The following is a 109,084-nucleotide window of genomic DNA, read 5'->3' as shown; positions in this document are numbered from 1 at the left end:
CAGGAACTCGGCCGCGCGGTCCAGCCGGATATGCGGCGGCCCGTCGCCCGGCCGCAGCGTGCCGGGCGCCGGGGCGAAATCCATGATCGCGTAATCGCCCTCCAGCCAGCGGGTCGCGCCCTGGCTTGCCGGCACCAAGAGCTCGGCCGGATTGGCCGGCAGCTCGCCCGGATAGAAGGCCGCCTGCCGCCCGTCCATCAGCGTGCCGCGCACCGCGGGCAGCTCCTCGCCGTCCTGCCGGATCAATTCCTCGGTGGTGGTGCGCAGCGAGGCGATGGACATGGCCTCGGTCCGCGCGCCCGAGAAATCGGCGCGGTCGCGGGCCTCGCGCAGCATGGCGGCGGTGATCGAGGTCAGGCGCGGATGCTGGATGTGGTGCAGGTGGTCGGCCTTGGTCGCGGCGAACAGGATCCGCCCCACCCGGCGCGAGCCCAGAAGCTGCGCCAGCCAGCCGGCGCGGCCGGGGCGGAAGGCGGTCAGGATGTCGGCCATGGCGCGGCGCATGTCCTCGACCGCCTGCGGCCCGGCATGGATGGCGCCCAGCACGTCCATCAGCACCACCTGCCGGTCGATGCGGGCGAAATGGTCGCGGAAGAACGGCTTCACCACCCGCGCCTTGTAGGCGCCGAAACGGCGCGCGAACTCGCGCCCCAGGGACGTCGCCTGCATCTCGTGCGGCAGGGGGGTGAAGGTCAGCGCCGGCGAGCCGTCCAGCTCCCCCGGCATCAGGAAACGGCCGGGGGTGCAGTCCGACCAGCCCGCCTCGCGCGCCAGGTGCAGGTGCCTCGTATAGGCCGCGGCCAGCGCCTGCGCGGCGGTCTCGTCAAAGCGGCCCGGCTCGGTCGCCGCCAGCGCGGCGCGGAAATCCCCGGCACCGGGACGAGCGGCCATGCGCTCCAGAACCTCTTGCGACCATTGGTCGAAATCCTTCTCTATCAGCCGCAGGTCCAAGAGCCACTCGCCCGGATAGTCCACGATGTCGAGATGCAGCACCTGCTGGCCGCGCCAGCCGGCGATCAGCCCGCGCGGCTGGATGCGCAGCGACAGACGCAGCTGGCTGACATGGCGGGTGCCCTCGGGCCAATGCGGGTCGGGGCCGGTCATCGCCGCCAGATGCCGCTCGTAATCGAAGCGCGGCACGGTGTCGTCGGGCTGCGGCTGCAACCACGCCGCCTTCAGCGAACCGTCGGCCGCGGCCCGCAGCGCCGCCATGCGCCCGCGATCCAGCAGATTCGCCACCAGCGAGGTGATGAACACGGTCTTGCCGGCCCGCGACAGCCCCGTCACCCCCAGCCGGATCACCGGGTCCGAGATGCCCAGGCCCTGCATCAGATCGTCGGCGATACCCATTCCGTCCCTCGCTTTGGCCGGGTCAAGATAGGCAGGCCGGCGGCGGATGTGTAGGGGCACCTCTTTTCGCCCCGACGGCGCTTTGCCATAAGGCGGGGATGCAGTTGCCCATCGACGCCGTATTGCCCGACCTGACCGCCGCGCTGGCCGCGCATGGCCGTGCCGTGCTGATGGCGCCGCCCGGCGCCGGCAAGACCACCCGCGTCCCCCTGGCGCTGCTGCCCGCGATTTCCGGCCGCATCCTGATGCTGGAGCCGCGCCGCCTTGCCGCCCGCGCCGCGGCCGAGCGCATGGCCGAGACGCTGGGCGAGCCCTTGGGCCGCACCGTCGGCTATCGCATCCGCGGCGAGGCGGTGGCGGGCACCCGCATCGAGGTGGTGACCGAGGGCATCCTGACCCGGATGATCCAGTCCGACCCCGAGCTTTCCGGCATCGGCTGCGTGATCTTTGACGAATTCCACGAGCGCAGCCTGAACGCCGACCTTGGCCTGGCCCTGGCCTGGGAGGCGCGGGGGGCGCTGCGGCCCGACCTGGCGCTGCTGGTGATGTCGGCGACGCTGGATGCAGAGCCGGTCGCGGCGCTGATGGAGGGCGCGCCGGTCATCCGCTCGGAAGGTCGCGCCTTTCCGGTCGAGACGCGCTGGCTGGACCGCCCCCTGCCCGCGGGCGCCCGGCTGGTCTCCGAGGCGGCGCGGCTGATTACCCAGGCCGAGGCGGCGACGCGCGACACCGGCGGCACCATCCTGGCCTTCCTGCCGGGCGAGGGCGAGATCCGCCGCGTCCAGGCCATGCTGGACGTCGATGCCGAAGTGCTGCCGCTTTACGGCGCCATGGATTTCAAGGCGCAGCGCGCCGCCCTGCAACCCCCGGGCGGGCGGCGGCGGATCGTGCTGGCGACCGCGATCGCGGAAACCTCGCTGACCATTCCCGACGTGAAGGTGGTGGTCGATGCCGGCCGGGCGCGGCGGGCGCGCTTCGATCCCGGCTCGGGCATGTCGCGGCTGGTGACCGAGCGCGTCAGCCGCGCCGAGGCCGAGCAGCGCCGCGGCCGTGCCGGCCGCGTCGCGCCGGGCATCTGCTATCGGATGTGGGCGCGGGCCGAAGAAGGCGCGCTGCCCGCCTTCGCCCCGCCGGAGATCGCCGTGGCCGACCTGGCCGGGCTGGCGCTGGAACTGGCGATCTGGGGCTCGGACGGGCGCGACCTCGCCTTCCTGACGCCGCCGCCCGAGGCGGCGCTCTCCGAGGCGCGGGCGCTCTTGCGCGACCTCGGCGCGCTGGACGGGGACAACCGCATCACCCCGCACGGCCGGCGTCTGGCGCCGCTGCCGCTGCATCCGCGACTGGCGCATATGCTGGTCACGGCCGGGCGCGAGGCCGCCGACCTCGCCGCGCTGATGGCCGAGCGCGACCCGCTGACCGGCGCACCCGCCGACCTGACCCTGCGGCTGGCGGCGATCCGCGACCTGCGCGCCTATCAGGACCGCCACCCCTGGCCGGCCAACCCCGGCACGCTGCACCGCATCCGCGACGAGGCGAAACGCCTGCGCCGCATGGCGGGCGAGGGCGCCGGCCTGTCGCCGGGCGCCATGGCCGCGCTGGCCTATCCCGACCGCATCGGGCTGCGCCGCAAGGGCGAGCAGCCGCGCTATGTGCTGTCGGGCGGCAAGGGCGCGGTGCTGCCCGAGGGCGACGCGCTGGCCGCACAGCGCCTGATTGTCGCGACCGACCTTGACGGCGATGCGCGCGAGGCCCGCATCCGCATGGCGGTGGCGGTGGATGAGGACGAGATCCGCGCCCTGTTCCCCGACCGCATCGAGACCGTCGAGCTGGTGGAATGGTCCCGCCGCGACAGCCGCGTCCTTGCCCGCCGGCAGGAACGCCTTGGCGCGCTGGTGCTGGCCGACCGGGCGCTGGACGATCCCGACCCGCAGGCGCTGGCCCGCGCCGCCTTCGAGGGGCTGCGCGCGACCGGGCTGACCTGGAGCCCCGGCGCCGCGCGGCTGCGGGCACGGGTCGCGCTGATCCCGGAACTCGGCCCGGTCGATGACGAAAGCCTGCTTGCCGATCCCGACTGGCTGCTGCCCTGGCTGGGCAAGGTGCGGACCCTGGCCGACCTGCGCGGGCTGGACCTGAGCGAGGCGCTGAAGGCGCGCATCGGCTGGGACGGCCAGCGCCGGCTGGATCAGGCGGCGCCGGCGCATTTCGTCACGCCGCTGGGCCGCAGGGTGCCCATCGACTACGACCACGAGACACCCTCGGTCGAGCTGAAGCTGCAGGAACTGTTCGGCCTGTCGCGCCATCCGGTGGTCGGCAACCGGCCCTTGCGCATCACCCTGCTGTCGCCCGGCGGCAAGCCCGTCGCGGTGACCACGGACCTGCCGGGTTTCTGGGCCGGGGGTTACGGCGATGTCCGTAAGGACATGCGCGGCCGCTATCCGCGCCATCCCTGGCCGGAAAACCCGCTGGAAGCCGACCCGACCACTCGCGCCAAGCCGCGCGGAATCTGATCATTTCACCGTTTCCCAAATACTCCGGCAACCGCGCAACCTAGACCGGCTTCAGCCCCTTCAACCGGAAGGCCAGCACGATCATCGCCACGCCGATCAGCAGCGCGAACAGGCCGATCAGCCAGGCGATGCCCAAGAGCCCCGCGGCCGGCACCAGCGCCATCAGCACGCCCCAGACGACCAGCAGCAAGCCGCTGAGCCCCAGCGCCCATTCGCCCTCGATCTCGTCCCGCAGCCGGAGGGCGGCGATGATGCGCAAGACGCCGGCGACCACGCCCCAGGCGGCCATCCAGATGATGAAGGCCAGCGCCGTCGCCGCCGGCCAGAACAGCGCCATTAGGCCGATGATGATCGACAGGACGCCGTCCAGCCCCCAGGCCCACCAGCGGTCGTCCTCCGCCTTGCGCCGGAAGGCCGTGACGATCGCCATCACCCCGTCGAAGATCGCATAGGCGCCAAAGACCAGCAGCAGGGCATAGACGGTCAGCCCCGGCCAGATCAGCGCCATCAGGCCGAACAGGATCGCCGCGATGCCGCGCAAGAGCGGCATCCACCAGTGATCGGCCATCACCCGGATCAGGTTTTCCATCGCCGCACCTCTTGGATCATACCATGCGCGCGATTAGACCGCATACCCGTGCAGGGTGCAAATGCCTGGCGAGGCGGGGGCATGCGGCGCAAATTTGTCCGTTTTGTCCTTGCCCTGTTCCCGCACCGGGAGCCATGGTTCGGGGAAAGAGGGTAGCAATGGGCGCAGGCAATACCGCGAGGCCGGTTTCCGCGATGCGGCTGGTGATCCATTTCTTCGGGGGTCTGGTTTGGGGGGATGGTCCTGTTCGGGCTGCTGGCCTTCATGGCGGCGGGTCATGGCATCGAGTTGCGGAACGACGCGGCGGGCCTGATCCTGGTCTTCATCGCGAGCCTGACCTCGGGTCATCTCTGGTATCGCCGCGAAAACGCCGTTCCCGCGCCGGGGCGGATGTTGCGGGCCGCGCTGCTCTGCATGCTGTTCTTGGCGATCTTTCACGCCGCGGTGATCGTGGCGATCCTGGCCCGTATCCCGCAATTTCCGGCCTTTGGCCGGCTATCGCAATCCGGGCGCGAGATGCTTTGGGTCGTGCTGGCGGGGGCGGCGCTGTTCTTGGTGCCGGTCGCCCGCATCGGACTGGGCCTGGGCATCCGCCAGGGCTGCAAGGCGGCGGAAAAGGTCGCCGAACGGGCTGCCCGCAAGGTTGCCCGGCAGGGCTAGCCCAGCCGGTCGGGCAGGGTCATGCCGCGCAGGATCTCGGCCGCGGGCATCGGGCGCTTCCCTTCGCGCTGCGCCTCCAGCACCTCGATGGCGCCTTCGCCGCAGGCGATGGTGAAGCCCGACAGCACCCGGCCCGGCGCGCCCGGACCGGCGGCGAGGCGCGAACGCAAGAGCTTCACCCGCTCGCCCCCGATCAGGCACCAGGCGCCGGGAAAGGGCGAGAGGCCGCGGATCTGCCGGTCGACCTGCGCGGCCGGCCGCGTCCAGTCGATCCGCGCCTCGGCCTTGTCGATCTTTTGCGCATAGGTCACGCCCTCGGCCGGCTGCGGCCGGGCGGGCAGGGGCAGGCGGTGCAGGGTCTCGACGATCAGCGCCGCACCCATCTCGGCCAGCCGGTCGTGCAGGTCGGCGGTGGTGTCCTCGGGGCCGATGGCGGTGCGCGCCTCGGCCAGCACCGGGCCGGTATCCAGCCCCGCCTCCATCTGCATGATGGCGACGCCGGTCTCGGCATCGCCGGCCATGATCGCCCGATGGATCGGCGCCGCCCCCCGCCAGCGCGGCAGAAGCGAGGCGTGGATGTTCAGGCAGCCCAGCCGCGGCGCCTCCAGCACCGCCGGCGGCAGGATCAGCCCGTAGGCCACCACCACCGCCACATCGGCGGCGAGCGCGGCGAAATCCGCCTGGTCCTGCGGCGCTTTCAGCCGCTCGGGCGTGCGGACCGGCAGGCCCAGTTCCTCGGCGGCGCGATGCACGGGCGAGGGGCGGGGCTTCTGTCCGCGCCCGGCCGCGCGCGGCGGCTGCGAATAGACCGCGACGACCTGGTGCCGCGCGGCGATGGCCCGCAGCGCCGGGACCGAGAAATCGGGTGTGCCCATGAAGATGACGCGCATCGCTGCCCTCCGTTGTCCTTGCCGCCTCATATCCCGGTCGCGGGCGCGGCAAAACCCTGCATGAAGGCGCGGATGTCGCGGGTGGCCTGCGCCCGTGCTGCCGGGTCGAACTCCAGCGGCGAGAGCGACGAGCGTTCGCGCTGGTCGAAGCCGTGATTGATGCCGGGATAGGTGATGACGGCCAGATGCGCGCCCTGCGCGACCAGATCCTCGCCCATCCTCTGGCAATCGGCGGAATCTGTGATCGAATCCAGCTCGGCCAGCAGCATCAGCCCCTGCACATGGCCGGGCCACGGTCCCTTGGCCGCGCCGTTCAAGAGGCCGCAATAGGGATAAAGCAGCACCACCGGGCCAAGCGGCGCGGCCAGGCTGCCGCGCGGCGCGGGCCAGGCGGTCAGGCCGGGCGGCGGCTCGTCCTCGCCGAGAGCGCGCAGCAGTTCCATCACCGTCCAGCCGCCATGCGAGGCGCCGAGCAGCGCCACGTCCGAGGCGTCGATGCCCGGCATCTCGCGCAGCGCCGCCAGCGCCACGGCCAGGTCTCCGGCGCGCTCGGCCCCCGGCAGCACCTGCCCGGCGCAGAGCGCCCGCCAGGCCTGCGCCTTGTCCAGCAGCCGCGGCGCATGGCTGTCCAGGATCAGCGCCGCCCGGCCCATGGCCACGAATTGCTGCGCCCAATAGTCCATGTTGTCATGCACGCCGTCGCAGCCCGACAGCAGCACTGCGGCGGGATGCGGGCCGGGACTGTCCGGCCGCAGGATGCGCCAATGCGGTTCCAGCCGGGCCAGCCGCTCGGCCGGGGTCTCGGTCGCGGGCTGCCAGCCGGCATAGTTGCGCGCCGTGTTCAGCGCCAGCGCCAGGGCCACCAGCCCCAGCAGCGCCGCCGCAAGGATCAGCCGTTTGCGCATCCGAGTCGCCCTTCCTGGCCGCAGATCGCCTTGAGCCGTTCGGTATCGGCCGCCGTCCAGCCCGCGGGCGCGGTGACCGCCACCCAGCCGTCGATATAGTCGCGGGCGTGATAGCTATGGCCGAAGCCCGGCGGCGCCGAGGTCGAGACCAGCATGTCCACCGCCAGCTGCAGCTGCGTCACCACCGGGGTAAAGCGCAGCCGGGGCGAGACATCGGGCGCCGGCGCCTCGCGCATCCATTCCGGCGCCCGCCACAGCGAGGCCGGATCGTAGAACACGATCGGATCGCTGGCATATTGCAGGAACAGGATGCGCAGCCGCCCCCAGGGCCGGCCGATGCGGTCGGGCGGCGCGTATTGGCTGGCATAGCGGATCACCTCGCCCTCATCCAGCTCGGGCAGGACGAAGCGGCTGCCGGGCTGGCGCGCGCCGTTGGCCTGCCGCCACAGGGTCGAGGTAAAGGGCGGGCCTACCCAGAAGGCGCCGGCGACCGGCTCGTTCATCATCTGGAACGGGTTGAAGGCATACATGGACGACCAGGCGCCCAGCGAGATGCCGTGCAGATACAGGCGCGGCCGCCGGTCCGGGGGCTGGTGGCGCCAATGCTCGTAGACCGCGCGCATCAGCGCCGTGGTCTGCTCGAGGCCGGATTCGGTCTCGAAGATCAGCGCCAGCGGGCTTTGCAGATAGGAATATTGCACCGCTACCGTCGCCACGTCGCCGCCATGCATGTATTCCAGCGCGTCATAGCTGGCCGGGTCCATCCAGCCGGTGCCGGTGGGGCTGGCCAGCACCAGCACCTTGCGCTCGAAGGCGCCCACCCGCAGCATCTCGTCCAGCGCCAGCCGGGCGCGGGCCTCGGGGCTCTTGTCCTGGGCCAGGCCGACATAGATGCGCAGCGGCTCCTTGGCCGGGTGGCCGGTGAAGCCCGAGATGGCGCGGGCGCGCGGCCCGCCCAGCACGAAGTCGCGCCCCGGCTTGCCCATCAGCTCCCAGTCGATGCCGGACGCGGCCGAGCCGGGCTGCCAGGATTCGGCGGGTGCTGGCACGCTGGGATCGGTCAGGTGCTGGGCCGCGGCATAGGAACTGTCGGCGATGCGCATCGCCCCGTTCACCACCCCGTCGCGGGTCAGCGTCACCACGATCAGCGCCGCCAGCAGCAGGCCCAGCACATTGGCGCTGCGCACCGGGATATAGCGCGCCAGCCGCAGCCGCAGCAGGTCGAACAGCGCCTGGATCGCCTTGCCGATCACGAACAGCGCCAGGAACACCGCCAGCGCCAGGGCCAGCATCTTGGCGGTATTGTTCACCTCCAGGTCCGGCATGCCCATGCGGGCGCGGATGCTGTTCTGCCATTCGCCCGACAGGATCACCCCGCGGCCCAGCAGGACCAGCACCGGCACCGCCAGGACCGCATGGGCGATGCGCGCCGGCCGGCCCCGCAACACCGGCAGTTCCAGCGCCCGCCACAGCGCCAGCAGGAACTGGGTCATCACATAGCCCGCCGCCATCGAGACACCGGCCAGCACGCCCTGCATCAGCCAGTCCCTCGGGATCAGCGAAGGCGTGAGCGAGGCGGCGAAGAACAGCAGACCGGCAAGAAGGGGCAGCACGGAAAACATCTCTGGCCTGGCGTCCCTCGGGCTATGCCCGCACGGGCGGCGGGCAGGTGGCAGCGGGAAAGGGCTCCGGCCCCAGGATGCACAGGGGGCGGGGCCTGTCGGAGGGCGCGTTCCCTCCGCCCGTTCGCCCCCGAGGTTAAGGGGGCGGGGCGGCAAAGAAAAGCGCTTGCCGTCGCGGTCCCCTTCCCGCGCCCCCGCCCCACACCCGGCTCCTTGCGTGCAGAAAGCCCGAGCTTCACCCGCTGGTGAAGGCGGGTCTGGGCTTCGGTCGTGTCGCGCTCGGTCCTGACGCTGATGCCCGTCATTGAAAATCCCCCGTTTCAGCGCGATATTCGTGGCGTGGGCGAGCCAGACAGGTGATGTGTCCAGATAGCCCTCCGCGCGACGGTCGGATCACCCCGGCCGTCATTTTCGTTTCCAGCGCGATTTCCCGCCGCGCCTGGATACCATTGGCGTCGGGGATGCCCATGCGGTCCTGCTGCGCCAGGCAGATCGTGACAGGTTCCCACCCCCGCTCACCGCGCGCAGAAAACCCTCGTCCTCCAGCGCCGCGCCGGTGGGCAACTGCCCCGGCCGCTTGCGCAGAAAGCCCTTTCACCGTTTTCCAAATACCCCTGCGGCCTTGCACTCTCCCCAGCGCGCCCAAATGGGGCGACAGCGGTTCCAGCTAGACCCGCGCTGTGCGTGGCGCGCGATCCGGTCAGCGGCGGGCCAGCTTGGCCGATTTCGCCACCAGCATCTTGCGGCGCAGGGGCGAAAGGTGATCGACATAAAGCCGGCCGTCCAGGTGGTCGATCTGGTGCTGCACCGAGGTCGCCCAGAGGCCGACGAAATCCCGCTCCTCGATCTCGCCATCGGCATTGAGGAAACGCACGGTGACGGCGCGCGGCCGCTCGATCCGGGCCGAGACGCCGGGCAGGTTCGGACTGGCCTCCTCATGGGCGCGCAGCTGCACGCTGGCGTGCAGGATCTCGGGATTGGCCATGCGCAGGGCCTGGCCGCGCTTGTCGGATGCGTCCACCACCGCCAGGCGCTGCATGATGCCGATCTGCGGCGCGGCAAGGCCGACGCCGGGCATCGCCTCCATCGTGTCGATCATGTCGTCCCAGATCATCCGCACGGTCTCGGTGATCGCGGGAACCGGCTCGGCCGGCATGTGCAGGCGGCGGTCGGCATAGGGCAGGAAGGGGCGGACGGTCATCGGGGCGGCCTTGTCAGGGATGGCCGCCCGGCTACCACGGCGGGGAATGAAGGTAAATCCGGCCCGGACTGTCCACCCGCCGCGAATCGCGCCGGACATGGAAGGCGCCCTGCCCATAGGCACGCCATTCGTCGTGGGACGGCTGGCATCCTTCGCGGCGGCGGGCCAGCCGCCGGCCGAGCCAGAGGCCGGCGAGAAAGCAGAGAATCTGGGACAGCGGGAACAAGCGGCGACTCCGGCGGCGGCATCTGCTCCCCCGGTCTATCGCGAAACGGTTAAGGCCGGCTTAACGCACGGTGGAATCCCGGCCGTCCAGCGCATCGAGGATCAGCCGGCCGTCCAGATGGTCGGCCTCGTGCTGGGCGATGCGGGCCTCGATGCCGGCCAGGGTCAGCAATTGCAGCGTCCCCATCAGGTCGAAGCAGCGCATCGAGACCGTCACCGGCCGGCTTACCGCAGCCGGCCGGCCGGGGATCGAGAGGCAGGCTTCCTCCAGGGTCTCGACCATGCCGCCCAGGGGCAGGATTTCGGGGTCGAGAACCACGCGGGGCAGGGGCGCGCCGGCCTTCCAGCCGTGATCCATGACGAAGATGCGCCAGCACTCGCCGATCTGCGGCGCGGCCAGGCCGCGGCCGCCGGCGTCATACATGGTCGCCAGCAGGTCGGCCGCAAGCTGCGAAAGCGCGTCCCAGCCCAGCCGCCCCACCGGCGCGCAGACCTGGCGCAGCGCCGGGTGGGGATGGACCAGTATCGGGCGGATGCGCCCGCGGGCGGCCAGCGCGGCGGGGTCGGGCCCCCTGGACGCCTGCGCGGCATCCTGGCCCGACAGGGGCTCAGGCACGGCCGCGCTCGCGCTTAAGCTTGACCATCTTGCGGGTGATCATCTGGCGCTTGATCGGACTAAGGTAGTCGATGAACAGCTTGCCGTCGAGATGGTCGATCTCGTGCTGGGCGCAGGTGGCCCAGAGCCCCTCGAAATCCCGCTCATGCGTCTTGCCGTCCAGGCCGAGCCAGCGCACCTTGACCTCGGCCGGCCGCGTCACGTCGGCATATTGCTCGGGGATCGACAGGCAGCCTTCCTCGTAGGTGTTCAGCGCCTCCGAGCGCCAGGTGATCTCGGGGTTGACCATGACGATGGGGTTGCGCGGCGCCTCGGGATCCTTTTCGCAATCCATGACGTAAAGCCGCGACAGCACGCCCACTTGCGGCGCGGCCAGACCCACGCCCGGCGCGTCATACATGGTGGCCAGCATGTCGGCGGCCAGGGTCTCGATCTCGGGGGTGATGCGGCCCACGGGCTCGCAGGGCTTCTTCAGCCGCGGATCGGGGTGGAGGATGATGCTGCGCAATGTCATGACCGTGATCTAGGGCAAGCCTTGGCCTTGCGCAACAAGCCGCTATGCTGCCCCCGAACAGAAAGCGCCCGAACGGAAAACGAGGGGAAACCATGGTCCAGCCCGATTTCGACGAGATCATCGACCGCACCGGCACCCATTGCTCGAAATGGGACGACATGCAGGCGATCTACGGCGTTTCGCCCCAGGACGGGATCGCGATGTGGGTCGCGGACATGGATTTCCGCCCGCCGGCCTCGGTGCAGCGCGCGGTCGAGGCGATGGCGGCGCATGGCGTCTATGGCTATCCCGGCGCCAACCCGGCCTATCTCGAGGCGATCCGCTGGTGGATGGAGACACGCCACGGCTGGCAGATCGAGCCGGACTGGATCCTCTCGGCGCATGGGCTGGTCAACGGCACGGCGGTCTGCGTCGATGCCTTCACCCGGCCGGGCGACCGGGTGATCGTCATGACCCCGGTCTATCACGCCTTCGCCCGCGTCATCCGCGCGTCAGGCCGCGAGGTGGCCGAGTTCCCGCTGGCCATCCGGGATGGGCAGTATCGCATGGACTGGGAGGGCTGGCGGAAGCTGCTGACCGGGCGCGAGCGGATGCTGATCCTGTGCTCGCCCCACAATCCCGGCGGCAGGGTCTGGAGCGCCGAGGAACTGCGCGAGGTCGCCGATTTCTGCGCCGCCCATGACCTGATCCTGGTCTCGGACGAGATCCACCACGACCTGGTCCTGCCCGGCAGCCCGCGCCATTCGGTGCTGGCGACCGTCGCGCCCGAGGCCGCGCCGCGGCTGGTGACGCTGACCGCCGCCACCAAGACCTTCAACATCGCCGGCGCCCATATCGGCAACCTGATCGTGGCCGACGAGGGGCTGCGCAAGCGCCTGCAAACCCGGTTGATGGCCCTGGGCATCTCGCCCGGCCTGTTCGGGCCGGGCATGGTCGCCGCTGCCTATTCGCCCGAGGGCGCGGCCTGGGTCGATGCGCTGGTGGCCTATCTGGACGGCAACCGGCGGTTGTTCGACGAGGGCGTGAACATCATTCCCGGCCTGCGCTCGATGCCCTTGCAGGCGACCTACCTCGCCTGGCTCGACTTCTCGGGCACCGGCATGGAGCGCGCCGAGTTCACCCGCCGGGTCGAGCATGGCGCCCGCATCGCCGTCAACCACGGCGGCAGTTTCGGCACCGGCGGCGAGGACTTCCTGCGCTTCAACATCGCCACGCCCCGCGCCCGGGTGGCCGAGGCCGTGGCGCGGCTGCAAGAGGCGTTCCGCGACCTGCAATGAGACGGCTGGGCGGGCTCTTCTCGGTGCTGTGCCTGGCGGCGGTGCTCTGGGGGCTGTGGCTGATCTGGGCGCCGCAGCCCGCGCCCGTCCCGGTGCCGCAGCCGCCGGCGGCCGGCTGGCACTGGCCGCGCCTGCCCGATCTGCGCCTGCCCGAGTTCCGGCTGCCGCGCATCACCCTGCCGCCGGTCTTCCAGCGCCCGCCGGCAAGGCCGGAGGCGCCCATCGCCTCGCCGGTCCAGCGCATCCTGGTCGAGAAATCCGCCCGCCGCATGACGGTGTATCAGGAAAGCGGCCCGCCCCGGACCTTCCGCATCGCCCTGGGCTTCGCGCCCGAGGGCGACAAGAGCCGCGAGGGCGATGGCCGCACGCCCGAGGGCATTTTCCGCATCGACCGGCTGAACCGGCAAAGCGCCTATCACCTGTCGCTGGGCATCGACTATCCGCAGCCCCGCCACCGCGAGGCGGCGCGCCGGCTAGGCGTCAGCCCCGGCGGCGACATCATGATCCACGGTCAGCCGAACCAGCTGCCCGACGGCTTTCGCGTCAAGGGCGACTGGACCGCCGGCTGCATCGCCGTCGACAATGCCGAGATCGAGGAGATCTTCGCCCATGCCCGCATCGGCACCGAGGTCGAGATCCGGCCCTGAGCCGTGACGCGGCGCGACGCCTTGCCGCAGCCCTTGCCCAAGGATAAGGCAGGGGCATGACGTTTCACCGCTACGCCCCGCATCTGCGCGCGACGCTCGCGCTCGGGCTGCCGCTGGTCGGCAGCCACCTGGCGCGCATGGCCATCCATGTCGCCGATACCGTCATGGTCGGCTGGTACGGGGTCGAGGAGCTGGCGGCGCTGGTTATCGCCGTGTCCTTCTTCAACATCCTGTTCTTCCTGGGCATGGGCTTCGGTATCGGCGTCATGGGGCTGATCGCCACCGCCATCGCGCGGGGCGACGAGGTCGAGGTGCGCCGCTCGGCCCGGATGGCGCTGTGGCTGTCGCTGGGTTTCGCCGTGGCGGTGATCCCGGCCATGTGGCATTCCGAGCCGATCCTGCTGGCCATCGGCCAGGAGCCGGTGGTGGCGCGGCTGGCGCAGGACTACCTGCGCATCGCCGGCTTCGGCCTGATCGCGATGCTGTGCCAGTTGACGCTCAACAGCTACCTGGCGGCGATGGAGCGGCCGCAGGTGGTGCTGTGGATCACGCTGGCGGGTCTGCCGCTGGTGATCGTGCTGAACTGGCTGCTGATCTTCGGCAATCTGGGCGCGCCGGAACTGGGGGTGCGGGGCGCCGCCATCGCCGCCATCGCCGTGCAGTTTTCGCAGCTTCTGGCGATCGCCGCCTATGCGGCCTGGCTGCCGGCGGCGCGCAAATACCAGCTGTTCCGGCGCTTCTGGCGCCCCGACTGGGCGGGGATGCGGGCGGTCTTCGTGCTGGGCCTGCCCATCGGGCTGACCATGGTGGCCGAGGGCGGGCTTTTCGTCGGCTCGAACGTGATGATGGGCTGGATCGGCACGCGCGAGCTGGCCGCGCACGGAATCGCGCTGCAGCTCGCCTCGCTGACCTTCATGCTGCATCTGGGCATGTCGAATGCCGCCACCGTGCGCATCGGCCAGGCCAAGGGCCGGGGCGACGGCCGCTGGATGCGCGACGCCGGCGTGACGGTGACCGCGGTTTCGGTGGTGATCGCCGCGCTGGCCATGGCGGCTTTCGAGCTGTTCCCGCGCCAGCTGGTCGGGCTCTACCTGGATGCCTCGGATCCCGAGACCCCGGCCATCGTCGGGATCGCGGCCGGACTGCTGTTCTATGCCGGGCTGTTTCAGCTGACGGATGCGATGCAGGTGATTGGGCTGGGGCTGTTGCGCGGGGTGCAGGACACGCGCGTGCCCATGGTGATCGCGGCCATCAGCTATTGGCTGGTAGGCATCCCGGTGGCCTACGGGCTGGCCTTCGTCGCCGGGATGGGCCCGGCCGGCCTGTGGCTGGGGCTGGTCGCGGGGCTGAGCCTGGCCGCGGTGCTGCTGATGCGCCGCTTCTGGCGCGGCTTCGCGCGCGGGGACTGGACCTGCGAGGCGCGCGTGGTCTAGTCTGACGCGGCAAGAGATCGAGAGGTTCGCCATGCGCCCGGTTTTCGTCCAGTTCCGCTGCTCGCCCGGCAAGACCTACGAGGTCGCCGATGCGATCTATGACCGCGAGATCGTCAGCGAGCTTTACTCGACCTCGGGCGATTACGACCTCTTGGCCAAGATCTACGTGCCCGAGAACCAGGATGTCGGGCATTATCTCTCCGAAAAGCTGTTCGACATCCCGCATATCGTGCGCACGCTGACGACGATCACCTTCAAGGCGTTCTAGGGGCAAGGCTTTCCAGGGGGTGTCCCCGCCGCGCCTGCTGCGCCCTGGGGCTTCGCCCCGTTCGTCGCTGAAAAAGGTCCGGCGGACCTTTTTCCGGGCGCTCCTCACCCCCCAGGATATTTGTCCAAGGAAGAAGCCGGCAGGCCGGCGCGGCCCTTGCGCAGGGGCGGAGTTTGGGGTTTCTGTGGCGCCATGATGCGCTTTCGCTTTGCCCCCATTCCCGCCGCGCTGCCCGCGACCGTTCCCTTCACCGGCCCCGAGACGCTGGAGCGCCGCCGTGGCGCGCCGTTCCGCGCCCGGCTGGGCGCCAACGAGAACGGCTTCGGCCCCTCGCCCAGGGCGGTCGCGGCCATGGCGCGGGCGGCGGCGGAGGTCTGGAAATACGGCGATCCCGACACCCACGACCTGCGCCATGCGCTGGCCGCGCATCACGGCGTCGCGCCCGAGAACATCATGGTCGGCGAGGGGATCGACGGGCTCTTGGGCCTGCTCGTGCGGCTGATGGTGGCGCCGGGCGAGGTGGTGGTCAGTTCGGACGGGGCCTATCCGACCTTCAACTATCACGTGGCGGGTTTCGGCGGCCGGCTGGTCAAGATGCCCTATCGCGACGATGCCGAGGATCCCGAGGCGCTGGCCGCCGCCGCGCATCGCCATGGCGCGCGCCTGGTCTATCTGGCGAACCCCGACAACCCGATGGGCAGCTGGCATCCCGGCCGGCGCATCGAGGCCATGCTGGGCGCCCTGCCCGAGACGAGCCTGCTGGTTCTGGACGAGGCCTATGCCGAATTCGCTCCCGCCGATGCCATCCCCCGCATCGAGCCCGAGGACGCGCGGGCGATCCGTTTCCGCACTTTCTCCAAGGCCCATGCCATGGCAGGGGCGCGGATCGGCTATGCCATCGGCCCGGCGGAACTGATCGCCGGCTTCGACCGCATCCGCAACCATTTCGGCATCGGCCGCATCGCCCAGGCCGGCGCGCTGGCCGCGCTGGAGGATCGCGACTGGCTGGCCCATGTCCTGGCCGAAACCGCCGCCGCCCGCGCGCGCATCGCCGCGATCGCGCGCGAGAACCGGCTGGAGGCGCTGCCCTCGGCCACGAATTTCGTCGCCGTCGACTGCGGCCGCGACGGCGCCTTTGCCCGCGCCCTGCTGGATGCGCTGGCGCAGGAGGGCATCTTCGTGCGCATGCCCGGCGTTGCGCCGATGGATCGCTGCATCCGCGTCTCCTGCGGCCCCGAACCCGAGATGGCCGCCTTCGCCGAGGCGCTGCCCAGAGCGCTCAGGGCGCTGGCCTGACCGTTTCACCGTTTCACAAATACCCCTGCGGCCGCGCCGCCGGCGGCGGTCAGTCCAGGGGAAGCGCCGTGGTCGCCTTAAGCTCTTCCATCGAGAGAAGCGCCGTGACGTTATGGATCCTCACCTCGGAAATCAGCGCCTGGTAGAAGCGGTCATAGGCCCGCGCATTGCGCACCCGCACCTTCAGGATATAGTCGATGTCGCCGGCCAGCCGGTGCGCCTCGATCACCTCGGGACGGGCGCGCACCGCGGCCAGGAAGCGGCGCGCCCAGTCCGGGTCGTGCTCGCTGGTGCGGATCAGCACGAAGAAGCAGGCGTCGAGCCCCAGCGCATCGGGGTCGAGCAGCGCCACCTGGGACCGGATCACCCCGGCCTCGCGCAGCTTGCGAATCCGGTTCCAGACCGGGGTCTTCGAGGCCCCCACCCGTGCCGCGATGTCGTCGAGCGACAGCGTGGCGTCCTCTTGCAGCAGGGACAGGATTTTGCGGTCGGTGTCGTCCAGCCGGATGGGAGTTTGCCTGTTGTCGCTCATTGTGAAACCTCGTCCTTGCTGCGCGGCTGACATGCGGAGATGTTTCTTATTTTTCTGCCCCACTCGTCAATATGGGGGATTTTTTTCTATATAGATGCCAGAGGAAACGAAAGGCAAAGGCCATGTCCAAAGGCTTCACCCCATCCCCCGCGACCCCCGGCGTCATCACCGCGAATGACCTGCGCATGGGCCATTGCGTGTGGATGCGCGATGGCAAGTGGACCGCGGACCCCCGCGAGGCCGAGCTGTTCGAGGACGAGGCCATCGCCGAACTGGCGCTGCTCGACGCAACCTCTCAGGCCCATCTCGTCGTCGGCCCCTACCTGGTCGAGGCGAAGCGCGGCGCCGACGGCCGCCCCGAGCCGGCCCATTTCCGCGAGGCGTTCCGCCGCAGCGGCCCGACCCACAAGCATTTCCAGCAAGCCGAGTTCGAGGCCAGCAATGTTTGACGCGCGTCCCCAGCACAACGACCAGCATCGCGAATACCTGCGCCACCGCACGCAGCAGTTTCGCCAGCAGGTCCAGCGCCGCCTGGACGGCAGCCTGACCGAAGAGGAATTCCGGCCGCTGCGGCTGAAGAACGGCGTCTACCTGCAGCTGCATTCCTACATGTACCGGGTGGCGATCCCCTATGGCGCGCTGACCCCGGACCAGCTGCGCATGCTGGGCCATGTGGCCGAACGCTGGGACCGCGGCTATGGCCATTTCACCACCCGCACCAATATCCAGTTCCACTGGCACAAGCTGGTCGACATCCCCGATTCCATGGAGGCGCTGAACTCGGTCGGCATCCACAGCATCCAGACCTCGGGCAACACCATCCGCAACGTCAATGCCGACGCTTTCGCCGGCGCTGCCGACGACGAGCTGGAGGATCCGCGCCCCTGGGCCGAGCTGATCCGCATCTGGTCCACCGACCATGCCGAGTTCCAGTTCCTGCCGCGCAAGTTCAAGATCTCGGTCTCGGCCGGCAAGCAGGACCGCTCGGCGGTCTCGGCCTATGACATCGGGCTGCGCATCGTCGAACAGGACGGCGCGCGCGGCTTCCAGGTCTGGGTCGGCGGCGGGCTGGGCCGCACGCCCTATCTGGGCCAGGTGATCCGCGATTTCCTGCCGCAGGCCGACCTGCTGCCTTACCTGGAGGCGATCCTGTCGGTCTACAACCTGACCGGCCGGCGCGACAACAAGTGGAAGGCGCGGATCAAGATCACCGTGAACGAGCGCGGCCTCGACGTGTTCCGGGCCGATGTCGAGGAAGAGTTCAAACACCGCCGCCGGCAGTTCTCGGGCCTGGACCAGGAGATCCTGCGCGAGTTGCGCGCCCGGTTCGCGCCGCCGGAATTCCGCGATGCCCCGGTCGAGGGCTATGAGGCGGCGCGTGCCGCGAACGGCGCCTTCCGGGCCTGGACCGACAGCAACCTGCATCCGCACCGCGTTCCGGGCTATGCCAGCGTCATCGTCACGCTGAAGGCGCCGGGCGCCACGCCGGGCGACATGAGCGCCGAGCAGATGCGGCTGGTCGCCGACCTGGCCGAGCGGCTGGCCCATGGCGACATCCGGGTGAACCACGACCAGAACCTGGTGCTGCCGCATGTGCGCAAGGCCGACCTGCCCGAGCTTTACGCCGCGTTGCGCCAGGCGGGGCTGGCCACGGCGAATTTCGGCAAGATCACCGATATCATCTCCTGCCCCGGCATGGATTACTGCACCCTGGCCACCGCGCGCTCGATCCCGATCGCGCAGGACATCGCCGCGCATTTCCGCGCCCGCGGCCTGGAGGACGAGATCGGCGAGATGAAGATCCGCATCTCGGGCTGCATCAACGCCTGCGGCCATCACCACCTGGGCCATATCGGCATCCTGGGCCTGGACCGGGCCGGGGTCGAGAACTACCAGATCACGCTGGGTGGCGACGGCTACGAGACCCCGACCCTGGGCCAGCGCGCCGGCGCCGGCTTCCCGGCGGACGAGGTGGTGCCGGCCATCGACCGGCTGATCGACGCCTACCTGGAACTGCGCGAATCGCCCGAGGAGCGTTTCATCGACGCCTATCGTCGCCTGGGGGTGGCTCCGTTCAAGGCGGCGCTGTATCCGGCCGATGCTTGATCAGGCGCTGGATGCCCGCGCGGCGCGGCTGAACGACCGCTATCGCCACCACGCGGCGACCGAGGTGCTGCGGCGCGCCCTGCGCGACCCCGACCTGGGCTCGACCACGCTGGTTTCCAGTTTCGGGGCGGAATCGGTGGTGCTTCTGCACATGGTCTCGGTGGTGGCGCCGGGGACGCCGGTGTTGTTCATCGACACGATGATGCTGTTCCAGGAGACGCTGGACTATCAGCTGGAAGTGACGGAACGGCTGAAGCTGACCGATGTGCGGGTGATCCGCGCCACCGAGCGCGAGGTGGCGCTGAACGACCCGGACGGCACGCTGCACCGGTTCAACACCGATGCCTGCTGCGATTTCCGCAAGACCGTGCCGCTGGAGCGCGAGCTGTCCAGGTTCGACGCCTGGATCACCGGCCGCAAGCGCTTCCAGGGCGGCGAGCGCCAGCAGCTGGAGTTCTTCGAGGCCGAGCCGCCGTCGCGGCTGCGCATCAACCCGCTGGCCCATTGGCGTCCGCAGGACGTCCAGGACTACATGGCCGAGAACAACCTGCCGCGTCACCCGCTGGTCGCCAGGGGCTATGCCTCGATCGGCTGCGCGCCCTGCACCTCGCCGGTCAAGCCGGGCGAAGACCCGCGCGCCGGCCGCTGGCGGGGCAGCCAGAAGACCGAATGCGGCATCCATTTCATCGGCGGGCGCATGGTCCGCACAGGAGCGAAGGCATGAGCGATTTCATTCTGGTCCGCGATGACGGCTTCCACCCCCATGACGGGGTCGAGCCGGTCACCCTGGCGCCCGATACGAGCCTGGCCGATCTCGAGTCCTATCTGGCGCATGACCTGATCGCCATCGACTTTCCGGCCATGACCGACGGGCGCGGCTTCTCGCTGGCCCGCATGCTGCGCCAGAAGGGCTACAAGGGCCGGCTGCGCGCCGTGGGCAAGCTGATCGCGGACCAATATGCCATGGCCCGCCGCGTCGGCTTCGACGAGGTGCAGATCCCCGCCGCGCTGGCCGAGCGCCAGCCGCAGGACCAATGGCTCTATCGCGCCGATTGGCGCGACTGGGACCATCGGTCGCGGCTCGCCGGCTGAAACCTGGGGTTTCGCCCCGTCCTCCCATGCATTAGATAGACCGGGAATCCCGAACATGACACTGGATCTTTCCGTGGACCTTGCCGCCAAACCCGCCAAGACGTTGCCCGACGCCCAGACCGTGACCTCGGTCAGGCACTGGACGGACCGGCTGTTCTCGTTCCGGGTGACGCGGCCGGCCAGCCTGCGCTTCCGCTCGGGCGAATTCGTGATGATCGGTCTGCCGGACGACAACGGCAAGCCGATCCTGCGCGCCTATTCCATCGCCTCGCCCAACTGGGACGAGGAGCTGGAATTCTATTCGATCAAGGTGCCGGACGGGCCGCTGACCTCGCGGCTGCAGAACATCCAGCCGGGCGACCAGATCATCCTGCGCCCCAAGCCTGTGGGCACGCTGGTGCTGGACGCGCTCCTGCCCGGCAAGCGGCTGTGGTTCCTGGCCACCGGCACCGGCATCGCGCCCTTTGCCAGCCTGATGCGCGACCCCGAGACCTATGAGCGCTACGAGCAGGTGGTGATGATGCATACCTGCCGCACCGCCGACGAGCTGGCCTATGGCCGCGAACTGGTCCAGAACCTGCGCCACGACCCGCTCTTGGGCGAGCTTTACGGCGAGGAATTCGCCAGCCGGCTGCTGTATTACCCGACGACGACGCGGGAAGCGACGCAATACACGGGCCGGATCACCGACAACCTGACCTCGGGCAAGGTGTTCGCCGACCTGAACCTGCCGCCAATGGATGCGGCAAATGACCGCGCCATGATCTGCGGCAGCCTGGCCTTCAACACCGATGTGAAGGCGGTACTGGAAGGCTTCGGCCTGCGCGAGGGCGCCAACAGCGATCCCAAGGAGTTCGTGGTCGAGAAGGCCTTCGTCGGCGACGGCATCTGACGCCGCAGCCGGGGGCTTTGCGCCCCCGGACCCCCGCAGGATATTTGGACAAGAAAGAAGCCCGGCGTTGACAGTTCGCCGGGCGACGCCCATGTTCCGGCGCCGAATCAAGCGAAGGAATCTTCATGCCCGTCGTCGTCGTTGAATCACCGGCCAAGGCCAAAACGATCAACAAATACCTGGGCGACGACTATACGGTTCTGGCCTCGTTCGGGCATGTGCGCGACCTGCCGCCCAAGGATGGCAGCGTCGATCCCGAGGCGGATTTCGCCATGAAATGGGAAGTGGCCTCGGAATCCAGGAAGCACGTCAAGGCGATCAAGGATGCGCTGGCCTCGGACCCGAAGCTGATCCTGGCCACCGACCCCGACCGCGAGGGCGAGGCGATCTCCTGGCACCTGCTGGAGACACTGGCGCCGGCGCTGAAGAAGGGCGCCGAGGTCAGCCGCGTCACCTTCAACGCCATCACCAGGAATGCCGTGACCGAGGCCATGGCCAATCCGCGCCAGATCGACCAGCCGCTGGTCGATGCCTATCTGGCGCGCCGGGCGCTGGACTACCTGGTCGGCTTCAACCTGTCGCCGGTCCTGTGGCGCAAGCTGCCGGGCGCCAAGTCGGCGGGCCGGGTGCAGTCGGTCGCCCTGCGCATCATCGTCGACCGGGAAATGGAGATCGAGGCCTTCAAGGCCCGCGAATACTGGTCGGTCCATGCCCGGCTGGCGACGCCGCGCGGCGACGAATACGATGCGACCATGACTGTCTTCGGCGGCAAGAAGCTGGAACGCTTCGACATCGCCACCGAGGAGCAGGCGAAGCTCGCCGTGGCCGCGATCACCTCGCGCGACCTGAGCGTCGCCAGCGTCGCCGCCAAGCCCGCCAGCCGCAATCCCTGGCCGCCCTTCATGACCTCGACCCTGCAGCAGGAGGCCAGCCGCAAGCTGGGCCTTGGCGCCCGGGCCTGCATGTCGGCGGCGCAGCGGCTCTACGAGGCGGGCCACATCACCTATATGCGGACCGACGGCATCGACATGGCGCCCGAGGCGGTGATGGCGGTGCGCGATGCCATCAAGGCGCGGTTCGGGGCGGAATACCTGCCGAAATCGCCGCGCATGTACAAGAACAAGGCCAAGAACGCGCAGGAAGCGCATGAATGTATCCGGCCGACCGACATGATGCTGTCGCCGGACCGCCTTCCTGTCGCCGACAAGGACCAGAAGGCGCTTTACGACCTGATCTGGAAGCGGACCCTGGCCAGCCAGATGGAATCGGCCCGCATGGAGCGCACCACGGTCGAGCTTGCCTCGGCCGACGGGCAGGTGGGCCTGCGCGCCAATGGCCAGGTGATGCTGTTCGACGGCTTCCTGCGGGTCTATGATCAGGGCCGCGACGACGAGGAGGACGAGGACGGCCGCCGCCTGCCGCTTATCCACGAGGGTGAGACGGCCGATAAGCGCGCGGTCACCCCCGAGCAGCATTTCACCCAGGCCCCGCCGCGCTATACCGAGGCCACGCTGGTCAAGCGCATGGAGGAACTGGGGATCGGCCGGCCCTCGACCTATGCCTCGATCATCGGCACGATCCAGGACCGCGACTATGTCCGCAAGGAGCAGAACCGCCTGATCCCCGAGGACAAGGGCCGGCTGGTCACCATCTTCCTGCAGAAATACTTCCCGCGCTATGTCAGCTACGACTTCACCGCCAACCTGGAGGGGGAGCTCGACGACATCTCCTCGGGCGAGCGCGCCTATCGCGAGGTGTTGCGCCGTTTCTGGCGGGATTTCACCGCCGCGCTGGAGGGCACCAGCGAGCTGCGCATCTCCGAGGTGCTGGAGGCGATCGACGAGGCGCTGGCGCCGCATCTCTACCCGCCGCGGCCCGACGGGTCGGATCCGCGCGAATGCCCGCTGTGCCACAAGGGACGGCTGCATCTGAAGACGGCGCGCTCGGGCGGGGCCTTCATCGGCTGCTCGATGTATCCCGATTGCCGCTTCACCCGGCCTATCAGCAGCCCGGATGCCGATATGGTGGGCGATACCGTGCTGGGCGTGGACCAGGGCGACGAGATCAGCCTGAAGAATGGCCGCTTCGGGCCTTACGTCCAGCGTGGCGAGGCGACGGCTGAACAGCCGAAGCCGCCACGCGCCTCGATCCCCAAGGGCTGGGATCTGGCCTCGGTCGACCTGGAGCGGGCGCTGGCGCTCTTGTCGCTGCCGCGCGAGATCGGCCTGCATCCCGAGGACGGCGTGCCGGTCGAGGCCGGCATCGGCCGCTACGGCCCCTATGTGAAGCATGGCGCGAAATACGCCAACCTGCCGGACGTGGACGAGGTCTTCACCATCGGCATGAACCGCGCGGTCGAGGTGCTGGCCTCGAAGCAGGTGCGGGGCAGGGCGGCTGCCGCCGCGCCGTTGGCGGAACTGGGCGAGCATCCCGAGGGTGGGCCGGTGCAGGTGATGAGCGGCCGCTATGGCCCCTATGTCAAATGGGGCAAGGTCAATGCGACGCTGCCCCGTGACCTGGAGCCCGGCGCGGTCACGCTGGAGCGCGCGCTGGAGTTGATTGCCGAGAAGGCCGCGAAATCCGGCAAGAAACCGGCGAAGAAGGCTGCCGCGAAAAAGCCCGCCGAAAAGAAGACCGCTGCCAAGAAGCCGGCTGCGGCCAAGGCGAAGAAGGCCGGCTAAGACGCCCGGCTGCGCGGCTGCGTCATGGGTATTTGAGGAACGAAGAAGCGGCGATTGCGCTGAAAATCGGGCGCTGCACGGGTCTTCTCTGTTCTTCAAATACCCATGACACGAGCGGGACGCTGGCGCGGCGCCGCGGTTTTGGCTTTTTGATCCGAGCCGTTCTGCTGCTAGGCTCGACCCGCAAGGGTTGAGTGGAGGGCGCCATGAAGGAACGAATCGTGGGGATGGGGCGGGTGTCGGCCGTCGTGCTGGCCGGCTGCATCGCATTTCCAGCGGCGGCGCAGGAGGCCGCGATCTTCGACGTGATGGACCGGATCCATCCGGTCTGGGCGGAAAGCGGCATGGTCTCGGCGCAGGAGCGGCTGGCAGCCGAGATCGGCCGCGACATCATGGCCCAGGGCGGCAACGCGGTCGACGCGAGCGTGGCTGTGGCCTTTGCCCTGGCCGTCACCCTGCCGCGTGCCGGCAATATCGGCGGCGGCGGCTTTATGCTGGTCCATGATGCCGAGACCGGCCAGACCCATGCCATCGACTATCGCGAGATGGCGCCGCAGGGTGCCTCGCGCGACATGTTCCTGGACGCGGCGGGCGAGGCCGACAGCGAGAAGTCGCTTTACAGCGGCGCGGCCTCGGGCGTGCCGGGGACGGTGGCGGGGATGAAGCTGGCGCTGGACAAATACGGCAGCATGGACTGGGCCGAGGTCATCGCCCCGGCGATCCGGTTGGCCGAGGAGGGGATCACCGTCACCCCGGAGCTGGCCGACAGCATCGAGGCCGAGCGCGAGCATCTGGAGAAGTTTCCCTCGAGCGCCGCGATCTTCTTCAAGGAGGGTGGGGCGGCCTATCGGCCCGGCGACCGGCTGGTGCAGGCCGATCTGGCCGCGACGCTGAAGAAGATCGCCGCCGAGGGGCCGGACGGATTCTACAAGGGCGAGGTGGCCGAGGCCATCGTCCGCGCGGTACAGGAGGCCGGCGGGCTGATCACCGTCGAGGACATGGCCGCCTACAAGCCTGTCGAGCGCGAGCCGGTGCGCGGCAGCTATCGCGGCCATGACATCGTCTCGATGCCGCCGCCCTCGTCCGGCGGGGTGCATCTGATCCAGATCCTGAACGCGCTGGAAGGCTATCCGATCGGGGCGCTGGGGCAGAACTCGGGCGAGACGATCCACCTGATGGCCGAGGCGATGAAGCTGGCCTATGCCGACCGCTCGGAATATCTGGGCGATCCGGATTTCGTTGAGGTGCCGGTGGCGGCGCTGACCAGCAAGGATTACGCGGTCGAGATGCGCCGCAAGATCAGCGCCGATTTCGCCACGCCCTCGGTGATGATCAAGCCGGCCGATCTCGCGCCCTACGAATCCGACCAGACCACGCATTTCTCGGTGGTGGACAAGCAGGGCAACGCGGTCTCGAACACCTATACCATCAACCTGAATTACGGATCGGGCCTGGTGGCGGCGGGCACCGGCGTCCTGATGAACAACGAGATGGACGATTTCTCGGCCAAGCCGGGCGTGCCCAATGCCTTTGGTCTGGTCGGGGGCGATGCCAATGCGGTCGAGCCGGGCAAGCGTCCGCTGTCCTCGATGACCCCCACCATGGTGCTGAAGGACGGCAAGGTCTGGCTGGTTACCGGTTCGCCCGGCGGTGCGCGGATCATCACCACGGTCCTGCAGGTGGTGATGAACATGATCGACCACGGCATGAACGTGGCCGAGGCCTCGACCGCGCCGCGCATCCATCACCAGTGGCTGCCCGACGAGCTGCGGGTGGAAGAGGGCATCAGCCTGGACACCATTCGCATCCTGCAAGGCAAGGGGCATGGCGTCGCGGTCAAGGAGGCGATGGGCTCGACCCAGTCGATCATGCGCGACCCGGCGACGGGCACGCTTTACGGCGCCTCGGATCCGCGCCGGCCGGACGCGGCGACGCTGGGCTACTGAGCCAGGTAATCGCGCAGGGCGACGGCATTGTTGTGCTCGGTGTCCCTGGCGCCGTAGAGCAGCGTCACCGGGCCCTTGCGGATCAGCGCCCGCAGCTCGCGCAGGGATTCGGGATTGGCATCCAGTTCCGCAGCATAGCGGCGGCGGAACTCGGGCCATTTCTCGGGGTCGTGTCCGAACCAGTGGCGCAGGTCGTCCGAGGGCGCGATGTCCTTGAGCCAGAGATCGGCCCCCAGCGTCTCGCGGCTGATCCCGCGCGGCCAGATACGGTCCACCAGCACCTTGCGCCCCTCATGCGGACGGGGCGGATCATAGGCGCGGCGGAGAAAGATGTCGGTCATGGCAAGCCTCTTTTGCAAGGGAAATTCCCGGACGGCCCGGCGGGTTCCCTGCCGGTCGCCGGGGGTTCCGCGCGGGCGGGACCATGGTTTCTCGGGGCGGCGATCCGGCAAGGGCGGTGCCGGCGGGTGTGGGCCGTCCTTGCGGGCATGGGCAAGGGGGGCGGGCTCGCGCCGGCAGGAAAACCGACTGAAATACCCCGCGATCCGGCGCCGGGGCGCGCGGTTTTGTCGCGTTGCAGGGGGCGCAAAGCCGGCCTGACGCCGGGTGGCACCGTTGACCATATCCGCGACCGGGGATAAACGGACCTTAGCCAAACCCATCGCGGGACGCCAGTCGGGTTCCTGCGAGCGAAAGGGAGCCCAACCCAGTGGAATACCTGCTGCAAGAATACCTGCCGATCCTGGTTTTTCTGGGAATGGCCTCGGCGCTTGCCATCGTGCTGATTCTGGCGGCCGCGGTCATCGCCGTGCGCAACCCGGACCCGGAAAAGGTCAGCGCCTATGAATGCGGCTTCAACGCCTTCGACGACGCGCGGATGAAATTCGATGTCCGTTTCTACCTGGTGTCGATCCTGTTCATCATCTTCGACCTGGAAGTCGCGTTCCTGTTCCCCTGGGCGGTCAGCTTTGCCAGCCTGTCGGACGTGGCTTTCTGGGGCATGATGGTGTTCCTGGCGGTCCTGACCGTGGGCTTTGCCTATGAATGGAAGAAGGGGGCGCTGGAATGGGCGTGATGACCGGATTGAATACCGCCGGTGCCGACCGCGACGTCGCCACGGCCGAGCTGAACCGCGAGTTGCAGGACAAGGGCTTCCTGCTGACCACGACCGAGGACATCATCAACTGGGCCCGCAACGGCAGCCTGCACTGGATGACCTTCGGCCTGGCCTGCTGCGCGGTCGAGATGATGCAGACCTCGATGCCGCGCTATGACCTGGAGCGTTTCGGCACTGCGCCGCGTGCCTCGCCGCGCCAGTCGGACCTGATGATCGTCGCGGGCACGCTGACCAACAAGATGGCGCCGGCGCTGCGCAAGGTCTATGACCAGATGCCCGAGCCGCGCTATGTCATCTCGATGGGCAGCTGCGCCAATGGCGGCGGCTACTATCACTATTCCTATTCGGTGGTGCGCGGCTGCGACCGCATCGTGCCGGTGGACATCTATGTTCCCGGCTGCCCCCCGACCGCCGAGGCGCTGCTCTACGGCATCCTGCAACTCCAGCGCCGCATCCGGCGCACCGGCACGCTGGTGAGGTGAGCCATGTCCGAAGCCCTCTCTGACGCCGCCCTGCTGGAACTGGCCGAGCATATCGCGCTGCGCCGCGGAAACGACGTGATCTCGACCCAGGTCGCCTTCGGCGAGCTGACGGTGAACGCGACGCTCTCGGGCGTGATCGGCCTGATCGAGTTCCTGCGCAACGATCCGAACTGCCGTTTTTCCACGCTGATCGACATCACCGCTGTGGACAACCCGGCACGGCCGGTGCGCTTCGACGTGGTCTATCACCTGCTGTCAATGTATCAGAACCAGCGCATCCGGGTGAAGGTCCAGGTGCGCGAGGACGAGCTGGTGCCCAGCCTGACCGGCGTCTTCCCCGGCGCCGGCTGGTATGAGCGCGAGGTCTTCGACCTGTTCGGCATCCTGTTTTCGGGCCATGCCGACCTGCGCCGCATCCTGACCGATTACGGCTTCCGCGGCCATCCGCTGCGCAAGGACTTTCCCACCACCGGCTATACCGAGGTGCGCTGGAGCGACATCGAGAAGCGGGTGGTCTACGAGCCGGTGAACCTGGTTCAGGAATACCGCCAGTTCGACTTCCTGTCCCCCTGGGAGGGCGCGAAATACGTGCTTCCGGGCGACGAGAAGGCGCCGGAGGCGAAGAAGTGACCGCAGCCGCGCAGCCTGCCTGCGCGCCACGCATCGGATTTGAGGGCTGACCATGGACGGCGACATCCGCAAGAACAGCTATGACGACGGCTCGATGGACGCCCTGACCGGCGAGCAGAGCATCCGCAACTTCAACATCAACTTCGGTCCCCAGCACCCGGCCGCCCACGGCGTGCTGCGCATGGTGCTGGAGCTGGACGGCGAGATCGTCGAACGCGCCGACCCGCATATCGGCCTGCTGCACCGCGGCACCGAGAAGCTGATGGAGAGCCGCACCTATCTGCAGAACCTGCCCTATCTGGACCGGCTGGACTATGTGGCGCCGATGAACCAGGAACATGCCTGGTGCCTGGCGATCGAACGGCTGACCGGCACCACGATCCCGCGCCGCGCCAGCCTGATCCGGGTGCTTTACTCGGAAATCGGCCGCATCCTGAACCACCTGATGGGCATCACCACCGGCGCCATGGACGTCGGCGCGCTGACCCCGCCGCTCTGGGGTTTCGAGGCGCGCGAGGAGCTGATGATCTTTTACGAGCGCGCCTGCGGGGCGCGGCTGCATGCCGCCTATTTCCGCCCCGGCGGGGTGCATCAGGATCTGCCGCCCGACCTGCTGGACGACATCGAGGAATGGTGCGAGCGTTTCCCGAAGCTGGTCGACGACCTCGACACGCTGCTGACGGAAAACCGCATCTTCAAGCAGCGCCTGGTGGATATCGGCATCGTGACCGAGGACGATGCGCTGGACTGGGGCTATACCGGGGTCATGGTGCGCGGCTCGGGCCTGGCCTGGGATCTGCGCCGCGCGCAGCCCTATGAATGCTATGACGAATTCGACTTCCAGATCCCGGTCGGCAAGAACGGCGACTGCTACGACCGCTATCTGTGCCGCATGGCCGAGATGCGCGAATCCTGCAAGATCATGCAGCAGGCGGTCCGCAAGCTGCGCGCCGAGCCCGCGGGCGACGTGCTGGCCCGCGGCAAGCTGACGCCCCCCAAGCGCGCCGAAATGAAGCGCGACATGGAAAGCCTGATCCATCACTTCAAGCTTTACACCGAGGGCTTCCGGGTTCCGGCCGGCGAGGTCTATGCCGCCGTCGAGGCGCCCAAGGGCGAGTTCGGCGTCTACCTGGTCGCCGACGGCACCAACAAGCCCTGGCGCGCCAAGCTGCGCGCGCCCGGTTTTGCGCATCTCCAGTCGATCGACTGGATGTCGCGCGGTCACATGCTGGCCGACGTTCCGGCGATCATCGCCACGCTCGACATCGTTTTCGGAGAGGTTGACCGCTGATGCTGCGCCGTCTGTCCCCCATCCAGCCGGACTCCTTCGAGTTCACGCCCGCCAACCTGGAATGGGCCCGCGCCCAGATGACCAAATACCCGGAAGGCCGCCAGCAATCGGCGATCATCCCGGTCCTGTGGCGCGCCCAGGAACAGGAAGGCTGGCTGAGCCGCCCGGCCATCGAATATTGCGCCGACCTGCTCGGGATGCCCTATATCCGGGCGCTGGAGGTCGCGACCTTCTATTTCATGTTCCAGCTCCAGCCGGTGGGTTCGGTCGCGCATATCCAGATCTGCGGCACCACCACCTGCATGATCTGCGGCGCCGAGGATCTGATCCGGGTCTGCAAGGAAAAGATCGCCCCCGAGCCGCATGCGCTGTCGGCGGACGGCCGGTTTTCCTGGGAAGAGGTCGAATGCCTGGGCGCCTGCACCAACGCGCCCATGGCCCAGATCGGCAAGGATTTCTACGAGGATCTGACGGCCGAGAAACTGTCGGCGCTGATCGACCGCTTCGCAGCGGGCGAGGCGCCGGTGCCGGGCCCGCAGAACGGCCGCTTCTCGGCCGAGCCGCTGGGCGGTCCGGTGGCGCTGGCTGCGCTGAAGGGCGGCGAGACCTATAACGCCAGCGTGGCGCGGGCGGTGCAGCTGGGCGACACGATCAAGCGCATCGACGGGACCGAGGTGCCGATCACGACGCCTTGGCTTGCGGCGCAGAACGGCGCCTGATCGAAGGGGAGCGGGCAGGACGCGATGGAACGGGCAGAATGCACCAGGAACTGCTGGATCTCGGCGGCGATCGCCGGGGTGGTGGTGCTGCTGTTCACCGCCGGCATCGGCGAGCTGCACTGGCTGGCCGGGCTGTTCCTGGGCGTCGTGACTTTCGTGCTGTTCGGGGCGCTGATGGTCTGGCTGGTCTGCCACGAGCGGCCCGAGCTGTTCGGGGACGGGGCAGGGCTGACCGGCACCGACTGGCAGCGCGCCGCGGTGGACCGCCAGCCCGAGACGCTGCTGGTCAGCGGCTCGTTGGGGCCCGAACCCTTCACCTCGGGCACGCAGATGCCCATCGTCGCCGGGGCGATGCCGTCGCCGGGGCCGCGGCCCGCTGCCGCCGTCAGACCCATGCCGGGTGCCGACGACCTGAAGCGGATCAAGGGTATCGGCCCGAAGATCTCGGACTGGCTGAACGCGCAGGGCGTGACGCGCTATGACCAGATCGCCGCCTGGGACGCCGCCACCGTCGCCGATTTCGCGCAGCGGCTGGGCCGGATGGGCGGGCGGATCGAGGCCGATGACTGGGTCGGCCAGGCGAAATTGCTGGCGGCGGGGGGCGAGACCGGCCATTCCCGCCGCGTCGACAGGGGCGAGGTCGGCTGATGGCCCGCCCGGCAGGACATGCGGCGTCGCAGGCGGACAGGGCCGCCGCGGCGGATGCCCGGCAGATGCGGCTGGTGGCGGTGGTGATCGCCGCGACCATGGCGCTGTGGCTGGGGGTGCAATGGCTGGGGGGCCAGCAGGGCTGGCCCGCGAAATACGCCTTTCTCGCCGATCTTGCGGCGATTGGGGCCTTGATCTGGTCGCTTTTGGTGACCTTTCGGATCTGGCGGCGGCGCAAGGCGTCCTCGCAGGGACAAGGATAAGACGATGCTGAACGATCAGGACCGGATCTTTACGAACCTTTACGGCATGGGCGACCGCAGCCTGGCCGGCGCGAAAAAGCGCGGCCATTGGGACGGCACCGCCGCGATCATCCAGCGCGGCCGCGACAAGATCGTCGAGGAGATGAAGGCCTCGGGCCTGCGCGGCCGCGGCGGCGCAGGCTTCCCGACCGGCATGAAATGGTCCTTCATGCCCAAGGAATCCGACGGCCGCCCCTCCTACCTGGTCATCAACGCCGACGAATCCGAGCCCGCGACCTGCAAGGACCGCGAGATCATGCGCCACGATCCGCATACGCTGATCGAGGGCGCGCTGATCGCCAGCTTCGCCATGGGCGCGCATGCCGCCTATATCTATATCCGCGGCGAGTTCATCCGCGAGCGCGAGGCGCTGCAGGCCGCCATCGACGAATGCTACGACGCGGGCCTGCTGGGCCGCAACGCCGCCGGGTCGGGCTGGGATTTCGATCTTTACCTGCACCACGGCGCCGGCGCCTATATCTGCGGCGAGGAAACCGCGCTGCTGGAATCGCTTGAGGGCAAGAAGGGCATGCCGCGCATGAAGCCGCCCTTCCCGGCCGGCGCGGGTCTCTATGGCTGCCCGACCACGGTGAACAACGTCGAATCCATCGCCGTCGTGCCGACCATCCTGCGCCGCGGCCCGGAATGGTTCGCAAGCTTCGGCCGCCCGAACAACGCGGGCGTGAAGCTTTTCGGCCTGACCGGCCATGTCAACACCCCCTGCGTGGTCGAGGAGGCCATGTCGATCCCCATGCGCGAGCTGATCGAAAAGCATGGCGGCGGCATCCGCGGCGGCTGGAAGAACCTCAAGGCGGTGATCCCCGGCGGCGCCTCCTGCCCGGTGCTGACCGCCGAGCAATGCGAAAACGCGATCATGGATTACGACGGCATGCGCGAGCTGAAATCCAGCTTCGGCACCGCCTGCATGATCGTCATGGACCAGTCCACCGACGTGGTGAAGGCGATCTGGCGGCTGTCGAAATTCTTCAAGCATGAAAGCTGCGGCCAATGCACCCCCTGCCGCGAAGGCACCGGCTGGATGATGCGGGTGATGGAGCGCCTGGTGCGCGGCGACGCCGAGATCGAAGAGATCGACATGCTTTTCGACGTCTCCAAGCAGGTCGAGGGCCACACCATCTGCGCGCTCGGCGATGCGGCGGCCTGGCCGATCCAGGGCCTGATCCGCAATTTCCGCGAAGAGATCGAGGACCGGATCAAGGCCAAGCGCACGGGCCGCATGGGCGCGATGGCGGCGGAGTAGGCGATGACGGCGACCGGCCCCCTTTTCCCGGCAAGGCGCCTCCCCCAGGGGGAGCGCCGGCGCCTGCGCGCGCGCCGGCCGGGCCGGATCACGGCGCCCTCACGGCTTGGTGCCGAACCTTCGGGGCGGCCGCATGTTATGGCAGGAGGCCATGACAAGGAGGCTATTGCCATGAAGCTGATCCCCGCCGCGCTGATCGCCGCGACGCTGGCTGCACCCGCCGCCGCGCTGGAGCCGCTGGCCCAAGAGAAATACATCAACGACCGGCTGATCGCCGCGCGCATCGCCGACCGCATCCGTCGCACCTGTCCCAGCATCGACGGCCGCATCCTCTATGCCTATGGCGAGGCGCGCAAGCTCAAGCGCTATGCCGAGGACAAGGGCTATTCGCGAACCGAGATCGACGCCTTCCTGGACAGCAAGGCGGACAAGGCGCGCATCTATGCCGTGGCCGAGGATTATCTGGCCCGCCAGGGCGCCAGGGCCGAAGACCCCGAGAGCTTTTGCCGCATCGGCCGGCAGGAGATCGCGCGAAATACCGTCATAGGCAGCCTGTTGGTGGCGAGATGAAGACTTGGATGAACCGGATCGGCATCGCCCTGATGGCGGCGGCAGCGGCGGCGATGATCGCCGCGGACGGCTTTGCCGCCGAGCCGGCGCTGCGGCCGGGACAGGATGGCGCCCGCGCGACCGTTCCCGTGCAGGAGGCGCAGCCATGACGCCGGGACGGATGGGATCGACAGGGCCACAGCAAACCGGGCCAGCCTTCGGCCAGCATTTACATCGCGCAAAACCTGCCGGAGATCGTTCCGGCGCGGTTTCCGGGCGCGAGGGATAAGGGAAGACAAGATGGCGGATCTTCGCAAGATCAAGATCGACGACGTGGTTATCGAGGTCGATCCCAACATGACCCTGATCCAGGCCTGCGAACTGGCCGGGATCGAGGTGCCGCGTTTCTGCTATCACGAGCGGTTGTCGATCGCCGGCAACTGCCGCATGTGCCTGGTCGAGGTGGTGGGCGGCCCGCCCAAGCCCGCCGCCTCCTGCGCCATGCAGGTCAAGGACTTGCGCCCCGGCCCGGATGGCGCGCCCTCGGAGATCCGCACCAACAGCCCCATGGTCAAGAAGGCCCGCGAGGGGGTGATGGAGTTCCTGCTGATCAACCATCCCCTGGACTGCCCGATCTGCGACCAGGGTGGCGAATGCGACCTGCAGGACCAGGCCATGGCTTACGGCGTCGATTTCAGCCGCTATCGCGAGCCGAAGCGCGCCAGTGAGGATCTGAACCTCGGCCCGCTGGTCGAGACGCATATGACCCGCTGCATCTCCTGCACCCGCTGCGTGCGCTTCACCACCGAAGTGGCAGGCATCACCCAGATGGGCCAGACCGGCCGTGGCGAGGACAGCGAGATCACCAGCTATCTGAACCAGACGCTGGAATCGAACATGCAGGGCAATATCATCGACCTGTGCCCGGTCGGCGCGCTGGTCTCCAAGCCCTATGCCTTCACCGCCCGGCCGTGGGAGCTGACCAAGACCGAATCCATCGACGTGATGGATGCGCTGGGGTCCAGCATCCGCGTCGACACCAAGGGCCGCGAGGTCATGCGCATCCTGCCGCGCAACCATGACGGCGTGAACGAGGAATGGATCAGCGACAAGACCCGCTTCGTCTGGGACGGGCTGCGCCGCCAGCGCCTCGACCGGCCCTATATCCGCGAAAACGGCAAGCTGCGCCCGGCCAGCTGGCCCGAGGCGCTGGAAGCCGCCGCCCAGGCGATGAAGGGCAGGAAAGTCGCGGGGCTGGTCGGCGACCTGGTCCCGGCCGAGGCCGCCTTCAGCCTCAAGCAACTGATCGAGGGGCTGGGGGGCCGCGTCGAATGCCGTACCGACGGCGCCCGGCTGCCCATCGGCAACCGCTCGGCCTATGTCGGCACGGCGCGGATCGAGGATATCGACACCGCGAAGCGCATCCTGCTGATCGGCACCAACCCGCGCGACGAGGCGCCGGTGCTGAACGCCCGCATCCGCAAGGCCTGGGCGCATGGCGCGCAGGTGGCGCTGATCGGCGAGCCGGTGGACCTGACCTATGACTACCAGCATTTCGGCAATGACCGCGCCGCGCTGGCCCGGCTGGCGGACGAGGATCTGTCGAACAAGGACGGCACCCCCGGCATCGTCATCGTCGGCCAGGGCGCCCTGCGCGAGGCGGATGGCGAGGCGGTGCTGGCCCATGCCATGCGCATCTGCGAGCGCGGCGACAGCAAGCTTCTGGTGCTGCACAGCGCCGCCGGTCGCGTCGGCGCCATGGACGTGGGCGCCGTGACCGAAGGCGGGCTCTTGGCCGCCATCGAGGGGGCCGAGGTGATCTACAATCTCGGCGCGGACGAGGTGGACATCGCCGCCGGGCCGCTGGTGATCTATCAGGGCAGCCATGGCGACCGCGGCGCGCATCGCGCCGACATCATCCTGCCCGGCGCCTGCTATACCGAGGAAAGCGGGCTGTTCGTGAACACCGAGGGCCGGCCGCAGCTGGCCATGCGCGCCAATTTCGCGCCGGGCGAGGGCAAGGAAAACTGGGCGATCCTGCGCGCGCTTTCGGCCGAGCTGGGCAAGACCCAGCCCTGGGACAGCCTGGCCGGGCTGCGCCGCAAGCTGGTCGAGGCGGTGCCGCATCTGGCGCAGATCGACCAGGTGCCGCAGAACGACTGGCAGCCGCTCGACCGCTTCGACCTGGGGCAGGCGAGCTTCCGCTATGCGATCAAGGATTTCTACCTGACCAACCCCATCGCGCGCTCCTCGCCGCTGATGGGCGAGCTTTCGGCGATGGCCGCGGCCCGCAAGGCCCCGGCGCTGGCGGCGGAGTGAGCGTCATGCGGGTCCGCCTTGCCCTGCTGACCGGGATCGGCGCCCTGGCGCTGCTGTCCGGCTGCGGTGCGACCAGGGATGCGCGTCCCCAGCCCAAGCCGGCCCAGCTGGGCGTGGCAGTGCTGCAAAGCGACGCGGGCGCGCCGGACAAGAAGGTGCTGACCAAGGGCCGGATCTCGACCAAGTCGGGCGAGATCCTGATTCTCGAACCCGACGGCTCGGTCAGCGGAATGGCGCTGGACAGCCCTGAGGGCCGCGACGCCTTTGCCGTGACCGAGGCCGACCTGATGGCGCTGAACGCGAATCTGGACCTGGACCTGTCGGGCCTGCCGGACATGGGCCCGCTGCGCAAGCGCGAGCCCACGGCGCAGGAAAAGGCGCTGGCGGCATTCGCGGCGCGCACCCGGCCGCTGCGGCTGAACCTGCCGGCCAGTTTCCAGGCCGATCCCCAGGATTTCCAGGGGGCGCAGATCGTCTCGCTGGCCGGTTCGCGCAAGGGGACGGACAGCCTGGTGGAAGTGACGGCAAACCTGCGTAGCGGGGTGGACGCCGACACCGCCTTCGCCTATGCCACATGCGCGCTGGCCAGCTGGGCCGATGCGAAAGGGGCGCCCTATGCCCGCCACATCCGCACGCTTCGCGACAAGCGGGGCGGCAAGATGGTCGTCGGCTCGGTCTTCACGCTTTCCGAAAGAAAACCGATGGGCCTGACGGTGATGACAACGAAACAGACCTTGCAGGAATGCAAGGCACGCGGCATTCCCGCGGCGTGATGAGAGGGACGAAAGATCATGGCTGAATTCTGGGCCTCGCCCTACGGTTTCGCACTCAGCCTGCTCTTGCAGGGTCTGGCGGTCATCGCCTTCGTCATGGGCTCGCTGATCTTCATGGTCTATGGCGACCGCAAGATCTGGGCGGCGGTGCAGATGCGCCGCGGCCCGAACGTGGTCGGTCCCTGGGGCCTGTTGCAGACCTTTGCCGACGCGCTGAAATACATCGTCAAGGAAATCGTCGTCCCGGCCGGCGCCGACAAGTTCGTCTATTTCCTGGCGCCCTTCCTGTCGATGATGCTGGCGCTTTTCGCCTTCGTGGTCATCCCCTTCGACGAGGGCTGGGTGATGGCGAACATCAACGTGGGCATCCTGTTCATCTTTGCCGCCTCCTCGCTGGAAGTCTACGGCGTCATCATGGGCGGCTGGGCCTCGAACTCGAAATATCCCTTCCTCGCCTCGCTGCGCTCGGCGGCGCAGATGATCTCCTACGAGGTGTCGCTGGGCTTGATCATCATCGGGGTCATCATCTCGACCGGATCGATGAACCTGACCGCCATCGTCGAGGCGCAGCGCGGCGATTATGGCCTGCTCAACTGGTACTGGCTGCCGCACCTGCCGATGGTGGTGCTGTTCTTCGTCTCGGCCCTGGCCGAGTGCAACCGCCCGCCCTTCGACCTGGTCGAGGCCGAATCCGAACTGGTGGCGGGCTTCATGACCGAATATTCGTCCACGCCCTATCTGCTGTTCATGGCGGGCGAATATATCGCCATGTATCTGATGTGCGCGCTTTTGTCGCTGCTGTTTTTCGGCGGCTGGCTGTCGCCGGTGCCGTTCATCGCCGACGGCTGGTGGTGGATGGTCATCAAGATGTGGTTCTGGTTCTACATGTTCGCCATGGTCAAGGCGATCGTGCCCCGCTATCGCTACGACCAGCTGATGCGGATCGGCTGGAAGGTGTTCCTGCCCCTGTCGCTGGGCTGGGTGGTGCTGGTGGCGATCCTGGCGCGCTATGAAGTGCTGGGTGCGTTCTGGGCCCGTTTCGCGGTCGGAGGTTAAGCCATGTATTCCAACAAGCTAGCCGAGGCATTTGCCAAAGCCAGTGAGACCGACAAGGTGGAACTGGCGCATTTCCTCGCCAACAATCTGGACAGTGCGGAGCAGGCGCGGGACAGCGCCCGCATCCGCGACTATGTCGCCGCGTTCGACCGTTTCGCGGCGCCGCGGGAAGGGGAGCGTTTCTGATGGCCTTCGATTTCGCGCGGGCGACCAAGTATTTCTTGATGTGGGACTTCATCAAGGGCTTCGGCCTGGGCATGCGCTATTTCGTCTCGCCCAAACCGACGCTGAACTATCCCCATGAAAAGGGCCCGCTGTCGCCGCGCTTCCGCGGCGAGCATGCGCTGCGCCGCTATCCCAACGGCGAGGAACGCTGCATCGCCTGCAAGCTCTGCGAGGCGGTCTGCCCGGCCCAGGCCATCACCATCGACGCCGAACCGCGCGAGGACGGCTCGCGCCGGACCACGCGCTACGACATCGACATGACCAAGTGCATCTATTGCGGCTTCTGCCAGGAAGCCTGCCCGGTCGATGCCATCGTCGAGGGGCCGAATTTCGAATACGCGACCGAAACCCGCGAGGAGCTGTTCTACGACAAGCAGAAGCTGCTTGCGAACGGCGAACGCTGGGAGGCCGAGATCGCCCGCAACCTGCAACTGGATGCGCCCTACCGATGACCTCCGTCGCCGCATATTCGCGCGGCCGCGCCCTGGCCGAGCATCTCAATCCGGGGATGGAGGCGGCCCTGCGCGACCGCTATGGCCATTGGCTGCCCGATGCGGTGGCCGAAACGGCCGTGGGTCACGGGATGGGCGAGGTCTATGCCCGCGAGGGGCTGGACCTGAAGACCCGTCTGCTGGTCACGGTCGGCGCGTTGGCGGCGATGGGCGGGCAGACCCGGCCGCAGCTCAAGGTGAACGTGGCCTCGGCCCTGCGCGCAGGCGCAAGCGCGCGCGAGATCTGCGAGGCGATCTTCCAGATGCATCTCTATGGCGGGATGCCGGCGGCGATCAACGCGCTGAATGCCGCCATCGAGGTTTTCGAAGCGGAGGGAACAAGTCCATGACCGATGCCTTCCAGAAGCTGTTCCAGCAGATGCTGCAATCCGGTCAGGAGATGGCGCGCGCCTTCAACCCGGCGCTCGAGCATTTCGACATGCGCGCCATGGAAAAGCTGGTGCCGACGATTCCCGCCGACATGCTGGAAATGTGGTTCGGCAAGACCTTCAACCGCGAGGGGCTGGACGCCAAGACGCGTCTGCTTCTCACCATCGGCGCGATCACCGTCCAGGGCGCGCTGGCCGAGCCGCAGCTGCGCATGACCGTGCGTCAGGCGCTGGCGGCCGGCGCCACCAAACGCGAGATCGCCGAGACGATCTTTCAGATGAGCATGTTCGGCGGGCTGCCCGCGATGCAGAAGGCGCTGGAAATCGCCCAGAGCGTCTATGCCGAGGAGGACGAGGAATGATGACCTTCGCTTTCTACCTGTTCGCGATCAGCGCCTGCGTCGCGGGCTTCATGGTCGTGATCGGACGCAACCCGGTGCATTCGGTGCTGTGGCTGATCCTGGCCTTCCTCGCCTCGGCGGGCCTGTTCGTGCTGCAGGGCGCGGAGTTCGTCGCCATGCTGCTGGTCGTGGTCTATGTCGGCGCGGTGGCGGTGCTGTTTTTGTTCGTCGTCATGATGCTGGACGTGGATTTCGCCGAGCTGAAGGGCGAGCTGGCGCGCTACCTGCCGCTGGCGCTGGTGATCGGCGTCGTGCTGCTGGCGCAGCTGGGCATCGCCTTCTCGGGCTGGACGCCCTCGGACCAGGCCGAAGGCCTGCGGGCCGCGCCGGTGGATGCGGCGGTCGAGAACACCTTCGGCCTGGGCATGGTGCTGTATGACCGCTATGTGCTGATGTTCCAGCTGGCCGGGCTGGTGCTGTTGGTGGCGATGATCGGGGCGATCGTGCTGACCATGCGCCACCGCAAGGACGTCAAGCGCCAGAACGTGCTGGAGCAGATGTGGCGCGACCCGGCCAAGACCATGGAGCTGAAGGACGTGAAGCCGGGGCAGGGGCTTTGAACGCGGCAAGCTGGACCGCGACAGCCATCGGGATCGCCACGGCGGTCCCAGTAGCAAACGGATATTTCAACGGGTGAACGACCCGGAGGGACCAGGACGATGATCGGATTGACTCATTATCTTGTTGTGGGGGCGATATTGTTCGTCACCGGCATTTTCGGGATCTTCGTGAACCGAAAGAACGTCATCGTCATCCTGATGTCGATCGAGCTGATGCTCCTGGCGGTGAACATCAACTTCGTCGCCTTCTCGACCCATCTGGGCGATCTGGCCGGGCAGGTCTTCACCATGTTCGTGCTGACCGTCGCCGCCGCCGAGGCCGCCATCGGCCTGGCGATCCTGGTGGTCTTCTTCCGCAACCGCGGCACCATCGCGGTGGAAGACGTCAACGTGATGAAGGGATAAGCGAGCATGGAAAAATTCGTCCTCTTCGCGCCGCTCATCGCGTCGCTGATCGCCGGGCTGGGCTGGCGTGCCATCGGCGAGAAGGCCGCGCAATACCTGACCACGGGCGTGCTGTTCCTCAGCTGCCTGATCAGCTGGTATCTGTTTTTGTCCTTCGACGGCGTGCCGCGGCACATCCCGGTGCTCGACTGGGTCGTGACCGGCGATTTCCATGCCGAATGGGCGATCCGGCTGGACCGGCTGACCGCGATCATGCTGATCGTCGTGACCACCGTCTCGGCGCTCGTGCACATGTATTCGCTGGGCTACATGGCCCATGACGACAACTGGACGCATGACGAGCATTACAAGGCGCGCTTCTTCGCCTATCTCTCGTTCTTCACCTTCGCCATGCTGATGCTGGTGACGGCGGACAACCTGTTGCAGATGTTCTTCGGCTGGGAGGGCGTGGGCGTCGCCTCCTATCTGCTGATCGGCTTCTACTACAAGAAGGCCAGCGCCAATGCCGCGGCGATCAAGGCGTTCATCGTCAACCGCGTCGGCGACTTCGGCTTCCTGCTGGGCATCTTCGGCCTTTACTGGCTGACCGGCTCGGTCCAGTTCGACGAGATCTTCCGCCAGGTGCCCGAGCTTGCGCAGACCGAGATGCATTTCCTGTGGCGCGACTGGAACGCCGCGAACCTGCTGGGCTTCCTGCTTTTCGTCGGCGCCATGGGCAAATCGGCGCAGCTCTTGCTGCACACCTGGCTGCCGGACGCGATGGAAGGCCCGACCCCGGTCTCGGCGCTGATCCACGCCGCGACCATGGTGACCGCGGGCGTGTTCCTGGTCTGCCGCATGTCGCCGCTTTACGAATTCGCGCCGGATGCCAAGACCTTCATCGTCATCATCGGCGCCACCACCGCATTCTTCGCCGCGACCGTCGGTCTGGTGCAGAACGACATCAAGCGCGTCATCGCCTATTCGACCTGTTCGCAGCTGGGCTACATGTTCGTGGCGGCGGGCGTCGGCGTCTATTCGGCGGCCATGTTCCACCTGCTGACCCATGCCTTCTTCAAGGCCATGCTGTTTTTGGGCGCCGGCTCGGTGATCCATGCCATGCACCATGAACAGGACATGCGGAACTATGGCGGGCTGCGCAAGAAGATCCCGCTGACCTTCTGGGCGATGATGATCGGCACCTTCGCCATCACCGGCGTCGGCATCCCGCTGACCCATCTGGGCTTCGCCGGCTTCCTGTCCAAGGACGCGATCATCGAAAGCGCCTATGCGGGCAGCACCTATGCCTTCTGGCTGCTGGTTATCGCTGCCTGCTTCACCAGCTTCTATTCCTGGCGGCTGATCTTCCTGACCTTCTACGGCAAGCCGCGCGGCGACCATCACGCCCATGACCATGCGCATGAAAGCCCGCCGGTGATGACCATCCCGCTGGGCGTGCTGGCCGTGGGCGCGGTCTTTGCCGGCATGGTCTGGTATGGTCCCTTCTTCGGCGACCATCACAAGGTGACGGAATATTTCCACATCGCCGGCGCGCAGCATGAGGCCGCCGAGAGCGAGGAAGCGGAGCACGCGACCGCCGAGGCTGCGGTGGAGCATGTCGCCGCCGATACCGCCGAGGGCGAGCCGACTGACGAGGCCGCCCATGCCGAGGTCGCGGCCCCGGTCGGCGGTGCGATCTACATGCATCCCGACAACCACATCATGGACGAGGCGCATCATGCGCCGGCCTGGGTCAAGGTCTCGCCCTTCATCGCGATGGTGCTGGGGCTGATCACCGCCTTCTTCTTCTACATCGCCGATCCGTCGTTGCCCAAGCGGCTGGCGGCGCAGCAGCCGGCGCTGTATCAGTTCCTGCTCAACAAATGGTATTTCGACGAGATCTACGACTTCATCTTCGTCCGCCCGGCGAAATGGCTTGGCCGCGCGCTGTGGAAGGGCGGGGACGGCGCCGTCATCGACGGCACCATCAACGGGGTGGCCATGGGGTTGATCCCGCGGCTGACCCGCGCAGCGGTCCGGGTGCAATCGGGCTATCTGTTCCACTACGCCTTCGCGATGGTTCTGGGCATCGTGGGCTTGCTGATCTGGGTGATGATGCGGGGCGCGCACTGACATGACGAACCTTCTTTCCATCATCACCTTCCTGCCGATCGTCGCCGCGATCATCATGGCGCTGTTCCTGCGCGGCCAGGACGAGGCCGCGGCGCGTAACGCCAAGTGGCTGGCGCTGCTGACCACCACGGCGACCTTCGTGATCTCGCTTTTCGTGCTGTTCCGCTTCGACCCGGCGAACACGGGCTTCCAGTTCGTCGAGGATCACGCCTGGATCATGGGGCTGCGCTACAAGATGGGCGTGGACGGCATCTCGGTGCTGTTCGTGCTGCTGACCACCTTCATGATGCCGCTGACCATCCTTTCGACCTGGGCGGTCGAGGACAAGGTCAAGGAATACATGATCGCCTTCCTGGTGCTGGAAGGGCTGATGATCGGCGTCTTCACCGCGCTCGACCTGGTGCTGTTCTACCTGTTCTTCGAGGCGGGGCTGATCCCGATGTTCCTGATCATCGGCATCTGGGGCGGCAAGGACCGCATCTATGCGTCCTTCAAGTTCTTCCTCTACACCTTCCTCGGCTCGGTGCTGATGCTGGTGGCGATGATCGCCATGTATCGCATGGCTGGCACCACCGACATCACGACGCTGCTGACCTTCGACTTCCCGTCGGACAACTTCCGCCTCTTGGGCATGACGGTGGTCGGCGGCATGCAGATGCTGCTGTTCCTGGCCTTCTTCGCCAGCTTCGCCGTGAAGATGCCGATGTGGCCGGTCCATACCTGGCTGCCCGACGCGCACGTCCAGGCGCCCACCGCCGGCTCGGTCCTGCTGGCGGCGGTGCTGCTGAAGATGGGCGGCTACGGCTTCCTGCGCTTCAGCCTGCCGATGTTCCCGGTCGCCAGCGGCGTGGCCCAGCCCTATGTCTTCTGGCTGTCGGCCATCGCCATCGTCTACACCTCGCTGGTGGCGCTGGCGCAGTCGGACATGAAGAAGGTCATCGCCTATTCCTCGGTCGCCCATATGGGCTACGTGACCATGGGCGTCTTTGCCGCGAACCAGATCGGCGTCGACGGCGCCATCTTCCAGATGCTGTCGCACGGCTTCATCTCGGGCGCGCTGTTCCTGTGCGTCGGCGTGATCTACGACCGCATGCACACGCGGGAAATCGACGCCTATGGCGGGCTGGTGAACCGGATGCCGGCCTATGCGGCGGTGTTCATGTTCTTCACCATGGCGAATGTGGGCCTGCCCGGCACCTCGGGCTTCGTGGGCGAGTTCCTGACGCTGATGGGGGTCTTCCGCGTCGATACCTGGGTGGCGCTGGTCGCGACCTCGGGGGTGATCCTGTCGGCGGCCTATGCGCTGTGGCTTTATCGCCGGGTGACGCTGGGCCAGCTGATCAAGGAAAGCCTGAAGTCGATCACCGACATGACCCCGCGCGAGCGCTGGGTATTCGTTCCGCTGATCGCGATGACGCTGATCCTGGGCGTCTATCCGCGGCTCGTCACCGACGTGACCGGCCCGGCGGTCGCAGCACTCGTGCAAGACTACAACCAGAGCCAGCCGGCGGCACCCGTCGCCACGGCCCAAGCCAGCCACTAGGGGACGGATATGACCTCGCTCGATTTCTCGACCATTCTGCCCGAGGTGGTGCTGGCCGGTTACGCCCTTGCCGCCCTGATGGCGGGGGCCTATCTCGGCAAGGACAGGCTGGCCCGGACGCTGCTTTGGGTCACGGTCGCGGCCTTCCTGGTCGTCGCGGCCATGGTGGGCCTGGGCAACCATGCCGACGGCACCGCCTTCCATGGCATGTTCATCGACGACGGCTTCTCGCGCTTTGCCAAGGTGGTGACGCTGGTCGCCGCCGCCGGCGTGCTGGCGATGAGCGCCGATTACATGCAGCGCCGCAACATGCTGCGCTTCGAGTTCCCGATCATCGTGGCGCTGGCGGTGCTGGGCATGATGTTCATGGTCTCGGCCGGCGACCTCTTGACCCTCTATATGGGGCTGGAGCTGCAATCGCTGGCGCTTTACGTCGTCGCCGCCATGCGCCGCGACTCGGTGCGCTCTTCCGAAGCGGGGCTGAAATATTTCGTCCTCGGTTCGCTCAGCTCGGGCCTGCTGCTCTATGGCGCCTCGCTGGTCTACGGCTTTGCCGGCACCACCGGGTTCGAGGGCATCATCTCGACCATCCAGGGCGGCCACCTGTCGCTGGGCGTGCTGTTCGGGCTGGTGTTCATGCTGGTGGGCCTGTCGTTCAAGGTCTCGGCCGTGCCCTTCCACATGTGGACGCCGGACGTCTATGAGGGCTCGCCGACGCCGGTGACCGCCTTCTTCGCCACCGCGCCCAAGGTCGCGGCCATGGCGCTGATCGCGCGGCTGGTCTTCGACGCCTTCGGCCATGTCATCGGCGACTGGAGCCAGATCGTCGCGGCGCTGGCGGTGATGTCGATGTTCCTGGGCTCGATCGCCGGGATCGGCCAGACCAACATCAAGCGGCTGATGGCCTATTCCTCGATCGCGCATATGGGCTTTGCCCTGGTCGGCCTTGCCGCCGGCACCGCCATCGGCGTGCAGAACATGCTGCTTTACATGACCATCTATGCGGTGATGAACATCGGCACCTTCGCCTTCATCCTGTCGATGGAGCGTGACGGCGTGCCGGTCACCGACCTTGCCGCACTGAACCGCTTTGCCTGGACCGATCCGGTCAAGGCGCTGGCCATGCTGGTGCTGATGTTCAGCCTGGCGGGCGTGCCGCCGACCCTGGGCTTCTTTGCCAAGTTCGGCGTGCTGACGGCGGCGGTCGATGCCGGCATGGGCTGGCTGGCGGTTCTGGGCGTCATCGCCTCGGTCATCGGTGCCTTCTATTACCTGCGCATCGTCTATTACATGTATTTCGGCGGCGAATCCGAGGGCATGACCTCGCGCATGGGCGCGGTGCAATACCTGGCGCTGATGCTGCCGGCGCTGGCCATGCTGGTGGGGGCGATCAGCATGTTCGGCGTTGATGCCGCCGCCGGCCGCGCGGCCGAGACCCTGGTCGGTCCGGGCGCCGCTGTCGAGCAGCCCGCCGCGCAAGCCGAGCCCGCGCAAGGTGAGTGACGCCTGGCCCGCGGGCGTGGCCCGGCATGTGCTGGCCCGCACCGACAGCACCAATGCCGAGGCGCTGAAGCTGGCGCCCGGCCTTTCCGCTCCCGCCTGGGTGATGGCCCGCGAGCAATTCGCGGGCCGTGGCCGTCGCGGGCGCGAATGGGTCATGCCGGCTGGAAACTTTGCCGGCACGCTGGTCCTGCGGCCGCAGGGCGGGACGCTGGCGGCGGCGCAGCTGTCCTTCGTCGCGGCGCTGGCGCTTTACGATGCGCTTGGCCTGGCCTGCGGGCCGGCCGCGCGGCTGGCGATCAAATGGCCCAACGACGTGCTGCTGAACGGCGGCAAGGTGGCGGGCATCCTGCTGGAAAGCGCGGGCTCGGGTCCGGGGGTGCAGGCGGTGGCGGTGGGCATCGGCGTGAACCTGGCCGCCGCGCCGGATGCCAGCGTGGTCGAGCCGGGGGCGATCCCGCCGGTTTCCGTGCAAGGCGAGACCGGCCATGCCGTCGATCCCGAGGATTTCCTGGACCTGCTGGCCCCGGCCTTCGCGCGTTGGCAGGCGCAGCTCGACAGCTATGGCTTCGCGCCGATCCGCAACGCCTGGCTGGCCCGCGCCGCACGGCTGGGCGAGCCGATCATTGCCCGCACCGGCGCGACCGAAAACCACGGCATCTTCGAGGGCATCGACGACAGCGGCGCGCTGATCCTGCGCGGCCCGGCCGGGCGGCAGGTCATCCCCGCCGCCGAAGTCTTTTTCGGAGGCTGAGCGCCATGCTGCTTTGCATCGACACCGGCAACACCAACACGGTCTTTTCCGTCTGGGACGGCGAGAAATTCGTCGGCCTCTGGCGCATCTCGACCGACCACCGGCGCACGGCGGACGAATATTTCGTCTGGCTGTCGACGCTGATCTCGCTGCAGAAGCTGGAACTGAACATCGATGCCTGCATCATCAGTTCGACCGCGCCGCGGGTGGTGTTCAACCTGCGCGTGCTCTGCAACCGCTATTTCGACACGCGCCCGCTGGTGGTGGGCAAGCCGGACTGCCTGCTGCCGGTCGCGCCGCGCGTCGATTTCGGCACCGTGGTCGGGCCCGACCGGCTGGTGAACACCTGGGGGGCGTTCCAGCGGCACGGGCCGGACCTGATCGTGGTCGATTTCGGCACCGCGACCACCTTCGACGTGGTAGACACCGACGGCGCCTATGTCGGCGGGGTCATCGCGCCGGGGGTGAACCTGTCGCTGGAGGCGCTGCACATGGGCGCGGCCAGCCTGCCGCATGTCGACGTGACCATGCCGGCCAAGGTGATCGGCACCAATACGGTGGCCTGCATCCAGTCCGGCATCTTCTGGGGCTATATCGGCCTGGTGCAGGGCGTGGTGGACAAGATCCGCGAGGAACGCGGCAGGCCGATGAAGGTTATTGCTACGGGCGGTCTGGCGCCGCTGTTCGACCAGGGATTTGATTTGTTCGACGCGATCGAGGACGATCTGACCATGCACGGCCTGCGCCTGATCCATGATTACAACAAGGAGATGGGCAATGGCTGAGCGCCTGATCTATCTGCCGCTGGGCGGCGCGGGCGAAATCGGCATGAACGCCTATGTCTACGGCTACGGCCAGCCGGGACGCGAGCGGCTGATCGTCGTCGATCTGGGCGTGACCTTCGGCGACATGGATTCTGCGCCGGGTATCGACCTGATCATGGCCGATGTCGCCTGGCTGGAGGCGAACCGTGACCGCATCGACGCCATCTTCATCACCCATGGGCACGAGGATCACGTCGGCGCGCTCGGCCTGCTGTGGCCCAGGCTGCAAAAGCCGGTGCATTGCCGCCGCTTCACCGGCGCGCTGGCGCGGCTGAAGCTGGAAGAAGCCGGCCAGCCGGTCGATCAGCTGCATATCCACGCCCCGCGCCCCGACGTGGTGACGGCCGGCCCGTTCCGGGTGCAATTCGTCCCGGTCAGCCATTCGATCCCGGAAAGCTCGGCGCTGATCATCGACACGCCGGCGGGCCGGATCGTGCATACCGGCGATTTCAAGCTGGACGGTACCCCGGTGGTGGGCGAGGCTTTCGACCCGATCCTGTGGCACGACATCGCGAACGAGGGGCAGGGGATCAAGGTGCTGACCTGCGATTCCACCAATGTCTTCTCGCCCCATCCCGGCCGGTCCGAGGCGGTGCTGGCCACTCCGCTGCTGGATTTCGTCATGGCGCAGCGGCAGATGGTGGTGGCGACCACCTTCGCCAGCAACATCGCCCGGCTCAAGACCCTCGCCGAGGCCGGCATCGCCGCCGGCCGCAAGATCTGCCTTCTGGGCCGGGCCATGCGTCGCATGGTGACCGTCGGCATCGAGACCGGCATCCTGACGAATTTCCCCTCGTTCATCAGCCCCGAGGAGGCTTCCGAACTGCCCCGCGACAAGGTGATGCTGATCGTCACCGGCAGCCAGGGCGAGCGCCGTGCCGCCAGCGCCCAGCTGTCGCGCGGCCGCTACCTGGGCATCGAGCTGAAAGAGGGGGACAGCTTCCTCTTCAGCTCGCGCACCATCCCCGGCAACGAGCGCGGGGTGATCCGCATCATGAACGCGCTCTCGGAAATGGGCGTGGACCTGTATGACGCCGATGACGGGCTCTATCACGTCTCGGGCCATGCCAACCGCCCGGATATCGAGGCGGTGCATGACCTGCTGAAGCCGCAGATCGTCATCCCGATGCATGGCGAGCACATGCATCTGCGCGAACATGCCAAGCTGGCCGAGGCGCGCGGCATTCATTCGGTGGTGGCGACCAACGGCACCATGCTGGACCTGTCGGGCGAGGCGCCGCGGGTGGTGGATCAGATCGACACCGGGCGGATTTATCTCGACGGAACGGTGCTGATCGGCGCCATGGACGGGGTGGTGCGCGACCGCATCCGCATGGCGCTGAACGGCCATGCCATGGTCTCGGTCATCATCGACGAGGACGACACGCCGCTGCCCGATGCCTGGGTGGAACTCTCGGGCCTGCCCGAGAAGGGCCGTGCCGGCGTGCCCCTGGCCCGCAATATCGAGGCCGAGCTGGCCGGGTTCCTGGAACGCGCCGACGACCGCACGGTGATGGACGACGACCGGCTGGAGGAGGCGATCCGCAAGATCACCCGTCAGGTCTCGATGGAGGAGATCGGCAAGAAGCCCGAGGTGACGGTGGTGATCTCGCGCCTCGCCGCGGAATGACTTGACCCTGCCGCATGGGCCGGGCAAAGCCCTCCGCCAAGGAAAGACCATGAGCGAATTCGACCCGAACCCTCCGCGCCGCAATTTCTACGGCCGCCGTCACGGCAAGACCCTGCGCCAGAGCCAGAAGGGCTACCTGTCCGAGGATCTGGGCAGCCTGCGCCCGCGCGGCATTACCTTCGCCGAGAACCCCGAGAGGAAGCCCATCGACCCGGCGGCGATCTTTGGTGACGACCGGCCGGTCTGGCTTGAGGTCGGCTTCGGCGGCGGCGAACACATGGTCCACATGGCGGCGCGCTATCCCGAGATCGGCATCATCGGCTGCGAGCCCTTCATCAACGGCGTCGCCATGCTGCTGGGCAAGATCCGCAATGCCGGCGTGCAGAATGTCAGCGTGCATCCCGGCGATGCGCGCGACCTGATGGACGTGCTGCCGGATGCCTCGATCAGCCGCGCCTTCCTGAACTATCCCGACCCCTGGCCCAAGGCGCGCCATCACCGCCGCCGCTTTGTGACGCCCGAGCATCTGATCCCGCTCGCCCGCGTCATGAAGCCGGGCGCCGAATTCCGCGTCGCCACCGACATCCCCGATTACGTCCGCCAGACGCTGGAGGAGGTGCCGCAGGCCGGGTTCCAGCTGATCGGCGAAGGCCCGGAGCCTTGGCACGACTGGCCCGGCACCCGCTACGAGCAGAAGGCGCTGCGCGAGGGCCGGGCCCCGCATTACGTCACCTTCCGGCGACGATCCTGAAGCGGCGCTGATCGCCACCGATTGCAACCCCCGCCCGTGACCGCTATCACCTTGCGCGACAAGCACGAGGGGGCCTTCATGTCACATTCCGCCGAACCGCTTCCGATGACCGCCCGCCGCTCGGGTCCCCTGTCGGGCGAGGCCAAGGTGCCGGGCGACAAGTCGATCAGCCACCGCGCCCTGATCCTCGGCGCGCTGTCGGTGGGCGAGACGCATATCACCGGTCTGCTGGAGGGCCAGGACGTGCTGGACACGGCATCGGCGATGCAGGCCTTCGGCGCCCAGGTCGAGCGCCTGGGCGAGGGCGAATGGAAGGTCAACGGCGTCGGCGTCGGCGGCTTTGCCGAGCCCGAGGGCGTGATCGACTGCGGCAATTCCGGCACCGGCGTGCGGCTGATCATGGGCGCCATGGCCACGACGCCGATCACTGCCACCTTCACCGGCGATGCCAGCCTGTCGCGCCGGCCGATGGGCCGCGTTACCGACCCGCTGGAACTGTTCGGCTGCGAGGTCACGGCGCGCGAGGGCAAGCGGCTGCCCGTGACGATCAAGGGCGCGGCCGATCCGGTGCCGGTGCGCTACAAGACCCCGGTCGCCAGCGCCCAGATCAAGTCGGCGGTGCTGCTCGCGGGCCTGAACGCGCCGGGCGAGACGGTGGTGATCGAATCCGAGCCGACCCGCGACCATACCGAGCGCATGCTCGCCGGCTTCGGCGCCAGCATCCGCACCGAGACGACCGACGAGGGCCATGTCATCACCCTGCAGGGCCGGCCGGAACTGAGGCCGCAGCCGGTGGCGGTGCCGCGCGATCCCTCCAGTGCCGCCTTCCCGGTGGCGGCGGCGCTGATCGTGCCGGGATCCGAGATCCGCGTGCCGGGCGTCAGCCGCAACCCGACCCGCGACGGGCTTTATGTCACGCTGCTGGAAATGGGCGCCGACATCCGCTTCGAGAACCCGCGCGAAGAGGGCGGCGAGCCAGTCGCTGACCTGGTGGTCCGCCACGGCCCGCTGAAGGGCGTGACCGTGCCGGCCGAGCGTGCCGCCAGCATGATCGACGAATTCCCGATCCTCTCGGTCATTGCCTGCTTTGCCGAGGGCAAGACCGTGATGCAGGGCGTCCACGAGCTTCGCGTCAAGGAAAGCGACCGCATCGACGCCATGGCGGTCGGCCTGCGCGCCAATGGCGCCGAGGTCGAGGATACGCCCGACACCATGACCGTCCACGGCAAGGGCGGGCTGAAAGGCGGCGCCCGTTGCGCCACGCATCTCGACCACCGCATCGCCATGTCCTTCCTGGTCGCGGGGCTCGCCTCCGAGCAGCCGATCAGCGTGGATGACGGCGGCCCCATCGCCACCTCCTTCCCGGATTTCCTGCCGCTGATGCAAAGGCTCGGCGCCCGGATCGACTGATCCGTCGCGGCCGGGGGCTGTCTGCCCCATTGTCCATTGGTCCTCGGACCGATGGCGGACCAATGGCCAACCCCCGGGGATATTTCGACAAGAAAGAAAAAAGGAGAGCGGCGCCGGACGGGCGCCGCCTGTGGTCTTTCTCTGTTGCTCAAATACCCATTGCGGCCGTGGCCGCCGGGAGCGGCCTAGCCCGCCTTGGCAGCCTCGGGATAGCCGAGCCCGGCCAGCGCCTCGCGGATCTCGTCCAGGATCGCCGGGTCGTCGATGGTGGCGGGGGTCTTGAACGGTTCGCCGTCGGCGATCTTGGCCATGGTGGCGCGCAGGATCTTGCCCGAGCGGGTCTTGGGCAGGCGGTCCACCACGCAGGCCGACTTGAAGGCCGCGACCGGGCCGATCTTGTCGCGCACCAGCTTGACCACCTCGCGCGCCACCTGCTCATGCGGCGTCGCGACCCCGGCCTTCAGGCACAGGAATCCGACCGGCGACTGGCCCTTGAGGCTGTCCGCCACGCCGATCACCGCGCATTCCGCCACGGCGGGATGCGAGGCCAGCACCTCTTCCATGGCTCCGGTCGACAGCCGGTGGCCGGCAACGTTGATCACGTCGTCGGTGCGGGCCATGATGTAGAGATAGCCGTCCTCGTCGATATAGCCCGCGTCGCCGGTTTCGTAATAGCCGGGGAAATGCTCGAGATAGGACTTGCGGAAGCGGGTTTCGGCATTCCACAGCCCAGGCAGCGTGCCGGGCGGCAGCGGCAGCTTGACCGCGATGGCGCCCAGCGTGCCCGCCGGCACCGGGTGGCCGGCCTCGTCCAGCACCTGCACGTCATAGCCGGGCATCGGCACCGAGGGGCTGCCGAGCTTGGTCGGCAAGGTTTCGATGCCGATGGGATTGGCGGCGATGGCCCAGCCGGTCTCGGTCTGCCACCAGTGATCGACCACCGGCACGCCCAGATGTTCCTGCGCCCATTTCACCGTGTCGGGGTCGGCGCGCTCGCCGGCCAGGAACAGGGCTTGCAGGTCGTGCAGCTTGTAGCGCCGGATCCATTCGCCCTCGGGATCCTCGCGGCGGATGGCGCGCAGGGCGGTGGGCGCGGTGAAGAAGCTCTTGATGCGGTGGTTCTGGATGATGCGCCAGAAGACGCCCGGATGCGGGGTGCCCACGGGCTTGCCCTCGAAGACCACGGTGGTCGCGCCGGCGACCAGCGGCCCGTAGCAGATATAGCTGTGCCCGACGACCCAGCCCACGTCCGAGGCGGCCCAGAAGCGGTCGCCGGCGGCGATGTTGTAGATGTTGGTCATCGACCATTGCAGCGCCACCAGATGGCCGGCGGTATGGCGCACCACGCCCTTGGGCTGGCCGGTGGTGCCCGAGGTATAGAGGATATAAGCCGGGTGGTTGCCCTCGACCGGCACGCATTCGGCGGGCTTCACGCCGTATTGGAAGCCGTGCCAGTTGAAGTCGCGGCCCTCGACCAGCTTGGCCACCTCCTGCTCGCGCTGGAAGATGACGCAGAATTCCGGCTTGTGCTGGGCCATGTCGATGGCGGCGTCCAAGAGCGGCTTGTAATGCACCACCCGGTTCGGCTCGAGCCCGCAGGAGGCGGCGATGATCGCCTTGGGCTGGCAATCGTCGATGCGCACGGCGAGTTCGTTTGCCGCGAAGCCGCCGAAGACGACCGAATGGATGGCGCCAAGGCGGGCGCAGGCCAGCATCGCCTCCAGCGCCTCGGGGATCATCGGCATGTAGATGATGACCCGGTCGCCCTTTTCGACGCCGCGCATCCGCAGCGCCCCGGCCAGCGAGGCGACGCGCTCCTGCAACTGCCTGTAGGTGATGCCCTTGGTCGAAAGCGTGATCGGGCTTTCATGCTGGATGGCGATCTGGTCGCCGCGCCCGGCCAGCACATGGCGGTCGACCGCGTTCCAGCAGGTGTTCACCATCCCGTCCGAGAACCATTCGTAGATCGGGGCCTTGTCGTCGAACAGCGCCTTCGAGGGCTTGCGCTCCCAGTCGATCGCCCCGGCGGCCTGCATCCAGAAACCCTCGGGATCCGCCTGCCACGCGGAATAGACCTCACGATATCCCATGAAACAACTCCTCCCCGGATGAATGGGGCGGAGTTATGCGCGCCGGACGGCGAGGCGCAAGGATGTTATCGCCCACAGCCGGGGGGTGCGACAGAAAGTTTTGCAGAATGGCGCCGCGCGGCGCGGATTAATTTGCAAACGGCGCGGGACTTTGCTGCGGGCTGAAAAAACCGCGCGGTTTTGCAAAGCTGCGCGGACAGGCCGGGCCGCGGCAGAATCACCGCGGCCCCGCTGCTTGCGCCTAGCGATAGTGATCGACCGGGGTGCCGGCGATCGCGCTCATGTTCAGCAGCCCGCGGGTGGTGATCGAAGGGGTGACGATATGGGCGCGGTTGCCCATGCCCATCAGGATCGGCCCGACCTCGAGCCCGTTGGCCTTGAGCTTGAGCGCGTTGCGCACCCCCGAAGCCGAATCGGTGCCCGAGAACACCAGCGTATTCGCCGCGCCCTCGATGCGCGAGCGCGGCAGCAGGCGTTCGCGGATCGCGGGGTCGAGCGCGGAATCGACATGCATCTCGCCGTCGAAGATGAAATCGACGCCGCGCGCCTCGAGGATCGCCATCGCCGCGCGCATCTTGCGCCCCGACTCGGTGTCGAGGTTGCCGAACTGCGAATGGCTGCACAGCGCCACCTTGGGCGTCACGCCGAAGCGGCGCACATGGCGGGCGGCGCCGATGGCGGCCTCGGCGACCTGTTCGGGGGTGGGGGCGTGGTTGACCTGGGTGTCGGCGATGAACAGCGGCCCGTCCTCCAGGATCATCAGCGACAGCGCGCCATGCGGGCGCAGCCCGTCGCGGGCCAGGATCTGGGTGATATAGTTCAGGTGCCAGCTGTATTGGCCGAAAGTGCCGCAGATCAGGCTGTCGGCCTCGCCGCGATGCACCATGACCGCGCCGATGGCGGTGGTGTTGGTGCGCATGATGGCGCGGGCGATGTCCGGCGTCACGCCGCGCCGCGCCATCAGTTCGTGATAGGTGCCCCAGTAGTCGCGATAGCGCGGGTCGTTTTCCGGGTTCACGATCTCGAAATCGCGGCCGGGGCGGATCGGCAGGCCGGCGCGCTCGGCGCGCATCTCGATCACCTCGGGCCGGCCGATCAGGATCGGCGCGTCGGTGGTTTCCTCGAGCATGGCATTGGCTGCGCGCAGCACCCGCTCGTCCTCGCCCTCGGCAAAGACGATGCGGCGATTGGCGGTCGCCGCCGCCTCGAAGACCGGCCGCATGATCAGGGCCGAGCGGAAGACCGAACCGTCCAGCTTGCGCTTGTAGGCGGCGACGTCCTCCAGCGGCCGGGTGGCGACGCCGGTTTCCATCGCGGCCTTGGCCACGGCGGTCGAGACCACGCCGATCAGCCGTGGATCGAAGGGCTTGGGGATCAGGTAGTCGGCGCCGAAGCTCAGCTTTTCGCCGCGATAGGCCATCGCCGCCTCGGCGCTGGTGGTGGCGCGGGCCAGCGCGGCGATGCCCTCGATGCAGGCCAGCTGCATCTCGTCGTTGATCGTGGTCGCCCCCACGTCCAGCGCGCCGCGGAAGATGAAGGGGAAGCACAGGACGTTGTTGACCTGGTTCGGATAGTCGCTGCGCCCGGTGGCGATGATCGCGTCGGGGGCGACGGCGCGGGCATCCTCGGGCAGGATCTCGGGCGTGGGGTTGGCCAGCGCGAAGATGATCGGCCGCTTGGCCATCCGGGCCACCATCTCGGGCTTCAGCACGCCGGGTCCGGACAGGCCCAGGAACAGGTCCGCGCCCTCGATCACCTGATCCAGCGTGCGCAGGTCGGTCTTTTGCGCATATTCCGCCTTTTGCGGCGTCATCTCCTCGGTCCGGCCTTCATGGACCAGGCCGGCGATGTCGCAAAGCCAGACGTTCTCGCGCTTCACGCCCAGCTTCAGCAGCATGTTGAGGCAGGCGATGCCGGCCGCGCCGCCGCCGGTCGATACCACCTTGATGTCCTCGAAACGCTTGTGGGCGATGTGCAGGGCGTTGGTCGCGGCGGCGCCGACGACGATGGCGGTGCCGTGCTGGTCGTCATGGAAGACCGGGATGTTCATGCGCTCGCGGCACAGCTTCTCGACGATGAAGCAGTCGGGGGCCTTGATGTCTTCCAGGTTGATGGCGCCGAAGGTCGGCTCCAGCGCGCAGACGATCTCGGCCAGCTTCTCGGGGTCGGGCTCGTTCAGCTCCAGGTCGAAGCAGTCGATATTGGCGAATTTCTTGAACAGGACGGCCTTGCCCTCCATCACCGGCTTCGAGGCCAGCGCGCCGATATTGCCCAGCCCCAGCACGGCGGTGCCGTTCGAGACCACGGCGACAAGGTTGCCGCGCGCGGTATAGCGGGCGGCGGTGGCGGGGTCGGCCTTGATCTCCAGGCAGGCTTCTGCCACGCCGGGCGAATAGGCGCGGCTCAGGTCGCGGCCATTGGCAAGGGGCTTGGTCGCGCGCACCTCGAGCTTACCGGGGCGCGGGAATTCGTGATAATCCAGTGCTGCCTGCCGGGCGTTGTCCTGCCTGCGTTCTTCCATCGCCAGACCCTCTCCTCTCAAGATGGTTCAGCGTTAAACTATTTTTTCGGCGGGGAACAGGGGGCAATGCGGAGGCGGGCGGGGATGCGCCGGACTTGCATCGTGCGGGGCGCGGGCGCAAACTCCTGATCCGGTCGGACGGGCAGGCGAAAGGTGGGGTCTATGGCGCTTCTGGATGCGGCGCGCGAGGTGCGCGAAAGGGCCTATGCGCCCTATTCCAACTTCAAGGTCGGCGCGGCGGTGCGCGGCGTCTCGGGGCGGATCTATGCCGGCTGCAATGTCGAGAACGTGGCCTATCCCGAGGGCACCTGCGCCGAGGCCGGCGCCATCGCCGCCATGGTGGCGGCGGGCGAGACCGAGATCGTCGAGGTCGCCGTCATCGCCGACTCGCAGGGTCCGGTGCCGCCCTGCGGCGGCTGCCGGCAGAAGCTGGCCGAGTTCGGCCGACCCGAGACCCCGGTGCTGCTGGCCACCACCCGCGGCCACGAGCTGGCCACCACCATCGGCGAGCTGCTGCCCGGACGTTTCGGCATCAGCCACATGTCGGGCACCGAATGAGCCCTGCCGATCCGCGTCCGGTGATCGCCGCGGTCCGCGACGGGCGCGGGCTGGACGCGGCCGGCGCGGCGCTGGTCGCGCGCGGCCTGGCCGATGGTTCGGTCAGCGATGCGCAGGCCGCGGCCTTCGCCATGGCGGTGCTATTGCGCGGGCTGGACGAGGTCGGCCGGGTGGCGCTGACCCGCGCCATGCGCGATTCCGGCCATGTCCTGGCCTGGGATCTGCCGGGGCCGGTGGTGGACAAGCATTCGACCGGCGGCATCGGCGATACGGTCAGCCTGATCCTGGCCCCGCTGGTGGCCAGCTGCGGTGCCTATGTGCCGATGATCTCGGGGCGCGGGCTGGGCCATACCGGCGGCACGCTGGACAAGCTGGAGGCCATTCCCGGTTTCCGCACTGCGCTGCCCGAGGCCGAGTTCCGCCGCGTGGTGGCCGGGGTCGGCTGCGCCATCGTCGCGGCCGGGCCCGACCTTGCGCCGGCCGATGCGCGGCTTTACGCGATCCGCGACGAAAGCGCGACGGTGGGTTCGATCGACCTCATCACCGCCTCGATCCTGTCGAAGAAGCTGGCGGCGGGGCTCGATGCGCTGGTGCTGGACGTCAAGCAGGGCAGCGGCGCCTTTCTGCGCGGCCCGGATGCGGCGCTGGGGCTGGCCCGCGCGCTGGTCGATGCCGCGAAGGGTGCCGGCTGCCGCACCCGCGCCTATGTCACCGACATGGACCAGCCGCTGGCCCGCGCCGCCGGCAATGCGCTGGAACTGCGCGAGGCCATCGCCGTGCTGACGGGCGGGCAGGGGGCGCTGCGCGACCTGTCGCTGGCGCTGTCCTCGGCCTGCCTCGACCTTGGGGGCCTGTCCGATGGCGCCTTGCAGGCGCTGGACAGCGGCGCCGCGGCCGAACGTTTCGCCCGCATGGTCGCGGCGCAGGGAGGGCCCGCCGACCTGCTGGAGCATCCCGACCGCCACCTGCCCGCCGCGCCGGTGGTGCGCGCCGTGCCCGGCCATGGCCGCGTCGCCGCCATCGACACCGAGGCGCTGGGTCATGCCGTGGTGGCGCTGGGCGGCGGGCGGCTGCATGCCGGCGACCGGATCGACCCGCGGGTGGGGCTTGCGCAGATGCTTCGCATCGGCGAGGAGGCGGGCGAAGGGCGCCCGCTGGCGCTGGTCCATGCCGCCTCCGAGGCGGCGGCCGAGGCGGCGGTCGCCACCGTCGCGGCCGCCTATCTCATGGGTGATGGCCCCGAGCCCGGCCCGGTGATCCGCAGCGAGGTAACATGACCGACAGACGCGCCTTCCTGATCGTGATGGATTCGGTGGGCATCGGCGGGGCGCCCGATGCGGGCGCCTATTTCAACGACGGCCGGCCCGATACCGGCGCCAATACCGTCGCCCATATCGCCCGGGCGCACCCGCTGCACATGCCGCATCTGGACGCGCTGGGCCTGGGTGCCGCGATCCGGCTGGCCAGCGGCGAGGCGGCCCCGGGCCTGGGTGCCCGGCCGCTGGGGCTCTGGGGCGCCGCGACCGAGATCTCGCGCGGCAAGGACACCCCGTCCGGCCATTGGGAGATCGCGGGCGTTCCCGTGCCCTGGGACTGGCATTATTTCCCCAACATCCGCCCGGCCTTTCCGGCCGATCTGACCCGGCGCATTGCGCAGGCGGCGGGGACCGAGGGCATCCTTGGCAACGAACATGCCTCGGGGACCGAGATCATTGCCCGGCTGGGGGCCGAACATCTGCGCAGCGGCTGGCCGATCTGCTATACCTCGGCCGACAGCGTGCTGCAGATCGCCGCGCATGAGGAAGGCTTCGGCCTCGACCGGCTTTTCCGGCTCTGCGAGCAGGTGGCCGCCCTGGTCCACCCGATGCGCGTGGGCCGCGTCATCGCCCGGCCCTTCCTGGGCACCGAGGGCAGTTTCGTCCGCACCCCGAACCGCCGCGACTATGCCATCGCCCCGCCGGCGCCGACGCTTCTGGACGTGGCGCAAGAGGCAGGGCGGGCGACCCATGCGGTCGGCAAGATCGGCGACATCTTCTCGCATCGCGGCATCGACCGACTGTACAAGGGCCGCTCCGATGCCGAACTGGCCGATCATCTGCTGGCGCTGGCCGATCAGGCCGAAGCGGGCAGCCTGACCTTTGCCAATTTCGTCGAGTTCGACAGCCTTTACGGCCATCGCCGCGACGTGGCGGGCTATGCGGCGGCGCTGGAATGGTTCGACGGGGTGGCCGGCGCGCTGATGGCGCGGCTGCGGCCGGGGGATCTGGCGATCTTCACCGCCGACCATGGCAACGACCCGACCTGGCACGGCACCGACCACACGCGCGAGCGCGTGCCGGTGCTGGGCTGGGGCCATGGCGCGCGGGGCATCGGCCAGGTCGGTTTCGCCGATATCGCCGCCTCGGTCGCCACGCATCTCGGTCTGCCACCGGTCGGGCCGGGGAGGTCGTTCCTGTGAAATCGCTGAAGAAGATCGAACTGCACCTGCATCTGGAGGGCGCGGCGCCGCCCGGTTTCATCCGGGCGCTCGCGGCCGAGAAACATCGCGACATCGGCGGCATCTTCGACGGGAAGGGCGCCTATGCCTATCGCGATTTCAAGGACTTCCTGCGCGTCTATGAGGCAGCGACCTCGGTTCTGACCACGCCGCGCGACTATGCCCGGCTGCTGTCCGAGGTGCTGGCGGAATGCGCCGAGCAGGGCGCGATCTATGCCGAGCTTTTCGTTTCGCCCGAGTTCTGCGGCGGCGCGGACCTGCCGGCCTGGCGCGACTATCTTGCCGCCATGGAGGAGGCCGCGGCCGAGGCCGAGCGCGGCGGCATCGCCAGCCGCGCCGTGCTGACCTGCATCCGCCATTTCGGCCCGGACCGCGCCAAGCGCACCGCGATCTGTGCCGCCGAGACCTCGGGCGGCTGGGTCGCGGGCCTTGGCATCGGCGGCGCCGAGGATGCGGGCGAGCTTGGCGATTTCGCCTGGGCCTTCGACTGCGCGCGCGAGGCCGGGCTGGGCCTGACCGCCCATGCTGGCGAGTGGCGTGGGCCGCAGTCGATCCGCGACGCGCTGGCGCTTGGCGCGACCCGCGTCGGCCATGGCATCCGCGCCGTCGAGGACGCGGCGCTGCTGCGCGACCTGGCCGAGCGCGGGATCACGCTGGAGGTCTGCCCCGGCTCGAACGTCGCGCTGGGGCTGGTGCGGGACTGGGCCGCCCATCCCATTGCCCGGCTGGCCGATGCCGGGGTGCGCGTCACCGTCTCGACCGACGATCCGCCCTTCTTTCACACCACGCTGTCGCAGGAATATCAGCGGCTTGCCGATGCTTTCGGCTGGGCCGAGGCCGAGTTTCGGCAGATGAACCTCTGGGCCGTCGACGCGGCCTTTTGCGACCAGACCACCCGAACCCGCCTGCGAAAGGAACTGACATGACCCAAGCGCATCTGACCGTCGTCGATCACCCGCTGGTGCAGCACAAGCTGACGCTCATGCGCGACAAGACCACCTCGACCGCCGGCTTCCGCCGGCTCCTGCGCGAGATCAGCCTGCTTTTGGCCTATGAGGTCACGCGCGAGCTGGAGATGACCACCATCCGCATCGAGACCCCGCTTTGCGAGATGGAGGCGCCGACGCTGGAAGGCAAGAAGCTGGCGCTGATCTCGATCCTGCGGGCCGGCAACGGGCTGATGGACGGCATCCTGGAGCTGATCCCGGCCGCGCGCGTGGGCTTCATCGGGCTTTACCGCGACCCCGAGACGCTGCAGCCGGTGCAGTATTACTCCAAGGTTCCCAAGGAGTTGGACGCGCGGATGACCATCGTCGTCGATCCGATGCTGGCCACTGGCAATTCCTCGGTCGCGGCCATCGACCTGCTCAAGGCGGCGGGGGCGCGCAACCTGCGCTTCTTGTGCCTGCTCGCCTCGCCCGAGGGGGTGGCGCGGATGCGCGAGGCCCATCCCGACGTGCCGATCGTGACCGCCGCGCTGGACGAGCGGCTGGACGAGCACGGCTATATCGTGCCGGGCCTGGGCGATGCCGGCGACCGCATGTTCGGCACGAAATGAGCCGGCGTTAACCGGGCCTTCAGGGCTTTCGGCCTATCACCGGGTCAGGCGTGATTCGAGGATGGGGCGATGCGGGTTGTTCTGTGGCTGATGCTGGCGCTGCTGCCGGGGCTTGCGCTGGCGCAAGCGCCGCGCCCGGCCGAGGAGCCGCCGGCGGATTTCACATCGCGGCAATATATCGACAGCCGCGGCTGCGTCTTCCTGCGCGACGAGCTGGGCGGCTGGGCGGCGCGGCTGGCGCGCGACGGCACGCCGATCTGCGGCTATCCGCCGACGCTTTCCGCCCGCGGCGCCCAGGGCGAGCCGAAGCTGCGGGCGCTCGCCCCGGCGGCCGGACGCGGCCGGGCCGAACTGCTGGAAGAGGCGCTGTCGCAGCAGGTCATCACCAACCTGCGCCCCGGCGAACTGGCCAGCGACCCCCGGCCGATGGAGCGCCTGCCGGACCTGGGCCCCGAGCCGCATCCTCCGGCCCCGGCCGATGCGCTGCGGGCGGCGCTGACGGCCGCGCCTGCGCTGCGCCAGGGCATGGGCGCCGCCCTGCATCCGAACCGCCGGCTGTGCGAGCTGCTGGGCTATGACGGCGGGCCGGGCGCGGCCGGGCTGGACGATCCGACGCAGGGCTATTGCGGGGGATTGCCGAAGTCCGAACTGTCGCGGCTCAGCTTCATGCGCCCGGTGGGCAGCGCGGCGGGGGCGGGGATGATTGCCCCGCCCGACCGCGAAACCGCCGTGCCGCCGCCGCCCGCAGCGGTCCGGCCCGCGCCGCCCCCCGCCGCAAGGCCGGCGCCGGAAAAGCCGCTTCCCGCCGGGTCTGCATCCGCATCCGCACCGACGGCCAAGGCATCCGCCCCGGCCCGCGGCAAGGCGCCGGCCGCTGCCCCCGCCGCGCCGTCATCGGCCGGGATGATCCCGGCCGGGGCGCGCTATGTCCAGGTCGGCACCTTTGCCGATCCGGGCAATGCCGAACGCGCGGCCGCGCGCATCGCGCAGATGGGTTATCCGCTGCTGCGCGGCAGGGACCAGGCCGGCGGGCGCGAGGTGCAATTCCTGGTCGCCGGCCCCTTCCCGGATCGCGAAAGCATCGTCCGGGCGCTCGACGCCATCCGCAAGGCGGGATTCCGCGATGCCTTCCCGCGCTGACCGGCGGCTACTGGTCGCAGATCTCTTGCAGCGCGACCCATTCGCGGTCGGCAAGCACCGGGCGCGGCTCGGCCGTGCGAAAGGGATCTGCCTCGATCAGGCCCAGCACCGCCTCTCCGGTCGGATCCAGCGAGCGGGCATAGGGTTCGCTCGAGATGCCGGCGCGGGTGAAATAGGCCAGCAGCGGCTCGTCCTCGGGGCGGGGCGGCGGGCCGGCCAGCAGCTTCTCGCCATAGCCCGACAGCGATTTCTCCGGCAGCGTCCCGGCGGTCAGAAGGTGAAAGGTCGCGCGCGGCCCGGCATGGCGCAGCGCGGCCAGCAGCGGGTCGTCCCGGACCGCCGCCGCCTGCGCGGCCAGGATATGGCCGGCCGCGACCTCGGGCGTGATCTCGCCCGCGATCAGGTCTTCGCCGATGACGGTGATCGGGCCGGGCAGGCGCAGGGCGCCGCGCAGGCTGGCCGGCACCACGACGATCTGCGCATCCGGGCCGATCAGCCGCATCGCCAGCTTCTGGCGCACCATGTCGCCGGCCGGGCGCGAACAGGGGCTGCCGGTGGTCTTGGCGATCTCGGCCAGCACCATGCGCCCGATCTCGGCCCGCTGCGCCGGGGGGGCGATGTCGGCGGCGTGGCGCACCAGCGCCGGCGGCACCCAGAACACGGCCAGCAACGCCATGACCGCGGCCGCGCTCAGCATCAGCCCGCCGCGCAGCCGGCCGGGATGCGGCTTGCTGGCCTCGATCACCTGGTGCACCTTGGAAATGGCCGAGATCATCAGTTCGTCGTCGATCTCCAGCTCCTCGCCGGCGTCAAGGCCGCCCGGCGCATAGCGCGCCGGCAGCTTGCCGGGGTTGAGCCGGGTGACGGCGGGCAGCGACCAATGCGCCAGCGGCACCTCGGAACGCGGATCGGTCAGCACCAGGGTCGCATCCCCGAAGGAAACGATGACGTCGCGCAGCTGCGATCTGGGCGATTCGCGCCAGATCCCTGCGGCTTCCAGCCGTTGATATTGATTCAGCGCCGTCATGTCCGCGCCATCGGCCCTTGCTGTCCTGTTTTGACCATAAGCCAAGCCGGGCGCCGGTCAACTCTGCCCGCTGTCACGATAATTTCCGCATCGGCGCCATGGTCTGCAAGGGGCGTCGCGCCGGAAAATCGCCTGCCCTGCGCAGGGATCGCCCGCCCGGCGCCGCCTGACCTTTCTGGCCGGACTCCCGAAGCCCTTTCGGTCCCTGCCGCCGGGAAGGAAGGCGGCGCGGGCAAGGTGGAGGTTCGCGCCGAAATCCCGACGCCCCCTCTGCGCAAGGGGGCGCCAGCGGCTCCGGGGATGGAACGGGCGGGCCGGCGCCAAGACCAAGTCAGGCGGTTTCGGGCACGGTCATGCCTCGCTCGCGCGCCAGTTCGCGGATGCGGTTCTGCAGTTTCTCGAAGGCGCGGACCTCGATCTGGCGGATCCGTTCGCGCGAGACCTCGTAGCGCGTCGACAAATCCTCCAGCGTCATCGGGTCGTCGCGCAGCCGGCGCTCCATCAGGATGTCCTTCTCGCGGTCGTTCAGCACGTCCATGGCGGCGATCAGCATCTCGCGCCGCGCCGAAAGCTCGTCGGCTTCGGCAAAGGCCTGGGCCTGGTCGGCATCCTCGTCCTCCAGCCAGTCCTGCCATTGCGCGGTCGATTCCCCGTCGCCCGACCCGACCGTGGCGTTCAGCGAGGCATCGCCCCCCGAAAGCCGGCGGTTCATGTCGATGACCTCTTGCTCGGTCACGTTCAGGTCATGCGCGATCTGGGCGACGTTTTCGGGGCGCAGGTCGCCTTCCTCCAGCGCGCCCAGGCGCGACTTGGCCTTGCGCAGGTTGAAGAACAGCTTCTTCTGCGCCGAGGTGGTGCCCATCTTGACCAGGGACCAGGACCGCAGGATGTATTCCTGGATCGAGGCGCGGATCCACCACATCGCATAGGTGGCCAGGCGAAAGCCCTTTTCCGGGTCGAAGCGCTTGACTGCCTGCATCAGGCCCACATTCGCCTCGGAGATGACCTCGGCCTGCGGCAGGCCGTAGCCGCGATAGCCCATGGCGATCTTGGCGGCCAGCCGCAGGTGGCTCGTCACCAGCTTCTGCGCGGCCTCGGCGTCCTGGTGATCAACCCAGGCCTTGGCCAGCATGTATTCCTCTTCCGGCTCCAGCAGGGGGAACTTGCGGATCTCCTGCAAATAGCGGTTGAGGCCCTGTTCGGGGCTGGGTGCCGGAAGGTTGGTGTAGTTCGCCATCTGAAAATTCCCTGTCCCGCGCTTGGGCGGGTAATTGTGAACGCTGTCGGCGCGGTCCGGGTTCCGTCAGCCCGGCGCGCGGCGCAAGGTCGCCAGCAAGCCGGCCATGTCGGGCGGCAGCGAGCTGGCAAAGGTCAGCGCCTGGCCGCTGACCGGATGTTCGAAGCCCAGCTCGGCCGCGTGCAGCGCCTGGCGGGGAAAGGCGGCGACGGCCGCGGCACCCTCCGGCCCCAGCGCCCGGACCGAGGCCCGCCTGTTGCCACCATAGACCGGGTCGCCGACCAGGCCCAATCCCGCATGGGCCATATGCACGCGGATTTGATGCGTGCGCCCGGTCTCCAGCCGGCATTCGACCAGCATGGCGGCGGGAGGGGCGCCGAAGGTCTCGATCACGCGGGCGCGGGTCACGGCATGGCGGCCGTTCTGGAAGCTGACGGCCTGGCGCTGCCGGTCGCCGGGATGGCGGCCGATCAGCGTGGCGATGCGCAGCACGCCGCCCGGCTCGAACCCCACGCCCGGCAGGCCGCGCAGCCGCGCATCGGCCGGGTCGATCATGCCATGCGCGACGGCCAGGTAGCGCCGCCGCGCCGTGTGATCGGCGAATTGCCGCGCCAGGCCCTGATGCGCGCGGTCGGTCTTGGCCACCACCAAAAGGCCCGAGGTTTCCTTGTCGATGCGATGCACGATGCCGGGCCGCGCCGCGCCGCCGATGCCCGACAGGCTGCCCGCGCAATGCGCCAGCAGCGCATTGACCAGCGTCCCCGAGGGGGCGCCGGGCGCGGGATGGACCACCATGCCGGCGGGCTTGTCCACCACGATCAGGTCGGTATCCTCATAGGCGATGGTCAGCGGGATCGGCTCGGGCTGCGCGTCCAGGGGCTCGGGCGCGCCGATCTCGACCAGGTAGACGCCGGTTTCCGCCCGTGCCTTGCCGTCCGTGACCGGGCCCGAGGGGCCCCGGACCGCACCCTCGGCGATCAGCCGCGCCAGGCGCGAGCGCGACAGCGCCGCCTGCTCTGGCGCGGCAAGGGCAAGCGCCTTATCAAGGCGCTCGGACAGTCCTTCGGGGATGGTGATGAGGATTTCGGCCATGGCACGGGATGATAGGCTGGATGCGGGGCCAGAGGAAGCGTTGCCGATGCTGCGCTGGCTGCGCATCCTGGTGACGGCCCTGGCGGCGGTGATGGGCATCGGCATGCTGGTGATCGCGGCGCTTTTGTGGCTGCGCCTGTCGCAGCCGCCGCTGCCCGAACTGCCCGAGCAGGTCGCCCTGCCCGAGGGCGCGGTGCCCGCCGCCGTCACCTTCGCCCGCGACTGGCTGGTGGTGGTGACCGAGGCGGGCGAGGTGCTGCTTTATGATCGTCAGGGCCGGCTGCGCGAGCGGGTTCAGCCCTGAGCGTCGCCGGTGCCGAGCGGGCCGGTCGCATTGACCGAGGCCACGCCCTTGCCCTCCAGCGCGTCCAGGCGGGCGCGCAGCTCGGCGTTTTCGGACCGGGCCTTGATCGCCATCTCGCGCACCGCCTCGAACTCCTCGCGGGTGACGAAATCGCGCTCGGCCAGCCAGCGGTCGATCCAGCCGTTGAAGGCGGTCTGCGCCTCGTCCTTGGCGCCCTGGGCCACGCCCATGGCATTGGTCATCAATTTCGAGAGATCGTCGAGAAAGCGGTTGTTCGCGGTCATGGCGGGCCTTTCGGTTCAGCGAGACCCCCTATATGGCCCTGCGGGCGCGGCTGTTCAATTGCCTGACAGCGCCGGTTGACACCCGGCTGCCCCCGCGTAGCCTGCCCGCGCCGAAACGAGGAGCCCATGATCCCCTTTCCCGACATCTCGCCCGAGATCTTCACCATCCATGTTTTCGGCATGGCCTTTTCGCTGCGCTGGTATGCGCTGGCCTATCTGGCCGGGCTGCTGATCGGCTGGCGCATCATCGTGGCGCTGATGCGGCGGCCGCGGCTTTGGGGCGACGCGGCGCCCATGCGGCCCGAGCGGGTCGAGGAATTGCTGACCTGGGTGATCGTCGGCGTGGTGCTGGGTGGGCGGCTGGGCTTCGTGCTGTTCTACGAGCCGGCCTATTACCTGGCCAATCCGGGGCAGATCCCGGTGATCTGGCAGGGCGGCATGTCCTTTCACGGCGGTTTCCTGGGCGTGGTCTTGGCCTCCTGGTGGTATTGCCGGCGCCACGGCATCCCGGCGCTGCGGCTGGCCGATGCGTTGTCGATGGCGACGCCCATCGGGCTCGGCCTCGGCCGGGTGGCGAATTTCATCAATGCCGAGCTGTGGGGCCGGCCGACCGATATGCCCTGGGGCGTGATCTTCCCGGGCGAGGCGGCGCAGAACTGTCCCGGCATCGCCGGCCCCTGCGCCCGCCACCCGAGCCAGCTCTACGAGGCGGGGCTGGAGGGCGTGCTGCTGGCCGCGGCGCTGTTCCTGCTGGTTCGCATGGGCGGGCTGCGCCGGCCAGGGCAGGCGCTGGGGCTGTTCCTGATCGGCTATGGCCTGTCGCGTTTCGTCGTCGAGTTCTTCCGCCAGGCCGATGCGCAATTCATCACCCCCGACAATCCGCTGGGCCATGTGCTGGGCGGGCCGCTCTGGGGCGTGACCATGGGCCAGCTTCTGTCGCTGCCCATGGTGCTGGTCGGGCTGGCCTTCCTGATTCGCGCGCGCATGCGGCCGGCCCTGCCGCAGACGGACGCATGACGCCGCTGGCCCGCCTGATCGCGGCGCGCATCCGGCTGTCGGGGCCGATGGGCCTGGACGAATACATGCGGCTTTGCCTGCTGCATCCCGAGCATGGCTATTACGCCACCCGCGACCCGTTCGGCGCGGGCGGCGATTTCACCACCGCGCCCGAGATCAGCCAGATCTTCGGCGAGATGGTCGGCCTGGCGCTGGCGCAGGCCTGGCTGGACCAGGGCGCGCCCAGCCCCTTTACCCTGGCCGAGATCGGACCGGGGCGCGGCACGCTGATGGCCGACATCCTGCGCGCCATCCGCATCGTGCCCGGCATGGCCGAGGCGGCGCGGGTGGCGCTGGTCGAGGCCTCGCCGCATCTGCGCCGGATCCAGCGCGACCGGCTGGGCGCGGTCGCGCATCTGGACGACGTGTCGCAACTGCCGCAGGCGCCGCTGTTCCTGGTCGCCAACGAGTTCTTCGACGCCCTGCCGATCCGGCAGTTCCGGCGCGGCGCCCGAGGCTGGGCCGAGCGGGTCGTGGCGCTGGACGGGCAGGGCGGGCTGGAGATGGGGCTGGTCCCGGCCTCCGATGCCGCGCTGCCCCCGGCGCCACAGGGGGTGATCCGCGAAACCTGCCCCGAGGCGTTGCCGATCGTCGCGCAGCTCGCCGCGCGGATCGCGGCGCATGGCGGCTGCGCCATCCTCATCGACTATGGCGGCTGGGACGGGCAGGGCGATACCTTCCAGGCCCTGCGCCGCCACCGGCCCGAGGATCCGCTGGCCAATCCGGGCCAGGCCGACCTGACCGCGCATGTCGATTTCGCGCCCCTGGCCGCGGCGGCGCGGGCGGCGGGGGCGCGCGTCTCGCGCATGGTCGCGCAGGGCGACTGGCTGAAGCGGCTGGGGATCGAGGCGCGGGCGCGGCGACTGGAACGCGCGGGCGACGGGGGGGCGATGGCCGCGCTTCATCGCTTGACCGCACCCGATGAAATGGGACAGTTGTTCAAGGTGCTGGCCTTCTGGGCTCGCCATGCGCCCGTCCCCGCCGGATTCGAGCCCCTGGACGACGATGCAGACGACGCTTGAGATCCTGACCCATCCGCTGCTCGCCTCGGTGCGGCATGGCTTCTTCACCCGCCGCGGCGGCGCCTCCTCGGGGCTGTTCTCGGGGCTGAACTGCGGCTACGGCTCCAGCGACCAGGCCGAGATCGTCAGCATCAACCGCACCCGCGTCGCCGAGGCGATGGGCGTGCCGCCCGCCGGCCTCGCCACCGTGCACCAGGTGCATTCCCCCGACATCGCGGTGCTGCGCGCGGGCGACGATCCCGCCGGTCTTGCGGGGATTCGCGCCGACGGCATCGTCACCGACCGGCCCGGCGTGGCGCTGGCGGTGCTGACCGCCGATTGCCAGCCGATCCTGCTGGCCGATCCCGAGGCCGGGGTGATCGGCGCCGTCCATGCCGGCTGGCGCGGCGCGCTGTCCGGCGTGATCGAGGCGGCGGTGGGCGCGATGAACGACCTGGGTGCCAGCCGCATCCGCGCGGCGATCGGCCCCACGATCAGCCAGCGCGCCTATGAGGTCGGCGAGGATTTCATGGACGAATTCCTGGCCGAGGATCCGGATTACCACCGTTTCTTCGCCGGCGGGCCGAACGGGCGGCCGATGTTCGACCTGCCCTCCTTTGGCCTGATGCGGCTGCGCGAGGCCGGGGTTGAGGCGGAATGGACCGGGCATTGCACCTATTCCGATCCGGAGCGGTTCTTCTCCTATCGCCGCAGCACGCATCAGAACCAGGCCGATTACGGCCGGCTGATCTCGGCGATTGCGTTGTAGGTCGGGGGGATGGCGCGCGGGCTACGGCATTCGATGCCGGGGCGGGTGGCCGCGGGATGTCTGGCCGGTTTCCGCGATGCGGGACGAAGCTGTCAGTCACCCAGATATTGCGATGAAGATACCGCGTTGCGGATCGAAAACGGCGACATTCCCGCTGTGGTCAGACGAGATCATTGGCTGTACGGCTTTGGTATAGTGCCAGGGGTCAGGCGAACCACTCGCTTTGCGGATTTCCGCATCCCAACATTCGCCAGCATTGTTTAGGGCTCGCAGTTCAACCGCTGTTTCGTTCACCCGATCAGACAATGGAGTCACGCTCCATGGCTCGAAGCCGTTAGCCAATTCGGGTGGTTTTATGCTGGGCGAGGCACGATAGATGGCAACCACGCATACAAAAGACTGCGCTTCGCTGGCCAAGAGAGACAAAGGTTTCGCGTTTCCTTTGGCCACAAATCGGTAAGCAATGTCCTCCTCTACGCACCCAGACAACACGGCGAGCGCGATAAGTGACAGGAGCTTCAAGTGGGCCTCCAAGACATAGCCGCTGTCGGCAGAGTATGCGTATCATGACCGTCGGCTAAGAACTCAAAAGCTCTCGCCGTCACCGCATCCCCTCACCCCAGCGCCGCCGCCCGCTCCTCGACCACGCTGAAGGGCACGCCCGGCTCGTCCTTGGCGCAGCGGATCACCAGCGAGGTCTTGACCGAGGCCACGTTCGGCGCCGCCGTCAGCTTCTCGGTCAGGAAGCGCTGGAAGCTGGTCAGGTCGGGCGAGACGCATTTCAGGATGAAGTCGATCTCGCCGTTCAGCATGTGGCACTCGCGCACCAGCGGCCATTCGCAGGCCAGGGCCTCGAAGGCCGACAGGTCGCGCTCGGACTGGCTCAGCAGCCGGACCATGGCAAAGACCTGCACCTCGAAGCCCAGCTCGCGCGCATCGATGTCGGCATGGTAGCCGCGGATATAGCCCATCTCCTCCAGCGCGCGGACGCGGCGCAGGCAGGGCGGGGCGGAAATGCCGACGCGGCGGGCCAGTTCGACATTGGTCATGCGGCCGTCGGCCTGCAACTCTGCCAGAATTTTGCGGTCGATTTCGTCAAGTCTGGCGGCGGTCATCGCATCCCCTGGCTTGCCTTGCGGGCAAAAAACATGCCGGAAACTATCCCGCGGGGCCGGGTTGCGCAACATTCTTTCCACCGATGCGGGAACGGGCCTTATGGATTGCATGCGGGGCCGGCGGTGATTAGCTAAGGCTGCGCCAAGCGAAAGGTTCCCTGCCATGTCCCATGTTCCCGCCGAGATCGCCGCCGATACCAGCCTGCCCGCCCACAGCCGCGTGCTGATCGTGGGCTCGGGCCCGGCCGGCTATACCGCCGCCGTCTATGCCGCGCGCGCGATGCTTTCGCCGGTGCTGATCCAGGGCATGCAGCCGGGCGGCCAGCTGACCATCACCACCGAGGTCGAGAACTGGCCCGGCGAGACCGAGATCCAGGGCCCCGACCTGATGGTCAGGATGGAGGCCCATGCCCGCGCCATGGGCGCGCGCATCTTTACCGATACGGTGACGCGGCTGGACCTGGGCCAGCGCCCCTTCCTGGCCGAGCTTGATTCGGGCGCGCGCATCACCGCGGATGCGGTGATCCTGGCCACCGGCGCCCAGGCGCGCTGGCTGGGCCTGCCCAGCGAGGAAAGGTTCAAGGGATTCGGCGTCTCGGCCTGCGCCACCTGCGACGGCTTCTTCTATCGCGGCCGCGAGGTCGTGGTGGTGGGCGGCGGCAATACCGCGGTCGAGGAGGCGCTGTTTTTGACCAATTTCGCCAGCAAGGTGACGCTGATCCATCGCCGCGACAGCCTGCGCTCCGAAAAGATCCTGCAGGAGCGGCTGTTCCGCAATCCCAAGGTCTCGATCCTGTGGGATCACGAGCTGGTCGAGGTGCAGGGCGAGGACCAGCCGCCGGGCGTGACCGGCGTGCGCGTGCGCCATGTCCGCCAGGGGACCGAGCAGGTGGTGCCCGCGGACGGTGTCTTCATCGCCATCGGCCATGCGCCGGCCTCGGAACTGGTCAAGGACCAGCTGGAGCTGCATCACGGCGGCTATGTCAAGGTCGAGCCGGGCACGACCCGGACCTCGATCCCCGGCGTCTTCGCGGCGGGCGACCTGACCGACCACGTCTATCGCCAGGCGGTGACCAGCGCCGGCATGGGCTGCATGGCGGCGCTGGATGCCGAGCGTTACCTGGCCGAGCATGACATGGCCGGCGCGCCGAACCCGCATGCGGCCGAGATCCTGGCCTGAGATGGCCGGTTCTTTGCCGGGGCCCGGCCGATGAGCTTGCCGCATCACCAGCCGATCCGTGCGCTTCTGGTCAGCCCCGAGGCCGGCCAGAAACTGCGGGCCGAGGCGGCGCGCATGGCCGCCTGGGATCTGACGCCCCGGCAGTCGGCGGACCTGGACCTGCTGGTCGGCGGCGGCTTCTTGCCCTTGCGGGGCTTTCTGACCCAGGCGGATCACGATTCGGTGCTGGCGGGGATGCGGCTGGCCTCGGGCGCGCTCTGGCCCATGCCGCTGGCGCTGGAGGTCGATGCGGATTTCGCGGCCAGGGTCGAGCCGGGCGAGGACATTGCCCTGCGCGGCCCCGATGGCATGATCATGGCCATCCTGTCGGTCACGGACAAATGGAGCCCCGAGAGGGCGGAAGGCGCGGAGATGCCGGGCGTGGCCGGGCCGGTCTGCCTGGGCGGGCCGGTCAAGGGGCTGCCCGGCGCGGATGAGGTCCGCCTGGGTCCGAATGCCTGGCGGGCGCGCTTCCGTGCGCGGGGCTGCGAACGGGTTCTGGCCTGCGATCCCGCCGATGCGGCCGTCGGGGCGCGGTTGGCCGCCGAGCTTGGCGCCGAACTGCTGACGGCCGGGGCCGAGCCGCGCCATGCCGGCCCGCGCGAGGCGTTGTGGCAGGCGCTGGTCCGGCGCAACCATGGCGCCACGCATCTGCTGCTGCCCGCCGATCCCGCCGCGCAGGCGCTGCTGCGGCAATACCGGGCCGAGATCGGGCTGGAACTGGTCGAGGCCGGGATCACCCAGGCGCACGGCATGTGACGGCCCTTGCCGCGCGCCGTCCCGGCATTTGCTGATGGTGTTGGAAGGGTGGACGGCCGCCCCGCGGACGGCGCGAATGTCGCCATCGCCGCCGCCTTGCCCGGCGGCGGCATCGGCATCCTGCGGCTTAGTGGACGCTGACCGGGGTCAGTTCGTTCTGGCGGGCCAGCATGAAGGCCAGGCTGCGGTCCTTGACCAGGGCCAGCCGCTCTCCGTCGGGGCCATGCACGGCGTAAAGCGCGTCGGCTCCGGGCACCTGGCGGCGCACCTCGTCGGGCAGGCTGTCCATCGCGACGCGGCGGATATAGACGATGTTGCCCGCGTTTTCCGGGCCGAAATCGAATTTCTCGTTCATTTGCGATCCCCTTTCACTTGCGGCTGATCGGTATGGTCTGCACGATGCTGTCAGGCACCGAGCGGCGCAGGTCGATGTTCAGAAGCCCGTTTTCCAGTCCCGCCGACACCACCTCGACCCCGTCCGCCAGCACGAAGCTGCGCTGGAAGGCGCGGGACGCGATGCCGCGGTGCAGGAAGACGCGGCCTTCCTCGGCCTCGGCCTGGCGGCCGCGAACCACCAGCTGACGGTCCTCCAGCGTGATCGACAGGTCGTCCTCGGAAAAACCGGCCACGGCCAGCGTGATGCGAAAGCCGTTGGGCCCCTGGTGTTCGATGTTGTAGGGCGGATAGCCCTCGGCGCCCTTGGCGGCCCTTTCGGCCAGGCGTTCCAACTGGTCGAACCCCAGCAGGAACGGATGAGCGGCCAGACTGATCTTGGTCATTCCCAAGCCCTTTGCATCAAAGCGACTGTCGGCCGGACCCCGGAACGGCGATCCGGCAAGACCAATATGTGGATGGATGCCGCCGGAAACAAGGGCTTGCCGCATCGCGGCGGCGCGATCTCAGGGCCGCAGGCCGCAGGCGGCCATCGCGGCCCGGATCGCCCGGCCCGAGCCGGCCAGCGGCAGGCTGCCCCGGCCGCGATCATCCGCAAGCTCGACCCCGCTGCCGCCCAGCAGCCCCGCCAGCAGCGCCGAGCCGCGCGCCGCCTGCGCCGCGCGCATGCCGCCGCTGGCGGCAAAGGGCTGGGCCACCCGCCGGCCGTCGATGCGCAGCACCAGCGAGCCGGGCGATCCGGCCATGCCCTCGACGGCGACCAGCCCCTCGCGGCCGCGCTGGCACATGTAGCTCAGCGCCAGCCGTCCGGATTGCACGCGGGCGTAATGCGTCCTGCCGCCATCTGCGGCGCCGTTGCTCCAGCCCGCGCCCTGTCGCGGCGGCTGGGCGGGCTTTCGGCCGGGCGCCGCCCCCTCGCATTGCTCGGCCACGCAGGCGTGATAGCGCGGGTTCGAGGCGGGACCGAAGTGATACAGGCACTGGTTGACGCAAAGCTGCATTTGCTCGCCCCCGGCCTGCGCAGATGCGGGGCCAGGCGGCAACAGCAGGGCAAGCGCAAGGGCGCAGGGCCTGAGAGGGGCGGTGCGGGGCATCGGCTGCTCCTGCATGGGTTCGGATGCAAGTTTCGGGCCGAAAGCCGCTTCGTGGCAAGCGTTTTCCACACCGGCTGCCTTGCGTTAACGCGTTCCCGCAAAACCATTAACAACGCCCGGAGGCCGCGCTATAACCAAGGCGATCCAGCCCGAGGCCCGAGATGAACGCCCAGCACGAGATGTCCCATGAAGAGATCGCCCGCGCCAAGCTGGAGGTGCTGCGGCGCGAACATCGGGATCTGGACGAGGCGATCGCCGCGCTGTCGAGCCAGAGCCTGACCCATTCGCTGACCCTGCAACGGCTGAAAAAGCAGAAGCTGGCGCTGAAGGACCGCATCGCCCGGCTCGAGGACGAGCTGACCCCCGACATCATCGCCTGATTGCATGATCCCGCCCGGCGCTGTAGGGCGGGGCGCAAAAGGGGGTCGAGCCATGGAAAAAGCCGCCGAAAAACCCGTCGGAATCATCATGGGCAGCCAGTCCGACTGGCCGACCATGCGCGAGGCCGCCGCCATCCTGGACGAATTGGGCATCGGCTACGAGGCCCGGATCGTTTCCGCCCATCGCACGCCGGACCGGCTGTGGGACTATGGCAAGACGGCGGTGGCGCGCGGGCTGAAGGTGATCATCGCCGGCGCCGGCGGGGCCGCGCATCTGCCGGGCATGATGGCCAGCAAGACCCGGGTGCCGGTGATCGGCGTGCCGGTGCAGACCAGGGCGCTGTCTGGCGTCGATTCGCTTTATTCCATCTTGCAGATGCCCAGGGGCTACCCGGTCGCCACCATGGCCATCGGCGCGGCGGGTGCCGCCAATGCCGGGCTGATGGCGGCGGGGATCCTGGCGATCTCGGACCCCGGACTGGCGGCGCGGCTGGAGGCCTGGCGCCAGGCGCTCAGCGATTCCATCCCCGAGGAGCCCAAGGATGAGTGAACTGGAACCCGGCGCCACCATCGGCATCCTGGGCGGCGGACAGCTGGGCCGCATGCTCTCGGTCGCGGCCAGCCGGCTGGGCTATCGCTGCCATGTCTATGAGCCGGGCGCCGCGCCGGCGGGCGATGTGGCGCATCGGCTGACCACCGCGCCCTATGAGGACCAGGCGGCGCTGCGCGCCTTTGCCGAATCGGTCGATGTCATCACCTATGAATTCGAGAACGTGCCGACGGCGGCGCTGGACCTGCTGGAATCGATCCGCCCGATCCGGCCGAACCGCCATGCCCTGGCGATCTCGCAGGACCGGCTGAGCGAAAAGGATTTCCTGGCCGGCATCGGCTTGCGCACCGCGCCCTATCGCAATGTCGAAACCGAATCCGACCTGCCCGAGGCGCTGGCGACGCTGGGCGCGCCCGCGATCCTCAAGACCCGGCGGCTGGGCTATGACGGCAAGGGGCAGATCCGTTTTTCCGATGCCGGGCAGCGGGACTGGACCGGCGCCCCCTCGGTGCTGGAAGGGTTCGTGGAATTCTCGGCCGAGATCAGCGTCATTGTGGCGCGCGGCGCGGACGGGCAGGTCGCGGCCTATGATCCGGGCCTGAACGTGCATCGCGAGGGCATCCTGCGCACCACCACCGTGCCCTGCGGCCTGCCGGCCAGCCTGCTGACCGATGCGGTGCTGATCGCGGCGCGCATCGTCAACGCGCTGGACTATATCGGCGTCATGGGGGTCGAGCTGTTCGTGACCGCGGACGGGCTGGTGGTGAACGAGATCGCGCCGCGCGTGCATAATTCCGGCCACTGGACGCAGGCCGGCTGCGCCGTGGACCAGTTCGAGCAGCATATCCGCGCCGTGGCCGGCCTGCCGCTGGGCGACGGCCAGCGTTACGCCGATGTCGAGATGGAGAACCTGATCGGCGACGACGTGCTGCGCCTGCCCGAGCTGCTGAAGCAGCCGCGCTGCCAGGTCCATCTTTACGGCAAGGGCGAGGCGCGCCCGGGCCGCAAGATGGGCCATGTCAACCGGGTGCGGTAAAGGCGCCCGCCACGCGGTCGAATTCCGCGCGATTGCCGGGAATGCCCAGGCGAATCCAGCGCGGATGCCAGGGAAAGATGCGGCTCCAGATGCCGGCGCGGGCCAGCCGCTCATGCGCGGCCTGCGCGTCGGGCGTATCGTAGAGTCGGAACAGATGCGTGCCGCCCACCAGCGGCCAATGCGGGGTGACGATCTGGTCGAGATGCAGCGCCGCCTCGGACAGCCAGACCACGGTGTCGTCGATCCATTGCGCGTCGGCCAGCGCCTGCGCGCCGATCTCCAGCGCCGGGCCGCTGACCGACCAGGGGCCGGTGCGCTCGGCAAGGCGCGCCAGCAGATCAGGGGCGGCGATGGCGAAGCCCAGCCGCAGCCCGGCCAAGCCCCAGAACTTGCCAAAGCTGCGTAGCGCCGTCACGTTATCGGGCCGCGCGCCCGCCGCCGACAGGTCGGGGCGCGGATCGGCGAAGCTCTCGTCGACGACCAGATGCCCGACCGTGGCGGCGATGGCGGCGATCTGTGCGGGCGGGAACTCGCGCCCGTCCGGGTTGTTCGGGTTCACGATCACCGCCAGGTCGGCGCCCTCCAGCGCGGCCGGGTCGGTGGGCTCTGCCACCTCCCAGCCGGCGGCGCGCAGGCTGGCGGCGTGTTCGTTATAGGTCGGGGACAGCACCGCCGCGCGCCGGCCCGCCAGCACCTGCGGCAAAAGCTGGATCGCCGCCGAGGCGCCGGCCAGCGGCAGCACCTGGTCCTGCGGGCAGCCGAATCGGGCCGCGGCCGCGGCGCAGAGCCGGGCGGCATCGGCCCGCGTCGGCAGCGCGGTCAGGGCGTGGGGCGAAAGCGGCCCGACAGGCCAGGGCCGGCGGTTGATTCCCGTGGACAGGTCGATCCAGTCCGCCCGGCCGAAGCGGCTGGCCGCCTTGTCGATGTCGCCGCCGTGGTCGCGCATGGGCAGGTTCCTCCTTGGCCGCCGTTGAACCTGCATGAAGGCCGGCGGTCAAGCGGCGGAGGCTGGCCGTCGTGATCCGGTAACGGAATTTTCGCTTTACACCCTCGTGGAACCGGCACACGATATGTTGTAGGCACATCCCGGATACTACGCCGGGTGTAGTCTGGGCCACCAAGGGTTGGGGTTTTGACCTTGCCCCGCTCTCAGACAGGCAGGGGGACAGGATATGGCACAGCTGGACTTCATCCATAGCGATGACATCCATCCCATCGACATCGTGGAAACCGTCGCGGCGCATCACGAATGGGATTTCGACCGCCTGGCCGAGGACCAGATCGCCATGGCGGTCGAGGGCCAATGGCGCACCTATTCCATCACGCTGGCCTGGTCGCCGCGCGAGGAGGTGCTGCGGCTGATCTGCACCTTCGACATGGATCCGCCGGCCGAGAAGCTGCCGGCGCTCTACGAAGTCCTGAACCTGGCCAACGATCAGGTCTGGGACGGCGGCTTCACCTTCTGGGGCCCGCAGAAGCTGATGGTCTGGCGCTACGGGCTGGTGCTTGCGGGCGATGCCATCGCTGCGCCCTCGCAGATCGACCAGATGATCGGCAATGCCATCCTGGCCTGCGAGCGGTTCTATCCCTGTTTCCAGTTGGCCTGCTGGGGCGATGCGACGCCGGATGCCGCCATGGACATCGCCCTGTCCGAGGCCTACGGTCGCGCCTGAAATTTCCGCGGCAGCGCGGACAAGATCAGGGGGCAGGACATGGATTTTTCGGATCTGAATGCGCGCGGGCTGGTGCTGGTCGGCTGCGGCCGCATGGGCGGCGCGCTGCTGGACGGCTGGCTGAAGAACGGGCTGGCGGCGCGGGCGGTGCATGTGGTGGACCCCAATCCGCGGGCGGAACTGTCGGATCTGGGTATTTCGGTAAACGGAAAGCTGCCCGCGGCGCCCGCCGTGCTGGTAATTGCCGTCAAGCCGCAGATGATGGCGGATGTGCTGCCGCGGCTTTCGGTCGGGGCGGGGACGCTGGTCATCTCGGTCGCGGCAGGGGTGACGCTGGCGGCCTATGAGGCGGCGTTTCCGGCCGCGCCCATCGTGCGCGCCATGCCGAACACGCCGGCGGCCATCGGCCAGGGCATCACCGCCGTCATCGGCAATGCCAGGGCCGGTGAGGCCGAGATGGCGCTGGCCGAGGCGCTGCTTTCCGCCGTCGGCCGCGTCGTGCGGCTGGAGGGCGAGGACCAGATGGATGCGGTGACGGCGCTTTCTGGTTCGGGTCCGGCCTATGTCTTTCACATGATCGAGGCCATGGCGGCGGCCGGCGAGGCCGAGGGGCTTTCCGCCGCGCTGGCGCTGGACCTGGCGCGGGCCACCGTGGCCGGGGCCGGCGCGCTGGCCGTGCATGAGGACGCGGATCCGGCCAGGCTGCGCGAGGCCGTGACCTCGCCCGGCGGCACCACGGCGGCCGGTCTGAAGGAGCTGATGGACCCCAAGGCCGGCCTGCCGCCGCTGATGCGCCGCACCATAGCCGCCGCCGCCGCGCGGGGGCGGGAGCTGGGGAAATGAGCGAGCCGATCGCCTGGGCGGATTTCGAGAAGGTCGAGATCCGCGTCGGCCGCATCACCCGTGCCGAGCCTTTCCCCGAGGCGCGGCGCCCGGCCTTCAAGCTGTGGCTGGATTTCGGACCCGAGATCGGCGAGCGGAAAAGCTCGGCCCAGATCACCCGGCATTACGCGCCGGACGGGCTGGTCGGCCGGCAGGTGCTGGCGGTGGTGAATTTCCCGCCGCGCCAGATCGGCCCCTTCATGTCCGAGGTTCTGGTGCTGGGCCTGCCGGACGAAGATGGCGAGGTGGTGCTGATCGGTCCCGAGCGCGAGGTGCCGGTCGGGGGGAGGATGTATTGATGAAGCTTCTGGTGACGCGCCGCATGACACAGGCGGCGGAACATGCGCTGTCGACCCGGTTCGAGACCGAGATCCTGGATCGTCAGGACGGGCTCAGCGTCGACGAGGCGGCGCGGGCGCTGGCCGATTACGACGCGATCCTGCCGACGCTGGGCGACCGCTTCACGGCCGAGGCCTTTCAGGGCCGGCCGCGCTGCCGCCTGCTGGCGAATTTCGGGGCCGGCTACAACCATATCGACGTGGCGGCGGCGGCGGCGGCCGGCGTCGCCGTGACCAACACCCCCGACGCCGTGACCGAGGCCACTGCCGACATCGCCCTGACCCTGATCCTGATGACCGCGCGCCGGGCGGGCGAGGGCGAGCGGCTGCTGCGCCGCGGCGCCTGGACCGGCTGGCAGCCGACGCAACTGCTGGGCCGCCATGTCACCGGCTGCACCGTCGGCATCATCGGCATGGGGCGCATCGGCAAGGCCATCGCCCGGCGCTGCCATTTCGGCTTCGGCATGGACGTGATCTTTCACAACCGCTCGGTGGTCTCGTCGCTGGATTTCCCGGCCCGGCAGGTGGCCAGCCTGGACGATCTGCTGGCGCAGTCGGATTTCGCCGTCATCGCCGTGCCCGGCGGGGCCGAGACCCGGCACATGATCGGCGCGCATGAGCTGGAGCGGCTGGGGCCGCGCTCCTACCTGATCAACATCGCCCGCGGCGACGTGGTCGAGGAGGCGGCGCTGGTCGAGGCGCTGGCGCAGGGCCGGATCGCCGGGGCGGGGCTGGATGTCTACGAGTTCGAGCCCCGTGTCTCGCCCGCGCTTTGCGCCATGGAGAACGTGACCCTGCTGCCGCATCTGGGCACCGCGGCCGAGGAGGTGCGCACCGCCATGGCCATGCGGGCGATGAACAACCTGGTCGCCTTTGCCGAGGGGCAGGCGCTGCCCGACCGGGTGAACTGATGGCGCCCGGCGACCGCGCCATGGCGCTGATCCGCGCGGGCATCGCCGCCGCCGATCCTGCTGCCGCGGTGGCGCGCGGCATGGCCGAGGTGCTGGCCGATCCGCCGGGGCCGGGCGGGCGCTGGCTGGTGATCGCCGTCGGCAAGGCCGCCCGCGCCATGGCCGCGGCGGCGCTGGAGGCGCTGCCGGGGGCCGAGGCGCTGGTAGTGACCAATGCCGGCAATGACGCGGCGCTGGCCGGGGCGCGGGTCATGCGCGCCGGCCATCCGCAGCCCGACGCCAATGGCGCGGCGGCGGCCGAGGCGGTGATCGCCAGGCTTGCCTCTGCGGGGCCGCAGGACCGGGTGCTGGCGCTGATCTCGGGCGGCGGCTCGGCCATGCTGCCGGCGCCGGCCGAGGGCATGGCGCTGGCCGACAAGCAGGCGGTGAACCGGCTTTTGCTGGCCTCGGGTGCGGATATTGCACAGGTGAACCTGATCCGGCAGGGCCTGTCGCGGCTCAAGGGCGGCGGCTGGCTGCGGCTGTCGCGGGCGCCGCTGACGGCGCTGATCCTGTCGGATGTGCCGGGGGACGACCTGCGGGTCATCGCCTCGGGACCGACGGTGGCGCCGGTCGGCACGCGGGCGCAGGCGGCCGATCTGGCGCGTGCGCTGGGCATCTGGGAGCATATGCCCGAGGCGGCCCGCGCGGCGCTCAAGCGCCCCGAGGACCGCGGCGCCCTGCCGCAGGCCAGGAACATCCTCGTCGGCTCGAACGCGCTTTCCGTCGCGGCCATGGTCGCGGCCGGGGCCGATCCCGCGCCGATCCCGCTTTCGGGCGACGTGCAGGATTGCGCGCAGGCGATCTGGGCCTTGGCACCGGGGTTGCGGCCCGGCCAGGCGCTGGCCTTCGGCGGCGAGACCACGGTGAAACTGGTCGGCGATGGCATGGGCGGGCGCAACCAGGAACTGGCGCTGCGCCTGGCGCTGCTGGCCGAGGCGCAGCCGGTGGATTTCGACTGGGCCTTTGCCGCGGTCGGCAGCGACGGGCGCGACGGGCCCGGCGAGGCCGCGGGCGGGCTGGTCGGCCCCGCCACGCCGGCGGCGATCCGGGCGGGCGGCATCGATCCCGCCACGGCGCTGGCAAGGAACGATTCGACCCCGGCGCTGGCGGCGGGCGATGCGCTGGTGGTGACGGGCGCGACCGGCACCAATGTCGCCGACCTGGCGGTGCTGGTGCGCGGCTGAGCGGCGCGCGGTCCCGGGTTCGCCTGTCTGCAAGGCTGCCCTGCACCCGTCCGCCTTGCCCGTCCTTCCGGCAGGGCCTAAGACCGAAAGGCACGAGCCGCATGACGGGGAACCCGATGAGATCCACCCTGAGCTACATGACCTGGCCCTTCGTCGTCACCGGTGCGGGCCTGGCGCTGGCCGCCTTCCTTGGCTGGGAATATCACGGCACCGGCTCGGGGGCCTTCGCATTCTTCCTGATCGCCGGCATCCTGGCGGTGCTGGAAATCTCGCTCAGCTTCGACAATGCGATCGTCAATGCCAACAAGCTCAAGCAGATGGTGCCGAAATGGCAGCGCCGCTTCCTGACCTGGGGCATCCTGATCGCGGTCTTCGGCATGCGGGTGATCTTTCCGCTGCTGGTGGTGGTCATCGCCGCCCATCTCGCACCATGGGAGGCCATTCGTCTGGCCGCCACCCAGCCGCAGGAATATTCCCGCATCATCCACGAGGCGCATCTGCCCATCGCGGCCTTTGGCGGCTCGTTCCTGATGCTGGTGGCGCTGAACTATTTCTTCGACGAGGCCAAGGACGTGGACTGGATCAAGGGCGTCGAGGCCGCGCTGCGCAAGCTGGGCGAGATCCGCGGCATGGAGGTCGGCTTCGTGCTGGTCTGCATGCTGGTGATCGTCGGCCAGCTGCCGGCGGAAAAGGAGCATGCCTTCATCATCGCCGCGATCTGGGGGGTGATCACCTATCTGCTGGTGGACATGCTGGGCCATGTTCTGGACCGCTGGGGCGGCGGGCCGCAGCCGGTCGACATGGCGCGCGGCGGTTTCGGCGCCTTCCTCTATCTCGAGGTGCTGGACGCCTCTTTCAGCTTCGACGGGGTGATCGGCGCCTTCGCGCTGACCCAGAACCTGTTCCTGATCGCCATCGGGCTTGGCATCGGTGCGATGTATGTGCGCTCGATGACGGTGATGCTGGTCGAACGCGGCACGCTCGCCGCCTTCCGCTATCTCGAACATGGTGCCTTCTGGTCGATCTTCGTGCTGTCCATCCTGATGTTCGTCCAGACCCTGCGGCCGATCCCCGAAGTAGTCACCGGCCTTCTGGGCGCCTGTTTCATCGGCATGGCCTTCCTCAGCTCGCTGGCCTGGCGCCGCCGTCACCCGCACGGCTGAGATTGCCGCTCTTTCCGTTTTCCAAATACCCATGCTACGGCGCCCAGGGGCGCGGTTGCCGGGGTATTTGGGGAACAGAGAAGGCGCGCCGGGATGTCCCACCGGGTCGCGCCTTGCTGGTTGCGCCGTTCGGATGAGTATTTGGGAAACGGTGATAGCGCCGGTCTTCAGGCCCTGCCGTCCAGCGGCCGGGTCGCGCGATGGAGCCAGTCGCGCACCTCGCCCTCGACCAGGGGCGAGATCTTCTCCCAGACCTGCGCGTGATAGGCGTCGAGCCAGGCGATCTCGGCCGGGGCGAGCAGTCCGGGCTCGATGAGGCGACGGTCGATCGGGGCAAAGGTCAGGGTCTCGAAGCCCAGCATCTCGCGGCCATCCGGGCTTTCGCGCTTCTCGACCACGATCAGGTTCTCGATGCGGATGCCGAAGGCGCCCTCGCGGTAATAGCCCGGCTCGTTCGACAGGATCATGCCGGGCTGCAGAGGAATCTCCGAGATGCGCGAGATCCGGACCGGCCCTTCATGCACGGACAGGCCGGCGCCGACGCCATGGCCGGTGCCGTGGTCGTAATCCATGCCCTCGGACCAGAGCGGTGCACGGGCCAGCGCGTCGATATGGCAGCCGGCGACGCCCTTGGGGAACTGCACCTGCGAGATGGCGATCATGCCCTGAAGCACGCGGGTATAGGGCCGCCGCGCCGCCGGATCGGCTGGGCCCATCGGCAGGGTGCGGGTGATGTCGGTGGTGCCGTTGGCATATTGCCCGCCGGAATCGACCAGCAGCACATGGCCGGGCAGGATGCGCAGGTTGCTTTGCCGGTCGACATGGTAATGCGGGATCGCGGCATGCGGGCCTGTGGCTGCGATCGTGTCGAAGCTGATGTCGAGGATGCCGCGCGCCACGCGCAATTCCTCAAGCCTTTGCGCCACGTCGATCTCGGTCAGCGGCTCGGCGTCCAGATGCGCGGCGCGGGCGTCGAGCCAGCACAAGAGTTCCGCCACCGCCGCGCCGTCCTGCAGATGCGCGGCGCGCATGCCGGCGATCTCGGCCGGGTTCTTGCAGGCTTTCGGCAGGATCACCGGGTCCGGGCCCTCGGCAATGGGGGTCTTCATGCTTTCGATCAGCGCGAAGACCCGGTCGGGCGCGCTGGCCGGATCGACCCGCACCGGGCCGGCAAGGTTGGTCAGCGCCGGGGTCAGCGCATCGAGCGGCAGCACCGAGACCGCGTTGCCAAGCGCCGCCCGCACCTCCGCGCCGAACTTGGCCGGGTTGGTGAAGACGGCGACATGGCCGTTCTCCTCGATGATGGCGAAGCATTGCACCACCGGGTTCTTCGGCACGTCCGCCCCGCGGATGTTCAGAAGCCACGAGACCGAATCGGGCAGCGTCAGCACCGCCGCCTGCTGCCCGGCCTCGCGCAGCGCCTGGGCGATGCGGGCGCGCTTCTCGGCCGCGGTCTCGCCGGCGATCGCGTCGGGCCAGAGCCGCACCGCGCCCACCGGCGCCTCGGGCTGGTCGGGCCAGATCGCATCGACCGGGTTCGTGTCGAGCGCGATCAGGGCGATGCCCGAACCGGCCAGGCCCTTTTCCATCTCGCGGATCTCGCGCCGCGTGTGCAGCCAGGGGTCGTAGCCGATGCGCCCGCCCTCGGGCAGCGCCTCGCGCAGCCAGTCGGCGGGCCTGGTTTCCGGCCAGGGCACCGGGGTGAAATGCGCGGGGTCGACCTCGGCCTTGACCTGCACGCGATAGCGGCCGTCGATGAACACCCCGGCGCGGTCGGGGGTGACGATGCAGAAACCGGCGCTGCCGGTGAAGCCGGTCAGCCAGGCCAGCCGTGCGTCGCGCGCCGCGACATATTCGCCCTGATGCGCATCGGCGCGCGGCACCAGGAAGCCGTCGAGCCCGCGCGCCGCCAGTTCGCGGCGCAGCGCGGCCAGCCGGGGCGGATGTGCGGCGGGGTCGGAATGGCTGTCGTAATTCTGGAACATGCTTGCCTCTGGGTCTTGTTCTGGGTGTCAGGCGCGGGCCAGCGCCGCGCCCGCGCCGGGCAGGGTGCGCGCGAGGCCGTCGGCCAGGGCCTGGGCGCTGCGGCGGTGGTGGAAATCGGCGGCGACGCGGGCGCGGGACGCCTGCGCCAGCCGCCGCGCTTCCGCGGGATCGGCGTGCAGCCGGGCGATCTCCTCGGCCATGATCTCGGGGCGTTCGGGCGGCACCAGGATCGCGTCGCGGCCCGAGGTGATCAGCTCGTGATTGCCGCCGACATCGGTGACGACCACCGGCATCTCCATCGCCATCGCCTCCATGATCGCGACCGAGATGCCCTCGTTCAGGCTGGCCAGCGCAAAGACATGCGCGCGCTCCAGCCCCTCGCGCACCCGATCCTCGCTGATCGCGCCCAAAAGCGTGACCGCATCGCCGAGGCCCTTCCCGGCGATCAGCGCGTCGAGCTGGCGGTGATGGCCCGAGCCGCCCTGCTCGTCCTCGCCGGCGATTTCCAGCCGGGCGTCGATGCCCTGGGCGCGCAGCAGGGCGACGGTCTCGATCAGGTGGTCGTGGCCCTTGACCGCGTTCAGCCGGCCGCAGCTGAAAATGCGCAGCGCCTCGCCGGGGGCAGGAGGCTGCCAGGGCGTCCGGCGTCGGATCTGGTCGAGGTCCACGCCCATCGGCGCGACATTGATGACGGCGGGGCGGTCGGTGCCGATCTCGCGCTCGGCCACCCGCGTCAGCAATTGCGAGATGATGGTGGCGAAGCGCGCATGGCGCCATTTCTGCCGCTGGTTCGGCCCGTAGCCCTCCAGCGTCGGCCCGTGCAGGGTCAGGCTGTAGCCGGGCCCGCCCAGGCGTTCCGCGAACATGGCGATATTGGCGCTATCGGCGCAGCTGTGGACATGGACATGGTTCCAGCCCTGCTGGCGGGCGATACGCTTCAGCCGCGCGCCCATGGCCAGCAGCGCCAGCATGCGCAGACGGCCCTTGACGCCCTGCGCCTCGGCGGTCAGCGCCGCGCCCAAGCCGCGCGCCCAGCCGGCGGGCCCCGAGCGCAGGAATTCCGCAAGGATGCCCAGGCCCTCGCCGCCCAGCGGCATCAGGTAGCGGGTCCGGGCCTGTGCCTCGGCCGCCCAGGCATGCGAGGCGACGGCGCGCGGCGGCGGCCGGGTCGAGATCAGCTCGGCCTCGATCCCCAGTTCCGCCAGCGCCTGCCGCTCGCGCCACAGGAAGATATGGGTCTGGCCCGGAAATTCGGGAATGAAGAAGCCGATCTTCAGCACGTCAAATCCTTTGGCCTGTCAGGCGGAAAGCGGCCCCGGTCCGACGAAATTGGTCGCATGGGACGCCGGGCAGATCAACCAGCCCGAAAGAACAGGTTCAGCCGGCGCGGCGCAGGTTCATGGCGCGGGCGCGTTTCCTGGGATCGGCCTCGAACAGGGCGGCAAGCTGCTCGGTCATGGCGCCGGCCAACTGTTCGGCATCGGTGATCGTCACCGCGCGCTGGTAATAGCGGGTCACGTCATGGCCGATGCCGATGGCCAGCAGTTCCACCTGCTTCTTGCGCTCGATCATCGCGATCACGTCGCGCAGGTGCTTTTCCAGGAAATTCGCCGGGTTGACCGAAAGGGTCGAATCGTCCACCGGCGCCCCGTCCGAGATCACCATCAGGATGCGCCGCGCCTCGGGCCGCCGGGCCAGCCGCCGATGCGCCCATTCCAGCGCCTCGCCGTCGATATTTTCCTTGAGGAGCCCCTCTTTCATCATCAGGCCCAGGTTCGGCCGCACCCGCCGCCAGGGTGCATCGGCACCCTTGTAGATGATATGGCGCAGGTCGTTCAGCCGCCCCGGCTGCGCCGGCCGGCCGGCGGTCAGCCATTTCTCGCGGCTCTGGCCGCCCTTCCAGGCGCGGGTGGTGAAGCCCAGGATCTCGACCTTGACCTGGCTGCGTTCCAGCGTCCGGGCCAGCACATCGGCGCAGATCGCGGCGATCGAGATCGGCCGGCCCCGCATCGAGCCGGAATTGTCCAGCAGCAGCGTGACCACGGTGTCGCGGAACTCGGTGTCCTTTTCGACCTTGAAGGACAGGGGCGTCGTCGGGTTCGCCACCACGCGGGCCAGGCGGCCGGCGTCCAAGACCCCCTCCTCCTTGTCGAATTCCCAGCTGCGGTTCTGCTGCGCCTGCAGGCGGCGTTGCAGCTTGTTGGCCAGCCGCGAAACCGCGCCGCGCAGGGGCTCCAGCTGCTTGTCCAGATAGGCGCGCAGCCGCTCCAGCTCGGCCGGATCGGCCAGATCCTCGGCGCGGATCTCCTCGTCGAATTCCTGGGCATAGACGCGGTAGTCCGGGCTCGCCTCGCTGACCTGCGGCGGCAGGTCGGGCGGCGTCTCGGCCTCGGACATCTCGGCCTCGTCCACCAGCTCCTCGTCGGACTGGTCGTCCATGCTGACCTGGGCCTGGCGTTCGTCCTGGGTCTGGTCCTGCGTGCGCTCGGGGCTGGCCTCGGCCTCCTCGTCCTGGTTCTGGTCGCGGGACTGGTTATCGCCGGCCTCCTCGTCCTGCTCGGCGTTTTCCTCGGCCTCGTCTTCCTGCGGCTCGTCGGGGTCTTCGCCCAGCTGGTCGCCATAGCCCAGGTCGGCGATCACCTTGCGGGCGAGCCGGGCGAAGGCCGCCTGGTCGGCCAGCACCTCGCCCACATGATCGAGATCGGCGCCGGCCTGTTCCTCGACGAAGGGGCGCCACAGGTCCGCGACATGCTGCGCGGCCGGGGGCAGGGCGCGGCCCGTCGCCGCCTGCCGCACGATATAGCCCGCCGCGACGGCCAGCGGCGCATCGGCCGGGGCCTTGATCTGGCCATAGCCCTTGCGCTCGGCCTCCTGGCCCAGCTTGGCGTCGATGTTGCTGAGCGCGCCGGGCATGTCGCGCGCGCCCAATGCCTCGCAGCGCGCGGTCTCCATCGCCTCGTAGAGGTCGCGCGCCATCGGCCCGGCGGGGGCGTATTTCGCATGGGTCGCGGCGTCGTGGTGGCGCAGCTTCATCGCCAGGGCGTCGGCGGTGCCGCGCGCCAGCAGCACCTCGTCGCGGGTCATGCGGCGGCTGACCTGCGGCAGGCGCATGGTGTCGCCCGCCACGCCGGACGGGTCGGCGGTGAAGGTCACGTTCAGCTCGTGATCCTCGGCCAGCGCGCGGGTGGCCTCGGTCAGGGCCTTCTTGAACGGATCGGCGGGGTTGTCGGATTTTTTCATGGGCTGTTCCAGAAATCGCCTTTGTCCGCCATTGCACTACATTCGCAGCAAAAGGCCAAGAAACGAGCGTAGCGAGGTTGCTCTTCCATCATTCGTAAAACCTCAGCAGCGGTGCGCAGGAGGCTTTGTCTTGTGCGTAGATTGTCGCCGTGGGTTCGGGTTGATGGACGTCGAAGCCGCCGAATGCGTCAAGATAGGCTTTCGTAAAGCTGGTCTCCGTCATCGGCGAGGCCAGCGGGAAGCTCTTGACCGTATCGACCTCCAGAGCCCAACGAACGGAATCCCCGCGCTTTTCGTCGCGCCCGGTCACCGGATTGCTGCGCAGAACCATCCCGACTGCAATTGTAGCTTGCACGAAGTCCCGGCAACGGGTCTGCACATAGGCCGCGTCGTCAGCGTTCGGGTCGGCCGAGAGGGGTATCAGCGTTGCAGCCTTATCCTCGTTCGGCATGCCCGCGGTCAGGGCTGCGGCCATCGCCGGCAGGGCCATGGCCATCGCGCAAATGCTGACCGCCCCCCGCATCACCCCGCCTTGACCGCCGCGCTTTCCGGCAGTTCCTCGTCGAAGAGCCGCTGATAGAACTCGGCCACCGTCTGCCGCTCCAGCTCGTCGCATTTGTTCAGGAAGGTCAGGCGGAAGGCATAGCCCACGTTATCGCCGAAGATCCGCGCGTTTTGCGCCCAGGCGATCACCGTCCGGGGCGACATCACCGTCGAAAGATCCCCCTGCATGAAGGCCGTGCGCGTCAGGTCGGCCAGCGTCACCATCTGGTTGATGATCTTGCGGCCCTTCTCGGTGTTGTAGGTCGGGTTCTTGGCCAGCACGATGGCGGCCTCGGCGTCGTGGCTCAGGTAATTCAGCGTCGAGACCAGCGACCAGCGGTCCATCTGGCCCTGGTTGATCTGCTGCGTGCCGTGATAGAGGCCCGTGGTGTCGCCCAGGCCCACGGTGTTCGCCGTCGCGAACAGGCGGAAATAGGGATTGGGCGTGATGACCTCGTTCTGGTCCAGCAGCGTCAGCTTGCCATCGGCCTCCAGCACGCGCTGGATCACGAACATCACGTCGGCGCGGCCGGCGTCGTATTCGTCGAAGACGATGGCGGTCGGGTTGCGCAGCGCCCAGGGCAGAATGCCCTCGTGGAACACCGTGACCTGCTTGCCGTCCACCAGCTTGATCGCGTCCTTGCCGATCAGGTCGATGCGGCTGACATGGCTGTCCAGGTTCACCCGCACGCAGGGCCAGTTCAGCCGCGCCGCCACCTGCTCGATATGCGTCGATTTGCCGGTGCCGTGATAGCCCTGGATCATCACCCGGCGGTTATAGGCAAAGCCCGCCAGGATCGCCAAGGTGGTATCGGGATCGAACTTGTAGGTCGTGTCGATGTCGGGCACCCGGTCCGAGCGTTCGGCAAAGCCCTTGACCTTCATGTCGCTGTCTAGGCCGAAGACCTCGCGCAGGTCGATTTCCTCGGTCGGTTTCGCGTTCTGATCCAGCATGGGCGGCCCTTTCGATTGTCCCATGCTTGATGAATGATTCCCCGCGCGGGTGCAAGCCGGGCAAGGGGCGGGAACCATCGCCGGGGCCGCGAATTGCGCATGGGCGCGCCGCCGCCTAGAGTGCGGCGCGGGAAACCAGGGACGGGAAACGGGCATGAGCGGATTGCTGGCGCTGCTGGATGACGTGGCGGGGATCGCCAAGATCGCGGCGGCGTCGATCGACGACGTGGCGGGGCAGGCGGTCAAGGCCGGCAGCAAGGCCGCCGGCGCGGTGATCGACGACGCGGCGGTGACGCCGAAATACGTGCACGGCTTTTCCGCCGCGCGCGAGGTGCCGATCGTGATGAAGATCGCCCGCGGCTCGCTTTACAACAAGCTGGTGATCCTGCTGCCCATCGCGCTGCTGCTCTCGGCCTTTGCGCCCTGGGCGATCACGCCCCTGTTGATGCTGGGCGGCTCCTACCTGTGTTTCGAGGGCGCCGAGAAGGTCCTGCATGCGCTCAGCTACCACAAGGTCAACGAGCCGCATCTGAAGACGACCGCCGAGGGCGCCGCCGGGCTGGAAGAGGAACGGGTGCGCGGCGCGATCAAGACCGACTTCATCCTCTCGGCCGAGATCATGACCATCGCGCTGGCCACGATCCCGAACGGCGATGCGATCTGGATGAAGGCGCTGATCCTGGCCGTGGTGGCCCTGGGCATCACCGTCGCGGTCTACGGCTTCGTGGCGCTGATCGTGAAGGCGGACGATTTCGGCCTGCACCTGCATGAGCGCGGCGGCCCCGGCGCGGCGCTGGGCCGCGGCATCGTCCATGTCATGCCGGGCTTCATGAAGGTGCTGACCGTGGTCGGCACCGCGGCGATGATCTGGGTCGGCGGCCAGATCGTCATCCACGGGCTGCACGAACTGGGCCAGCACCAGCCCTATGAATGGATCCATGGCATGGCCGCGGCCGCGGCCCGGGCCCTGCCCGCTGCGCCCGGCTTCGCCGCCTGGGCCGCCACCGCCTTCTTCGACGGCATCTTCGGGGTGATCTGGGGCATGATCCTGATCCCGGTGGCGCATTACGCCGTCACCCCCGCCATCGAGGCGGTGAAGGGCGCGGTGGGCGCCAAGTCCTGACCCCGGCTTGCCCTTGGCCGGCTGCCGGGACTATCAACTGCCATACCAATGCCGCAGGAGATCTCCATGCCGATTCCCGCCCCGGCCCTCGACGCGCTTTCCGCGCTTCTGGGCGCGCGCCTGTCCACCAGCGGCGCCGACCGCGAGTTGCACGCCCAGTCCGAGACCTTCCACCGCGCCCCGCCGCCCGATGCCGTGGCCTGGCCGGTCTCGACCGAGGAGGTCTCGCGCATCGCCGCCATCTGCCACGCGCATCGCGTGCCGATGATCGGCTGGGGCACCGGCACCTCGCTGGAGGGGCAGGCCCTGGCGCCGCAGGGCGGGCTGGTCATCGACCTGTCGAAGATGGACCGGGTGCTGGAGATCCGGGCCGAGGACATGCAGGCCAGCGTCCAGCCCGGCTGCACGCGCGAGGCGCTGAATACCGAATTGCGGGCGACCGGGCTGTTCTTCCCGGTCGATCCCGGCGCCAATGCCTCGCTGGGCGGCATGGCGGCGACGCGCGCCTCGGGCACTACGGCGGTGCGCTACGGCACCATGCGCGACAATGTGCTGGCGCTGGAGGTGGTGCTGGCCGACGGGCAGGTGATCCGCACCGGCACGCGGGCGGCGAAATCCAGCGCCGGCTATGACCTGACCGGGCTTTTCGTCGGCTCCGAGGGCACGCTGGGCATCATCACCGAGCTGACCCTGAAGCTGCACGGCCAGCCCGAGGAGGTCGCCGCGGCGGTCTGCGGCTTTCCGACGCTGGAGCAGGCGGTGGAATGCGTCACCGCGACGATCCAGTCGGGCATCCCCATGGCGCGGATCGAGTTCATCGACGCCGACGTGGTGCGTGCCTTCAACCGCGCCTCGGGCACGCAGATGCACGAGGGCCCGCACCTGATGGTCGAGTTCCACGGCGGACCCGCCTCGGTCAAGGGCGATGCCGAGGCCTTCGGCGCGCTGGCGGGCGAGTTCGGCGGCACCGGCTTCGACTGGGCGACCACGCCCGAGGCGCGGGCGGCGCTGTGGAAGATGCGGCACAATGCCTATCGCTCGTGCCTGGCCTTGCGGCCGGGGGCGACGGCGGTGGTGACGGATGTCTGCGTGCCGATGTCGCACCTGCCCGCCGCCGTGGCCGCGGCGGCCGAGGACATCCGCGCCGAGGGCCTGCTGGGCCCCATCGTCGGCCATGTCGGCGACGGCAACTTCCACGCCCAGATCCTGGTGATGCCCGGAGACGAGGCCGAGCTGGCCGCCGCCAAGCGCGTCGCGCTGCGCATGGCCGAGCGCGCCATCGCGGTGGGCGGCACCATCACCGGCGAGCATGGCGTGGGCATCGGCAAGAAGCCCCTGATGCCCGCCCAGCACGGCGCTGCCATCGGCGTGATGGCGGCGATCAAGCAGGCACTGGACCCCCAGGGGGTGCTGAATCCCGGCAAGCTGGTGCCGGAGGTGGGCTGAGGCGCAAGGCGCGCCGGCACAGTCCGGCCCAAGGCGCCGCCCGGCCGCAGCGGCAGCGCATCCCGGCAAGGAGGAGCGGGAAATGCCAATGCCATGGACCTATCGCCATGCGTCCAAGGAATGGCGCGCGATTCTCGACGATCTCAAGGACCGCATGGACCTAGTCTCGGACAACAGCGCCTATACCGCCCTGGACGGCGTACTCCAGGCCTTTCGGCGCCGACTCACGGCGCAGCAGGGGCTGGACTTCGCATCTGTCCTGCCAGCGATTCCCAGGGCGATCTTCGTCGCCGGCTGGAAACCCGACGAGAAGCCGGTGCCCTTTGCCGACCGCCGGACCATGACCCGAGAGGCGCAACAGCTCCGGCCGCATCACAGCCTGACCCCGGACAACGCCATCGAGGCCGTGGCCTGGACCATCCGCCGCTATGTGAACAAGGCGGATTTTCAGCGCGTCCTGGAATGCCTGCCGCCGGGCGCAGTCCAGTTCTGGCATGTCGATGTGGCCGACCCCAGGGAGATCGGGCCGCGGATCTTCTGAAACGTGCCGCACAACCTGCGGTGGAGATGCGCGCCGGCCGGGGTGTCCCTGACAAACTCGTGACTGTCACGCCATCGTGACAGAGCGTCGCACCTTTGCGATAAGGACACGAAGCGCCGAGTACAGGCGCAGGGGCAGAGCGCGCGACATGCGCGCAGGCAGAGGGCAGAGATGACATTCCTGGGCAAGATTTTCACGGCGTTGGCGCTGGTCGCGCTGGCCTCCTGCGGGGGGCCTTCCAGCGGGCCGGCGGTGATGGCGGGGCAGGGCAGCGGCCCGCAATTCGGCGACAGCGCGCCCCATCCCTGGATCGGCGGGCATCCCTATGACCACCCGATCCACGGCATCGACATCTCGCGCTGGCAGGGCGACATCGACTGGCACCGGGTGCGCGGCTCGGGCATCAGCTTCGCCTTCATCAAGGCGACCGAGGGCGGCGACCATGCCGACCCGAACTTCCGCCGCTACTGGCGCGAGGCGGCGCAGGCGCGCATCCCGCGCGGCGCCTATCACTATTTCTATTTCTGCCGCTCGGGCTCGGAGCAGGCGGCCTGGTTCATCGCCAACGTGCCCAGGGAGCGCGGCGCCATGCCGCCGGTGCTGGACCTGGAATGGACCGCCTCCAAGACCTGCCCGCATCGCCCGGCCAGCCATGAGGTGCTGCGCGAGGCCAAGATCTTCAAGGACATCCTGCACCGGCATTACGGCCAGCGCCCGATCATCTACACCACGGTCGATTTCTACCGCGACAACAACCTCGGCTCCTGGCCCGAGGAGTTCTGGCTGCGCTCGGTCGCGGGCCATCCGCGCATCGTCTATCCCGGCCAGCGCTACACGTTCTGGCAATATACCGGCACCGGCATCGTGCCGGGGATCCGCGGCAACGTGGACCTGAACGTCTTTGCGGGCTCGCCCGCGCAGTGGCGGGCATGGCTGAACCAGCGCCTGCAATAAGGCGCGGCCTGCTCTGGGCCGAGTTCGCGGCGCTCTATGTCGGGACGCCGCTGGTGATCGCGCTGTTCCTGCCCGGCCATATGCTGTTCGAGGCGCTGGCGGTGTTCAGCCTGGCGGGGCTGGGCCTCTTGTGGCGCACCGGCGGCTTTCACTGGCACAGCCTGGTGCGCGGCTGGAGCCGGCTGCCCTGGCGCGAGATCCTGGCCGTGGCGCTGGCCACCCTGCTGGTGGGGCTGGCGATCCTGGCGCTCGACCGCCCGAACTCGATCTTCCAGATCGTGCGGCAGCGGCCCGAGTTCCTGCCGGTGATCTGGACCTTCTATCCGATCCTCTCGGCCCTGCCGCAGGAACTGATCTTTCGCCCGCTGTTCTTTCACCGCTACGCCGCACTGCTGCCGGCGGGGCAGGGGGCGATCGCGCTGAACGCGGCGGTGTTTTCCTTTGCCCACCTGATGTATTGGTCCTGGGTGGTGGCGGTGCTGACCTTCGTCGGCGGCTGGGTCTTTGCCCGCGCCTATCTGGAGCGCGGCTTTCCCTCGGCCTGGGTGCTGCATGCGGTGGCGGGGAACGTCCTCTTCGCTGTCGGCATGGGCGCCTATTTCTACACTGGCAACGTGGTGAGGCCGTTCTGATTGCTTGACTTCGCCGGCGCGGCGCGGTTCATGCGGGGCCGATACGCAAGGGGAAAAACGATGAGCGCCTATCGCAGCCATACCTGCGGCGAGCTGACCGCCGCTGCCGCCGGGTCCGAAGTCCGTCTGTCCGGCTGGGTCCACCGGGTCCGCGACCATGGCGGGGTGCTGTTCATCGACCTGCGCGACCATTACGGGATCACACAGGTGATCGCCGACAGCGACTCGCCCGCCTTCCCGGCGCTGGAAAAGCTGCGGGCCGAGACGGTGATCCGCATCGACGGCCGCGTCAAGCTGCGCGACCCGAGCCTGGTCAACCCCAAGCTGCCCACCGGCGAGATCGAGGTCTATGCCACCGCCATGGAGGTGCTGGGCGCCTCGGACGACCTGCCGCTGCCGGTTTTCGGCGATCAGGACTATCCCGAGGAGACGCGGCTGACCTATCGCTTCCTCGACCTGCGCCGCGAAAGCCTGCACAACAACATCATGCTGCGCTCGCGCGTGGTGAAATGGCTGCGCGACGCGATGTGGGATCAGGGCTTCACCGAGTTCCAGACCCCGATCATCACCGCCTCCTCGCCCGAAGGGGCGCGCGACTTCCTGGTGCCCTCGCGCCTGCATCCGGGCAAGTTCTACGCCCTGCCGCAGGCGCCGCAGCAGTTCAAGCAGCTGATCATGGTTGCGGGCTTTGACAAGTATTTCCAGATCGCGCCCTGCTTCCGCGACGAGGATCCGCGCGCCGACCGCTCGCCCACCGATTTCTACCAGCTCGACATGGAGATGTCCTTCGTCGAGCAGGAAGACGTGTTCCGCGCCATCCAGCCGGTGATCCAGGGCCTGTTCGAGACCTTCGGCGGCGGCCGCCGCGTCGATGCGACCTGGCCGCGCATCCCCTATGCCGAGGCGATGCTGAAATACGGCTCGGACAAGCCCGACCTGCGCAACCCCATCGAGATGCAGGTGGTTTCGGATCATTTCCGCGGCTCGGGCTTCGCGATCTTCGCGAAGCTGCTGGAACAGGAGGGCACCGAGGTCCGCGCCATTCCCGCGCCCACCGGCGGCTCGCGCAAGTTCGCCGACCGCATGAACGCCTTTGCGCAGAGCCAGGGCCTGCCCGGCATGGGCTATATCTTCTGGCGCAAGGCCGAGGACGGCACGACCGAGGCCGCCGGCCCCATCGCCAAGGCGCTGGGTGCCGAGAAGACCGAGGCGATCCGCATCCAACTGGGCCTGGGCGAGGGCGATGCGGCCTTCTTCCTGGGCGGCAAGCCCGAGACCTTCGAGGCCGTCGCCGGCCGCGCCCGCAACGAGATCGGCCGCGAGCTGGGCCTGATCGACGAGAACCAGTTCAAGTTCGCCTGGATCGTCGATTTCCCGATGTATGAAAAGGGCGAGGACGGGCGCATCGACTTCAGCCACAACCCGTTCTCGATGCCGCAGGGCGGGCTGGATGCGCTGGAGGGCGACCCGCTGGCGGTCAAGGGCTATCAATACGACCTGGCCTGCAACGGCTATGAACTGGTCTCGGGCGCGATCCGCAACCACCGCCCCGAGATCATGTTCCGGGCCTTCGAACTGGCCGGCTATGGCCGCGACGAGGTGGAAAAGCGGTTCGGCGGCATGGTCAAGGCCTTTCGCTATGGCGCGCCGCCGCATGGCGGCTGCGCGGCGGGGATCGACCGCATCGTCATGCTGCTGGCCGACGAGGTGAACATCCGCGAGGTCATCATGTTCCCGATGAACCAGCGCGCCGAAGACCTGATGATGGGCGCCCCCAGCGAGCCGACGAACGAGCAGCTGCGCGAATTGCGCCTGCGGGTGCTGCCGCGCGAGTAAGCGTGGCGGCGCTGCGTCGGCAGTCTGTTGCCGCATCGCCGCATGCTGAAGAAAGCGTGAACTGACCTTGGGCCGAGGCCGTGCCATAACCCTGTGCATGGGGGCGATTTCCCCTGCAAGGATGATTGCATGAGCTTTGGATTTCCCGAACTGGCGGCGATCCGGCTGGGCTTTGGTCTGTCGCCGCTGATGCCGCCGCCCGCCGATGTCGAGGCGGTTCTGGCCGGTCCCGCAAGCGCCGGTCCTGGCCCCGAGGCGATGACCACCGAAAAGGCCAGCGCCTTCGCGACGCGGTTTCGCGAACTCCGCCTGGCCCGGCGCGAGGAGCGGCCCGAGCCGCCCGAGGGGCAGGAGGCCGAGCGCCGGCTCGGCGAACTGCCGGTCGAGGGCCTGCGCCTCCGGGTGATCCGCGCCCTGGACGACCCGATCGGCTTCGGCGAAAGGCTGGTGCAGTTCTGGGCCGACCATTTCACCGTCCGCGCGGCCGACAAGATGAACAATGCGCTGGCGCTGGCCTTCGTGGACGAGGCGATCCGCCCGCATGTGAACGGCCGGTTCGAGGACATGTTCCTTGCCGCCGACACCCATCCGATGATGCTGGTCTATCTGGACCAGATCTCCAGCCGCGGACCGGGCTCGCCCGTCGCCCGGCGCCGCCCGGATCGCCATTTCGGGCTGAACGAGAACCTGGCCCGCGAGGCGCTGGAGCTGCATTCGCTGGGCGTGGGCGCCGGCTACGACCAAAAGGACGTGCGCGAACTGGCCAAGCTGCTGACCGGGCTCAGCTTCTCGCATCAGGCGGGCTTCGCCTTTCGCCCGCTCTGGGCCGAGCCGGGCGCCGAGACGGTGTTGGGCCGGGCCTATGGCGGCGGCCGGCGCGACGGGCTCGACGCCATCCGCGACGCCTTTCGCGACATCGCCCGCCGGCCCGAGACCGCGCGGCATCTGTCGCGCAAGCTGGCGGTGCATTTCGTCTCGGACGACCCGTCCGAGGATCTGGTCGAGGCCATGGCGGCCACCTGGCGCGACACGGGCGGCGACCTGCCGCAGGTCTATCGCGTGCTGGCCAGCCATCCCGACCTGGCGTCCGGCCTGCGGCAGAAGGTGCGCCAGCCCTTCGATTTCTGCGTGGCCGGGCTCAGGGCGCTGGGCATCCGCGGCGAAGGGATCGCCCGGCTGGAACTGTCCGCGTTCCGCCGCATCGCCTGGGGCCCGCTCGAGGCCATGGGCCAGCCCTGGGGCCGGCCCAAGGGCCCCGACGGCTGGCCCGAGGCGGCCGATGCCTGGATCGCGGCGCAGACCCTGGCCGCGCGGATCAACTGGTCGCTGCGCATTCCCCGCCTGCTGCTGGACGAATTGCCCGACCCGCGCGAGATGCTGGTCTCGGCCTTCGGCGGCACGCAATCGGCGGAACTGGCCTGGGCCGTACCCAAGGCGGAATCGGCGGCCGAGGGCGTGGCGCTGATCCTCGCCTCGGGCGATTTCAACCGGCGATAGGAGGATGGGCAGATGCTGACACTGGACCGGCGCCTGTTTCTGAAGGGGGCGGCGCTGATCGGCTGCTCGGCCGCGGCGCATCCGCTGATGAGTTCGATGACCTTCGCGGCGCTGCCGGGCGAGAACCGGCTGGTCGTCATCATCCTGCGCGGGGCCATGGACGGGCTGGACGCGATCCAGCCCTATGGCGACCCGATGCTGCGCAAGCTGCGCCGCAGCCTGTCGGTCGGGCCGGAAAACGGTGCGCTGGACCTCGATGGCTTCTATGCGCTGCATCCGCGGCTGGAGCCGCTCTTGCCGCTGTGGCAAAAGGGCGAGCTGGCCTGCGCCCATGCCGTCTCGACCCCCTATCGCGACAAGCGCAGCCATTTCGACGGCCAGGATCTGCTGGAGGCGGGCACCGGCAACGACCTGCCGGTGGACCGGCGGGTGGGTGGCTGGCTGAACCGGCTGCTGCAGGCGATGCCGGACGCCACGGCCGAGACCGCCTATTCCGTCGGCGTCGAGCAGATGAAGATCCTGACCGGCAAGGCCGCGCATCTCAGCTGGGCGCCGCGGGCCTGGCTGAAGCTGTCGCCGCAGGCGCAGATGCTGCTGGAGCATGTCTATCACGACGACCCGCTGTTTCGCGACGCGGCGCAGGATGCGACGCAGATCAGCGCCGAGACCTCGGACCTGGGCAAGATGCCGGGGCCGACCGCCGATGCGCAGGCGCTGGCCGCCTTTGCCGCCAGCCGGCTGAATGCCGCAAGCCGCATCGCCGCCTTTTCGCTGGCCGGCTGGGACAGCCATGCCAACCAGGCCGCCGTGCTGGGCCGGGGGTTGGACCGGCTGGCGGCGGCGATCCTGAAGCTGCGCGAAGGCCTGGGGCCGAACTGGGATCGCACCACGGTTCTGGCCATGACCGAGTTCGGCCGCACCGTGCGCGAGAACGGCTCGGGCGGGACAGATCACGGCACCGGCGGCGCGCTGTTGATGGCAGGCGGCGCGATCCGGGGCGGTCGCGCCTTCGGCGACTGGCCGGGCCTGGGCGAGGGCCAGCTTTATGCCGGCCGCGACCTGATGCCCACGCGCGACATCCGCGCCTATGCCGCCTGGGCCATGCATGGGCTGTTCGGGATCGCGCGCGACAGGCTGGAGCGCGAGATCTTTCCCGGCCTTGACCTTGGCGGCGATCCGCGGATGCTGGCCTGAGCCTTCGCCGGAGCTCTGCCCATGTCCCAGGATCATCTCGACCGCGCGCCCGCGCCTTCGGCCCAGGGCGGCGGCTTGCGGCCGACCGGCCCGCTGGTCGCGGGCTTCGCTCCGCCGTCCCCGCCCGGTCCTGACCGGATCGAGGGCCGCCATGTGCTGCTGGAGCGCCTGGACCCCGACCGCCATGCCGAGGATCTGTTTGCGGCCAACCAGGGGCAGGATTGGGTCTGGGACTACCTGGGCTATGGCCCCTTTGCCGATCTGCCGGCCTATCGCGCCTGGCAGGCCGGGATGGCGGCCAAGGCGGACCCGTATTTCTATGCCCTGCGCGACCGCGCGACCGGCAAGGTCGGCGGGCTTGCCTCGTTCCTGCGCATCGACCCGGCCAATGGGGTGATCGAGATCGGCCATATCGAGATCGCGCCGCCGATGCAGCGCAGCCCGGCCGCGACCGAGGCCATCTCGCTGATGATCGGCTGGGCCTTCGATGCGGGCTATCGTCGGGTCGAATGGAAATGCGACGCGCTGAACGCCCCGTCCCGCCGGGCGGCACTGCGCTATGGCTTCGCCTTCGAGGGCGTTTTCCGCCAGCACATGATCTACAAGGGCCGCAACCGCGACACGGCCTGGTATGCGATCATCGACCGCGACTGGCCTGCCCTGGCGCGTGCGCACCAGGCATGGCTCGCGCCCGGCAATTTCGATGCCGAGGGGCGCCAGCGGCAAAGCCTGTCGGCGCTGACCGCGGGCTAGGCTTATGCGTTCCGCGCGCTTGCCAGCCGGTCCTGCACCAGCCCGCTGATCCGCGCCAGGCCGGTGGCGAGCGCCCGGCCCTGTGCATGGTCGCGCGCCAGCGTGGCCGCCGCATCCTCCAGCATCCGGTCATGGGCCGAGCGCGCAACCCCGGCCAGGAAGCGCGCGATATAGTCGATGGCCGCGGTGTCCTCGGCCTCTGCCAGCACGTCGGCGACATGCGCCAGATCGTCGCGCAGCGCCTCGGGATCGGCGGGGATCGTCTCGTCGGGCAGGATGCGCAGTCCTTGCGGCCGCGCATCGGGCGGCAGGGCGGCCAGGATCGCCTCCTGGAACAGCGCCAGGCTTTCGACGGGTTTCGCCAGGAAACCGTCCGCGCCGGCCGCGATCGCCGCCTCGCGCCTGGCCGGGTCGCCCGAGATGCCCAGGATTACCGGCACCCGCGGCATGGCGCGGGCGATGGTGGCGATCATGTCGGCACCGTCGCCGTCGGGCAGGCCCATGTCCACGATCACCGCCCCCGGCCGGTAGGTCTTTAGATGCCGCAGGGCCGAGCGGATGCTGTCGGCCCGCCGGATGCGCGCGCCCGAGCGCAGGCACAGCAGCCGCACCGCCTCCGAGGCGACGCGCGAATCCTCGACCACCAGCACCGTCAGCCCGGTCAGCGGCCGGTTCGGCAGGGTGGCCCGCCAGGTGGGAAAGTCTTCCGCACCGATGTTTTCCTGTTCCATCTCGTAAAATCCTAACTGGGAATCACATTCTGTCCCAAGGATTGCGCGTTTTCCCTAAGAAGCGGTTAACGGCGGCTTCTTTTCCTTTCCCCCGCGGGGCTCTGGCCTTAGAAGGGCGCAAATGACGGAGGAAGTGATGATCGGACGCCTGAACCATGTCGCCATCGCCGTGCCCGACCTGAAGGCGGCGGCAGCGCAATATGAAAACAGCCTTGGCGCCAGGGTGGGCGCGCCGCAGGACGAGCCCGATCACGGCGTCACCGTCGTCTTCATCGAATTGCCGAACACCAAGATCGAATTGCTCTATCCGCTGGGCGACGAAAGCCCGATCAAGGGCTTCCTGGAAAAGAACCCCTCGGGCGGCATCCATCACATGTGCTTCGAGGTCGACGACATCCTGGCCGCCCGCGACAAGCTGAAGGCCGAGGGCGCGCGCGTGCTGGGCAATGGCGAGCCGAAGATCGGCGCGCATGGCAAGCCGGTGCTGTTCTTGCATCCCAAGGATTTCAACGGCTGCCTGATCGAGCTGGAGCAGGTCTGATGAGCCTGACCGGGGGCATCGTCCTTTACGCCGTGCTGTGGTTTCTGGTGCTGTTCGTGCTGCTGCCGATCGGCCAGCAAAGCCAGGCCGATGTCGGGCAGGTGACGCCCGGCACCCCGGCCGGCGCCCCGCATGAGCCCAAGCTGAAGAAGAAGGCGCTGTGGGCGACGCTGATCGCCGCCCTGGTCTGGGGCGTGATCGCCTATGTCATCATCGCCGGGGTCATCACCCGCGCCGACCTCGAGGCCTGGACGCGCTGAGATGGTAGAGGTGGGTGAAGCCCGCCGCCGCCAGCACCGGGACGACCACGTTCAGGACCGGCACCGTCAGCAGGGCCGCGATCAGCACCCCCAGCGCCGTGGCCTGCACCGCCAGGCCGCGGCGCAGCGCGGTCGCCTGCGGCTCGTGCAGGTGGCGCCGCGCCGCCATCTGGAAGAACTCGCGCCCCAGCAGCCAGCCGTTGCCGCCATAGAACAGCAGCGAGGCCAGCGGGCCCAGGAAGGGCGCCAGCGCCAGCGTGACCAGCGTGACCAGGATCACCGCGCCCATGACCGCCAGCGATTCCCAAAGCCCGTCCCAGAAATCGATGGGCAGGCCCTTGTTGCCGGGATAATGCGTCTCTTCGATCGCTTCCGAAACCCGCTCGGCGAACAGCCCCGAAAAGCTCGCGGCGACCGGGATCATCAGGAAGATGCTCATCAGCGGGAACAGCAGCGGCGAGCCCCAGGACAGCGCCGGCGCCAACGGCACCGGGCCGATCCAGGGCAGGGCCAAGGTCTCGGGCGCAAAGGCGCGGATCGCCCAGAACGCCCCGACCTGCAGCGCCACCAGCAGGGCCAGCGTCAGCGCCACGCCAAGCGCGACCACGCCGAAGATGCGCGGCCGCAGCAGGTCGCCCCAGGCCAGAATCAGCGCCCGCAGCACCATCACAGGAAGGTCGTCTTGGCCGCGACATCCGGGCGCGGACGCTCGGGCGGGGTCGGGCCGCGCCGGCCGATATGGATCAGCCCGACGATGCGCTCGCCCGCGCCCAGGCCCAGATGGGCGCGGGCGAAATCCGGCTCGGCCGCCGGGCCGGTCAGCCAAGCCGCGCCATAGCCCGCCGCCAGCGCCGCGTTCACCAGCTCCAGGCAAACCGCGCCCGCGGACAGGAACTGCTCCCATTCCGGCACCTTGGGGCTTTCGACCGGGGTCGAGACCACCGCCACGATCACCGGCGAGCCAAAGGCGGAGCGCGCCTTTTCCGCCGCCGCCTCGTCCCCGCCCTTGGCCAGCACATGCTGGGCCAAGACGGGCGCCAGCCGGTCCAGCGTCGCGCGCTCCAGCACCGTGAAGCGCCAGGGTTCCAGCTTGCCGTGGTCGGGCACGCGGGCGGCCAGTTCCAGCAGTTCCATCAACGCCTCGCGCGAGGGGGGCGGGCCGGTCAGCAGTTTCGGCGGGTGCGAGCGTCGGCGTGCCAGGAAGGCCAGGGTGGCGGGATCGGCATATTCCATTCGGTCCTCGTCGGGTTCGCGCATGTCCTGCCCTTCAGATAGCCGCGCCGGCCCGCCGGCACCAGCCGGCATTGCCTTTTTCGCCGCGCCCGGCTTGAAAGGGGCATGACCGACCTTAGCCATCTTGCCCGGCCCGGCGCCGAAATCGCCGTCCGCGTCACCCCGCGCGCCTCGCGCAACGCGGTGATCCTGGACGGCGAGGCGATCCGCGTCACCGTCACCGTGGTCCCCGAGGACGGCAAGGCCAATGCCGCGGTGGTCAAGCTGCTGGCCAAGGCGCTGGGGGTGGCCAAGTCGCGGCTGGTGCTGGTCCGCGGCGCCACGGCGCGCGACAAGCTGTTCCGCATCGACTAGCCGGCCCGACTGGCTGGACCGACGAGCTAGCCGCGTTGCAGCCGATAGTTGCCCTCGGGCAGGTTCAGCGCGGCGCGCAGCTCTTCCAGCTGCTCGATGGTCAGGACGATCTGCGCCAGCTCGCCGGTATCGGGGTCGAATTGCTCGACCACGACGCGGTCGTCGAAGCTGTGGATGACCACATCCTCGTTCAGCGGGCGCGAACCGATCTCGCCCTGCGGCAATTCGTCGATCAGGGTGATGACGGTCGCGTCGAAATCATGCTCGATGGTGAACATCGGGGATCCTTCCCGTTCGGCTTTCCCCGACAATCGCGTGATATTGCGGCCGGGGCAAGTCCGGGGCTTGGCGCGGGGCGGCCGCCACGGCTAAAGTGGCGCAAACACCGGGCAGGCGAGGGCGGCAGATGATCAGGACATGGCAGGCGGTGGCGGCGGTCGTGCTGGTGCTTGCGGGCTGTGTCGCCGCGCCCGTGCCGCAGCCGGGCGGGCCCGATGTCGTCATCACTCCCGCCCCGGACACGCCGGCCAATGCCTCGGCCTCGGCGCGCACCTTCGTCTCGGTCGTCAGCCGCATGGAGCCGGCGGTTGAGCGCGAATGCCTGCAGCGGCGCACCCAGCCGATCAACTGCGATTTCCAGTTCGTCGTCGATGACCGCGCGGGGCTCGAGCCGAATGCCTTCCAGACCGTCGATCCCAGCGGCCGGCCGATCATCGGCTTTACCCTGTCGCTGATCGGCGAGGCGCGCAATGCCGACGAGCTGGCCTTCGTCATCGGGCACGAGGCGAGCCATCACATCCTGGGCCATATCAGCCGCAAGACCGGCGCCGCGACCGTGGGCGCGGTGATCCTGGGCGGGCTGGCCAGCGCCTATGGCGGCGATCCCGAGACGATTCGCACCGCGCAGGATTTCGGCGCCCAGTTCGGCGCCCGCTACTACTCGAAGGATTGGGAGCTTGAGGCCGATTACCTGGGCGCGATCATCACGCTGAATGCCGGTTTCGATCCCGAGCACGGCGCGCTGTTTTTCGCCCGCATCCCCGATCCGGGTGATAAAATTCTGGGCACCCACCCGTCGCGCAGCGCGCGGATGGGGCAGGTCGCGCGGGCGGTGGCCGATTACCGGGCGGGCCGGGTGCGCTAGCGTGGCCGCCGCGGCATTGCCGCAAGGGCTACGATCCGAACGGAACGGTTTGTTTTTGCGAAGGAAAGTTGCGATCCTGGCAATCTGCGGACGTAAAAGATCAATTTGCTTGCCGATTCTGCCCCGAACTAAACTGTTCCGCCAAAAATTGCTTTCATAGGCGAGAAATTGCCGATAGTTTCCCGCTTGGGTTGGGTCACGTCCTCGTTTGCCGGGCGGCTTTGTGTTTAGGAGCTTTCATGATCGGGGTTATTTTATGGAGCAGTCCGGCCAAGGAAAAGGCCGTGATCTGGTGCGAGGATCATGGCGCCCTGGCCTATTTGCAGGGCAGGGAGAACCTGTTCGTCCCGACGGAATGGCCCGAGGCCGGCGATCTGGTCGAGCTTGAGTTCGAAATGCAGGCCGACCTGCGCCATGCCCGCCTTGTCAGCATCGTCGGGGGCGACAAGCGGTCGCAACTGCCCGGCCTGCTGCGGGACATGGGCGAAAGGAACAGGGACGGAAAGGCCGCACCGGCCCGTCCTGTGTTGCGGGTGATCTCGAACGCCGAAGGCGAGGCGCAAGAGCGGCCACTGAAACTGGTGGCCGCCCGCTGATTCGTTCAGGCGCCGCGCGCCAGCGCGGCGACGCCGGTCCGGGCCTGGTCCGACAGGCCCAGCGGCCGCATCAGCTCGGCGAAGGCGTCCAGCTTTTCGGGCGTGCCGGTGATCTCGAAGACAAAGCTTTCCAGGGTCGAATCGACCACGCTGGCGCGGAAGATCTCGGCGATCCGCAGCGCCTCGACCCGCTTGTCGCCCTTGCTCGTGACCTTGAACAGGCCCAGTTCGCGCTCGACGCAGGGGCCCTCGACGGTCAGGTCGTGGACATCATGCACCGGCACGATGCGGCCAAGCTGCGCCTTGATCTGCTCGATCACCGCGGGCGTGCCGCGGGTGACGATGGTGATGCGCGAACGGTGGCCCAGGTGGTCCACCTCGGCCACGGTCAGGCTGTCGATATTGTAGCCGCGCCCGGAAAACAGGCCGATGACCCGCGCCAGCACGCCCGGCTCGTTCTCGACCAGCACGGCAAGCGTGTGGCTTTCGATGATCTGGGCGTTCGGGTCGCGCAGGTCATAGGCCGAATGGCTGGATGCGCCTTTCTGGATGTTCAGTGCCGCCATGTTCTTCTCCTAACCTCAGACCAGGGCCGCGCCGGCGCCGGTGATGGCGCCTTCGGTCGATGCCTCGCCCAAGAGCATCTCGTTATGCGGCTTGCCCGAGGGGATCATCGGGAAGCAGTTCTCGTGCTTTTCGACCAGCACGTCCAGGATGAACGGGCCGTCATGGTCGATCATCTCCTGGATGGCCGCGTCCAGGTCGGCCGGATCCGAGACCGTGCGCCCGCCGCAGCCAAAGGCCTCGGCCAGCTTGACGAAATCGGGCAGGCTTTCCGACCAGCTCTGGCTGTAGCGTTCGCCATGCAGCAACTGCTGCCATTGCCGGACCATGCCCAGGCGCTCGTTGTTCAGGATGAACTGCTTGACCGGGGCGCGGAACTGCACCGCCGTCGCCATTTCCTGCATGTTCATCAGCCAGGACGCCTCGCCGGCGACGTTGATCACCAGCGCCTCGGGATGCGCGACCTGCACCCCGATCGAGGCGGGCAGGCCATAGCCCATGGTGCCCAGCCCGCCCGAGGTCATCCAGTGGTTCGGATCCTCGAAATGCAGGAACTGCGCCGCCCACATCTGATGCTGGCCGACCTCGGTGGTGAAATAGGGCTTGCGCGCAGCGGTCAGCGCCTGCAGGCGCTGCAAGGCGTGCTGCGGCTTGATGACCTTGTCCGAGTTGCGATAGGCAAGGCAGTTGCGCGCCTTCCATTGCTCGATCTGCGCCCACCATGCCCGCAGCGGCTCGGCATTGGTCTTGCGGCCGCGGGCCTTCCAGACCTTCAGCATGTCTTCCAGCACATGGCCGACATCGCCGACGATGGGCAGGTCGACATGGATCACCTTGTTGATCGAGCTGGGGTCGATGTCGATCTGCGCCTTGACCGAGCCGGGGCTGAAATCCGCGACCCGCCCGGTGATGCGGTCGTCGAAGCGCGCGCCGACCGCGATCATCAGGTCGCAATCGTGCATGGCCATGTTGGCCTCGTAAAGCCCGTGCATGCCCAGCATGCCGATCCAGCCCTTGCCCGAAGCCGGATAGGCCCCCAGCCCCATCAGCGTCGAGGTGACGGGAAAGCCCGTCGCATCCGCCAGTTCGCGCAGCAGCTGGCTGGCGCCGGGGCCGGAATTGATGACGCCGCCGCCGGTATAGAAAATCGGCCGCTCGGCCGTCTCCATCAGCTCGACCAGCCGGGTGATGGTGGCCAGGTCGCCCTTTTTCGCCGGCTGGTAGCTGGGCGTCTCGATCTGCTTGGGGCCGACATATTCGCCGGTGGCGAATTGCACGTCCTTTGGGATGTCGATCAGCACCGGCCCCGGCCGGCCCGAGGTGGCAATGTGGAAGGCCTTGTGGATCGTCGCCGCCAGCTCGTCCGTTTCCTTCACCAGCCAGTTGTGCTTGGTGCAGGGTCGGGTGATGCCGATTGTGTCGGCCTCCTGAAAGCCGTCGGTGCCGATCAGGAAGGTCGGAACCTGGCCGGTCAGCACGACGATGGGGATCGAATCCATCAGCGCGTCGGTCAGCCCGGTGACGGCATTGGTCGCGCCGGGACCGGACGTGACCAGCACCACCCCCGGCTTGCCGGTCGAGCGGGCATAGCCCTCGGCCATGTGGACGGCGCCCTGTTCGTGGCGCACCAGGATGTGCTTGATGTCGTTCTGCTGGAAGATCTCGTCATAGATGGGAAGTACCGCCCCGCCCGGATAGCCGAATACCGTATCGACGCCCTGATCGCGCAGAGCCTCGATAACCATCCTTGCACCCGTCATCTGTCGGGACATGCCCATTCTCCATCTCTGAACAAAAACGCGGCGGGGATGCCGCCCCGCTGCGACGCGGAAAACTATGGGTCTGGCGCGGTGCGGTCAATGGCGATTGTCCAAGAAAATGACCCGCTGCCGCAAAATCTTGAAATATTCTTACCGAAGCCGCGCTTTTTCGGTAATCATTTCCGGCTCGCGGGCAGGTTGATGCGCGCCACCTGCTCGACGATGGGGTCGATGGACAGCGGGTGAATGTCGGAGGTGTGCTGCGCCGGGTCGCCGATCGGCTGCCAGACGCCGCCCTTGTAGATCTCCAGCGCCGAGAACTTGGCCTTGTAATCCATCTTGCGGCTGCCCGGCACCCAATAGCCCAGATAGACGAAAGGCAGGCCGGCGCTGCGCGCCAGCTCGATATGGTCCAGGATGATGTGGGTGCCCAGGCTCATGCCCTCCAGCGCCGGGTCGTAGAAGCTGTAGACCAGGCTCAGCCCGTCATCCAGCACATCGGTCAGGCAGACCGCGACCAGCCGGTCGCTGCCGGGCGGGGGCGGAGTTTCGCTGCTGTCGCACTGGTGCGTGCGATATTCGATGACGCGGGTGCGCACCGGCGTCTCCTCGATCATCGCGGCGAATTCGAAGATGTCCATGTCGGCCATGCCGCCATCGGCGTGGCGTTCGTCCAGATAGGCGCGAAACAGCTCATATTGCTCCTCGGTCGCCCAGGCGCTGGTGGCGAGGCGGCGCAGATGCGCGTTCCTGCGCAAAACCCGGCGCTGCGTGCGCGAGGGATGGAACTCGGACACCCGGATGCGCGCCGACATGCAGGCGACGCAGCTTTCGCAACTGGGCCGGTAAAGCACGTTCTGCGAGCGGCGGAAGCCCTGGCGCGACAGGGCGTTGTTCAGCTCATTGGCCGAATCGCCGGTCAGCGCGGTGAACAGCTTGCGCTCGGCCCGGCCATGCAGATAGGGGCAGGGCTGCGGCGCCGTCACATAGAATTGCGGCGCATGAGGCAGGCTGTGCCGCATCAGCCGCGCCCCCGGCGTCTGGGGCGCGCCGCGCCTGGCGGCGCATGCTGCGGTCGGGTCATTCTCATCTCGGCGCGCATTGGCGGCGGTCGGGGCTGCGTTGTCGATTGCTCTCAGGCCGAGCCTAGCAACAGTTGCACCTCGCGCCAAGCAGGGAAAGCCGCAAGCATTGAACCTCTCGGTCCATTCGCGCGGCATTGACGCGGCCTTGGCTGCGGCTAGGCTGCGGCCATGGATTTCGTCGCCCGCATCACCCGCCTGCCCATCCCTGCCGACCCTGCCCGCGGCCTCTCTGCGCTGCAAGCGACCGGGATCGCCGATCCCCGCCTGGGCGAGCTGATCCGGGGCGCCGCCGGGTGCAGCCCCTATCTGGCCGGGCTGATCGAGCGCGAGGCCGACTGGCTGACCGGCGCGCTGGCGCATGAGGATGTCGTCACCCGCGAGACGGCGGGGTTCGAGACGCTTTCCGCCGATGCGCTGGGCCCGGCGCTGCGCCGCGCCAAGCGGCGGGTGGCGCTGTGGACGGCGCTGGCCGATCTGGGCGGGGTCTGGCGGCTGGAACAGGTGACCGGGGCGCTGACCGACCTGGCCGACCGGGCCACCGACCTGGCCCTGCGCGCCCATGTCGCAGCCGAGCAGGCGCGCGGCAAGCTGCCCCCGACCGGGGCCGAGGCCGGCGGCATCGTCGCGCTGGCCATGGGCAAGATGGGCGCGGGAGAGCTGAACTATTCCTCGGATATCGACCTGATCGTGCTTTACGACGACGGCGCCTATGACCCCGACGACCAGTATGATGCCCGCGCCGCCCTGATCCGCGCCACCCGCAAGGCGGCGGCGACGATCTCGGATAATACCGACCAGGGCTATGTCTTCCGCACCGACCTGCGGCTGCGGCCGGATGCGGCGGTGACGCCGGTCTGCATCTCGATCTCGGCGGCGCTGGCCTATTACGAGGCCGAGGGCCGCACCTGGGAACGCAGCGCCTATATCAAGGCGCGGCCCTGCGGCGGCGATCTGGCGGCGGGCGCGCGCTTCCTGCGCGAGCTGCGCCCCTTCGTCTGGCGGCGGCACCTGGACTTCGCCGCCATCCAGGACGCCCACGACATGCGGCTGCGCATCCGCGACCACAAGGGGCTGCACGGCCGCATCGAGGTGCCAGGCCACAACATGAAGCTGGGCCAGGGCGGCATCCGCGAGATCGAGTTCTTCACGCAGACCCGCCAGCTGATCGCCGGTGGCCGCGACCCCGACCTGCGCGCGCGCGGCACGGTCGAGGGGCTGGCGCGGCTGGCCGAAAAGGGCTGGGTGCCGCCCGAGGTCGCCGATGAGCTGACCGCGCATTACCGCGAGCATCGCGAGATCGAGCACCGCATCCAGATGGTGAACGACGCCCAGACCCATTCGCTGCCCGCCTCGGCCGAGGGGCTGGACACCATTGCCCGCATGATGGGCGAGGCCGACACCGCCGCCTGGTCGGCGCGCCTGGCCGGACGGCTGGCGCGGGTCGAGGCGCTGACCGGCGATTTCTTCGCCCCCGGCGAGCAGCGGGCGCGCCCGAAGCTCTCGGCCGAGGCCGAGGCGATGGTGGAACGCTGGCGCAGCTATCCCGCGCTGCGCTCGGCCCGCGGCCGCGAGGTCTTTGCCCGGATCGAGCCGGACCTCCTGACCCGCCTGACCGCCGCCGCCCATGCCGAGGAGGCGCTGGCGCGGTTCGACGCCTTCCTGGCCGGGCTGCCGGCGGGGGTGCAGCTCTTCTCGCTTTTCGAGGCCAATCCGCAGCTGATCGAGTTGATCGCCGACATCTGCGGCACGGCGCCGGGGCTGGCGGCCTATCTGGCGCGCCACCCCGAGGTGCTGGACGGGGTGCTGGCCGGCAGCTTCTTTTCCGCCTGGCCCGGCGCGTCCGCCCTGCGCCGCCAGCTCGACCAGGTGCTGGATGCGGCGCTGGCCGCGCCGGACGGCGGCTATGAACAGGCGCTGGACGCGGCGCGGCGCTGGGCGCATGAGGGGCAGTTCCGCATCGGCGTGCATCACCTGCGCAGCCTGATCGGCGCCGAGGAGGCGGGCGGGCAATATGCCGATGTCGCCGATGCCGCCGTGGCCGCGCTGTTTCCGGTCGTCGCGGCCGAGCTTGCCCGTCGCCACGGGCCGCTGCCGGGCCGGGGGGCGGTGGTGCTGGGCATGGGCTCGCTGGGCGCGCGGCAGCTGAACGCCGCGTCGGACCTGGACCTGATCGTGATCTACGACGCCGCCGGACAGGACAGTTCGGACGGGCCGAAGCCGCTGGCGACGCGGGCCTATTACGCGCGGCTGACCCAGGCGATGATCACCGCGATCTCGGCGCCGACCTCGGCCGGGCGGCTTTACGAGGTGGACATGCGGCTGCGCCCCTCGGGGCGGCAGGGGCCGGTGGCGACCTCGGTGCAAAGCTTCCGCGACTACCAGATGACCGAAGCCTGGACCTGGGAGCATCTGGCCCTGACCCGCGCCCGGGTGATCGGCGTCTGCGGCGCCGATGCCGCCGCGCTGGCCGAGGAGGTCGAGGCGCTGCGCGTCGAGGTGCTGCAAAGCCGCGGCACCGACCCGCGGGTGATGCCGGACCTGTCCGGGATGCGGGCCCGCATCTTTGCCGCCAAGGCCCCGGACGGCGCCTGGGAGGCCAAGATCGGCCGCGGCCGGTTGCAGGACATCGAGCTGCTGGCGCAATGTTTCGCGCTGCGGGCCGGTTCGGCGGCGCGGGCGGTGCAGGCGCAGTTGCGCACCGGTCCGCGGACCGGGCTGATCGGCGGCGCGGAGGGCGAGACGCTGGCCTCGGCCCGGCGTTTCCTGTGGAGCCTGCAATGTGCCGGCCGGCTGCTGACGGAAAAGCCCTTGGACATGGACAACCTGGGCAAGGGCGGTCAGGCCTTCCTGTTGCGCGAGACCGGCACGGCCTCGCTGGAGGAACTGGCCGCGCGGCTGGCCGCGACGGTCGAGACCGCGGGCGCGATCATCGACGGCGTCCTGGCCGGGGTCGAGGCGCAGGCCGGATAGGCGCCGGGGGGATCCGGCGTCGCCGGTTCGCGACCGGTCGAGCCAGGCAGGAAGCCCGCGGTGGGTCAAGCGCCCGCCTTAGTCGCCCATGCCCGCAGGGCGCTGCGACAGGCATTGCGCCATGCGCTGCGAGCGGGAACCGGGCGGCAGAAGCATCTGGCCCCGGCCGGTTCTGTCTGGTGCCAAGAAGCCGTTGCAGGCTCCGCCACCCGCGCTGCAGCCGATGCCGAGCCCGGCTTGGCCGCTCCTGCCTGCCGGGTCTGTGACGGGCTTTGCTTCGCATGCTGCAAGTGAAAACAAGGCGGCAGCAGACGCGCCCGGTCCGGCGGCGCCTGCTCGCATCCGGAAGCCGCGGCGGGGAGGCGCCCGCCCGTGGTTCAGTCTGCACCGAGCGCCCGGCTTGGCCGCTCCTGTCCGCAGGCGGTCGCGACGGGCATCGCTTGGCGCGCGGCAAGCGAAAACCGGGTAGGAAACGCACCCGGCTTGGCTGAACTGCGCGACGACCTGGTCCGCCTGATGCAGGACTTGGTCCGCATTCTGACCCTGAATTCGCCGGGCCGCAGGCCCGCGAAGACCTGCAGGCGCGGCTGGCGCCCCCCAGGGCTGGGCCTGTACACTGGTTCGCGCCCATCGCGCGCCCGGCGGCAGCCAGAGCTTTCCGCGTCGGAACCTGGTCGCTGGCCACCGGGCGCATGCCCGCCAGGGCTTTGCTCCGCGCCAAGGGGCCCCCGCAACCCGCGGTTCGCGCGGCCGGCGTCGCCAAGCAGCAGCATCGGCTCAGTCGATCTTGCCCAGCAGGGGGACCAGCAACGGGTCCGCTGTGGCGGCGATGGCGCGCGCGGGCTGCCCGGCGGCGGTTTCGCGCAGGGGGATCAGCCGGCCGGCGGGCGGCGGGGCGGGCTCGGGCGGCTCGTCCAGACTGGCCTCGAAGATGCCGTGCTGGGTCTTGTCCCAGTAGAAGGGCTTGACCACAACCTCGTAGATCGCCTTCCAGGCCGCCAGGCAGCCGAGCGGGAAATATAGGTGCAGCGTCGGCACCCAGGGCAGCAGGTGGCGATGCGCCCGCCCGCGCACCGCCCAGAGGCCGATGGCGATGTTGAGCAGTTCCGAAGCCACGAACAGCGCGAACAGCAGGGCGATGGCATGGCCGCCCAGCAGGCCCGACAGCATGTCCCGCATCGGATGCGGCAGGCCCAGGCTGAGCAGCCAGAAGCTCCACAGCACCGGCGCCAGCAGGTATTGCGAGACCGAGGCGAAAAGCTGCACCTGCAAGCCGACGAAGCGCCGCGTTCCCAGGTCGCGCCACAGCGCCGCCGGGTCGCGCATATGCACGCCCCAGGTCATCGCGAAGCCCTTGAGCCAGCGCGAGCGCTGCTTGACCCAGGGGATCAGGCGGCAGTTCGCCTCTTCATGGGTCACGGTGTCCAGCATCTGCGTGCGATAGCCGCGCCGGGTCAGGCGCACGCCCAGGTCGGCGTCCTCGGTCACGTTCCAGGCGTCCCAAGCACCGATCTCCTCCAGCGCCTCGCGGCGAAAGAACAGCGTCGTCCCGCCAAGCGGGACCACCAGGTCCAGCGCCGCAGCCCCGGCCAGCGTGGCGCGGAACCATGATGCGTATTCGATGGTGAAGGCGCGGGCCAGCCAGTTGGTGCGCGGGTTGTAATAGTCCAGCACGCCTTGCAGGCAGGCCACTTCGGGCGGGGCGAAATGAAAGCCGCGCGCGACCTTGTGCAACTGGCCGGGCTCGGGGCGGTCCTCGGCGTCCCAGACGCCGATGATCGAGCCGCGGCAGAAGTTCAGCGCATAGTTCAGCGCCCGCGGCTTGGTGCGCACCGGCCCGTCGGGCACCTCGACCACGCGCAGCCAGCGCGGCAGCCGGACGC

The 109,084-nt window shown here is 68.8% G+C and carries 112 protein-coding genes and 1 pseudogene (2 of these 113 running past the window's edge); 77 read left to right on the top strand and 36 right to left on the bottom strand.

What is annotated here, in order from left to right; all coding sequences use genetic code 11:
• Positions 1–1,350: the 5' portion of a YcjX family protein gene (locus ACNKFW_RS09010; RefSeq protein WP_147428190.1), read on the bottom strand. 18 nt of this gene lie to the left of the window's left edge; 1,350 of the gene's 1,368 nt are visible here — the first part of the coding sequence; its start codon is at positions 1,348–1,350; its stop codon lies off the left edge, out of view.
• Between the two features lie 98 nt (positions 1,351–1,448).
• Between ACNKFW_RS09010 and hrpB the strand changes: the two genes are divergently transcribed.
• Positions 1,449–3,857: an ATP-dependent helicase HrpB gene (hrpB, locus tag ACNKFW_RS09005; RefSeq protein ID WP_418024129.1), complete on the top strand. Its 2,409-nt coding sequence runs from the start codon at positions 1,449–1,451 to the stop codon at positions 3,855–3,857.
• Between the two features lie 40 nt (positions 3,858–3,897).
• Here the strand turns inward: hrpB and ACNKFW_RS09000 are convergent, their stop codons facing one another.
• Positions 3,898–4,446: an HdeD family acid-resistance protein gene (locus tag ACNKFW_RS09000; protein WP_024843192.1), complete on the bottom strand. Its 549-nt coding sequence runs from the start codon at positions 4,444–4,446 to the stop codon at positions 3,898–3,900.
• A gap of 237 nt (positions 4,447–4,683) precedes the next feature.
• Here ACNKFW_RS09000 and ACNKFW_RS08995 point away from each other — a divergent pair, with 237 nt between their 5' ends.
• Positions 4,684–5,106 carry an ABZJ_00895 family protein gene (locus tag ACNKFW_RS08995; RefSeq protein WP_147428189.1) on the top strand — a complete coding sequence of 141 codons (423 nt, stop codon included), beginning with the start codon at positions 4,684–4,686 and terminating at the stop codon, positions 5,104–5,106.
• On the opposite strand, the gene fmt is transcribed toward ACNKFW_RS08995, so the two are convergent.
• The 7 genes from fmt to def (ACNKFW_RS08960) form a co-directional block, all read right to left on the bottom strand.
• Complete coding sequence (gene fmt / locus ACNKFW_RS08990) at positions 5,103–5,996, bottom strand: methionyl-tRNA formyltransferase (RefSeq protein WP_147428188.1); 894 nt, start codon at positions 5,994–5,996, stop codon at positions 5,103–5,105. The genes ACNKFW_RS08995 and fmt overlap by 4 nt on opposite strands.
• Before the next feature lie 26 nt (positions 5,997–6,022).
• On the bottom strand, positions 6,023–6,901 hold the full coding sequence (locus ACNKFW_RS08985; protein ID WP_147428187.1) for a dienelactone hydrolase family protein: 879 nt from the start codon (positions 6,899–6,901) through the stop codon (positions 6,023–6,025).
• Complete coding sequence (locus ACNKFW_RS08980) at positions 6,886–8,523, bottom strand: alpha/beta hydrolase (RefSeq protein ID WP_024843188.1); 1,638 nt, start codon at positions 8,521–8,523, stop codon at positions 6,886–6,888. Before ACNKFW_RS08980 ends, ACNKFW_RS08985 begins: the two co-directional genes overlap by 16 nt.
• A gap of 301 nt (positions 8,524–8,824) precedes the next feature.
• Positions 8,825–8,992 (bottom strand): hypothetical protein, encoded by a 168-nt coding sequence (locus tag ACNKFW_RS08975; protein ID WP_155984336.1) that lies wholly within the window; start codon positions 8,990–8,992, stop codon positions 8,825–8,827.
• 231 nt (positions 8,993–9,223) lie between these two features.
• Positions 9,224–9,724 carry a peptide deformylase gene (gene def / locus ACNKFW_RS08970; protein WP_147428186.1) on the bottom strand — a complete coding sequence of 167 codons (501 nt, stop codon included), beginning with the start codon at positions 9,722–9,724 and terminating at the stop codon, positions 9,224–9,226.
• 286 nt (positions 9,725–10,010) lie between these two features.
• Positions 10,011–10,565 (bottom strand): peptide deformylase, encoded by a 555-nt coding sequence (locus tag ACNKFW_RS08965; RefSeq protein WP_024843186.1) that lies wholly within the window; start codon positions 10,563–10,565, stop codon positions 10,011–10,013.
• Positions 10,558–11,079 (bottom strand): peptide deformylase, encoded by a 522-nt coding sequence (gene def / locus ACNKFW_RS08960; protein ID WP_418024128.1) that lies wholly within the window; start codon positions 11,077–11,079, stop codon positions 10,558–10,560. The genes ACNKFW_RS08965 and def (ACNKFW_RS08960) overlap by 8 nt, the downstream gene beginning before the upstream one ends.
• 92 nt (positions 11,080–11,171) lie before the next feature.
• Here def (ACNKFW_RS08960) and ACNKFW_RS08955 point away from each other — a divergent pair, with 92 nt between their 5' ends.
• The 5 genes from ACNKFW_RS08955 (at position 11,172) to ACNKFW_RS08935 (ending at position 16,000) form a co-directional block, all read left to right on the top strand.
• The gene (locus ACNKFW_RS08955; protein WP_024843184.1) at positions 11,172–12,356 is read left to right on the top strand and encodes a MalY/PatB family protein; all 1,185 of its coding nucleotides are present in this window, start codon (positions 11,172–11,174) and stop codon (positions 12,354–12,356) included.
• Positions 12,353–13,003, top strand: coding sequence for a L,D-transpeptidase family protein (locus ACNKFW_RS08950; protein ID WP_024843183.1), 651 nt, complete (start codon positions 12,353–12,355; stop codon positions 13,001–13,003). The genes ACNKFW_RS08955 and ACNKFW_RS08950 overlap by 4 nt, the downstream gene beginning before the upstream one ends.
• Before the next feature lie 56 nt (positions 13,004–13,059).
• Positions 13,060–14,436, top strand: coding sequence for an MATE family efflux transporter (locus tag ACNKFW_RS08945; RefSeq protein WP_147428185.1), 1,377 nt, complete (start codon positions 13,060–13,062; stop codon positions 14,434–14,436).
• Positions 14,437–14,467: 31 nt separating this feature from the next.
• Positions 14,468–14,704, top strand: a complete 237-nt coding sequence (locus ACNKFW_RS08940) for an Lrp/AsnC ligand binding domain-containing protein (RefSeq protein WP_024843181.1) — start codon at positions 14,468–14,470, stop codon at positions 14,702–14,704.
• A 192-nt stretch (positions 14,705–14,896) separates the two neighbouring features.
• Positions 14,897–16,000: a pyridoxal phosphate-dependent aminotransferase gene (locus ACNKFW_RS08935; RefSeq protein ID WP_147428184.1), complete on the top strand. Its 1,104-nt coding sequence runs from the start codon at positions 14,897–14,899 to the stop codon at positions 15,998–16,000.
• Between the two features lie 49 nt (positions 16,001–16,049).
• Here ACNKFW_RS08935 and ACNKFW_RS08930 read toward each other — a convergent pair whose 3' ends face one another.
• The gene (locus tag ACNKFW_RS08930; protein WP_028709929.1) at positions 16,050–16,532 is read right to left on the bottom strand and encodes an Lrp/AsnC family transcriptional regulator; all 483 of its coding nucleotides are present in this window, start codon (positions 16,530–16,532) and stop codon (positions 16,050–16,052) included.
• 122 nt (positions 16,533–16,654) lie between these two features.
• Between ACNKFW_RS08930 and ACNKFW_RS08925 the strand changes: the two genes are divergently transcribed.
• The 7 genes from ACNKFW_RS08925 to ggt all read left to right on the top strand — a co-directional run bounded on the left by ACNKFW_RS08925 (position 16,655) and on the right by ggt (position 25,249).
• Positions 16,655–16,981, top strand: a complete 327-nt coding sequence (locus tag ACNKFW_RS08925; protein WP_024843178.1) for a DUF2849 domain-containing protein — start codon at positions 16,655–16,657, stop codon at positions 16,979–16,981.
• Entirely contained in the window at positions 16,974–18,638 is a 1,665-nt protein-coding gene (locus ACNKFW_RS08920; protein ID WP_024843177.1) for a nitrite/sulfite reductase, read from the top strand. The genes ACNKFW_RS08925 and ACNKFW_RS08920 overlap by 8 nt, the downstream gene beginning before the upstream one ends.
• Entirely contained in the window at positions 18,631–19,362 is a 732-nt protein-coding gene (locus tag ACNKFW_RS08915; RefSeq protein WP_024843176.1) for a phosphoadenylyl-sulfate reductase, read from the top strand. The genes ACNKFW_RS08920 and ACNKFW_RS08915 overlap by 8 nt, the downstream gene beginning before the upstream one ends.
• Positions 19,359–19,730: a DUF934 domain-containing protein gene (locus ACNKFW_RS08910; RefSeq protein WP_147428183.1), complete on the top strand. Its 372-nt coding sequence runs from the start codon at positions 19,359–19,361 to the stop codon at positions 19,728–19,730. The genes ACNKFW_RS08915 and ACNKFW_RS08910 overlap by 4 nt, the downstream gene beginning before the upstream one ends.
• 55 nt (positions 19,731–19,785) lie before the next feature.
• Entirely contained in the window at positions 19,786–20,622 is an 837-nt protein-coding gene (locus tag ACNKFW_RS08905; RefSeq protein WP_024843174.1) for a ferredoxin--NADP reductase, read from the top strand.
• A gap of 125 nt (positions 20,623–20,747) precedes the next feature.
• Positions 20,748–23,303, top strand: a complete 2,556-nt coding sequence (gene topA, locus ACNKFW_RS08900; RefSeq protein WP_147428182.1) for a type I DNA topoisomerase — start codon at positions 20,748–20,750, stop codon at positions 23,301–23,303.
• 206 nt (positions 23,304–23,509) lie between these two features.
• A complete protein-coding gene (gene ggt / locus ACNKFW_RS08895; RefSeq protein WP_208852071.1) occupies positions 23,510–25,249 on the top strand; it encodes a gamma-glutamyltransferase in 1,740 nt (579 codons plus the stop codon).
• Here the strand turns inward: ggt and ACNKFW_RS08890 are convergent.
• Positions 25,243–25,590: a DUF488 domain-containing protein gene (locus ACNKFW_RS08890; RefSeq protein ID WP_024843171.1), complete on the bottom strand. Its 348-nt coding sequence runs from the start codon at positions 25,588–25,590 to the stop codon at positions 25,243–25,245. The genes ggt and ACNKFW_RS08890 overlap by 7 nt on opposite strands.
• Positions 25,591–25,958: 368 nt before the next feature.
• Here ACNKFW_RS08890 and ACNKFW_RS08885 point away from each other — a divergent pair, with 368 nt between their 5' ends.
• The 27 genes and pseudogenes from ACNKFW_RS08885 to aroA all read left to right on the top strand — a co-directional run bounded on the left by ACNKFW_RS08885 (position 25,959) and on the right by aroA (position 49,391).
• Entirely contained in the window at positions 25,959–26,324 is a 366-nt protein-coding gene (locus ACNKFW_RS08885) for an NADH-quinone oxidoreductase subunit A (RefSeq protein WP_011748536.1), read from the top strand.
• The gene (locus tag ACNKFW_RS08880) at positions 26,315–26,848 is read left to right on the top strand and encodes a NuoB/complex I 20 kDa subunit family protein (protein ID WP_024843170.1); all 534 of its coding nucleotides are present in this window, start codon (positions 26,315–26,317) and stop codon (positions 26,846–26,848) included. The genes ACNKFW_RS08885 and ACNKFW_RS08880 overlap by 10 nt, the downstream gene beginning before the upstream one ends.
• Before the next feature lie 3 nt (positions 26,849–26,851).
• A complete protein-coding gene (locus tag ACNKFW_RS08875) occupies positions 26,852–27,478 on the top strand; it encodes an NADH-quinone oxidoreductase subunit C (RefSeq protein ID WP_418024127.1) in 627 nt (208 codons plus the stop codon).
• Between the two features lie 52 nt (positions 27,479–27,530).
• The gene (locus ACNKFW_RS08870; protein ID WP_024843168.1) at positions 27,531–28,769 is read left to right on the top strand and encodes an NADH-quinone oxidoreductase subunit D; all 1,239 of its coding nucleotides are present in this window, start codon (positions 27,531–27,533) and stop codon (positions 28,767–28,769) included.
• Positions 28,769–29,467: pseudogene (nuoE, locus tag ACNKFW_RS08865) on the top strand (NADH-quinone oxidoreductase subunit NuoE); the annotation flags it as partial. The gene ACNKFW_RS08870 and the pseudogene nuoE, both read left to right, overlap by 1 nt.
• Before the next feature lie 45 nt (positions 29,468–29,512).
• On the top strand, positions 29,513–30,136 hold the full coding sequence (locus tag ACNKFW_RS08860; protein ID WP_114669314.1) for a hypothetical protein: 624 nt from the start codon (positions 29,513–29,515) through the stop codon (positions 30,134–30,136).
• Entirely contained in the window at positions 30,136–30,399 is a 264-nt protein-coding gene (locus ACNKFW_RS08855; RefSeq protein WP_024843165.1) for a DUF5337 domain-containing protein, read from the top strand. The genes ACNKFW_RS08860 and ACNKFW_RS08855 overlap by 1 nt, the downstream gene beginning before the upstream one ends.
• Positions 30,400–30,403: 4 nt before the next feature.
• A complete protein-coding gene (gene nuoF / locus ACNKFW_RS08850; RefSeq protein ID WP_024843164.1) occupies positions 30,404–31,699 on the top strand; it encodes an NADH-quinone oxidoreductase subunit NuoF in 1,296 nt (431 codons plus the stop codon).
• Between the two features lie 171 nt (positions 31,700–31,870).
• On the top strand, positions 31,871–32,269 hold the full coding sequence (locus ACNKFW_RS08845) for a DUF5333 domain-containing protein (RefSeq protein ID WP_024843163.1): 399 nt from the start codon (positions 31,871–31,873) through the stop codon (positions 32,267–32,269).
• Between the two features lie 8 nt (positions 32,270–32,277).
• Entirely contained in the window at positions 32,278–32,418 is a 141-nt protein-coding gene (locus ACNKFW_RS08840) for a hypothetical protein (protein WP_155984335.1), read from the top strand.
• Between the two features lie 130 nt (positions 32,419–32,548).
• On the top strand, positions 32,549–34,567 hold the full coding sequence (gene nuoG, locus ACNKFW_RS08835) for an NADH-quinone oxidoreductase subunit NuoG (RefSeq protein ID WP_147428179.1): 2,019 nt from the start codon (positions 32,549–32,551) through the stop codon (positions 34,565–34,567).
• Positions 34,568–34,572: 5 nt separating this feature from the next.
• Entirely contained in the window at positions 34,573–35,340 is a 768-nt protein-coding gene (locus tag ACNKFW_RS08830) for a hypothetical protein (protein ID WP_147428178.1), read from the top strand.
• Between the two features lie 18 nt (positions 35,341–35,358).
• Positions 35,359–36,396, top strand: a complete 1,038-nt coding sequence (gene nuoH, locus ACNKFW_RS08825; protein WP_024843160.1) for an NADH-quinone oxidoreductase subunit NuoH — start codon at positions 35,359–35,361, stop codon at positions 36,394–36,396.
• A 3-nt stretch (positions 36,397–36,399) separates the two neighbouring features.
• Positions 36,400–36,582, top strand: coding sequence for a hypothetical protein (locus ACNKFW_RS08820; protein WP_024843159.1), 183 nt, complete (start codon positions 36,400–36,402; stop codon positions 36,580–36,582).
• A complete protein-coding gene (gene nuoI / locus ACNKFW_RS08815; RefSeq protein ID WP_011748524.1) occupies positions 36,582–37,073 on the top strand; it encodes an NADH-quinone oxidoreductase subunit NuoI in 492 nt (163 codons plus the stop codon). Before ACNKFW_RS08820 ends, nuoI begins: the two co-directional genes overlap by 1 nt.
• Complete coding sequence (locus ACNKFW_RS08810) at positions 37,070–37,462, top strand: carboxymuconolactone decarboxylase family protein (RefSeq protein ID WP_024843158.1); 393 nt, start codon at positions 37,070–37,072, stop codon at positions 37,460–37,462. The genes nuoI and ACNKFW_RS08810 overlap by 4 nt, the downstream gene beginning before the upstream one ends.
• Positions 37,459–37,863: a carboxymuconolactone decarboxylase family protein gene (locus tag ACNKFW_RS08805; protein WP_011748522.1), complete on the top strand. Its 405-nt coding sequence runs from the start codon at positions 37,459–37,461 to the stop codon at positions 37,861–37,863. The genes ACNKFW_RS08810 and ACNKFW_RS08805 overlap by 4 nt, the downstream gene beginning before the upstream one ends.
• The gene (locus tag ACNKFW_RS08800; protein WP_024843157.1) at positions 37,860–38,462 is read left to right on the top strand and encodes an NADH-quinone oxidoreductase subunit J; all 603 of its coding nucleotides are present in this window, start codon (positions 37,860–37,862) and stop codon (positions 38,460–38,462) included. Before ACNKFW_RS08805 ends, ACNKFW_RS08800 begins: the two co-directional genes overlap by 4 nt.
• 99 nt (positions 38,463–38,561) lie before the next feature.
• The gene (nuoK, locus tag ACNKFW_RS08795) at positions 38,562–38,867 is read left to right on the top strand and encodes an NADH-quinone oxidoreductase subunit NuoK (RefSeq protein ID WP_010392916.1); all 306 of its coding nucleotides are present in this window, start codon (positions 38,562–38,564) and stop codon (positions 38,865–38,867) included.
• Between the two features lie 6 nt (positions 38,868–38,873).
• The gene (gene nuoL, locus ACNKFW_RS08790) at positions 38,874–40,979 is read left to right on the top strand and encodes an NADH-quinone oxidoreductase subunit L (RefSeq protein WP_024843156.1); all 2,106 of its coding nucleotides are present in this window, start codon (positions 38,874–38,876) and stop codon (positions 40,977–40,979) included.
• Between the two features lies 1 nt (position 40,980).
• Complete coding sequence (locus ACNKFW_RS08785) at positions 40,981–42,522, top strand: NADH-quinone oxidoreductase subunit M (RefSeq protein WP_418024126.1); 1,542 nt, start codon at positions 40,981–40,983, stop codon at positions 42,520–42,522.
• A gap of 9 nt (positions 42,523–42,531) precedes the next feature.
• Positions 42,532–44,025 carry an NADH-quinone oxidoreductase subunit NuoN gene (gene nuoN / locus ACNKFW_RS08780; protein ID WP_024843154.1) on the top strand — a complete coding sequence of 498 codons (1,494 nt, stop codon included), beginning with the start codon at positions 42,532–42,534 and terminating at the stop codon, positions 44,023–44,025.
• A complete protein-coding gene (locus ACNKFW_RS08775; protein WP_024843153.1) occupies positions 44,018–44,776 on the top strand; it encodes a biotin--[acetyl-CoA-carboxylase] ligase in 759 nt (252 codons plus the stop codon). Before nuoN ends, ACNKFW_RS08775 begins: the two co-directional genes overlap by 8 nt.
• A 5-nt stretch (positions 44,777–44,781) precedes the next feature.
• The gene (locus ACNKFW_RS08770) at positions 44,782–45,561 is read left to right on the top strand and encodes a type III pantothenate kinase (protein ID WP_024843152.1); all 780 of its coding nucleotides are present in this window, start codon (positions 44,782–44,784) and stop codon (positions 45,559–45,561) included.
• Entirely contained in the window at positions 45,554–47,230 is a 1,677-nt protein-coding gene (locus tag ACNKFW_RS08765) for a ribonuclease J (protein ID WP_024843151.1), read from the top strand. The genes ACNKFW_RS08770 and ACNKFW_RS08765 overlap by 8 nt, the downstream gene beginning before the upstream one ends.
• A gap of 49 nt (positions 47,231–47,279) precedes the next feature.
• On the top strand, positions 47,280–47,981 hold the full coding sequence (gene trmB / locus ACNKFW_RS08760) for a tRNA (guanosine(46)-N7)-methyltransferase TrmB (RefSeq protein ID WP_024843150.1): 702 nt from the start codon (positions 47,280–47,282) through the stop codon (positions 47,979–47,981).
• Between the two features lie 78 nt (positions 47,982–48,059).
• On the top strand, positions 48,060–49,391 hold the full coding sequence (gene aroA / locus ACNKFW_RS08755) for a 3-phosphoshikimate 1-carboxyvinyltransferase (protein ID WP_147428177.1): 1,332 nt from the start codon (positions 48,060–48,062) through the stop codon (positions 49,389–49,391).
• Between the two features lie 185 nt (positions 49,392–49,576).
• Here aroA and ACNKFW_RS08750 read toward each other — a convergent pair whose 3' ends face one another.
• Positions 49,577–51,481, bottom strand: a complete 1,905-nt coding sequence (locus ACNKFW_RS08750) for a propionyl-CoA synthetase (protein WP_147428176.1) — start codon at positions 51,479–51,481, stop codon at positions 49,577–49,579.
• Between the two features lie 241 nt (positions 51,482–51,722).
• Positions 51,723–54,002 carry an NADP-dependent malic enzyme gene (locus ACNKFW_RS08745; RefSeq protein WP_024843147.1) on the bottom strand — a complete coding sequence of 760 codons (2,280 nt, stop codon included), beginning with the start codon at positions 54,000–54,002 and terminating at the stop codon, positions 51,723–51,725.
• A 162-nt stretch (positions 54,003–54,164) separates the two neighbouring features.
• Here ACNKFW_RS08745 and ACNKFW_RS08740 point away from each other — a divergent pair, with 162 nt between their 5' ends.
• The 6 genes from ACNKFW_RS08740 to ACNKFW_RS08715 all read left to right on the top strand — a co-directional run bounded on the left by ACNKFW_RS08740 (position 54,165) and on the right by ACNKFW_RS08715 (position 59,755).
• A complete protein-coding gene (locus tag ACNKFW_RS08740; protein ID WP_147428175.1) occupies positions 54,165–54,560 on the top strand; it encodes a cytidine deaminase in 396 nt (131 codons plus the stop codon).
• Positions 54,557–55,837 carry a thymidine phosphorylase gene (locus ACNKFW_RS08735; RefSeq protein ID WP_147428174.1) on the top strand — a complete coding sequence of 427 codons (1,281 nt, stop codon included), beginning with the start codon at positions 54,557–54,559 and terminating at the stop codon, positions 55,835–55,837. Before ACNKFW_RS08740 ends, ACNKFW_RS08735 begins: the two co-directional genes overlap by 4 nt.
• The gene (locus tag ACNKFW_RS08730) at positions 55,834–57,018 is read left to right on the top strand and encodes a phosphopentomutase (RefSeq protein WP_147428173.1); all 1,185 of its coding nucleotides are present in this window, start codon (positions 55,834–55,836) and stop codon (positions 57,016–57,018) included. Before ACNKFW_RS08735 ends, ACNKFW_RS08730 begins: the two co-directional genes overlap by 4 nt.
• The gene (locus ACNKFW_RS08725) at positions 57,015–57,983 is read left to right on the top strand and encodes an adenosine deaminase (RefSeq protein ID WP_147428172.1); all 969 of its coding nucleotides are present in this window, start codon (positions 57,015–57,017) and stop codon (positions 57,981–57,983) included. The genes ACNKFW_RS08730 and ACNKFW_RS08725 overlap by 4 nt, the downstream gene beginning before the upstream one ends.
• Positions 57,980–58,615: a uracil phosphoribosyltransferase gene (gene upp / locus ACNKFW_RS08720; protein ID WP_024843143.1), complete on the top strand. Its 636-nt coding sequence runs from the start codon at positions 57,980–57,982 to the stop codon at positions 58,613–58,615. Before ACNKFW_RS08725 ends, upp begins: the two co-directional genes overlap by 4 nt.
• A 69-nt stretch (positions 58,616–58,684) precedes the next feature.
• Positions 58,685–59,755 carry an SPOR domain-containing protein gene (locus ACNKFW_RS08715; RefSeq protein WP_147428171.1) on the top strand — a complete coding sequence of 357 codons (1,071 nt, stop codon included), beginning with the start codon at positions 58,685–58,687 and terminating at the stop codon, positions 59,753–59,755.
• Positions 59,756–59,762: 7 nt separating this feature from the next.
• Here the strand turns inward: ACNKFW_RS08715 and ACNKFW_RS08710 are convergent, their stop codons facing one another.
• The 3 genes from ACNKFW_RS08710 to ACNKFW_RS08700 all read right to left on the bottom strand — a co-directional run bounded on the left by ACNKFW_RS08710 (position 59,763) and on the right by ACNKFW_RS08700 (position 63,111).
• Positions 59,763–60,782, bottom strand: a complete 1,020-nt coding sequence (locus tag ACNKFW_RS08710) for a hypothetical protein (protein WP_024843141.1) — start codon at positions 60,780–60,782, stop codon at positions 59,763–59,765.
• Positions 60,783–61,113: 331 nt separating this feature from the next.
• Positions 61,114–62,019, bottom strand: a complete 906-nt coding sequence (rpoH, locus tag ACNKFW_RS08705) for an RNA polymerase sigma factor RpoH (protein ID WP_024843140.1) — start codon at positions 62,017–62,019, stop codon at positions 61,114–61,116.
• Between the two features lie 66 nt (positions 62,020–62,085).
• Positions 62,086–63,111 carry a pseudouridine synthase gene (locus ACNKFW_RS08700; protein WP_147428170.1) on the bottom strand — a complete coding sequence of 342 codons (1,026 nt, stop codon included), beginning with the start codon at positions 63,109–63,111 and terminating at the stop codon, positions 62,086–62,088.
• On the opposite strand from ACNKFW_RS08700, the gene ACNKFW_RS08695 reads away from it, so the two are divergent.
• Complete coding sequence (locus tag ACNKFW_RS08695; RefSeq protein WP_231486613.1) at positions 63,110–63,415, top strand: DUF6476 family protein; 306 nt, start codon at positions 63,110–63,112, stop codon at positions 63,413–63,415. The two genes, ACNKFW_RS08700 and ACNKFW_RS08695, sit on opposite strands and share 2 nt — an antisense overlap.
• On the opposite strand, the gene ACNKFW_RS08690 is transcribed toward ACNKFW_RS08695, so the two are convergent.
• Positions 63,406–63,699: an accessory factor UbiK family protein gene (locus tag ACNKFW_RS08690; protein ID WP_024843137.1), complete on the bottom strand. Its 294-nt coding sequence runs from the start codon at positions 63,697–63,699 to the stop codon at positions 63,406–63,408. The genes ACNKFW_RS08695 and ACNKFW_RS08690 overlap by 10 nt on opposite strands.
• A 126-nt stretch (positions 63,700–63,825) precedes the next feature.
• Here ACNKFW_RS08690 and lgt point away from each other — a divergent pair, with 126 nt between their 5' ends.
• The 3 genes from lgt to pgeF are packed head-to-tail and all read left to right on the top strand — an operon-like array spanning position 63,826 to position 66,525.
• The gene (gene lgt, locus ACNKFW_RS08685) at positions 63,826–64,716 is read left to right on the top strand and encodes a prolipoprotein diacylglyceryl transferase (protein WP_024843136.1); all 891 of its coding nucleotides are present in this window, start codon (positions 63,826–63,828) and stop codon (positions 64,714–64,716) included.
• Positions 64,713–65,777 (top strand): class I SAM-dependent methyltransferase, encoded by a 1,065-nt coding sequence (locus ACNKFW_RS08680; RefSeq protein ID WP_024843135.1) that lies wholly within the window; start codon positions 64,713–64,715, stop codon positions 65,775–65,777. The genes lgt and ACNKFW_RS08680 overlap by 4 nt, the downstream gene beginning before the upstream one ends.
• Positions 65,761–66,525, top strand: a complete 765-nt coding sequence (gene pgeF / locus ACNKFW_RS08675; protein ID WP_147428169.1) for a peptidoglycan editing factor PgeF — start codon at positions 65,761–65,763, stop codon at positions 66,523–66,525. The genes ACNKFW_RS08680 and pgeF overlap by 17 nt, the downstream gene beginning before the upstream one ends.
• 96 nt (positions 66,526–66,621) lie before the next feature.
• Here pgeF and ACNKFW_RS08670 read toward each other — a convergent pair whose 3' ends face one another.
• A complete protein-coding gene (locus ACNKFW_RS08670; RefSeq protein WP_147428168.1) occupies positions 66,622–67,047 on the bottom strand; it encodes a hypothetical protein in 426 nt (141 codons plus the stop codon).
• A gap of 92 nt (positions 67,048–67,139) precedes the next feature.
• Positions 67,140–67,640 (bottom strand): Lrp/AsnC family transcriptional regulator, encoded by a 501-nt coding sequence (locus ACNKFW_RS08665; protein WP_024843133.1) that lies wholly within the window; start codon positions 67,638–67,640, stop codon positions 67,140–67,142.
• 163 nt (positions 67,641–67,803) lie between these two features.
• Here ACNKFW_RS08665 and trxB point away from each other — a divergent pair, with 163 nt between their 5' ends.
• Positions 67,804–68,820, top strand: coding sequence for a thioredoxin-disulfide reductase (trxB, locus tag ACNKFW_RS08660; RefSeq protein WP_147428167.1), 1,017 nt, complete (start codon positions 67,804–67,806; stop codon positions 68,818–68,820).
• Positions 68,821–68,850: 30 nt separating this feature from the next.
• Complete coding sequence (locus ACNKFW_RS08655; protein WP_418024125.1) at positions 68,851–69,618, top strand: transcription antiterminator BlgG; 768 nt, start codon at positions 68,851–68,853, stop codon at positions 69,616–69,618.
• A gap of 127 nt (positions 69,619–69,745) precedes the next feature.
• On the opposite strand, the gene ACNKFW_RS08650 is transcribed toward ACNKFW_RS08655, so the two are convergent.
• From ACNKFW_RS08650 to ACNKFW_RS08640, 3 genes are all read right to left on the bottom strand, one after another.
• Positions 69,746–69,973, bottom strand: coding sequence for a DUF1150 family protein (locus ACNKFW_RS08650; RefSeq protein WP_024843130.1), 228 nt, complete (start codon positions 69,971–69,973; stop codon positions 69,746–69,748).
• 13 nt (positions 69,974–69,986) lie between these two features.
• Positions 69,987–70,397 (bottom strand): Hsp20 family protein, encoded by a 411-nt coding sequence (locus ACNKFW_RS08645; protein ID WP_024843129.1) that lies wholly within the window; start codon positions 70,395–70,397, stop codon positions 69,987–69,989.
• Positions 70,398–70,517: 120 nt separating this feature from the next.
• Positions 70,518–71,012 carry a hypothetical protein gene (locus ACNKFW_RS08640; protein ID WP_418024124.1) on the bottom strand — a complete coding sequence of 165 codons (495 nt, stop codon included), beginning with the start codon at positions 71,010–71,012 and terminating at the stop codon, positions 70,518–70,520.
• 254 nt (positions 71,013–71,266) lie between these two features.
• On the opposite strand from ACNKFW_RS08640, the gene ACNKFW_RS08635 reads away from it, so the two are divergent.
• From ACNKFW_RS08635 to ACNKFW_RS08625, 3 genes are read left to right on the top strand one after another with little or no spacing between them, the layout of a single operon-like run.
• Positions 71,267–71,485, top strand: a complete 219-nt coding sequence (locus ACNKFW_RS08635) for a YdcH family protein (RefSeq protein WP_024843127.1) — start codon at positions 71,267–71,269, stop codon at positions 71,483–71,485.
• Positions 71,486–71,537: 52 nt separating this feature from the next.
• Complete coding sequence (gene purE, locus ACNKFW_RS08630) at positions 71,538–72,035, top strand: 5-(carboxyamino)imidazole ribonucleotide mutase (RefSeq protein ID WP_024843126.1); 498 nt, start codon at positions 71,538–71,540, stop codon at positions 72,033–72,035.
• Positions 72,028–73,071, top strand: coding sequence for a 5-(carboxyamino)imidazole ribonucleotide synthase (locus ACNKFW_RS08625; protein ID WP_024843125.1), 1,044 nt, complete (start codon positions 72,028–72,030; stop codon positions 73,069–73,071). Before purE ends, ACNKFW_RS08625 begins: the two co-directional genes overlap by 8 nt.
• On the opposite strand, the gene cobD is transcribed toward ACNKFW_RS08625, so the two are convergent.
• Positions 73,055–74,017 (bottom strand): threonine-phosphate decarboxylase CobD, encoded by a 963-nt coding sequence (cobD, locus tag ACNKFW_RS08620; RefSeq protein WP_147428164.1) that lies wholly within the window; start codon positions 74,015–74,017, stop codon positions 73,055–73,057. The genes ACNKFW_RS08625 and cobD overlap by 17 nt on opposite strands.
• 226 nt (positions 74,018–74,243) lie before the next feature.
• On the opposite strand from cobD, the gene ACNKFW_RS08615 reads away from it, so the two are divergent.
• The 6 genes from ACNKFW_RS08615 to ACNKFW_RS08590 all read left to right on the top strand — a co-directional run bounded on the left by ACNKFW_RS08615 (position 74,244) and on the right by ACNKFW_RS08590 (position 79,264).
• Positions 74,244–74,744 carry a YbjN domain-containing protein gene (locus ACNKFW_RS08615; protein WP_024843123.1) on the top strand — a complete coding sequence of 167 codons (501 nt, stop codon included), beginning with the start codon at positions 74,244–74,246 and terminating at the stop codon, positions 74,742–74,744.
• Positions 74,745–74,783: 39 nt separating this feature from the next.
• Entirely contained in the window at positions 74,784–75,587 is an 804-nt protein-coding gene (gene proC, locus ACNKFW_RS08610; RefSeq protein ID WP_024843122.1) for a pyrroline-5-carboxylate reductase, read from the top strand.
• Positions 75,584–75,925: a tRNA-binding protein gene (locus tag ACNKFW_RS08605; RefSeq protein WP_024843121.1), complete on the top strand. Its 342-nt coding sequence runs from the start codon at positions 75,584–75,586 to the stop codon at positions 75,923–75,925. The genes proC and ACNKFW_RS08605 overlap by 4 nt, the downstream gene beginning before the upstream one ends.
• Positions 75,925–76,875, top strand: a complete 951-nt coding sequence (locus tag ACNKFW_RS08600) for a 2-hydroxyacid dehydrogenase (RefSeq protein ID WP_024843120.1) — start codon at positions 75,925–75,927, stop codon at positions 76,873–76,875. The genes ACNKFW_RS08605 and ACNKFW_RS08600 overlap by 1 nt, the downstream gene beginning before the upstream one ends.
• Positions 76,875–78,101, top strand: coding sequence for a glycerate kinase type-2 family protein (locus ACNKFW_RS08595; RefSeq protein WP_147428163.1), 1,227 nt, complete (start codon positions 76,875–76,877; stop codon positions 78,099–78,101). Before ACNKFW_RS08600 ends, ACNKFW_RS08595 begins: the two co-directional genes overlap by 1 nt.
• A 101-nt stretch (positions 78,102–78,202) precedes the next feature.
• Positions 78,203–79,264, top strand: coding sequence for a DUF475 domain-containing protein (locus ACNKFW_RS08590; RefSeq protein WP_024843118.1), 1,062 nt, complete (start codon positions 78,203–78,205; stop codon positions 79,262–79,264).
• Between the two features lie 167 nt (positions 79,265–79,431).
• On the opposite strand, the gene ACNKFW_RS08585 is transcribed toward ACNKFW_RS08590, so the two are convergent.
• The 5 genes from ACNKFW_RS08585 to cobS form a co-directional block, all read right to left on the bottom strand.
• Complete coding sequence (locus ACNKFW_RS08585) at positions 79,432–81,249, bottom strand: aminopeptidase P family protein (RefSeq protein ID WP_147428162.1); 1,818 nt, start codon at positions 81,247–81,249, stop codon at positions 79,432–79,434.
• Between the two features lie 27 nt (positions 81,250–81,276).
• Positions 81,277–82,530, bottom strand: coding sequence for an exopolysaccharide biosynthesis GT4 family glycosyltransferase EpsE (epsE, locus tag ACNKFW_RS08580; protein WP_418024123.1), 1,254 nt, complete (start codon positions 82,528–82,530; stop codon positions 81,277–81,279).
• Positions 82,531–82,627: 97 nt separating this feature from the next.
• The gene (gene cobT, locus ACNKFW_RS08575; protein WP_147428161.1) at positions 82,628–84,490 is read right to left on the bottom strand and encodes a cobaltochelatase subunit CobT; all 1,863 of its coding nucleotides are present in this window, start codon (positions 84,488–84,490) and stop codon (positions 82,628–82,630) included.
• Positions 84,491–84,578: 88 nt separating this feature from the next.
• Positions 84,579–84,986, bottom strand: coding sequence for a hypothetical protein (locus ACNKFW_RS08570; RefSeq protein WP_231486611.1), 408 nt, complete (start codon positions 84,984–84,986; stop codon positions 84,579–84,581).
• Between the two features lie 26 nt (positions 84,987–85,012).
• The gene (cobS, locus tag ACNKFW_RS08565) at positions 85,013–85,987 is read right to left on the bottom strand and encodes a cobaltochelatase subunit CobS (RefSeq protein ID WP_024843113.1); all 975 of its coding nucleotides are present in this window, start codon (positions 85,985–85,987) and stop codon (positions 85,013–85,015) included.
• A 154-nt stretch (positions 85,988–86,141) separates the two neighbouring features.
• Here cobS and ACNKFW_RS08560 point away from each other — a divergent pair, with 154 nt between their 5' ends.
• The 9 genes from ACNKFW_RS08560 (at position 86,142) to ACNKFW_RS08520 (ending at position 95,963) form a co-directional block, all read left to right on the top strand.
• Positions 86,142–87,110 carry a DUF808 domain-containing protein gene (locus ACNKFW_RS08560; protein ID WP_147428159.1) on the top strand — a complete coding sequence of 323 codons (969 nt, stop codon included), beginning with the start codon at positions 86,142–86,144 and terminating at the stop codon, positions 87,108–87,110.
• Between the two features lie 66 nt (positions 87,111–87,176).
• On the top strand, positions 87,177–88,556 hold the full coding sequence (locus tag ACNKFW_RS08555; RefSeq protein WP_147428158.1) for an FAD-binding oxidoreductase: 1,380 nt from the start codon (positions 87,177–87,179) through the stop codon (positions 88,554–88,556).
• A gap of 82 nt (positions 88,557–88,638) precedes the next feature.
• Entirely contained in the window at positions 88,639–89,097 is a 459-nt protein-coding gene (locus tag ACNKFW_RS08550) for a DUF2267 domain-containing protein (RefSeq protein WP_147428157.1), read from the top strand.
• Positions 89,098–89,268: 171 nt separating this feature from the next.
• Entirely contained in the window at positions 89,269–90,051 is a 783-nt protein-coding gene (locus ACNKFW_RS08545; protein ID WP_024843109.1) for a GH25 family lysozyme, read from the top strand.
• Positions 90,027–90,683: a type II CAAX prenyl endopeptidase Rce1 family protein gene (locus ACNKFW_RS08540; protein WP_024843108.1), complete on the top strand. Its 657-nt coding sequence runs from the start codon at positions 90,027–90,029 to the stop codon at positions 90,681–90,683. Before ACNKFW_RS08545 ends, ACNKFW_RS08540 begins: the two co-directional genes overlap by 25 nt.
• Positions 90,684–90,743: 60 nt before the next feature.
• Positions 90,744–92,519 carry an aspartate--tRNA ligase gene (aspS, locus tag ACNKFW_RS08535; protein WP_024843107.1) on the top strand — a complete coding sequence of 592 codons (1,776 nt, stop codon included), beginning with the start codon at positions 90,744–90,746 and terminating at the stop codon, positions 92,517–92,519.
• Between the two features lie 129 nt (positions 92,520–92,648).
• The gene (locus tag ACNKFW_RS08530; RefSeq protein ID WP_147428156.1) at positions 92,649–94,016 is read left to right on the top strand and encodes a DUF1800 domain-containing protein; all 1,368 of its coding nucleotides are present in this window, start codon (positions 92,649–92,651) and stop codon (positions 94,014–94,016) included.
• Between the two features lie 12 nt (positions 94,017–94,028).
• The gene (locus tag ACNKFW_RS08525; RefSeq protein ID WP_147428155.1) at positions 94,029–95,210 is read left to right on the top strand and encodes a DUF1501 domain-containing protein; all 1,182 of its coding nucleotides are present in this window, start codon (positions 94,029–94,031) and stop codon (positions 95,208–95,210) included.
• Between the two features lie 21 nt (positions 95,211–95,231).
• Entirely contained in the window at positions 95,232–95,963 is a 732-nt protein-coding gene (locus ACNKFW_RS08520) for a GNAT family N-acetyltransferase (RefSeq protein WP_147428154.1), read from the top strand.
• Positions 95,964–95,965: 2 nt separating this feature from the next.
• On the opposite strand, the gene ACNKFW_RS08515 is transcribed toward ACNKFW_RS08520, so the two are convergent.
• Positions 95,966–96,694 carry a response regulator gene (locus ACNKFW_RS08515; RefSeq protein ID WP_024843103.1) on the bottom strand — a complete coding sequence of 243 codons (729 nt, stop codon included), beginning with the start codon at positions 96,692–96,694 and terminating at the stop codon, positions 95,966–95,968.
• A gap of 136 nt (positions 96,695–96,830) precedes the next feature.
• Here ACNKFW_RS08515 and mce point away from each other — a divergent pair, with 136 nt between their 5' ends.
• Positions 96,831–97,235, top strand: coding sequence for a methylmalonyl-CoA epimerase (gene mce / locus ACNKFW_RS08510; RefSeq protein WP_024843102.1), 405 nt, complete (start codon positions 96,831–96,833; stop codon positions 97,233–97,235).
• A complete protein-coding gene (locus ACNKFW_RS08505; protein WP_024843101.1) occupies positions 97,235–97,495 on the top strand; it encodes a DUF1467 family protein in 261 nt (86 codons plus the stop codon). Before mce ends, ACNKFW_RS08505 begins: the two co-directional genes overlap by 1 nt.
• Here ACNKFW_RS08505 and ACNKFW_RS08500 read toward each other — a convergent pair.
• Positions 97,461–98,162 carry an EI24 domain-containing protein gene (locus ACNKFW_RS08500; protein WP_147428340.1) on the bottom strand — a complete coding sequence of 234 codons (702 nt, stop codon included), beginning with the start codon at positions 98,160–98,162 and terminating at the stop codon, positions 97,461–97,463. The two genes, ACNKFW_RS08505 and ACNKFW_RS08500, sit on opposite strands and share 35 nt — an antisense overlap.
• Positions 98,162–98,728, bottom strand: a complete 567-nt coding sequence (locus ACNKFW_RS08495; protein WP_147428338.1) for a nitroreductase family protein — start codon at positions 98,726–98,728, stop codon at positions 98,162–98,164. Before ACNKFW_RS08495 ends, ACNKFW_RS08500 begins: the two co-directional genes overlap by 1 nt.
• A 105-nt stretch (positions 98,729–98,833) precedes the next feature.
• Between ACNKFW_RS08495 and ACNKFW_RS08490 the strand changes: the two genes are divergently transcribed.
• Positions 98,834–99,082: a DUF167 domain-containing protein gene (locus tag ACNKFW_RS08490; RefSeq protein WP_024843098.1), complete on the top strand. Its 249-nt coding sequence runs from the start codon at positions 98,834–98,836 to the stop codon at positions 99,080–99,082.
• 26 nt (positions 99,083–99,108) lie between these two features.
• On the opposite strand, the gene ACNKFW_RS08485 is transcribed toward ACNKFW_RS08490, so the two are convergent.
• Positions 99,109–99,360, bottom strand: a complete 252-nt coding sequence (locus tag ACNKFW_RS08485) for a hypothetical protein (protein ID WP_024843097.1) — start codon at positions 99,358–99,360, stop codon at positions 99,109–99,111.
• Between the two features lie 128 nt (positions 99,361–99,488).
• On the opposite strand from ACNKFW_RS08485, the gene ACNKFW_RS08480 reads away from it, so the two are divergent.
• Together ACNKFW_RS08480 and ACNKFW_RS08475 are read left to right on the top strand one after the other, a co-directional pair.
• Positions 99,489–100,226, top strand: a complete 738-nt coding sequence (locus ACNKFW_RS08480) for a M48 family metalloprotease (RefSeq protein ID WP_024843096.1) — start codon at positions 99,489–99,491, stop codon at positions 100,224–100,226.
• A gap of 239 nt (positions 100,227–100,465) precedes the next feature.
• Positions 100,466–100,822, top strand: a complete 357-nt coding sequence (locus ACNKFW_RS08475; RefSeq protein WP_147428153.1) for a hypothetical protein — start codon at positions 100,466–100,468, stop codon at positions 100,820–100,822.
• 5 nt (positions 100,823–100,827) lie between these two features.
• On the opposite strand, the gene ilvN is transcribed toward ACNKFW_RS08475, so the two are convergent.
• The 3 genes from ilvN to ACNKFW_RS08460 form a co-directional block, all read right to left on the bottom strand.
• Positions 100,828–101,388, bottom strand: a complete 561-nt coding sequence (ilvN, locus tag ACNKFW_RS08470; RefSeq protein WP_024843094.1) for an acetolactate synthase small subunit — start codon at positions 101,386–101,388, stop codon at positions 100,828–100,830.
• Between the two features lie 15 nt (positions 101,389–101,403).
• Positions 101,404–103,158 carry an acetolactate synthase 3 large subunit gene (locus ACNKFW_RS08465; RefSeq protein ID WP_024843093.1) on the bottom strand — a complete coding sequence of 585 codons (1,755 nt, stop codon included), beginning with the start codon at positions 103,156–103,158 and terminating at the stop codon, positions 101,404–101,406.
• A gap of 164 nt (positions 103,159–103,322) precedes the next feature.
• The gene (locus ACNKFW_RS08460; protein WP_024843092.1) at positions 103,323–104,168 is read right to left on the bottom strand and encodes an arginyltransferase; all 846 of its coding nucleotides are present in this window, start codon (positions 104,166–104,168) and stop codon (positions 103,323–103,325) included.
• Between the two features lie 231 nt (positions 104,169–104,399).
• Between ACNKFW_RS08460 and ACNKFW_RS08455 the strand changes: the two genes are divergently transcribed.
• Positions 104,400–107,201 carry a glutamine-synthetase adenylyltransferase gene (locus tag ACNKFW_RS08455; protein ID WP_147428152.1) on the top strand — a complete coding sequence of 934 codons (2,802 nt, stop codon included), beginning with the start codon at positions 104,400–104,402 and terminating at the stop codon, positions 107,199–107,201.
• Positions 107,202–107,978: 777 nt separating this feature from the next.
• Here ACNKFW_RS08455 and ACNKFW_RS08450 read toward each other — a convergent pair.
• Positions 107,979–109,084, bottom strand: the 3' portion of a protein-coding gene (locus ACNKFW_RS08450) for a glycosyltransferase (protein WP_024843090.1). Its footprint extends 961 nt past the window's final position; the window shows 1,106 of its 2,067 coding nt (coding positions 962–2,067); its start codon lies beyond the right edge, outside the window; it ends in the stop codon at positions 107,979–107,981.

Source organism: Paracoccus sp. TD-10, from assembly GCF_048270675.1.
GTDB classification, from domain to species: Bacteria; Pseudomonadota; Alphaproteobacteria; order Rhodobacterales; family Rhodobacteraceae; genus Paracoccus; species Paracoccus pantotrophus.
This window is presented reverse-complemented; position numbering and strand designations above follow the sequence as displayed.

Bases quoted from the DNA above. Each gene is read 5' to 3' on its own strand.
- ACNKFW_RS08925 (WP_024843178.1), top strand. From the start codon at position 16,655: ATGTCCAAAGGCTTCACCCCATCCCCCGCGACCCCCGGCGTCATCACC.
- ACNKFW_RS08505 (WP_024843101.1), top strand. From the start codon at position 97,235: ATGAGCCTGACCGGGGGCATCGTCCTTTACGCCGTGCTGTGGTTTCTG.
- ACNKFW_RS08955 (WP_024843184.1), top strand. From the start codon at position 11,172: ATGGTCCAGCCCGATTTCGACGAGATCATCGACCGCACCGGCACCCAT.
- ACNKFW_RS08590 (WP_024843118.1), top strand. From the start codon at position 78,203: ATGACGGGGAACCCGATGAGATCCACCCTGAGCTACATGACCTGGCCC.
- aspS (WP_024843107.1), top strand. From the start codon at position 90,744: ATGAGCGCCTATCGCAGCCATACCTGCGGCGAGCTGACCGCCGCTGCC.
- ACNKFW_RS08465 (WP_024843093.1), bottom strand. From the start codon at position 103,158: ATGTCCCGACAGATGACGGGTGCAAGGATGGTTATCGAGGCTCTGCGC.
- ACNKFW_RS08490 (WP_024843098.1), top strand. From the start codon at position 98,834: ATGACCGACCTTAGCCATCTTGCCCGGCCCGGCGCCGAAATCGCCGTC.
- ACNKFW_RS08935 (WP_147428184.1), top strand. From the start codon at position 14,897: ATGATGCGCTTTCGCTTTGCCCCCATTCCCGCCGCGCTGCCCGCGACC.
- pgeF (WP_147428169.1), top strand. From the start codon at position 65,761: ATGCAGACGACGCTTGAGATCCTGACCCATCCGCTGCTCGCCTCGGTG.
- aroA (WP_147428177.1), top strand. From the start codon at position 48,060: ATGTCACATTCCGCCGAACCGCTTCCGATGACCGCCCGCCGCTCGGGT.
- cobT (WP_147428161.1), bottom strand. From the start codon at position 84,490: ATGAAAAAATCCGACAACCCCGCCGATCCGTTCAAGAAGGCCCTGACC.
- rpoH (WP_024843140.1), bottom strand. From the start codon at position 62,019: ATGGCGAACTACACCAACCTTCCGGCACCCAGCCCCGAACAGGGCCTC.
- ACNKFW_RS08930 (WP_028709929.1), bottom strand. From the start codon at position 16,532: ATGAGCGACAACAGGCAAACTCCCATCCGGCTGGACGACACCGACCGC.
- ACNKFW_RS08560 (WP_147428159.1), top strand. From the start codon at position 86,142: ATGAGCGGATTGCTGGCGCTGCTGGATGACGTGGCGGGGATCGCCAAG.
- ACNKFW_RS08650 (WP_024843130.1), bottom strand. From the start codon at position 69,973: ATGAACGAGAAATTCGATTTCGGCCCGGAAAACGCGGGCAACATCGTC.
- ACNKFW_RS08830 (WP_147428178.1), top strand. From the start codon at position 34,573: ATGCGGGTCCGCCTTGCCCTGCTGACCGGGATCGGCGCCCTGGCGCTG.
- ACNKFW_RS08555 (WP_147428158.1), top strand. From the start codon at position 87,177: ATGCCGATTCCCGCCCCGGCCCTCGACGCGCTTTCCGCGCTTCTGGGC.
- upp (WP_024843143.1), top strand. From the start codon at position 57,980: ATGACCCAAGCGCATCTGACCGTCGTCGATCACCCGCTGGTGCAGCAC.
- ggt (WP_208852071.1), top strand. From the start codon at position 23,510: ATGAAGGAACGAATCGTGGGGATGGGGCGGGTGTCGGCCGTCGTGCTG.
- ACNKFW_RS08700 (WP_147428170.1), bottom strand. From the start codon at position 63,111: ATGGCCGAAATCCTCATCACCATCCCCGAAGGACTGTCCGAGCGCCTT.
- ACNKFW_RS08615 (WP_024843123.1), top strand. From the start codon at position 74,244: ATGGCACAGCTGGACTTCATCCATAGCGATGACATCCATCCCATCGAC.
- ACNKFW_RS08635 (WP_024843127.1), top strand. From the start codon at position 71,267: ATGAACGCCCAGCACGAGATGTCCCATGAAGAGATCGCCCGCGCCAAG.
- ACNKFW_RS08905 (WP_024843174.1), top strand. From the start codon at position 19,786: ATGACACTGGATCTTTCCGTGGACCTTGCCGCCAAACCCGCCAAGACG.
- ACNKFW_RS08910 (WP_147428183.1), top strand. From the start codon at position 19,359: ATGAGCGATTTCATTCTGGTCCGCGATGACGGCTTCCACCCCCATGAC.
- ACNKFW_RS08480 (WP_024843096.1), top strand. From the start codon at position 99,489: ATGATCAGGACATGGCAGGCGGTGGCGGCGGTCGTGCTGGTGCTTGCG.
- ACNKFW_RS08475 (WP_147428153.1), top strand. From the start codon at position 100,466: ATGATCGGGGTTATTTTATGGAGCAGTCCGGCCAAGGAAAAGGCCGTG.
- ACNKFW_RS08845 (WP_024843163.1), top strand. From the start codon at position 31,871: ATGAAGCTGATCCCCGCCGCGCTGATCGCCGCGACGCTGGCTGCACCC.
- ACNKFW_RS08540 (WP_024843108.1), top strand. From the start codon at position 90,027: ATGGCTGAACCAGCGCCTGCAATAAGGCGCGGCCTGCTCTGGGCCGAG.
- nuoK (WP_010392916.1), top strand. From the start codon at position 38,562: ATGATCGGATTGACTCATTATCTTGTTGTGGGGGCGATATTGTTCGTC.
- nuoG (WP_147428179.1), top strand. From the start codon at position 32,549: ATGGCGGATCTTCGCAAGATCAAGATCGACGACGTGGTTATCGAGGTC.
- ACNKFW_RS08995 (WP_147428189.1), top strand. From the start codon at position 4,684: ATGGTCCTGTTCGGGCTGCTGGCCTTCATGGCGGCGGGTCATGGCATC.
- ACNKFW_RS08545 (WP_024843109.1), top strand. From the start codon at position 89,269: ATGACATTCCTGGGCAAGATTTTCACGGCGTTGGCGCTGGTCGCGCTG.
- ACNKFW_RS08495 (WP_147428338.1), bottom strand. From the start codon at position 98,728: ATGGAATATGCCGATCCCGCCACCCTGGCCTTCCTGGCACGCCGACGC.
- ACNKFW_RS08975 (WP_155984336.1), bottom strand. From the start codon at position 8,992: ATGGGCATCCCCGACGCCAATGGTATCCAGGCGCGGCGGGAAATCGCG.
- ACNKFW_RS08530 (WP_147428156.1), top strand. From the start codon at position 92,649: ATGAGCTTTGGATTTCCCGAACTGGCGGCGATCCGGCTGGGCTTTGGT.
- ACNKFW_RS08665 (WP_024843133.1), bottom strand. From the start codon at position 67,640: ATGACCGCCGCCAGACTTGACGAAATCGACCGCAAAATTCTGGCAGAG.
- lgt (WP_024843136.1), top strand. From the start codon at position 63,826: ATGATCCCCTTTCCCGACATCTCGCCCGAGATCTTCACCATCCATGTT.
- ACNKFW_RS08875 (WP_418024127.1), top strand. From the start codon at position 26,852: ATGTCCGAAGCCCTCTCTGACGCCGCCCTGCTGGAACTGGCCGAGCAT.
- ACNKFW_RS08890 (WP_024843171.1), bottom strand. From the start codon at position 25,590: ATGACCGACATCTTTCTCCGCCGCGCCTATGATCCGCCCCGTCCGCAT.
- ACNKFW_RS08525 (WP_147428155.1), top strand. From the start codon at position 94,029: ATGCTGACACTGGACCGGCGCCTGTTTCTGAAGGGGGCGGCGCTGATC.
- ACNKFW_RS08870 (WP_024843168.1), top strand. From the start codon at position 27,531: ATGGACGGCGACATCCGCAAGAACAGCTATGACGACGGCTCGATGGAC.
- ACNKFW_RS08840 (WP_155984335.1), top strand. From the start codon at position 32,278: ATGAACCGGATCGGCATCGCCCTGATGGCGGCGGCAGCGGCGGCGATG.
- nuoF (WP_024843164.1), top strand. From the start codon at position 30,404: ATGCTGAACGATCAGGACCGGATCTTTACGAACCTTTACGGCATGGGC.
- ACNKFW_RS08745 (WP_024843147.1), bottom strand. From the start codon at position 54,002: ATGGAAGAACGCAGGCAGGACAACGCCCGGCAGGCAGCACTGGATTAT.
- ACNKFW_RS08455 (WP_147428152.1), top strand. From the start codon at position 104,400: ATGGATTTCGTCGCCCGCATCACCCGCCTGCCCATCCCTGCCGACCCT.
- ACNKFW_RS08680 (WP_024843135.1), top strand. From the start codon at position 64,713: ATGACGCCGCTGGCCCGCCTGATCGCGGCGCGCATCCGGCTGTCGGGG.
- def (WP_147428186.1), bottom strand. From the start codon at position 9,724: ATGACCGTCCGCCCCTTCCTGCCCTATGCCGACCGCCGCCTGCACATG.
- ACNKFW_RS08765 (WP_024843151.1), top strand. From the start codon at position 45,554: ATGGCTGAGCGCCTGATCTATCTGCCGCTGGGCGGCGCGGGCGAAATC.
- ACNKFW_RS08500 (WP_147428340.1), bottom strand. From the start codon at position 98,162: ATGGTGCTGCGGGCGCTGATTCTGGCCTGGGGCGACCTGCTGCGGCCG.
- cobS (WP_024843113.1), bottom strand. From the start codon at position 85,987: ATGCTGGATCAGAACGCGAAACCGACCGAGGAAATCGACCTGCGCGAG.
- ACNKFW_RS08915 (WP_024843176.1), top strand. From the start codon at position 18,631: ATGCTTGATCAGGCGCTGGATGCCCGCGCGGCGCGGCTGAACGACCGC.
- ACNKFW_RS08570 (WP_231486611.1), bottom strand. From the start codon at position 84,986: ATGGCCATGGCCCTGCCGGCGATGGCCGCAGCCCTGACCGCGGGCATG.
- ACNKFW_RS08550 (WP_147428157.1), top strand. From the start codon at position 88,639: ATGCCAATGCCATGGACCTATCGCCATGCGTCCAAGGAATGGCGCGCG.
- ACNKFW_RS08585 (WP_147428162.1), bottom strand. From the start codon at position 81,249: ATGTTCCAGAATTACGACAGCCATTCCGACCCCGCCGCACATCCGCCC.
- ACNKFW_RS08640 (WP_418024124.1), bottom strand. From the start codon at position 71,012: ATGCAGCTTTGCGTCAACCAGTGCCTGTATCACTTCGGTCCCGCCTCG.
- trmB (WP_024843150.1), top strand. From the start codon at position 47,280: ATGAGCGAATTCGACCCGAACCCTCCGCGCCGCAATTTCTACGGCCGC.
- ACNKFW_RS08770 (WP_024843152.1), top strand. From the start codon at position 44,782: ATGCTGCTTTGCATCGACACCGGCAACACCAACACGGTCTTTTCCGTC.
- topA (WP_147428182.1), top strand. From the start codon at position 20,748: ATGCCCGTCGTCGTCGTTGAATCACCGGCCAAGGCCAAAACGATCAAC.
- ACNKFW_RS08880 (WP_024843170.1), top strand. From the start codon at position 26,315: ATGGGCGTGATGACCGGATTGAATACCGCCGGTGCCGACCGCGACGTC.
- ACNKFW_RS08735 (WP_147428174.1), top strand. From the start codon at position 54,557: ATGAGCCCTGCCGATCCGCGTCCGGTGATCGCCGCGGTCCGCGACGGG.
- ACNKFW_RS08980 (WP_024843188.1), bottom strand. From the start codon at position 8,523: ATGTTTTCCGTGCTGCCCCTTCTTGCCGGTCTGCTGTTCTTCGCCGCC.
- nuoL (WP_024843156.1), top strand. From the start codon at position 38,874: ATGGAAAAATTCGTCCTCTTCGCGCCGCTCATCGCGTCGCTGATCGCC.
- ACNKFW_RS08645 (WP_024843129.1), bottom strand. From the start codon at position 70,397: ATGACCAAGATCAGTCTGGCCGCTCATCCGTTCCTGCTGGGGTTCGAC.
- ACNKFW_RS08820 (WP_024843159.1), top strand. From the start codon at position 36,400: ATGTATTCCAACAAGCTAGCCGAGGCATTTGCCAAAGCCAGTGAGACC.
- ACNKFW_RS08785 (WP_418024126.1), top strand. From the start codon at position 40,981: ATGACGAACCTTCTTTCCATCATCACCTTCCTGCCGATCGTCGCCGCG.
- ACNKFW_RS08805 (WP_011748522.1), top strand. From the start codon at position 37,459: ATGACCGATGCCTTCCAGAAGCTGTTCCAGCAGATGCTGCAATCCGGT.
- ACNKFW_RS08800 (WP_024843157.1), top strand. From the start codon at position 37,860: ATGATGACCTTCGCTTTCTACCTGTTCGCGATCAGCGCCTGCGTCGCG.
- ACNKFW_RS08710 (WP_024843141.1), bottom strand. From the start codon at position 60,782: ATGACGGCGCTGAATCAATATCAACGGCTGGAAGCCGCAGGGATCTGG.
- nuoI (WP_011748524.1), top strand. From the start codon at position 36,582: ATGGCCTTCGATTTCGCGCGGGCGACCAAGTATTTCTTGATGTGGGAC.
- ACNKFW_RS08695 (WP_231486613.1), top strand. From the start codon at position 63,110: ATGGCACGGGATGATAGGCTGGATGCGGGGCCAGAGGAAGCGTTGCCG.
- ACNKFW_RS08715 (WP_147428171.1), top strand. From the start codon at position 58,685: ATGCGGGTTGTTCTGTGGCTGATGCTGGCGCTGCTGCCGGGGCTTGCG.
- ACNKFW_RS08625 (WP_024843125.1), top strand. From the start codon at position 72,028: ATGAGTGAACTGGAACCCGGCGCCACCATCGGCATCCTGGGCGGCGGA.
- ACNKFW_RS08810 (WP_024843158.1), top strand. From the start codon at position 37,070: ATGACCTCCGTCGCCGCATATTCGCGCGGCCGCGCCCTGGCCGAGCAT.
- ACNKFW_RS08740 (WP_147428175.1), top strand. From the start codon at position 54,165: ATGGCGCTTCTGGATGCGGCGCGCGAGGTGCGCGAAAGGGCCTATGCG.
- nuoH (WP_024843160.1), top strand. From the start codon at position 35,359: ATGGCTGAATTCTGGGCCTCGCCCTACGGTTTCGCACTCAGCCTGCTC.
- ACNKFW_RS08860 (WP_114669314.1), top strand. From the start codon at position 29,513: ATGGAACGGGCAGAATGCACCAGGAACTGCTGGATCTCGGCGGCGATC.
- ACNKFW_RS08940 (WP_024843181.1), top strand. From the start codon at position 14,468: ATGCGCCCGGTTTTCGTCCAGTTCCGCTGCTCGCCCGGCAAGACCTAC.
- ACNKFW_RS08730 (WP_147428173.1), top strand. From the start codon at position 55,834: ATGACCGACAGACGCGCCTTCCTGATCGTGATGGATTCGGTGGGCATC.
- ACNKFW_RS08855 (WP_024843165.1), top strand. From the start codon at position 30,136: ATGGCCCGCCCGGCAGGACATGCGGCGTCGCAGGCGGACAGGGCCGCC.
- cobD (WP_147428164.1), bottom strand. From the start codon at position 74,017: ATGCGCGACCACGGCGGCGACATCGACAAGGCGGCCAGCCGCTTCGGC.
- ACNKFW_RS08600 (WP_024843120.1), top strand. From the start codon at position 75,925: ATGAAGCTTCTGGTGACGCGCCGCATGACACAGGCGGCGGAACATGCG.
- ACNKFW_RS08690 (WP_024843137.1), bottom strand. From the start codon at position 63,699: ATGACCGCGAACAACCGCTTTCTCGACGATCTCTCGAAATTGATGACC.
- fmt (WP_147428188.1), bottom strand. From the start codon at position 5,996: ATGCGCGTCATCTTCATGGGCACACCCGATTTCTCGGTCCCGGCGCTG.
- nuoN (WP_024843154.1), top strand. From the start codon at position 42,532: ATGACCTCGCTCGATTTCTCGACCATTCTGCCCGAGGTGGTGCTGGCC.
- hrpB (WP_418024129.1), top strand. From the start codon at position 1,449: ATGCAGTTGCCCATCGACGCCGTATTGCCCGACCTGACCGCCGCGCTG.
- purE (WP_024843126.1), top strand. From the start codon at position 71,538: ATGGAAAAAGCCGCCGAAAAACCCGTCGGAATCATCATGGGCAGCCAG.
- trxB (WP_147428167.1), top strand. From the start codon at position 67,804: ATGTCCCATGTTCCCGCCGAGATCGCCGCCGATACCAGCCTGCCCGCC.
- proC (WP_024843122.1), top strand. From the start codon at position 74,784: ATGGATTTTTCGGATCTGAATGCGCGCGGGCTGGTGCTGGTCGGCTGC.
- ilvN (WP_024843094.1), bottom strand. From the start codon at position 101,388: ATGGCGGCACTGAACATCCAGAAAGGCGCATCCAGCCATTCGGCCTAT.
- mce (WP_024843102.1), top strand. From the start codon at position 96,831: ATGATCGGACGCCTGAACCATGTCGCCATCGCCGTGCCCGACCTGAAG.
- ACNKFW_RS08485 (WP_024843097.1), bottom strand. From the start codon at position 99,360: ATGTTCACCATCGAGCATGATTTCGACGCGACCGTCATCACCCTGATC.
- ACNKFW_RS08595 (WP_147428163.1), top strand. From the start codon at position 76,875: ATGGCGCCCGGCGACCGCGCCATGGCGCTGATCCGCGCGGGCATCGCC.
- ACNKFW_RS08920 (WP_024843177.1), top strand. From the start codon at position 16,974: ATGTTTGACGCGCGTCCCCAGCACAACGACCAGCATCGCGAATACCTG.
- ACNKFW_RS08985 (WP_147428187.1), bottom strand. From the start codon at position 6,901: ATGCGCAAACGGCTGATCCTTGCGGCGGCGCTGCTGGGGCTGGTGGCC.
- ACNKFW_RS08750 (WP_147428176.1), bottom strand. From the start codon at position 51,481: ATGGGATATCGTGAGGTCTATTCCGCGTGGCAGGCGGATCCCGAGGGT.
- ACNKFW_RS08945 (WP_147428185.1), top strand. From the start codon at position 13,060: ATGACGTTTCACCGCTACGCCCCGCATCTGCGCGCGACGCTCGCGCTC.
- ACNKFW_RS08605 (WP_024843121.1), top strand. From the start codon at position 75,584: ATGAGCGAGCCGATCGCCTGGGCGGATTTCGAGAAGGTCGAGATCCGC.
- ACNKFW_RS08460 (WP_024843092.1), bottom strand. From the start codon at position 104,168: ATGCGGCACAGCCTGCCTCATGCGCCGCAATTCTATGTGACGGCGCCG.
- ACNKFW_RS08950 (WP_024843183.1), top strand. From the start codon at position 12,353: ATGAGACGGCTGGGCGGGCTCTTCTCGGTGCTGTGCCTGGCGGCGGTG.
- ACNKFW_RS09000 (WP_024843192.1), bottom strand. From the start codon at position 4,446: ATGGAAAACCTGATCCGGGTGATGGCCGATCACTGGTGGATGCCGCTC.
- ACNKFW_RS08520 (WP_147428154.1), top strand. From the start codon at position 95,232: ATGTCCCAGGATCATCTCGACCGCGCGCCCGCGCCTTCGGCCCAGGGC.
- ACNKFW_RS08515 (WP_024843103.1), bottom strand. From the start codon at position 96,694: ATGGAACAGGAAAACATCGGTGCGGAAGACTTTCCCACCTGGCGGGCC.
- def (WP_418024128.1), bottom strand. From the start codon at position 11,079: ATGACATTGCGCAGCATCATCCTCCACCCCGATCCGCGGCTGAAGAAG.
- ACNKFW_RS08655 (WP_418024125.1), top strand. From the start codon at position 68,851: ATGAGCTTGCCGCATCACCAGCCGATCCGTGCGCTTCTGGTCAGCCCC.